General features: G+C 60.2%; 106 protein-coding genes and 2 pseudogenes (2 of these 108 cut by a window edge). 50 read left to right on the forward strand and 58 right to left on the reverse strand.

Annotation, left to right across the window (positions count from 1 at the left end; all coding sequences use genetic code 11):
* From ubiG to MHH62_RS07960, 3 genes are all read left to right on the forward strand, one after another.
* Positions 1–575 carry the 3' portion of a bifunctional 2-polyprenyl-6-hydroxyphenol methylase/3-demethylubiquinol 3-O-methyltransferase UbiG gene (gene ubiG / locus MHH62_RS07950; protein WP_003189760.1) on the forward strand. 124 nt of this gene lie to the left of the window's left edge, so only the last 575 of its 699 coding nucleotides appear in the window; the start codon falls outside the window, past its left edge; its stop codon occupies positions 573–575.
* Positions 576–579: 4 nt separating this feature from the next.
* On the forward strand, positions 580–1,251 hold the full coding sequence (gene mupP, locus MHH62_RS07955) for an N-acetylmuramic acid 6-phosphate phosphatase MupP (RefSeq protein ID WP_003189759.1): 672 nt from the start codon (positions 580–582) through the stop codon (positions 1,249–1,251).
* A gap of 158 nt (positions 1,252–1,409) precedes the next feature.
* Positions 1,410–2,150: a YciK family oxidoreductase gene (locus MHH62_RS07960; RefSeq protein WP_014717613.1), complete on the forward strand. Its 741-nt coding sequence runs from the start codon at positions 1,410–1,412 to the stop codon at positions 2,148–2,150.
* A 134-nt stretch (positions 2,151–2,284) separates the two neighbouring features.
* Here the strand turns inward: MHH62_RS07960 and MHH62_RS07965 are convergent, their stop codons facing one another.
* Genes MHH62_RS07965 through MHH62_RS07990 form a run of 6 tightly spaced genes read right to left on the reverse strand, consistent with a single transcriptional unit; the run spans position 2,285 to position 8,445 of the window.
* The gene (locus tag MHH62_RS07965) at positions 2,285–3,799 is read right to left on the reverse strand and encodes an ABC transporter substrate-binding protein (RefSeq protein ID WP_339232799.1); all 1,515 of its coding nucleotides are present in this window, start codon (positions 3,797–3,799) and stop codon (positions 2,285–2,287) included.
* A 32-nt stretch (positions 3,800–3,831) separates the two neighbouring features.
* Positions 3,832–4,803: an ABC transporter ATP-binding protein gene (locus tag MHH62_RS07970; protein ID WP_339232800.1), complete on the reverse strand. Its 972-nt coding sequence runs from the start codon at positions 4,801–4,803 to the stop codon at positions 3,832–3,834.
* Entirely contained in the window at positions 4,800–5,756 is a 957-nt protein-coding gene (locus MHH62_RS07975) for an ABC transporter ATP-binding protein (RefSeq protein ID WP_019820646.1), read from the reverse strand. Before MHH62_RS07975 ends, MHH62_RS07970 begins: the two co-directional genes overlap by 4 nt.
* Complete coding sequence (locus MHH62_RS07980; protein WP_073454144.1) at positions 5,753–6,610, reverse strand: ABC transporter permease; 858 nt, start codon at positions 6,608–6,610, stop codon at positions 5,753–5,755. The genes MHH62_RS07975 and MHH62_RS07980 overlap by 4 nt, the downstream gene beginning before the upstream one ends.
* Positions 6,607–7,554, reverse strand: a complete 948-nt coding sequence (locus MHH62_RS07985; RefSeq protein ID WP_003189752.1) for an ABC transporter permease — start codon at positions 7,552–7,554, stop codon at positions 6,607–6,609. The genes MHH62_RS07980 and MHH62_RS07985 overlap by 4 nt, the downstream gene beginning before the upstream one ends.
* Positions 7,555–7,557: 3 nt before the next feature.
* Positions 7,558–8,445: a proline iminopeptidase-family hydrolase gene (locus tag MHH62_RS07990; RefSeq protein WP_003189751.1), complete on the reverse strand. Its 888-nt coding sequence runs from the start codon at positions 8,443–8,445 to the stop codon at positions 7,558–7,560.
* Between the two features lie 183 nt (positions 8,446–8,628).
* On the opposite strand from MHH62_RS07990, the gene MHH62_RS07995 reads away from it, so the two are divergent.
* Positions 8,629–9,393: a LuxR family transcriptional regulator gene (locus MHH62_RS07995; RefSeq protein WP_019820650.1), complete on the forward strand. Its 765-nt coding sequence runs from the start codon at positions 8,629–8,631 to the stop codon at positions 9,391–9,393.
* Positions 9,394–9,487: 94 nt separating this feature from the next.
* A complete protein-coding gene (locus MHH62_RS08000; RefSeq protein ID WP_019820652.1) occupies positions 9,488–10,420 on the forward strand; it encodes a proline iminopeptidase-family hydrolase in 933 nt (310 codons plus the stop codon).
* Between the two features lie 95 nt (positions 10,421–10,515).
* On the opposite strand, the gene MHH62_RS08005 is transcribed toward MHH62_RS08000, so the two are convergent.
* A complete protein-coding gene (locus tag MHH62_RS08005; protein WP_014717605.1) occupies positions 10,516–12,018 on the reverse strand; it encodes a nucleobase:cation symporter-2 family protein in 1,503 nt (500 codons plus the stop codon).
* A gap of 157 nt (positions 12,019–12,175) precedes the next feature.
* Here MHH62_RS08005 and MHH62_RS08010 point away from each other — a divergent pair, with 157 nt between their 5' ends.
* Positions 12,176–13,009: a hypothetical protein gene (locus MHH62_RS08010; protein WP_038449494.1), complete on the forward strand. Its 834-nt coding sequence runs from the start codon at positions 12,176–12,178 to the stop codon at positions 13,007–13,009.
* A gap of 127 nt (positions 13,010–13,136) precedes the next feature.
* Here the strand turns inward: MHH62_RS08010 and punC are convergent, their stop codons facing one another.
* Positions 13,137–14,321 (reverse strand): purine nucleoside transporter PunC, encoded by a 1,185-nt coding sequence (gene punC, locus MHH62_RS08015; protein ID WP_014717603.1) that lies wholly within the window; start codon positions 14,319–14,321, stop codon positions 13,137–13,139.
* 122 nt (positions 14,322–14,443) lie between these two features.
* Here punC and punR point away from each other — a divergent pair, with 122 nt between their 5' ends.
* Positions 14,444–15,358, forward strand: coding sequence for a DNA-binding transcriptional activator PunR (gene punR / locus MHH62_RS08020; protein WP_020301687.1), 915 nt, complete (start codon positions 14,444–14,446; stop codon positions 15,356–15,358).
* 131 nt (positions 15,359–15,489) lie between these two features.
* Here the strand turns inward: punR and MHH62_RS08025 are convergent, their stop codons facing one another.
* Positions 15,490–16,659: an aspartate aminotransferase family protein gene (locus MHH62_RS08025; protein ID WP_339232802.1), complete on the reverse strand. Its 1,170-nt coding sequence runs from the start codon at positions 16,657–16,659 to the stop codon at positions 15,490–15,492.
* 102 nt (positions 16,660–16,761) lie between these two features.
* Between MHH62_RS08025 and MHH62_RS08030 the strand changes: the two genes are divergently transcribed.
* Entirely contained in the window at positions 16,762–17,667 is a 906-nt protein-coding gene (locus tag MHH62_RS08030) for a LysR family transcriptional regulator (protein ID WP_014717600.1), read from the forward strand.
* On the opposite strand, the gene MHH62_RS08035 is transcribed toward MHH62_RS08030, so the two are convergent.
* Together MHH62_RS08035 and fabV are read right to left on the reverse strand one after the other, a co-directional pair.
* The gene (locus MHH62_RS08035; RefSeq protein WP_339232803.1) at positions 17,664–18,287 is read right to left on the reverse strand and encodes an HAD family phosphatase; all 624 of its coding nucleotides are present in this window, start codon (positions 18,285–18,287) and stop codon (positions 17,664–17,666) included. The genes MHH62_RS08030 and MHH62_RS08035 overlap by 4 nt on opposite strands.
* A gap of 292 nt (positions 18,288–18,579) precedes the next feature.
* Positions 18,580–19,773 (reverse strand): enoyl-ACP reductase FabV, encoded by a 1,194-nt coding sequence (gene fabV, locus MHH62_RS08040; RefSeq protein ID WP_003189732.1) that lies wholly within the window; start codon positions 19,771–19,773, stop codon positions 18,580–18,582.
* A 276-nt stretch (positions 19,774–20,049) separates the two neighbouring features.
* Between fabV and MHH62_RS08045 the strand changes: the two genes are divergently transcribed.
* The 4 genes from MHH62_RS08045 (at position 20,050) to MHH62_RS08060 (ending at position 23,218) form a co-directional block, all read left to right on the forward strand.
* Positions 20,050–20,874 (forward strand): aspartyl/asparaginyl beta-hydroxylase domain-containing protein, encoded by an 825-nt coding sequence (locus MHH62_RS08045; protein WP_019820661.1) that lies wholly within the window; start codon positions 20,050–20,052, stop codon positions 20,872–20,874.
* A 148-nt stretch (positions 20,875–21,022) separates the two neighbouring features.
* Positions 21,023–22,396 carry a nucleotide 5'-monophosphate nucleosidase PpnN gene (ppnN, locus tag MHH62_RS08050; RefSeq protein WP_014717596.1) on the forward strand — a complete coding sequence of 458 codons (1,374 nt, stop codon included), beginning with the start codon at positions 21,023–21,025 and terminating at the stop codon, positions 22,394–22,396.
* A gap of 172 nt (positions 22,397–22,568) precedes the next feature.
* Entirely contained in the window at positions 22,569–22,826 is a 258-nt protein-coding gene (locus MHH62_RS08055) for an AbrB/MazE/SpoVT family DNA-binding domain-containing protein (RefSeq protein ID WP_014717595.1), read from the forward strand.
* The gene (locus MHH62_RS08060) at positions 22,823–23,218 is read left to right on the forward strand and encodes a type II toxin-antitoxin system VapC family toxin (RefSeq protein WP_014717594.1); all 396 of its coding nucleotides are present in this window, start codon (positions 22,823–22,825) and stop codon (positions 23,216–23,218) included. The genes MHH62_RS08055 and MHH62_RS08060 overlap by 4 nt, the downstream gene beginning before the upstream one ends.
* Positions 23,219–23,275: 57 nt before the next feature.
* Here MHH62_RS08060 and MHH62_RS08065 read toward each other — a convergent pair whose 3' ends face one another.
* Positions 23,276–23,605, reverse strand: a complete 330-nt coding sequence (locus MHH62_RS08065) for a YXWGXW repeat-containing protein (RefSeq protein WP_108538540.1) — start codon at positions 23,603–23,605, stop codon at positions 23,276–23,278.
* 170 nt (positions 23,606–23,775) lie between these two features.
* On the reverse strand, positions 23,776–24,672 hold the full coding sequence (locus tag MHH62_RS08070) for a LysR family transcriptional regulator (RefSeq protein ID WP_032902655.1): 897 nt from the start codon (positions 24,670–24,672) through the stop codon (positions 23,776–23,778).
* A 99-nt stretch (positions 24,673–24,771) separates the two neighbouring features.
* Between MHH62_RS08070 and MHH62_RS08075 the strand changes: the two genes are divergently transcribed.
* Positions 24,772–25,443: an NADPH-dependent F420 reductase gene (locus tag MHH62_RS08075; RefSeq protein ID WP_019820669.1), complete on the forward strand. Its 672-nt coding sequence runs from the start codon at positions 24,772–24,774 to the stop codon at positions 25,441–25,443.
* 64 nt (positions 25,444–25,507) lie between these two features.
* Here the strand turns inward: MHH62_RS08075 and mqo are convergent, their stop codons facing one another.
* On the reverse strand, positions 25,508–27,154 hold the full coding sequence (mqo, locus tag MHH62_RS08080) for a malate dehydrogenase (quinone) (protein WP_014717590.1): 1,647 nt from the start codon (positions 27,152–27,154) through the stop codon (positions 25,508–25,510).
* Positions 27,155–27,635: 481 nt separating this feature from the next.
* On the opposite strand from mqo, the gene MHH62_RS08085 reads away from it, so the two are divergent.
* Complete coding sequence (locus MHH62_RS08085) at positions 27,636–28,823, forward strand: MFS transporter (RefSeq protein WP_014717589.1); 1,188 nt, start codon at positions 27,636–27,638, stop codon at positions 28,821–28,823.
* 669 nt (positions 28,824–29,492) lie between these two features.
* Here the strand turns inward: MHH62_RS08085 and MHH62_RS08090 are convergent.
* Both MHH62_RS08090 and MHH62_RS08095 read right to left on the reverse strand, forming a co-directional pair.
* On the reverse strand, positions 29,493–29,711 hold the full coding sequence (locus MHH62_RS08090) for a hypothetical protein (protein WP_339232808.1): 219 nt from the start codon (positions 29,709–29,711) through the stop codon (positions 29,493–29,495).
* A 145-nt stretch (positions 29,712–29,856) separates the two neighbouring features.
* Positions 29,857–30,222 (reverse strand): DUF6124 family protein, encoded by a 366-nt coding sequence (locus MHH62_RS08095; protein ID WP_236456614.1) that lies wholly within the window; start codon positions 30,220–30,222, stop codon positions 29,857–29,859.
* Between the two features lie 612 nt (positions 30,223–30,834).
* On the opposite strand from MHH62_RS08095, the gene MHH62_RS08100 reads away from it, so the two are divergent.
* Positions 30,835–31,152: a hypothetical protein gene (locus MHH62_RS08100; RefSeq protein WP_236456616.1), complete on the forward strand. Its 318-nt coding sequence runs from the start codon at positions 30,835–30,837 to the stop codon at positions 31,150–31,152.
* 97 nt (positions 31,153–31,249) lie between these two features.
* On the opposite strand, the pseudogene MHH62_RS08105 reads toward MHH62_RS08100, so the two are convergent.
* Both MHH62_RS08105 and MHH62_RS08110 read right to left on the reverse strand, forming a co-directional pair.
* A pseudogene (locus MHH62_RS08105) lies at positions 31,250–31,361 on the reverse strand (hypothetical protein); the annotation flags it as partial.
* A gap of 28 nt (positions 31,362–31,389) precedes the next feature.
* Positions 31,390–31,617 (reverse strand): hypothetical protein, encoded by a 228-nt coding sequence (locus MHH62_RS08110; protein ID WP_339232810.1) that lies wholly within the window; start codon positions 31,615–31,617, stop codon positions 31,390–31,392.
* A gap of 150 nt (positions 31,618–31,767) precedes the next feature.
* Here MHH62_RS08110 and MHH62_RS08115 point away from each other — a divergent pair, with 150 nt between their 5' ends.
* The 7 genes and pseudogenes from MHH62_RS08115 (at position 31,768) to tal (ending at position 38,626) form a co-directional block, all read left to right on the forward strand.
* Entirely contained in the window at positions 31,768–32,010 is a 243-nt protein-coding gene (locus MHH62_RS08115) for a CopG family transcriptional regulator (protein WP_236456620.1), read from the forward strand.
* On the forward strand, positions 32,000–32,284 hold the full coding sequence (locus MHH62_RS08120) for a type II toxin-antitoxin system RelE/ParE family toxin (RefSeq protein WP_034126662.1): 285 nt from the start codon (positions 32,000–32,002) through the stop codon (positions 32,282–32,284). The genes MHH62_RS08115 and MHH62_RS08120 overlap by 11 nt, the downstream gene beginning before the upstream one ends.
* A 642-nt stretch (positions 32,285–32,926) precedes the next feature.
* Positions 32,927–35,389: an AAA family ATPase gene (locus tag MHH62_RS08125; RefSeq protein ID WP_339232811.1), complete on the forward strand. Its 2,463-nt coding sequence runs from the start codon at positions 32,927–32,929 to the stop codon at positions 35,387–35,389.
* Between the two features lie 251 nt (positions 35,390–35,640).
* Complete coding sequence (locus tag MHH62_RS08130) at positions 35,641–35,883, forward strand: hypothetical protein (protein WP_032902648.1); 243 nt, start codon at positions 35,641–35,643, stop codon at positions 35,881–35,883.
* Positions 35,873–36,156 (forward strand): annotated as a pseudogene (locus MHH62_RS08135) (type II toxin-antitoxin system RelE/ParE family toxin). The gene MHH62_RS08130 and the pseudogene MHH62_RS08135 overlap by 11 nt, the downstream one beginning before the upstream one ends.
* An 84-nt stretch (positions 36,157–36,240) precedes the next feature.
* The gene (gene dusA / locus MHH62_RS08140; protein ID WP_339232812.1) at positions 36,241–37,227 is read left to right on the forward strand and encodes a tRNA dihydrouridine(20/20a) synthase DusA; all 987 of its coding nucleotides are present in this window, start codon (positions 36,241–36,243) and stop codon (positions 37,225–37,227) included.
* Between the two features lie 472 nt (positions 37,228–37,699).
* Positions 37,700–38,626 carry a transaldolase gene (gene tal / locus MHH62_RS08145; RefSeq protein ID WP_019818234.1) on the forward strand — a complete coding sequence of 309 codons (927 nt, stop codon included), beginning with the start codon at positions 37,700–37,702 and terminating at the stop codon, positions 38,624–38,626.
* 196 nt (positions 38,627–38,822) lie between these two features.
* Here the strand turns inward: tal and rssC are convergent, their stop codons facing one another.
* Both rssC and rssB read right to left on the reverse strand, forming a co-directional pair.
* Positions 38,823–39,305 (reverse strand): anti-sigma factor antagonist RssC, encoded by a 483-nt coding sequence (gene rssC, locus MHH62_RS08150; RefSeq protein WP_010212025.1) that lies wholly within the window; start codon positions 39,303–39,305, stop codon positions 38,823–38,825.
* On the reverse strand, positions 39,305–40,486 hold the full coding sequence (rssB, locus tag MHH62_RS08155) for a two-component system response regulator RssB (RefSeq protein ID WP_014717527.1): 1,182 nt from the start codon (positions 40,484–40,486) through the stop codon (positions 39,305–39,307). The genes rssC and rssB overlap by 1 nt, the downstream gene beginning before the upstream one ends.
* 276 nt (positions 40,487–40,762) lie before the next feature.
* Between rssB and MHH62_RS08160 the strand changes: the two genes are divergently transcribed.
* A complete protein-coding gene (locus MHH62_RS08160; RefSeq protein WP_003189689.1) occupies positions 40,763–41,059 on the forward strand; it encodes a PilZ domain-containing protein in 297 nt (98 codons plus the stop codon).
* Between the two features lie 137 nt (positions 41,060–41,196).
* Here the strand turns inward: MHH62_RS08160 and MHH62_RS08165 are convergent, their stop codons facing one another.
* Positions 41,197–41,886: a VacJ family lipoprotein gene (locus MHH62_RS08165; RefSeq protein WP_003189688.1), complete on the reverse strand. Its 690-nt coding sequence runs from the start codon at positions 41,884–41,886 to the stop codon at positions 41,197–41,199.
* Between the two features lie 195 nt (positions 41,887–42,081).
* Here MHH62_RS08165 and MHH62_RS08170 point away from each other — a divergent pair, with 195 nt between their 5' ends.
* Together MHH62_RS08170 and MHH62_RS08175 are read left to right on the forward strand one after the other, a co-directional pair.
* Positions 42,082–42,690, forward strand: a complete 609-nt coding sequence (locus MHH62_RS08170) for a hypothetical protein (RefSeq protein WP_003189687.1) — start codon at positions 42,082–42,084, stop codon at positions 42,688–42,690.
* 111 nt (positions 42,691–42,801) lie between these two features.
* Positions 42,802–43,068 carry a DUF4404 family protein gene (locus MHH62_RS08175; protein WP_014717525.1) on the forward strand — a complete coding sequence of 89 codons (267 nt, stop codon included), beginning with the start codon at positions 42,802–42,804 and terminating at the stop codon, positions 43,066–43,068.
* A 135-nt stretch (positions 43,069–43,203) separates the two neighbouring features.
* On the opposite strand, the gene queF is transcribed toward MHH62_RS08175, so the two are convergent.
* Together queF and MHH62_RS08185 are read right to left on the reverse strand one after the other, a co-directional pair.
* Positions 43,204–44,034 (reverse strand): NADPH-dependent 7-cyano-7-deazaguanine reductase QueF, encoded by an 831-nt coding sequence (gene queF / locus MHH62_RS08180; RefSeq protein ID WP_019818237.1) that lies wholly within the window; start codon positions 44,032–44,034, stop codon positions 43,204–43,206.
* A gap of 66 nt (positions 44,035–44,100) precedes the next feature.
* The gene (locus MHH62_RS08185; protein WP_003189683.1) at positions 44,101–44,622 is read right to left on the reverse strand and encodes a cupredoxin family protein; all 522 of its coding nucleotides are present in this window, start codon (positions 44,620–44,622) and stop codon (positions 44,101–44,103) included.
* A 156-nt stretch (positions 44,623–44,778) separates the two neighbouring features.
* Between MHH62_RS08185 and MHH62_RS08190 the strand changes: the two genes are divergently transcribed.
* Entirely contained in the window at positions 44,779–45,459 is a 681-nt protein-coding gene (locus MHH62_RS08190) for a heavy metal response regulator transcription factor (RefSeq protein ID WP_019818238.1), read from the forward strand.
* Positions 45,456–46,802: a heavy metal sensor histidine kinase gene (locus MHH62_RS08195; protein ID WP_336827318.1), complete on the forward strand. Its 1,347-nt coding sequence runs from the start codon at positions 45,456–45,458 to the stop codon at positions 46,800–46,802. Before MHH62_RS08190 ends, MHH62_RS08195 begins: the two co-directional genes overlap by 4 nt.
* Positions 46,803–46,908: 106 nt before the next feature.
* Here the strand turns inward: MHH62_RS08195 and MHH62_RS08200 are convergent, their stop codons facing one another.
* Genes MHH62_RS08200 through MHH62_RS08210 form a run of 3 tightly spaced genes read right to left on the reverse strand, consistent with a single transcriptional unit; the run spans position 46,909 to position 50,155 of the window.
* Positions 46,909–48,153, reverse strand: coding sequence for a lipoprotein-releasing ABC transporter permease subunit (locus MHH62_RS08200; protein WP_014717521.1), 1,245 nt, complete (start codon positions 48,151–48,153; stop codon positions 46,909–46,911).
* A gap of 60 nt (positions 48,154–48,213) precedes the next feature.
* Positions 48,214–48,897 carry a lipoprotein-releasing ABC transporter ATP-binding protein LolD gene (gene lolD / locus MHH62_RS08205; protein WP_019818240.1) on the reverse strand — a complete coding sequence of 228 codons (684 nt, stop codon included), beginning with the start codon at positions 48,895–48,897 and terminating at the stop codon, positions 48,214–48,216.
* Positions 48,898–48,904: 7 nt separating this feature from the next.
* Entirely contained in the window at positions 48,905–50,155 is a 1,251-nt protein-coding gene (locus MHH62_RS08210; protein ID WP_014717520.1) for a lipoprotein-releasing ABC transporter permease subunit, read from the reverse strand.
* 94 nt (positions 50,156–50,249) lie between these two features.
* Here MHH62_RS08210 and MHH62_RS08215 point away from each other — a divergent pair, with 94 nt between their 5' ends.
* Positions 50,250–50,828: a PilZ domain-containing protein gene (locus MHH62_RS08215; protein WP_014717519.1), complete on the forward strand. Its 579-nt coding sequence runs from the start codon at positions 50,250–50,252 to the stop codon at positions 50,826–50,828.
* Between the two features lie 44 nt (positions 50,829–50,872).
* On the forward strand, positions 50,873–51,595 hold the full coding sequence (locus tag MHH62_RS08220) for a glycerophosphodiester phosphodiesterase family protein (RefSeq protein WP_339232813.1): 723 nt from the start codon (positions 50,873–50,875) through the stop codon (positions 51,593–51,595).
* 42 nt (positions 51,596–51,637) lie between these two features.
* Here the strand turns inward: MHH62_RS08220 and sthA are convergent, their stop codons facing one another.
* Positions 51,638–53,032: a Si-specific NAD(P)(+) transhydrogenase gene (gene sthA / locus MHH62_RS08225; protein WP_003189670.1), complete on the reverse strand. Its 1,395-nt coding sequence runs from the start codon at positions 53,030–53,032 to the stop codon at positions 51,638–51,640.
* 214 nt (positions 53,033–53,246) lie between these two features.
* On the opposite strand from sthA, the gene MHH62_RS08230 reads away from it, so the two are divergent.
* A complete protein-coding gene (locus MHH62_RS08230; RefSeq protein ID WP_103452046.1) occupies positions 53,247–53,780 on the forward strand; it encodes a chalcone isomerase family protein in 534 nt (177 codons plus the stop codon).
* Between the two features lie 171 nt (positions 53,781–53,951).
* Here MHH62_RS08230 and MHH62_RS08235 read toward each other — a convergent pair whose 3' ends face one another.
* Entirely contained in the window at positions 53,952–55,415 is a 1,464-nt protein-coding gene (locus MHH62_RS08235; protein ID WP_032873405.1) for a glyceraldehyde-3-phosphate dehydrogenase, read from the reverse strand.
* 340 nt (positions 55,416–55,755) lie between these two features.
* On the opposite strand from MHH62_RS08235, the gene mfd reads away from it, so the two are divergent.
* From mfd to MHH62_RS08250, 3 genes are read left to right on the forward strand one after another with little or no spacing between them, the layout of a single operon-like run.
* Positions 55,756–59,205, forward strand: a complete 3,450-nt coding sequence (gene mfd / locus MHH62_RS08240) for a transcription-repair coupling factor (RefSeq protein ID WP_003189666.1) — start codon at positions 55,756–55,758, stop codon at positions 59,203–59,205.
* 10 nt (positions 59,206–59,215) lie between these two features.
* On the forward strand, positions 59,216–59,782 hold the full coding sequence (locus MHH62_RS08245) for a CsiV family protein (RefSeq protein WP_339232814.1): 567 nt from the start codon (positions 59,216–59,218) through the stop codon (positions 59,780–59,782).
* 9 nt (positions 59,783–59,791) lie between these two features.
* On the forward strand, positions 59,792–62,482 hold the full coding sequence (locus MHH62_RS08250) for a DEAD/DEAH box helicase (RefSeq protein WP_339232815.1): 2,691 nt from the start codon (positions 59,792–59,794) through the stop codon (positions 62,480–62,482).
* Between the two features lie 101 nt (positions 62,483–62,583).
* Here the strand turns inward: MHH62_RS08250 and nagZ are convergent, their stop codons facing one another.
* Together nagZ and MHH62_RS08260 are read right to left on the reverse strand one after the other, a co-directional pair.
* Positions 62,584–63,594, reverse strand: coding sequence for a beta-N-acetylhexosaminidase (gene nagZ, locus MHH62_RS08255; protein ID WP_019818244.1), 1,011 nt, complete (start codon positions 63,592–63,594; stop codon positions 62,584–62,586).
* Positions 63,595–63,729: 135 nt separating this feature from the next.
* A complete protein-coding gene (locus tag MHH62_RS08260) occupies positions 63,730–64,437 on the reverse strand; it encodes a TetR/AcrR family transcriptional regulator (protein WP_014717512.1) in 708 nt (235 codons plus the stop codon).
* Positions 64,438–64,700: 263 nt separating this feature from the next.
* Between MHH62_RS08260 and lexA the strand changes: the two genes are divergently transcribed.
* Both lexA and sulA read left to right on the forward strand, forming a co-directional pair.
* Positions 64,701–65,309 (forward strand): transcriptional repressor LexA, encoded by a 609-nt coding sequence (gene lexA, locus MHH62_RS08265; protein WP_003172575.1) that lies wholly within the window; start codon positions 64,701–64,703, stop codon positions 65,307–65,309.
* A gap of 10 nt (positions 65,310–65,319) precedes the next feature.
* Positions 65,320–65,793, forward strand: a complete 474-nt coding sequence (gene sulA / locus MHH62_RS08270; protein ID WP_005786162.1) for an SOS-induced cell division inhibitor SulA — start codon at positions 65,320–65,322, stop codon at positions 65,791–65,793.
* A gap of 36 nt (positions 65,794–65,829) precedes the next feature.
* Here the strand turns inward: sulA and MHH62_RS08275 are convergent, their stop codons facing one another.
* From MHH62_RS08275 to MHH62_RS08305, 7 genes are all read right to left on the reverse strand, one after another.
* Positions 65,830–66,063 (reverse strand): hypothetical protein, encoded by a 234-nt coding sequence (locus tag MHH62_RS08275; protein WP_014717511.1) that lies wholly within the window; start codon positions 66,061–66,063, stop codon positions 65,830–65,832.
* Between the two features lie 530 nt (positions 66,064–66,593).
* The gene (locus MHH62_RS08280) at positions 66,594–67,115 is read right to left on the reverse strand and encodes a DUF6586 family protein (protein ID WP_003189653.1); all 522 of its coding nucleotides are present in this window, start codon (positions 67,113–67,115) and stop codon (positions 66,594–66,596) included.
* A 219-nt stretch (positions 67,116–67,334) separates the two neighbouring features.
* On the reverse strand, positions 67,335–69,956 hold the full coding sequence (gene topA, locus MHH62_RS08285; RefSeq protein ID WP_019818246.1) for a type I DNA topoisomerase: 2,622 nt from the start codon (positions 69,954–69,956) through the stop codon (positions 67,335–67,337).
* 114 nt (positions 69,957–70,070) lie between these two features.
* Positions 70,071–70,307 (reverse strand): DUF1653 domain-containing protein, encoded by a 237-nt coding sequence (locus tag MHH62_RS08290; protein WP_032803813.1) that lies wholly within the window; start codon positions 70,305–70,307, stop codon positions 70,071–70,073.
* A gap of 98 nt (positions 70,308–70,405) precedes the next feature.
* Positions 70,406–71,581: an acetyl-CoA C-acyltransferase FadA gene (gene fadA / locus MHH62_RS08295; RefSeq protein ID WP_003189650.1), complete on the reverse strand. Its 1,176-nt coding sequence runs from the start codon at positions 71,579–71,581 to the stop codon at positions 70,406–70,408.
* A 29-nt stretch (positions 71,582–71,610) separates the two neighbouring features.
* A complete protein-coding gene (gene fadB / locus MHH62_RS08300) occupies positions 71,611–73,758 on the reverse strand; it encodes a fatty acid oxidation complex subunit alpha FadB (RefSeq protein WP_339232816.1) in 2,148 nt (715 codons plus the stop codon).
* Between the two features lie 486 nt (positions 73,759–74,244).
* A complete protein-coding gene (locus tag MHH62_RS08305) occupies positions 74,245–74,682 on the reverse strand; it encodes a hypothetical protein (protein ID WP_339232817.1) in 438 nt (145 codons plus the stop codon).
* 105 nt (positions 74,683–74,787) lie between these two features.
* Here MHH62_RS08305 and MHH62_RS08310 point away from each other — a divergent pair, with 105 nt between their 5' ends.
* Entirely contained in the window at positions 74,788–75,228 is a 441-nt protein-coding gene (locus tag MHH62_RS08310; protein WP_014717508.1) for a universal stress protein, read from the forward strand.
* 182 nt (positions 75,229–75,410) lie between these two features.
* On the opposite strand, the gene MHH62_RS08315 is transcribed toward MHH62_RS08310, so the two are convergent.
* The gene (locus MHH62_RS08315) at positions 75,411–77,333 is read right to left on the reverse strand and encodes an ATP-binding cassette domain-containing protein (protein WP_060767241.1); all 1,923 of its coding nucleotides are present in this window, start codon (positions 77,331–77,333) and stop codon (positions 75,411–75,413) included.
* Positions 77,334–77,546: 213 nt separating this feature from the next.
* On the opposite strand from MHH62_RS08315, the gene MHH62_RS08320 reads away from it, so the two are divergent.
* Positions 77,547–79,475: a transglycosylase SLT domain-containing protein gene (locus MHH62_RS08320; RefSeq protein ID WP_014717506.1), complete on the forward strand. Its 1,929-nt coding sequence runs from the start codon at positions 77,547–77,549 to the stop codon at positions 79,473–79,475.
* Between the two features lie 65 nt (positions 79,476–79,540).
* On the opposite strand, the gene MHH62_RS08325 is transcribed toward MHH62_RS08320, so the two are convergent.
* Positions 79,541–81,346, reverse strand: coding sequence for an ABC transporter ATP-binding protein/permease (locus tag MHH62_RS08325; protein WP_339233032.1), 1,806 nt, complete (start codon positions 81,344–81,346; stop codon positions 79,541–79,543).
* Positions 81,347–81,589: 243 nt separating this feature from the next.
* On the opposite strand from MHH62_RS08325, the gene MHH62_RS08330 reads away from it, so the two are divergent.
* Positions 81,590–81,763, forward strand: a complete 174-nt coding sequence (locus tag MHH62_RS08330; protein WP_014717504.1) for a PA1571 family protein — start codon at positions 81,590–81,592, stop codon at positions 81,761–81,763.
* A 102-nt stretch (positions 81,764–81,865) separates the two neighbouring features.
* On the opposite strand, the gene pdxB is transcribed toward MHH62_RS08330, so the two are convergent.
* Positions 81,866–83,008 carry a 4-phosphoerythronate dehydrogenase PdxB gene (gene pdxB / locus MHH62_RS08335; RefSeq protein WP_339232819.1) on the reverse strand — a complete coding sequence of 381 codons (1,143 nt, stop codon included), beginning with the start codon at positions 83,006–83,008 and terminating at the stop codon, positions 81,866–81,868.
* A gap of 251 nt (positions 83,009–83,259) precedes the next feature.
* On the opposite strand from pdxB, the gene MHH62_RS08340 reads away from it, so the two are divergent.
* Positions 83,260–84,654: an MATE family efflux transporter gene (locus tag MHH62_RS08340; RefSeq protein WP_014717502.1), complete on the forward strand. Its 1,395-nt coding sequence runs from the start codon at positions 83,260–83,262 to the stop codon at positions 84,652–84,654.
* Here MHH62_RS08340 and tusA read toward each other — a convergent pair.
* Together tusA and rlmM are read right to left on the reverse strand one after the other, a co-directional pair.
* Entirely contained in the window at positions 84,651–84,896 is a 246-nt protein-coding gene (gene tusA / locus MHH62_RS08345; RefSeq protein ID WP_014717501.1) for a sulfurtransferase TusA, read from the reverse strand. The genes MHH62_RS08340 and tusA overlap by 4 nt on opposite strands.
* Positions 84,897–85,025: 129 nt before the next feature.
* Positions 85,026–86,102, reverse strand: coding sequence for a 23S rRNA (cytidine(2498)-2'-O)-methyltransferase RlmM (gene rlmM, locus MHH62_RS08350; RefSeq protein ID WP_014717500.1), 1,077 nt, complete (start codon positions 86,100–86,102; stop codon positions 85,026–85,028).
* 196 nt (positions 86,103–86,298) lie between these two features.
* On the opposite strand from rlmM, the gene acnA reads away from it, so the two are divergent.
* The gene (gene acnA / locus MHH62_RS08355) at positions 86,299–89,040 is read left to right on the forward strand and encodes an aconitate hydratase AcnA (RefSeq protein ID WP_014717499.1); all 2,742 of its coding nucleotides are present in this window, start codon (positions 86,299–86,301) and stop codon (positions 89,038–89,040) included.
* A gap of 177 nt (positions 89,041–89,217) precedes the next feature.
* Here the strand turns inward: acnA and MHH62_RS08360 are convergent, their stop codons facing one another.
* Together MHH62_RS08360 and cysK are read right to left on the reverse strand one after the other, a co-directional pair.
* Positions 89,218–90,156 (reverse strand): aspartyl/asparaginyl beta-hydroxylase domain-containing protein, encoded by a 939-nt coding sequence (locus tag MHH62_RS08360; RefSeq protein WP_005786126.1) that lies wholly within the window; start codon positions 90,154–90,156, stop codon positions 89,218–89,220.
* Positions 90,157–90,396: 240 nt separating this feature from the next.
* Positions 90,397–91,371 (reverse strand): cysteine synthase A, encoded by a 975-nt coding sequence (cysK, locus tag MHH62_RS08365; RefSeq protein WP_339232820.1) that lies wholly within the window; start codon positions 91,369–91,371, stop codon positions 90,397–90,399.
* A gap of 125 nt (positions 91,372–91,496) precedes the next feature.
* Here cysK and MHH62_RS08370 point away from each other — a divergent pair, with 125 nt between their 5' ends.
* The 3 genes from MHH62_RS08370 (at position 91,497) to MHH62_RS08380 (ending at position 94,789) form a co-directional block, all read left to right on the forward strand.
* The gene (locus MHH62_RS08370) at positions 91,497–92,573 is read left to right on the forward strand and encodes a DUF748 domain-containing protein (protein ID WP_014717497.1); all 1,077 of its coding nucleotides are present in this window, start codon (positions 91,497–91,499) and stop codon (positions 92,571–92,573) included.
* Positions 92,574–92,765: 192 nt separating this feature from the next.
* Complete coding sequence (locus tag MHH62_RS08375; protein WP_003189627.1) at positions 92,766–93,611, forward strand: MoxR family ATPase; 846 nt, start codon at positions 92,766–92,768, stop codon at positions 93,609–93,611.
* Positions 93,611–94,789 carry a VWA domain-containing protein gene (locus MHH62_RS08380; RefSeq protein ID WP_003189625.1) on the forward strand — a complete coding sequence of 393 codons (1,179 nt, stop codon included), beginning with the start codon at positions 93,611–93,613 and terminating at the stop codon, positions 94,787–94,789. Before MHH62_RS08375 ends, MHH62_RS08380 begins: the two co-directional genes overlap by 1 nt.
* A 108-nt stretch (positions 94,790–94,897) precedes the next feature.
* Here MHH62_RS08380 and MHH62_RS08385 read toward each other — a convergent pair whose 3' ends face one another.
* The 3 genes from MHH62_RS08385 to MHH62_RS08395 are packed head-to-tail and all read right to left on the reverse strand — an operon-like array spanning position 94,898 to position 97,250.
* Positions 94,898–95,812, reverse strand: coding sequence for a biotin-dependent carboxyltransferase family protein (locus tag MHH62_RS08385; RefSeq protein ID WP_103451603.1), 915 nt, complete (start codon positions 95,810–95,812; stop codon positions 94,898–94,900).
* On the reverse strand, positions 95,809–96,513 hold the full coding sequence (gene pxpB / locus MHH62_RS08390; protein ID WP_014717494.1) for a 5-oxoprolinase subunit PxpB: 705 nt from the start codon (positions 96,511–96,513) through the stop codon (positions 95,809–95,811). The genes MHH62_RS08385 and pxpB overlap by 4 nt, the downstream gene beginning before the upstream one ends.
* Positions 96,510–97,250 (reverse strand): 5-oxoprolinase subunit PxpA, encoded by a 741-nt coding sequence (locus tag MHH62_RS08395; RefSeq protein ID WP_014717493.1) that lies wholly within the window; start codon positions 97,248–97,250, stop codon positions 96,510–96,512. Before MHH62_RS08395 ends, pxpB begins: the two co-directional genes overlap by 4 nt.
* A gap of 175 nt (positions 97,251–97,425) precedes the next feature.
* On the opposite strand from MHH62_RS08395, the gene MHH62_RS08400 reads away from it, so the two are divergent.
* Positions 97,426–98,346 (forward strand): LysR family transcriptional regulator, encoded by a 921-nt coding sequence (locus MHH62_RS08400; protein ID WP_003189619.1) that lies wholly within the window; start codon positions 97,426–97,428, stop codon positions 98,344–98,346.
* Positions 98,347–98,460: 114 nt separating this feature from the next.
* Here the strand turns inward: MHH62_RS08400 and MHH62_RS08405 are convergent, their stop codons facing one another.
* Genes MHH62_RS08405 through MHH62_RS08415 form a run of 3 tightly spaced genes read right to left on the reverse strand, consistent with a single transcriptional unit; the run spans position 98,461 to position 100,348 of the window.
* Entirely contained in the window at positions 98,461–99,003 is a 543-nt protein-coding gene (locus MHH62_RS08405) for a DUF2937 family protein (RefSeq protein WP_034126628.1), read from the reverse strand.
* Positions 99,004–99,013: 10 nt separating this feature from the next.
* Entirely contained in the window at positions 99,014–99,790 is a 777-nt protein-coding gene (locus tag MHH62_RS08410; protein ID WP_282399060.1) for a class II glutamine amidotransferase, read from the reverse strand.
* A gap of 30 nt (positions 99,791–99,820) precedes the next feature.
* Positions 99,821–100,348 (reverse strand): hypothetical protein, encoded by a 528-nt coding sequence (locus MHH62_RS08415; RefSeq protein ID WP_019818257.1) that lies wholly within the window; start codon positions 100,346–100,348, stop codon positions 99,821–99,823.
* 24 nt (positions 100,349–100,372) lie between these two features.
* Here MHH62_RS08415 and MHH62_RS08420 point away from each other — a divergent pair, with 24 nt between their 5' ends.
* Positions 100,373–102,415: a S9 family peptidase gene (locus MHH62_RS08420; protein ID WP_166405823.1), complete on the forward strand. Its 2,043-nt coding sequence runs from the start codon at positions 100,373–100,375 to the stop codon at positions 102,413–102,415.
* Here MHH62_RS08420 and MHH62_RS08425 read toward each other — a convergent pair.
* Positions 102,412–102,693 (reverse strand): hypothetical protein, encoded by a 282-nt coding sequence (locus tag MHH62_RS08425; RefSeq protein WP_014717488.1) that lies wholly within the window; start codon positions 102,691–102,693, stop codon positions 102,412–102,414. The genes MHH62_RS08420 and MHH62_RS08425 overlap by 4 nt on opposite strands.
* Positions 102,694–102,771: 78 nt before the next feature.
* On the opposite strand from MHH62_RS08425, the gene MHH62_RS08430 reads away from it, so the two are divergent.
* From MHH62_RS08430 to MHH62_RS08445, 4 genes are all read left to right on the forward strand, one after another.
* Positions 102,772–103,458: a hypothetical protein gene (locus MHH62_RS08430; RefSeq protein ID WP_003189610.1), complete on the forward strand. Its 687-nt coding sequence runs from the start codon at positions 102,772–102,774 to the stop codon at positions 103,456–103,458.
* 89 nt (positions 103,459–103,547) lie between these two features.
* Positions 103,548–103,922: a YajD family HNH nuclease gene (locus tag MHH62_RS08435; protein ID WP_014717487.1), complete on the forward strand. Its 375-nt coding sequence runs from the start codon at positions 103,548–103,550 to the stop codon at positions 103,920–103,922.
* Between the two features lie 160 nt (positions 103,923–104,082).
* Positions 104,083–104,550, forward strand: a complete 468-nt coding sequence (locus MHH62_RS08440) for an RNA methyltransferase (protein WP_014717486.1) — start codon at positions 104,083–104,085, stop codon at positions 104,548–104,550.
* Positions 104,551–104,617: 67 nt separating this feature from the next.
* The gene (locus MHH62_RS08445) at positions 104,618–104,968 is read left to right on the forward strand and encodes a DUF2892 domain-containing protein (RefSeq protein WP_014717485.1); all 351 of its coding nucleotides are present in this window, start codon (positions 104,618–104,620) and stop codon (positions 104,966–104,968) included.
* Positions 104,969–105,033: 65 nt separating this feature from the next.
* On the opposite strand, the gene MHH62_RS08450 is transcribed toward MHH62_RS08445, so the two are convergent.
* Together MHH62_RS08450 and MHH62_RS08455 are read right to left on the reverse strand one after the other, a co-directional pair.
* Entirely contained in the window at positions 105,034–106,254 is a 1,221-nt protein-coding gene (locus MHH62_RS08450) for a hypothetical protein (protein WP_014717484.1), read from the reverse strand.
* A gap of 13 nt (positions 106,255–106,267) precedes the next feature.
* Entirely contained in the window at positions 106,268–106,717 is a 450-nt protein-coding gene (locus MHH62_RS08455; protein WP_003172524.1) for a YcgN family cysteine cluster protein, read from the reverse strand.
* 153 nt (positions 106,718–106,870) lie between these two features.
* On the opposite strand from MHH62_RS08455, the gene MHH62_RS08460 reads away from it, so the two are divergent.
* On the forward strand, positions 106,871–107,464 hold the full coding sequence (locus MHH62_RS08460; protein WP_003189601.1) for a nitroreductase family protein: 594 nt from the start codon (positions 106,871–106,873) through the stop codon (positions 107,462–107,464).
* Positions 107,465–107,587: 123 nt separating this feature from the next.
* Here MHH62_RS08460 and MHH62_RS08465 read toward each other — a convergent pair whose 3' ends face one another.
* The 5 genes from MHH62_RS08465 to MHH62_RS08485 all read right to left on the reverse strand — a co-directional run.
* Complete coding sequence (locus MHH62_RS08465) at positions 107,588–108,520, reverse strand: D-2-hydroxyacid dehydrogenase (RefSeq protein WP_019818262.1); 933 nt, start codon at positions 108,518–108,520, stop codon at positions 107,588–107,590.
* Positions 108,521–108,627: 107 nt separating this feature from the next.
* Positions 108,628–108,921: a YcgL domain-containing protein gene (locus MHH62_RS08470; protein WP_014717482.1), complete on the reverse strand. Its 294-nt coding sequence runs from the start codon at positions 108,919–108,921 to the stop codon at positions 108,628–108,630.
* A complete protein-coding gene (rnd, locus tag MHH62_RS08475) occupies positions 108,918–110,051 on the reverse strand; it encodes a ribonuclease D (RefSeq protein ID WP_014717481.1) in 1,134 nt (377 codons plus the stop codon). Before rnd ends, MHH62_RS08470 begins: the two co-directional genes overlap by 4 nt.
* Positions 110,052–110,173: 122 nt before the next feature.
* Complete coding sequence (locus tag MHH62_RS08480) at positions 110,174–110,773, reverse strand: class I SAM-dependent methyltransferase (protein ID WP_014717480.1); 600 nt, start codon at positions 110,771–110,773, stop codon at positions 110,174–110,176.
* Positions 110,774–110,871: 98 nt separating this feature from the next.
* Positions 110,872–111,506 carry the 3' portion of a glutamine synthetase family protein gene (locus MHH62_RS08485; protein ID WP_014717479.1) on the reverse strand. The gene runs 736 nt beyond the window's last position, so only the last 635 of its 1,371 coding nucleotides appear in the window; the start codon falls outside the window, past its right edge — the gene reads right to left on this strand; the stop codon is at positions 110,872–110,874.

Raw genomic sequence — 111,506 nt, forward strand, 5'->3', positions numbered from 1 at the left:
AGCGCGTCAACCTGGCCGGCAAGAAAGTGCTGGACGTCGGTTGCGGCGGCGGCATCCTCAGCGAAGCCATGGCCCAGCGCGGCGCCACCGTCATGGGCATCGACATGGGCGAAGCGCCGCTGGCCGTAGCCCAGTTGCACCAGCTCGAATCCGGCGTGAGCGTGGAATACCGCCAGATCACTGCCGAAGCCCTGGCCGAGGAAATGCCCGAGCAGTTCGACGTGGTCACCTGCCTGGAAATGCTCGAACACGTGCCGGACCCGTCCTCGGTGATCCGTGCGTGCTTCCGTATGGTCAAGCCCGGCGGCCAGGTGTTCTTCTCCACCATCAACCGCAACCCCAAGGCCTACCTGTTCGCGATCATCGGCGCTGAATACATCATGAAGCTGCTGCCGCGCGGCACCCATGATTTCAAGAAATTCATCCGCCCTTCCGAGCTGGGTGCGTGGAGCCGCCAAGCCGGGCTGACCGTCAAGGACATCATCGGCCTGACCTACAACCCGCTGACCAAGCACTACAAGCTGGCCAACGATGTTGACGTCAACTACATGATCCAGACCCTGCGCGAGGAGTAAGCCTGTGAAGTTGCGAGCGGTTCTCTTCGACATGGACGGTACCCTGCTGGACACCGCGCCGGACTTTATCGCCATCTGCCAGGCCATGCGCGCCGACCGTGGCCTGGCGCCGATCAACCCGCAGCACATCCGCGATGAAATTTCCGGTGGTGCGCGGGCGATGGTCGCGGTGACCTTCTCGATGGACCCGGAGTCGCCGGGTTTTGAGGAACTGCGCCAGGAATTCCTGGAGCGTTACCTCAAGGATTGCGCAGTCCACAGCAAGCTGTTCGACGGCATGGCCGAGCTGCTGGAAGACATCGAGAAAGCCAAGTTGATCTGGGGTGTGGTCACCAACAAGCCGGTGCGCTTTGCCGAACCGATCATGCAACGGCTGGGCCTGGCCGAGCGTTCGGCCGTGCTGATCTGCCCGGACCACGTGAAAAACAGCAAGCCGGACCCGGAGCCGATGATTCTGGCGTGCAAGATGCTCGACCTGGACCCGGCCAGCGTGCTGTTCGTGGGCGATGACCTGCGCGACATCGAATCCGGCCGCGATGCTGGTACGCGCACGGCGGCGGTCACTTATGGCTATATCCACCCGGACGACAACCCCCGCCACTGGGGCGCGGATGTGGTGGTGGATCACCCGCTGGAATTGCGCAAGGTGCTGGATAACGCCCTGTGCAGTTGCTGATGGTTCGAAGCAATGTGGGAGCTGGCTTGCCTGCGATAGCGGTTTGCCAGCCAGCACATTTGGCGACAGGTCGTCCGCCATCGCAGGCAAGCCAGCTCTCACAGGATATGGACTCCACTTCGAGAGCTGTATCACCTTGAAATTTGTCGAGGCTATTTATGTTTGATTACTCTGCCCCTCCAGAACTGCTCAAAGGCCGGATCATCCTGGTAACCGGCGCCGGTCGCGGGATTGGCGCGGCAGCGGCGAAGACCTATGCCGCCCATGGCGCCACCGTGCTGTTGCTGGGCAAGACCGAAGCCAACCTGGCCCAGGTGTATGACGAGATCGAAGCCGCCGGCCACCCACAGCCGGTGGTGATCCCGTTCAACCTGGAGACCGCCCTGCCCCATCAATACGATGAGCTGGCAGCGATGATCGAAAAGGCATTCGGCCACCTCGACGGTTTGTTGCACAACGCCTCGATCATCGGCCCGCGCACGCCCATCGAGCAGTTGTCCGGCGAGAACTTCATGCGGGTGATGCACGTCAACGTCAACGCGATGTTCATGCTGACCAGCACTTTACTGCCGTTGCTCAAGCTGTCCCAGGATGCGTCGGTGGTATTCACCTCCAGCAGCGTCGGGCGCAAGGGCCGTGCTTATTGGGGTGCCTATGGCGTGTCCAAGTTCGCCACCGAGGGGCTGATGCAAACCCTGGCCGATGAACTGGAAGATGTGGCCGCAGTGCGCGCCAACAGCATCAACCCGGGCGGCACCCGCACCAGCATGCGCGCCCAGGCGTACCCAGGGGAAAACCCGATGGAAAGGCCGGCACCGGAAGAGATCATGCCGGTGTACCTGTACCTGATGGGGCCGGACAGTGCGGGCATCAATGGCCAGGCCTTCGATGCGCAGTAAGCCCTGACACACCGCAAAACAAAGGTGGGAGCTGGCTTGCCTGCGATAGCATCACCGCGGTGTCACTGAAGCACCGAGGTGTCTGTATCGCAGGCAAGCCAGCTCCCACATTGCTTTGTGGTGTACTCAAATACTCAGTTTTTGACCACTTCCTCAAGGGTGAAGCGCCCCAACGGGTTCTGCAGGAAGTTGCTTACGTTCTTGCGTGAGATATTGATGTAGGGGCTGTAGTACAGGTCAATCCAGTTCACATCCTGTTTGGCCAGTTTCTGCAACTCCACATACATTTGCTCACGCTTGGCCGGGTCTGCCTCGATCCGCGCAGCCGCCACCAAGGCCTTGACCTGGTCGTTCTTGTAGCGGGTCATATAGTTCTGGTTGGTGTCGTGGCCCAGCACGAAGGTGGTTTTCTGGTCGGGGTCGAGGATGTCGTTGGTCCAGTACATCACCGAAATATCGTACTCACCGTCCACCAGCATCTGCCAGCTTTGGGTGGGGTCGACTTTTTGCAGGTTGGCGGTCACACCGACCTTGGCCAGCTGGTCTTTGATGATCACCGCGATCTGCTCGTCGGCCTCATTGCCGGCATTGACCACGTAGTTGAGCTTCAAATCCTGGGCACCTGCAGCGGCCAGCAGCTTCTTGGCTTCGGCCGGGTCGTACGGGCGTTGCAGGTTGTTGGCGTAGTGGTACAGCGCGCCCTTTGGAATGTAGGAATAAGCCACGGTGCCTTGACCGTAAGTGACGGCTTTGACCAGCGATTGCTTGTCGATGGCCATGTCCAGGGCCTGGCGCACTTGCGGCTTGGCCAACAAGCCGTGCTCGTGGTTGATCAACAGGTGATCTTCACGGGTGGACGGGTCGGCGTGGATCACCACGTTCTGGTCTTTTTTCAGTTCTTCGACCCGGGAGAACGGCACGAAGATCGCCGTGTCGAGTTCGTTGTTCTGCACCATGCGCATGCGCGTGTTGTCATCGGTCACCGACACCCATTCCACGCCGTCCAGGCTCACGCTGCCGGCCTGCCAGAAATTCGGGTTTTTCTTCAGGATCACGCGGTCGCCCTTGCGCCACTCGTCCACGGTAAACGCGCCGGAGGTCACCGGGTTTTCCGAGTAGGCGTCTTCGCCCATCTTGGTCATGGCTTTTTCCGACAGGATCGACACCGTTGGCGACGCCAGTTGCGAGAGGAAGGCCACCGCCGGGGTTTTCAAGGTGACCACCAGGGTCTTGGCATCGCTGGCCGTGGCGGTGTTGATCAGGCTGAACGGGTCGCTCCACAAGGAGGCCTTGTTGTCGCGGATGCGCAGCAGGCTGAATGCGGCGTCGGCGGCAGTGATCGGCGAGCCGTCAGAGAACTTCGCCTCGCGCAGCTTGAAGGTGTAGGTCAGGCCATCCTTGGAAATGTCCCAGCTTTCGGCCAGGCCCGGTTCCATTTTGGTGCCCAGGTTATCCACGCGCACCAGGGTGTCGTAGACGTTGGCAAATACCCAGGTGTCGCGGTTTTGCGCGCTTTTGATCGGGTCGAAGGTGGTGCTGTCTTCACGGCAGCCGATGGTGAGCACACCGGCGGCCTGTGCCAGGCCGGCGGTCAGCGACCAGGCCGTGAGGGTAGCGGCGGCGAGCAATTTCAAGTGGCGCGAGTGCATATCACAACTCCTTGTTAATGAATGGCAGAAGGTCAAAGCAAAGGGTCTTCAAGCACGCAACTGTACCGATGCTCGTGCAGGAAATGGGTGGGGGGCAATACCGAGGAACACTTGGCTTGCGCATACCGGCAACGCGGGTGAAAGGCACAACCAGTCGGCAGATTCAGCGGGCTCGGCGGTTCGCCGGGCAATGGCTGCGCAGGCAATGGCCGGTGCGGATCAATCTCCGGGATGGCCTGGATCAGCGCCGCCGTATACGGGTGACGCGGCGCGGTGAACACCGCTTCCACCGGGCCTTCCTCGACGATCTTGCCCAGGTACATCACCGCCACGCGGTCGCACAGGCGTCGCACGATGGCCAGGTCATGGGCGATAAACAGGATCGCCAGGTTCATGCGTTGTTGCAGTTCCAGCAGCAGGTTGATGATCTGGCCCTGGATCGACACATCCAGCGCGGCCACACATTCATCGGCAATGATCAGGCGCGGCTCCACCGCCAGCGCCCGGGCGATACCCACGCGCTGGCACTGGCCGCCACTGAGAGAGCCGGGCTTGCGTGAAGCCAGCTCAGGACGCAAGCCGACCAGTTCGAGCAACTCATTCACACGCTCACGAATCTGCTGCGCCGCCACCTTACCCTGCACACGCAGTACCTCGGCGAGGGTTTCGCCAATGCTGTGCCGTGGATTGAGTGCGGCGTAGGGGTCCTGGAAAATCATCGCGGTTTCATGCCGCAGCCGGGCAATGTCGATGGCGCTGCCATGGGCCATGTCGATACCGTCGAACAACACCTGCCCGGCGCTGATCGGGTTGAGGTGCAGAATTGCCCGGCCCAGGGTGCTCTTGCCACTGCCGGACTCGCCCACCAAACCCAGGGTTTCACCGGCGGCGAGGTTCAGCGACACCCCGTTCACCGCCCTCACCCACTGGCGGTTGAGGCCCAGCAGGCCGCTGCCGGACGCGGCAAAGCGCACTTCCAGATCCTTGACCTGTAACAAGCTCATGGGCGCGCTCCCAACGGGTAGTGACAGGCCACGCGTGCGCCCTGGGGCAGCAACTCGGTGCACAAGGCGCCTGCCTGCGGGCAGCGCGGGTGGAAGCGGCAGCCGTCGGGCAATGCATCGAGCAACGGCGGCTGGCCAGCAATGGTGCGCAACAACGCATGCCCGCTGCTGTGGGCCGGCTGGCAGTCGATCAGGCCTGCGGTATACGGATGTTGCGGTTGGGCCAGCAGTTCGTATTTGCTGCCGTGCTCGCACAGGCGCCCGGCGTACATCACGGCGATGGCATCGCAGGTTTGCGCCACCACGCCCAGGTCATGGGTGATCATGATGATCGACAGGCCACGCTGGTCGCGCAGGTCGAGCAACAGCCGCAGGATTTGCGCCTGCACCGTCACATCCAGGGCCGTGGTCGGTTCGTCGGCGATCAACACCTTCGGGTTGCAGCCCAGGGCCACGGCAATCATTGCGCGCTGGCGCATGCCACCGGAAAACTCATGGGGGTAGTTGTCGACCCGGGCCTGCGGATCGGGAATCCCGACCTGACGCAATACCTCGATCGCCTGCAAGCGCGCGTCTTTTTTCGACGCACCTTGATGCAGGCGGATGCCCTCGGCGATCTGCTCACCGATACGCATCAGCGGGTCCAGGTGGCTGCTGGGGTTCTGGAAGACCATGCCCAACTGCCCGCCGCGCACGGCGCGCATACCGGCATCATCCAGTGCCAATAAGTCCTGGCCGGCCAACTGCACCGCGCCGCCCTGCACCCGCAGGTTGGGCGATGGCAACAGACGCATCAGGCCGCGACAGGCCATGGTCTTGCCCGAACCGCTCTCGCCCACCAGGCCGAGGATTTCACCCTCGGCCAGGTCGAAAGACACCCGGTCCACCAAGGTGACCTCACGCCCGGCGTTGTTGGCGATCACACTGAGGTCGCGCACCTTCAGCAGGCTCATGAGCGCTCCCCCAATACCTGTGCAACACCATCGGCCAACAGGCTGAAGCCCATGGCCAAGGTCACGATGGCCAGGCCCGGAAAGGTGCAGATCCACCAGGCGGTGGTGATAAAGGCTTGCCCCTCGGCCACCATCGTCCCCCATTCGGCGGTCGGTGGTTGCACCCCCAGGCCCAGGTAGCTGACGGCGGCGCCGTTGAGCAGCACCAGCACCGCGTCGGACATGGAAAACACGATGGAGCCAAACAGCGCATTGGGCAACAAATGCCGGAACAGAATGCGTCCATGGCCAAAGCCCAGGCTCTTGGCGGCCAGGGCGAACTCGCTTTCCTTGAGCACCAGGATCTGCGAGCGAATCAGGCGCGCATACGACACCCAGCCCACCAGCGCCATGGCGATGTAAAAACTCTGTAAGCCCGGCCCGAGGATGGCCATGATCGCCAGCATCAGCACCAGGAACGGGAACGCCAGCACCACGTCGATCACACGCATGCAGACACTGTCGAAACGCCCGCCGATATAACCCGAGACCGCACCGATAAAGGTGCCAATGATGAAAGGGAAGATCACCCCGACAACCGCCAACTGCAGGTCGATGCGCGCCCCCCAGATCACCCTCGACAGGATGTCCCTGCCGTAATTGTCCGTACCCAACGGATGGGCAAGGCTGGGGGCCAGCAAACTCATGCCGGTGTCCTGCGCGATGGGGTCATAGGGCGCGATCCACGGCGCAAACAGCGCCAGGGCCAACCACGCGAACAGGATCAACAACCCCCATGCGGCGGTCAGTCGGCCATTGCGAAAACCAAAGCGCAGGCGCAAGCGCCATGGGGCCATCAGGGGGCGACTGCTCATTGCATCTTCACCCGTGGGTCGAGGGCCACTGTCACCAGGTCAGCCATGAAGTTGACCACCACCGTGGCACAGGCCAGCACCATCGCCACGCCCTGCACCACCATGTAGTCACGGGTGAAAATGCCGCGCACTAGCAACTGGCCGATGCCTGGAATCGCGAACAGGCTTTCGATGACCACCGTGCCGCTGATCAGCCAACCGATGTTGACCGCCAGCAGGTTGACCGCCGGCACCAGAGCGTTGGGCAGCACATGCCGGCGAAACACCGCGCCTTCCGACAGCCCGCGTGCGCGTGCGGCGGTGACGTGATCCGCCTGCAATTCCATCAACATGCTCGCCCGCAGGTTACGCACCAGCACCGCCGACAGCGCCAGGGCGATGGTCAGGCACGGCAAGAGCATGTGGTGCGCCTTGTCCAGCCAGGTGCGCCCGTAACCGGACACCGGGAACAAGCCCCATTTCACGCTGAGCAGCAGGATCAGCATCAACCCCAGCCAGAACGCCGGCATGCCCAGGCCGACCGTGGTGAACACGCGGATCAGCTTGTCTGCCCAACGGCCTTGCTGGCGCGCCGCAATCGTTGCCAGTGGCACCGCTATCAACAACGCGAGCACCACGCTGCCCAGCACCAGCACCAGGGTCGGCTCGATCCGGGTGACGATCAGTTTCAGGGCGTCGACCTTGTACAGCAGCGATTGGCCGAGGTCGCCCTTGAGCAGGTTTTTCAGGAAGTAAAAGTATTGCAACCACAAAGGCTGGTCGAGGCCGAACTGGGCGCGGATCTTCAGCAGCGCATCCGGCGTGCTGCGCGAACCCAGCAAGGCGCGCGCCGGGTCGCCAGGAATCGAGCGCACCAACACGAAGGTGATCAGGCTGATGCCCAGCAGCACCGGCAGCAATTGCAGGGGCCGGGACAACACAAAACGGTAGCGCGCCAGGTTCATGCGTCAGCCTCGGTGGCGAGCGAGGAAGTCCAGCAGCACCGGGAAGTACGCCTGCGGCTCCTCGTAAAACGGCATATGACTGCTGTTGGGGAACACATGCAACTCGGCGTGGGGTGCTGCTAGTTTCATGCGCATTGCGCAAGCGGGGGTAAGTTCGTCATGTTGGCCGGTGGTGATCAGGATCGGCATCGTGAACTCGGCCATTTCCTTGAGGCGGTTCCAGTCCTTGAGGTTGCCGATATAGAGGAACTCGTTGGGGCCTTGCATGGTTTCGTAAGGCCCCATGTTCCAGTCGCCCAGGGAGCGCTTGACCGGCTCCGGCCATTCGTCGAGCCGACACACGTGGCGGTAGTTGAGCAAGGTGATGGCGGCCTGGTACTGCGGGTGGTCGAGGGTGCCCATGGCTTCGTGGCGTTGCATCATGGCCACGGTTTCGCTGCCCAGGGCGCCGCGCAGGCGCTCCAGCTCCTGGGACAGGTGGGGAATGTCGCCGACGGTGTTTTCCAGGATCAGGCTTTTGAGCGCACCGGGATAATGCACGGCATATTCGATCCCCAGCCAACCGCCCCAGGAGTGCCCGAGCAAATGCACGCGGCCCAGGCCCAGCGCCTGGCGCACGGTCTCGACTTCTTCGACATAACGGCGGATTTCCCACAGTGCGGCATCGGTCGGTCTGGCTGATGCGCCTGTGCCAAGCTGGTCGAATGCAACCACTCGCAGGTTATGCGCTTTGAGCCAGCCATGGGCGTCACGCAGATAGTCACACGGCAGGCCCGGCCCGCCGTTGAGACACAGCAGCACCTCATCGCCTTCGCCAAAGCTGTAGACCACGAGGTTATGGCCGTCGACTTGCACGTTGTATTGCTGGTCGGGGGCAATTTCACGCCACATGCATACATTCCTTGTGTTGTATCGGCCTGGCGGGTAGCGGCCGTTTATCAGGTCAACACTACCGAGGATGCCGTGCGTCCATAACCTAGTATTTCTTATAGGTTTGGCCTGGCAGTCCTTCGCCGGGGCGTGGCATTCTACTTGCAGCAAGTCGAGATTCAAATGAATTCGGGAGCAGAACGGATGCTGGCCAAGCTGACCGCCTTCAATAATCGCCTCATACCGGGCAGGAGCCTGGATGAACAGATGGACAATACGTTTATCCTGGCCCAACAACTGGGCTTCGATGCGCTGGTGTATGACTACAGCCCGGTGCCCATCGATCTCAACGGCGCACTGATCACGCCTTCGCTGTTGCAACTGCGCAACACACCGGCCGACTGGCACGCCTTATGGTGCAGCGAAGGGTTTTACCAGATCGACCCGGTGCAACACCTGGCATTGAGTTCGGTATCACCGTTTGTCTGGTCCTATGAGGCCAAGACTGAGACCGCCCTGCAAAAGATCATCGACCCGTGCCACGCTCCCGTTTCCTCCTACCTGCATGAACGCCAGCTGACCTGCGGCGTCAGTGTGCCGATTCATCTGCCCAAGGGCGGTTTTGCCTCGCTCACCGGCTTACGCACCGGCAAGGCGCGCACGGTATTGAAGGACGCCCAACATACGCTGGCCGATTTCAGTCTGATTACCCATGCCCTCCAGGAAGCGGCGTACCCGCTGTTCAGCAAGGAGGTGCGGGCTTATCCGCACATCCGCCTGACCAAGCGCGAGCGCGAATGCCTGAAATGGGCGGCAGAAGGCCTGACCGCCGCTGAAATCGCCACGCAATTGAGCCGCTCCCTGGCAGTGGTCACCCTGCACCTGGCCTCGGCCATGCACAAACTGGGGGCCAAAAACCGTGTTCAAGCGGTGGTTCGAGCCACCCATTACCGCTTGCTGGAAGATTGAGCTTTCGGCAAAAACCTATCTGTTTTGCTAGTTACCTAAACTTTTTGTTCAGACTATCGTAACCCTGATCCTTTTTTTCAGAGCAGGGTACGAAATGGAATTCATCGAAAAAGTTCGCGAAGGCTACGCGCCCTTTGGCGCCTATCAGACCTGGTATCGCGTCACGGGCGACCTGAGCACAGGCCGCACGCCCTTGGTGATCATCCATGGCGGCCCGGGCTGCACCCACGATTACGTCGACGCCTTCAAGGACGTCGCCGCCAGCGGCCACGCAGTCATCCATTACGACCAGTTGGGCAACGGCCGCTCCACGCATTTGCCGGAAAAAGATCCGTCGTTCTGGACCATCGGCCTGTTCCTCGACGAGTTGAACAACCTGCTGGACCACCTGCAAATCAGTGAGAACTACGCGATCCTGGGGCAATCTTGGGGCGGCATGCTCGGCAGCGAACACGCGATCTTGCAACCCAAAGGCCTGCGCGCGTTTATCCCTGCCAACTCGCCCACCTGCATGCGCACCTGGGTCAGCGAAGCCAATCGCCTGCGTAAGCTGTTGCCTGAAGGCGTGCACGAAACCCTGCTCAAGCACGAGCAGGCCGGCACCTACCAAGACCCGCAATACCTCGCGGCCTCTCGGATTTTCTATGACCAGCATGTGTGCCGGGTCAACCCGTGGCCCGAAGAAGTGGCACGCACCTTCGCCCAGGTGGATGCCGACCCGACGGTGTACCACGCCATGAGCGGCCCGACCGAATTCCACGTGATCGGCAGCTTGAAGGACTGGAATGTGATCGGCCGCCTGTCAGCCATCAAGGTGCCAACCCTGGTGATTTCCGGTCGACATGACGAAGCCACACCGTTGGTGGTCAAGCCTTTCCTGGATGAGATTGCGGACGTGCGCTGGGCACTGTTTGAAGACTCCAGCCACATGCCCCATGTGGAAGAACGCCAGGCATGCATGGGGACGGTGGTGAAGTTTCTGGATGAGGCGTGTTCGTTGCCGCACAAAGCCCTCAAGGCCGGCTGAATCCCTGTGGGAGCTGGCTTGCCTGCGATAGCACCGGTGAATTCACCATCGCTATCGCAGGCAAGCCAGCTCCCACAGGGTACACGGGTCGCTCGTTAAACCTCGCTGGTCTCAGCCTTGGATGCTTTCCTCAAGGTATCCGCTACCAGGGGAATTTCCTTGCCCTCGGCATCAAACAACTTCCCACCCCGGTAGTAATCGCCATCGCGCAACGCGGCCACGTCGCGAAAGCACAAGCTGCGCTCAGTCCCCGCCACAAACACTGACTGCTGGTCCGAGTTGCCGGCGGTGAAGTGGTTGAATGCCAGGTTCAGCAATATCGCCATGATTGCCGACGAGCTGATGCCCGAATGGAAGATGGTCGCGAACCAGCTTGGAAACTGATCGTAGAAGCTGGGCGCGGCGATGGGGATCATGCCGAAGCCGATGGATGTGGCGACGATGATCAGGTTCATGTTGTTGCGGTAATCCACCTTGGACAGCGTGCGAATCCCGCTGGCCGCCACCGTGCCGAACAATACAATCCCGGCGCCGCCCAACACGGAGGTGGGCACGGCCGCGATCACCCGGCCCATGAATGGCAGCAGGCCGAGCACCACTAGGAATACCCCGCCAGTGGCCACCACAAACCGACTCTTGACCCCGGTCACCGCCACCAGGCCGACGTTCTGGGCGAACGCGCTCTGGGTAAACGAACCGAAGATCGGCGCGAACATGCTCGACAGCATGTCGGCGCGCAGGCCGTTGCCCAGGCGCTTGGAGTCCACTTTGGTGTCGATGATCTCGCCCACCGCCAGGATATCCGCTGACGTTTCCACCAGCGTCACCATCACCACGATGCACATGGAAATAATCGCCGCCACATGGAAGGTGGGCATGCCGAAGTGAAATGGCGTGGGGAAACCGAACATCGGCCCCTGCATGACACCAGAGAAGTCCGCCATGCCAAGCAGCACCGCGATCACCGTGCCGATCACCATGGCCAGCAGGATCGACAAGCGAGAGATGGTTGCGCTGCCGATCTTGCTCAGTAGCAGCACCAGCACCAGAGTCAGCGCGGCCAGGCCGATGTTAGACATGCTGCCAAAATCCGCCGCCCGGCTGTTGCCACCCATGGCCCAGCGCGCCGCTACGGGCATCAGGGTCAGGCCGATGGTGGTAATCACAATGCCCGTCACCAGCGGTGGAAAAAACTTGGTGATCCTTGAGAACACCGGGGTGATCAACAAACCGATAAAGGATGCGGCCATCACCGCCCCGAGTATCGCTGGCACACCACCGGCACCGTCGCTGCCGACAATCGCCACCATGGTCGCCACACCCGCGAACGACACGCCCTGCACCAGCGGCAACTGACAGCCGAAAAACGGCAGGCCCAGGGTTTGCAGCAGCGTGGCCAGGCCACCGGCAAACAGCGATGCAGCGATCAGCAAGCCGATATCCGCCGGCGACAACCCGGCTGCCTGGCCGACGATCAACGGCACGGCGACGATACCGCCATACATGGTGAGCACATGCTGCAGGCCGTAAGCCATGTTGGCGGCGACGCCCAGATTTTCATCTTCGGGCCGCTGCGGTGACGCCTTCGGGATAGTCATGGTGAGGGGTTCTCTGTTTTTGTTGTGCGCTCACTGTATGCAATGTTAAGACTCTATGTCCATAGAGTTGTATACAATCAATCGAACAAGATACCCTCCAACGGCGTTACAAAAACAATCCGGCCGTCACGAGCCAGAACGCTAAAGGACAAAAAGAATGAAAAAGGCACTACAGGGCGCCACCGTCGCATTGACCCTTCTCGGCGGCGGGGAGGCCGTTGCGGTGGAATGGATGAACAACAGCGTCGGGTTTCGCTACGGGCAGCACTTCACCAACCCGAACAACCCCGACGACTTCAGCAAGCGCATCTACAGTTTTACCCACGCCAGCGGCTACCGTTACGGCAGCAACTTCCTCAACCTCGACGTATTCCTGTCCGACAGCAGCGACCCGCGCAAAGGCACCGACCACGGGGGCAGCGAGGTGTACGCCGTGTACCGGCATCAGCTGTATGCCTCACGCGTGTTCGACTTGCCGCCGGGCACGGGGCTGATCAGGGATTACGCGCTGACCCTGGGCTTCGACGCCAACCGCAACAACAACTTCGCTTCCGCCAAGAAGCGCGCCCTGGTGATTGGCCCTACGTTGAAGTTCAACACTGTCGGCGTGCTGGACCTGAGCCTGATGTACTACAAGGAAAAGAACCACACCGGCATTCCCGGCGCGCAAGAGTCGAACCACACCTTCGACGCTACCTACATGCTCAACCTGACCTGGATGCGACCGTTCGAGGTGGGCAACCATGCGGCGAAATTCCAGGGGTTCATTAACTACGTCGGGGAAAAAGGCGAGGACTACCATGGCCGCGATACCGCACCGGAAGCGCTGATGCGTACGGCGCTGATGGTGGCGGTGCGACCGGGTAAAAGCGTCAAGCCGAACTTGTACCTGGGGGTGGGGTATGAGTACTGGCATAACAAATTCGGCGTGGACGGTGGGCGTGGCAGCCGCACCTCAACGCCGACGCTGAACATGGAAGTGACGTTCTAACTGAAGAAACGCAAAACAATGTGGGACCTGGCTTGCCTGCGATAGCGGTCTGTCAGTTAGCCCATCTGGCACTGATACACCGCTATCGCAGGCAAGCCAGCTCCCACACTTTGATCGTATTGTCAGCTCAGGCGTTGGCCAGTTCGGAAGAATTGCCCTTCGGCCGTGCCAACCAATACCCCAACACCGCCAGCGGCGCGGTCGCCAGCATCACAATCACCGTGATCAACAGCGGTTGCTCGATCATCGACGACACCAACAGGCTGGCCAGGAAGCACAGGCCCAACTGCAGGGTGTTTTGCAGGGCCGCCGCCTTGCCGGAATTTTCCGCAAAGGGCATCAGCGCATTTGCCACCACAATCGGGTAGCTGGCGCCGTTGCACAGCGCCATCAGGCAGAACGGGATCAATAAGGTAGTCAGGGTCGGCACACTCAAGGTGGCCACCAGGTACAACGCCACCATGCTCAAGCAATAGGCGACCAGCAACCACGGCAGCAGGGTTTTACCCGGCAGGCGCTGCAAGGCGCTGCGGCAACTGTAGCCGCCAACGAGAAACGCCAGGGTCGGCAGTACGTAGCTGAGGCCGATGTCATTCGGGCTGTAGCCCATGCCACCGAGGATGAACGGCGAGGCGGTCAGCCAAGCGAAGAAGCTGGCCGAACAGGCGGCGAAGATCATTACATTGCCGGTAAACACCCGCGAGGTGAGCAATTGCCCATAGCCCAGGCGCACCGGGCTGCCCTTGTGCTCCGAACGCTTGGGCACATTGCGCAGGAACAAGGTCGGCAACAACAGCAACAACGACACCACCAGCAACACGCCGAAGATCGCCTGCCAACCAAAGTGATTCAGCACCATGGCACCCAGCAGCGGAGCCAGGGCCGGAGACAGCGACATCAACGGCATGATGCTGGCGAAGACGCGATGAGCCTTGTCGGCCGGGTAGCGATCAATCACCAAGGCCTGCCAACTGACGGCGGCGGCACACACGCCAATCGCCTGCATAAAGCGCAGGGCCAGCAGTTGCGGCGCGCTCTGAACCCAGAACATGCCCAGGCAACCGAGCACAAACAGGCTCAGGCCCGCGATCAGAATCGGTTTGCGCCCCAGGCGGTCCGAGAGCGGCCCCCACAGCAACTGCCCCAGCGCAAAGCCGGCAAGGAAAATACTCAAGCTGGCGCCCACCGCGCCAGCACCAATGTTCAACTGCTCGCCCATGGCGCCAAACGCCGGCAAGTACATGTCCATGGCCAGATAACCGAGCATGCTCAGCCCCGCCAGATACCAGGTAAAACCAAAAGAATTTTTCATCGAAGCCTTGTAGATACTGCCATCAAACTATTTGCTGACTGGCGCCCATTATGAAGCTGACAATATCTGTGTGAAGCGATAATAATTGGACACTCTCATCAATAATTTTGAAGGCAGCGCTCATGTGGTCGGAATATTCCCTGGATGTGGTCGACGCCGTTGCCCGTCACGGCAGCTTCAGCGCCGCCGCCCAGGAACTGCACCGCGTACCGTCGGCCATCAGCTACACCGTGCGCCAGCTTGAAGAATGGCTGGCCGTGCCGCTGTTTGTGCGGCGGCATCGCGACGTAGAACTGACCCCCGCCGGCCGTTTGTTTATCGACGAAGCCCGCGGCGTGATGAAAAAAATGCTCGGCACCCGGCGCCTGTGCCAACAGGTGGCCAATGGTTGGAGCGGCCAGTTGAAGGTGGCCGTGGACTCCATCGTCAAACCCCAGCGCTGCCGGCAGTTGGTGCTCGACTTCTATCGGCAGTTTCCCGAAGTGGAATTGCTGCTCGAATACGAGGTGTACAACGGCGTGTGGGATGCGCTGGCGGATGAACGCACCGACATCGTGATCGGCGCCACCAGCGCGGTGCCGGTGGCCAGCCACTTCAGCTTCCGCGACATGGGCCTGTTGAACTGGCTGTGCGTGGTCAGCGCCCGGCACCCCTTAGCTGCGGTGGAAGGTTTACTCAGTGATGACCAACTGCGCCCCTTTGCCTCGCTGTGCATGACCGACACCTCACGCAACCTGCCCAAGCGCGACACCTGGACCCTGGATAACCAGCGCCGCCTGGTGGTGCCCAACTGGGCGTCGGCTCTGGATTGCCTGCGCGATGGCCTGTGTGTAGGGATGGCACCGGCCCATCAGGTATTGCCATGGATCGAGCGCGGGGACTTGGTCGCGCTGCAGTTGAGCCGGCCATTTCCGGCCAGCCCGTCGTGTGTGGCGTGGGCGCAGAACAAGCTGTCGCCAGCCATGGCGTGGTTGCTGGAATACTTGGGCGATACGGAGACCATGAACCAGGAATGGCTGAATGGCCCCTCCCTCTGATCGTTCCCACGCTCCGCGTGGTAACGCTGCCCTGGACGCTCCGCGTCCGCTCTTAAGGCGTGACGCAGAGCGTCACAGGAGGCGTTACCACGCAGAGCGTGGGAACGAGCATCGCCCCCTTCCGCACTTTTTCAGTCCAATAGGCGGGTGATGGCTCGCACGATCATTTCTACTTCCTTGCCTTGCAACGTCAGCGGCGGCAACAGCCGAATGATCTTGCCCCGCGTGACGTTGATCAACAGCCCGTGCTCCTGCGCCGCCCGTTGGGCCAGGTCGCGGTAAGGGCTGGCCAGTTCAATGCCGATCATCAAGCCCTTGCCACGAATCGCCCGCACCTGCGGATGGTCCTCCAACTCCATGCGTAAACGCGCCAGCAAGTGTTCGCCCTGGCGTGCGGCGTTTTCCAGCAAGCCTTGCTCCTGGATAATCTCCAGTACCGTACACCCCACACGGCACGCCAGCGGGTTACCGCCAAAGGTACTGCCATGGCTGCCTGGGGTGAACAGTTCAGCGACAGCGGCGCGGGCAAGACAAGCGCCGATGGGCACGCCATTACCGAGGCCTTTGGCCAGGGTCATCACGTCCGGCACGATGCCTTCGTGCTGGAAGGCAAACCAGGTGCCGGTGCGCCCGATGCCGGTCTGGATTTCGTCGAGCATCATCAGCCAGCCGTGGCGCGTACAGTGCTCGCGCAGGGCTTTGAGGTAGCCCGCCGGCGCCACCAACACGCCACTTTCACCCTGGATCGGTTCAAGCAGTACCGCCGCGATGCGTGTACCGAACTGCGCGGTGACCGCCTCCAGGGCCGCCATGTCGCCAAACCCAATCTTGATGAAATCGCCGGGCAGACGCTGGAACCCCAGGCGCACCGACGGCCCGTCGCTGGCGGCCATGGTGCCTAGCGTGCGGCCGTGGAAGGCGTTCTCCATCACGACCACCAACGGCTGTTCGATGCCTTTTTTCCAGCCATGCAAACGCGCCAGCTTCAGCGCCGTCTCGTTGGCCTCGGCGCCGGAATTGTTGAAGAACGCGCGGTCCAGCCCGGACAGTTGGGCCAGGCGCCGGGCCAATTGTTGTTGCCAGTCGATGCTGTAGAGGTTGGAGGTGTGCAGCAGCAAGCCGGCCTGTTCGCTGATGGCCGCCACTAACCTGGGGTGGGAATGACCAACATTGGTCACCGCCACGCCGGCCACGGCGTCCAGGTATTCGCGGCCCTGTTGGTCCCACAGGCGCGTGCCAAGGCCGCGGGTGAAGCTCAGGGCCAGGGGTTGATAAGTGCTCATCAGGCAGGCGGCGGTCATGGTGGCGGCTCCAGTGCATCGTTGGGGTGGATCAAGTATGGTTAACCACCCTCGCTGGATAAACGCAGAATTACTGCAATAACTTTAAACCAGGGCTTGATAATGGATCTGTTCCAGGCAATGTCGGTGTACGTGAAAGTCGTCGAGACCGGCAGCATGACCGCCGCCGCGCAGGAATGCGGGATTTCGACCACCATGGTGGGCAACCATCTGCGAGCGCTGGAACAACGGCTTGGCGTCAGCTTGCTCAAACGCACCACGCGCAAACAGAACCTCACCGAATTTGGCGGGCAGTATTATCAGCGCTGCCTGGAAGTGCTGGGGCTGGTGGCCGACTCGGAGCTACTGGCCGAGCAGGTCCACAGCGAAGCCCCCAAAGGCAGCCTGCGCATCACCGCCCCCCCGGTGTTCGGCACCGAACGCCTGGTGCCGGCCTTGAGTGAGTTTTCCCAGCGCTACCCCCTTATCGACCTGTACGTGGTGCTGAGCAATGAGCGCATGGATCTCGTCGACAGCGGTTTTGACGTGGCGATCCGTCTCGGCGAACTGGAAAGCTCCAGCCTGATCGCCCGGCCTCTGCAGGCCTATACCCTCACCCTTTGCGCCTCCCCTGCCTACCTGGCGCGACGCGGCACACCGCACACCCCGGATGACCTGCAGCAGCATGACTGCCTGGCATTCGCCTACCCCGCGAACGACAACTGGCGCGACACCGATAAACTCTGGCGCATGACCGGCGATGAAGGTGAGGTGCAGGTGCCGGTGTCTGGTTCATTGACCATCAACAGCTCCCAAGGCTTGCGTCAGGCCGCCATCAACGGCATGGGCATCATTATGCTGGCCGATGCCCTGGTGCAACCGGACCTGGAGAGCGGCAAGCTGGTGGCCTTGCTGACCACCTATAAACTGCCCAGCCGCCCCATGCACCTGATGTATCGCCAAGACCGCTACCGCCTGCCCAAGCTGCGGGCGTTCGTCGACTTTGTAATGGAGAAATGGGCGCGCTAGAACGCCACGCCCAACTCGCGCAAACGCGCGGCGGTGCGCTCGGCCGATACATGGTGAATGCCCTGCCAGCCCAATGCGATGGCGGCCTCGATATTGCCGGCGACGTCGTCGATAAACACCACTTCACTGGCCTGGATGTCTGGCAGGTGTTCACGCACCTGACTGAGGCTGGCGTGGTAGATCGCCGGGTCAGGCTTGATCAGCTTCACCTCGCCAGACACCAAGATGTCGCGAAAACGCTTCAGGAACGGGTAGTTGGCCCGGGCGTAAGGGAAGGTTTCAGCCGACCAGTTGGTAAGCCCGAACAGCGGCATCTCAACCTGGTGCAACGCTTCGAGAATCGCCACGCCCTCGGGTAATTCAGCACGCAGCATTTCGGGCCAGCGCTCGTAATAAGCCTGGATCAGGGTCTTGTGTTCGGGGTATTGGGCAACCAGGGTGCGGGTGGCTTCAGCCAGGGAGCGACCGGCATCTTGCTCGGTGTTCCAGTCCTGGGTGCAGATGGTGTCGAGGAACCACTGGCGCTCGACGTCGTTGGCAATCAGCTTGCGGTACAAATGCTGCGGGCTCCAGTCGAACAGGACACCGCCGAAATCAAAAACTACTGCACGAATCGTCATCAGATCCTCCGTTAGCGTGGCTTGATAGCTGCTGGAGTCTGACAGATCTAAAAGAGGGAGGCGTAAGAAGGGGCTGAAAAGAAAGAGGGAGTAGGCACAGCCAAGTTGAGCGAACGCAATGCTCAAAGCAACGAAGATCACATGTGGGAGCTGGCTTGCCTGCGAAAGCGGTCGTGCAGTCACAGATGCCGCGACTGACGCACCGCCTTCGCGGGCAAGCCCGCTCCCACAGGGGATTTGCGTTAACTGACTGACATCAGAGCAAGCCAGCTCCCACCTTATTGACCGGGTTTTAAGCTTGAATCAGCCCGTTGATTTTGACGGTCGGGTTCACATCCGCGTCGTAATCCACGCCGTCGACCTCAAAGCCGAACAAGCGCAGGAACTCAGCCTTGTAACCGGCAAAATCGCTGATCTCGTTGACGTTGTCGTCGGTCACCTGGTTCCACAGCGCGGCCACGGCGTCCTGGACCTTCGGTTCCAGCTCGGCCAGGTCGGCACGCAGGCGGCCATCGGCGTCGAGTTTCGGCTGGCTGCCGTACAAGCTGTCCTTGAACAGGCCGTAGACCTGCTCGATGCAGCCTTCGTGGGTGCCCTGCTCTTTCATCACCTTGAACAGCAGCGACAGGTACAGCGGCATGATCGGGATTGCCGAGCTGGCCTGGGTAACCACGGCCTTGAGCACCGACACACGGGCGTCGCCCTTGAGCGCAGCGAGGTTTTCGCGCAGGGTCAGGACTTTCTTGTCCAGGTCTTTCTTGGCTTCGCCGATGGAGCCGTTCCAGTAGATGTCCTGGGTCAGCTTCTCACCCAGGTAGGTGAACGCGGTGGTCTTGGCGCCTTCGGCCAATACATCGGCGTCACGCAGGGCGTCGATCCACAGCTGCCAGTCTTCGCCGCCCATGACCTTCACGGTACCGTCGATTTCTTCCTGGGTCGCAGGCTCAAGCGTGGTGTCGACCACCACGCCCTTGTCGGTGTTGATACCGCGCAGGGTCACGGCCTTGCCGATTGGCTTGAGGGTGGAGTTGTGCACCACGCCTTGCGGGTCGGTACGGCGTGGGGCGGCCAGGCTGTAGACCACCAGGTCGATCTTGCCCAGGTCTTTCTTGATGGTTTCGATGGTCAGGCGCTTGATTTCGTCGGAGAACGCGTCGCCGTTGATGCTCTTGGCGTACAGGCCTTTTTCCACAGCAAACTTCTCGAACGCCGCGCTGTTGTACCAGCCGGCGGAGCTCAGCTTGCCTTCTTCGCCTTCTTTCTCAAAAAACACGCCCAGGGTGTCGGCGCCGCAGCCAAACGCAGCACTGATGCGCGCGGCCAGGCCGTAGCCGGTGGAGGCACCGAGGACCAGTACCTTTTTAGGGCCGCCCTCGATGACGCCGTTTTTGGTTACGTAGTCGATCTGCTCTTTGACGTTCGCTTCACAGCCAACAGGGTGAGCGGTCACACAGATAAAGCCACGAACCCGCGGTTTGATGATCATAAAAATTTCTGCCTCTTCCAAGGTGCCGAAGGCCAATAGTGGCCATTCAACTTCAATCGTACCGGTCTATGACGCCTGAAAAACCGAAGCGTCACGATAGTCGCAAATCTTCTGTTCTCAAAATTCAATCCACAAAACGTCGGAGCCTGCACGGTAACGGTTACAAATTGTGCAGTGGCTTCACAATTTCGCCCTATTTAAAAACGCCTGCCGGTGTCAGAAAGCCCTATGATGACGATATTGTTTCAATATATTTCGGCTTTGGAGCCTCGTTTCATGAGCAAAAATGCTGTCGGCAAAAAGCTGGTGTCCCTGGCGTGGGCGCTCGGCGTTCTGCTGTTGATCTATTGTTTCCCGCGCAGTTGCCTGGTGTTTCTGCTGTTGGTGGTGTGCTGCGGCGTTTATGACTTCCTGCGTAACGGCCTGTACGACCGCGACACCATCAAGAAGTATTTTATCGGCAACGGTCGTAATACCTGGGTGCTGGCACCGTTCAACACCCTGCTCGACCTGCTGAGCAGCCGCAACCGGCATGTCTATACCCTGCAAGACCTGCCGCCGGCCTGGCGCGAAGACCTGCAACAGGTGATCGACGACGCCATGGCCCGCAAGGATGAAATCATCAGCTACCTGGACGAACGCATGGCCGAGAAGAAACGCGGCATGTTGTTCTTCCAGTGGTACGGCCGCCCGATCGAAACCACCCTGGATATCCCGCAGCTGCGCAAAAAACTGCCGTTCGTGAAAACCATCGGCGTCTCGGTGTTCAACGAGAACCGCTCGACGTCTTTCCACTTCGGCCCTCTGCGCATGATGTTCCGTGTGCTCTACAACATGGCGCCGGCACCGCACCATGAGGGCGTGTATATCCAGGTGGGTAAGCACAAGCACTACTGGCACGACGACCCGCTGTTTATCTTCGATGACACGCTGATGCACGCCTCCTTCAACAAAAACGACGCCAAACGCTACTGCCTGTTTATTGATATTGTGCGCCCGACCCTGCTGCCCTCGGTGCTCAACGCCGTGATCGCAGGGTTTGCCGGCCTGGTCTTTACCCTGCGTCGGGTTTTCTACAAAAACTGGAAGCTGATTCAGTAAGTTCTGCGGCATGATGGTGTTGGACGGCATTTGCGCTAGGCCTTGCGCCTGAGGTAAATAACCGTCTCGTGCGACCTTAATTGGCGCTCACCCTTCTCAAGCCATCGCCCCCAAACGGGCGCGGTGGCTGTGCTTTCAAGGAATCAGAATGCCCCAACGTCAAGTCATCAATGCCTCCGTCAGCCCCAAGGGCAGCCTCGAAACCCTGTCCCAACGTGAAGTGCAGCAACTGAGCGAAGCCGGTACCGGCAGCATCTACACCCTGTTCCGCCAATGCGCCCTCGCGATTCTCAACACCGGCGCGCATATCGACAACGCCAAGACCATCCTCGACGCCTACAAAGACTTTGAAGTGCGTATTCACCAGCAAGACCGCGGCGTACGCCTGGAACTGCTCAACGCCCCGGCCGATGCCTTTGTCGATGGCGAGATGATCGCCAGCACCCGCGAGATGCTGTTCAGCGCCCTGCGTGACATCGTCTACACCGAGAACGAGCTGGACAGCCAGCGTATCGACCTGAGCAACTCCCAAGGCATCACCGACTACGTGTTCCACCTGCTGCGCAACGCCCGTACGCTGCGCCCGGGTGTGGAGCCCAAGATCGTGGTGTGCTGGGGCGGCCATTCGATCAACACCGAAGAATACAAATACACCAAGAAAGTCGGGCACGAACTGGGTCTGCGCAGCCTCGACGTGTGCACCGGTTGCGGCCCAGGCGTGATGAAAGGCCCAATGAAGGGCGCGACCATTTCCCACGCCAAGCAACGCATCACCAATGGCCGTTACCTGGGCTTGACCGAGCCAGGCATCATCGCCGCCGAAGCGCCGAACCCCATCGTCAACGAGCTGGTGATTTTGCCGGACATCGAAAAACGCCTGGAAGCCTTCGTGCGTGTCGGCCACGGCATCATCATCTTCCCCGGCGGCGCCGGTACGGCCGAGGAGTTCCTGTACCTGCTGGGCATCCTCATGCACCCGGACAACCGCGACCTGCCGTTCCCGGTGGTGCTTACCGGGCCCAAACATGCCGCGCCTTACCTGGAACAATTGCACGCGTTCGTCGGTGCCACCCTGGGCGAAGCGGCGCAGAAGCATTACCAGATCATCATCGACGACCCGGCCGAAGTGGCCCGCCAGATGACCACCGGCCTCAAGGCGGTGAAGCAATTCCGCCGCGAGCGTAACGACGCGTTCCATTTCAACTGGCTGCTGAAGATCGACGAAGGCTTCCAGCGCCCGTTCGACCCCACCCACGAAAACATGGCCAGCCTGCAACTGAGCCACGCACTGCCGCCCCATGAATTGGCGGCCAACCTGCGCCGGGCGTTCTCGGGGATCGTGGCGGGTAACGTCAAGGACAAGGGTATTCGCCTGATCGAGGAGAACGGCCCGTATGAGATCCACGGCGACCCGGCGATCATGAAACCGTTGGATGAATTATTGAAGGCGTTCGTGGCCCAGCACCGCATGAAACTGCCGGGCGGCGCGGCGTATGTGCCGTGCTATCGCGTGGTGCAGTAAGCCAGCGGCGGTCGGTCATAGTTTGTATTCGTTTGGGACATAGCAACGCGTGTGAGGAACAAGAGTTCGGACTAGGGTTTTACTATTCCAACTCATTCACCTCAGCGAGCGACCTATGGACCAACGGATATTGTCCTCCGTCATTCCTTACCCTAAGGTAAGGAATATCACGATGGAGATCTTCACTATGGCCACCGCCACACTCACTTCAAAAGGGCAAATCACCATCCCTGTTCAGGTCAGGACAGCCCTGGGCCTGGAAACAGGCGACCGGGTGGAATTCGTGGAAATGGAAGACGGCAAGTTTTCCATGATTGCCGCCAGCAAAACCGTCAAGGACCTCAAGGGTTTGATCCGCAAGCCCGCCCATGCCGTGTCTATCGAAGACATGAACCGCGCCATCGCGGCCCAGGGAGCAAGCGCTGGATGATCGGCCTGGATACCAATGTGCTGGTGCGTTATGTGACCCAGGATGACCCGGTTCAATCCGCCAAGGCGTCCCAACTGATCGAATCGCTCACCGCCGCCTCACCAGGTTTTGTCAGCCTGGTGACGCTTACGGAACTGGTGTGGGTGTTGCAGTCCTGCTACCAGTCGGCCAAAAGCGATGTGGTAACGGTACTGGAGACCTTGTTGCACACACGGGAACTGACCGTCGAGCACGCCGATATCATCTGGCAGGCCCTGCGCAAGTTCACCGCAAGCAAAGCGGACTTTGCCGACTGCCTGATCGAACGCTGTGGCCATGCGGCCGGTTGCGAGTACACCGCCACGTTTGATCTGCACGCAGCCAAGGCAGCAGGGATGAAACGGCTCGGTTAGAGCGGCTTTTTTGTAGGAGCGAGCAAGCTCGCGCCTACAGAGGGAGAGGAAGTTGGGCTAGCGAACCCAACCGCCGATCTGCCAGTGGTAGCCATCATTACGCTGCACCCAATGCGGGTGTACATAACGATACCCCTGGCGCACCGGTTCCCAATGGCCGTGCACTGCCACATAGCGCCCACCTTCCCAGCGCCAGTAACCGCGTGACCAGATATAACCTTCGCGCACCGCCGGCTCGACTTCAATCACCTGCACCGGCGGCGGTTGCGGCGCCACCACATCCACGTACTCGTGTTGCATCGGCCTGCGCTCATGCACAACACGCTCTTGCACACACCCGGAAGCCGCGACCACCATGGCGGCCAATGCTGCATAACGTAGCAACATACAAAACCCTCGGGCGCGCACGCCCAACACCTGCATCAGAAAGAAGTCCTTCCTTTGTTGCAGCCGGGCCCTGCTTGGGCCTGGGTTATTTTTAACAGGAGATGTCTGTCAGATGGCTGAACCTGTAGATCTTTAGCGTGCCTCCCGGCGACCGCCACGGTGGTGCTCCTTCATACCGGACCAAAACGTCCCAGCACAGTCTCGACAAAGCAGCGCAACTTGGCGGTACGCTGGCGGTTTGCGGTGTAGACCAAATGCATCGACCGGCTCGGAGCCTCAAACTCCGGCAACACCCGCACCAACTCGCCACTCGCCAACGCCGTTCGCAGAAAGTCTTGCGGGCCGAGCACAATGCCAAAACCATCCAATGCCGCCGACATCAATGCCCGGCTTTCATTGATGAGCAAACGACTGGCCACTCGTACCTTGTAGGAAACCGTGCCCTGGAAGAACACCCACTCTCGATCCGCCGGACGCGCTGAAAAGGCGTACCCCAGGCACTCATGACGCTCAAGATCTGCCGGCTTCTGCGGTGTGCCTCGCGCCATCAGATAAGCCGGTGCAGCGCAGGCCACCAACCGATACGGTGCCAAAGGTCTCGCTGTGAGGCCGCTCGTGCCCAACGGACCAATGCGAAACGCGGCGTCGTAGCCCTCCTCCACCAAGTCGACGAAACGATCCGTCAGGTGCAAATCGACTTCTACCTGTGGGTTTTCACGTAAAAACCCAGTGATCAACGGCATCAGGCTGTAGGAGCCAAAGGTCACCGGGGCGGTGACTTTCAGCTTGCCACGCGGCGTGTCGTTCATGACCTGTGCCAGGGCGTCGGCGGCCTCGGCTTCCGTCAGGATATGTTTGCAGCGCTCGTAATACTCCCCTCCCAGTTCAGTCAGGCTTTGTCGACGGGTTGTGCGGTTGAGCAATCGCGCGCCCAGGCGTTGTTCCAACGCGGTGACATGCTTGGCCACCATCTGCGGCGACATGCCCAAGCGTTCGGCGGCCCTCGCATAGGAGCCTAATTCAGCGGCTATCACGAAGGCGTTCATGCTTGACAGGCGATCCATCATTCCCCACTCCCAGTAATAACACCCACATCAAAATGACGATTTATCACGTTATGGTTGCTAATCATCATAGCCACTTCCTACTTCCACTGGAGCAAGCACATGAAGATTGGCGTGATTGGAGCAGGTTTTATCGGGCGTGCCGTGGCGCAACTGGCGCTTGCCGCCGGACATAACGTGATGCTGAGCAATTCCCGCGGCCCACACACCATGAGCAGCGTGGTGAGCGGCATACTCGGTGTGCAAGTGGGCAGCGCAGATGACGCCGCCAGGTTTGGTGACCTGGTACTGGTGGCGATCCCCCTGGAGCACTACCGCAGCGTCCCCGCCCAATGGCTGGAGGGCAAGACAGTGATGGACGCCAACAATTACTACCCCGATCGTGATGGGCATATCCCGACACTGGACCGTTTTGAAACCACCACCAGCCGATTGCTGGCTGACCATTTGCCGCAATCACATGTGGTAAAAGTATTTAATGCGATCTTCGCCCCAGACCTGACGCAGGATGCCCGCCCGCACGGCGCGCCTGAACGCCGCGCATTGCCAGTGGCAGCAGATGACGCGACGGCAAAGGCGCAAGTGATGACGTTACTCGACCAAATGGGTTTCGATGCCGTGGATGCTGGAGGGCTGGATGAAAGCTGGCGATTCGAGCGGGCTAAACCGGCGTATTGCGTACCCCTTAACCAAGCGGGCTTGAAGGCGGCGCTGGCAGCGGCCGAGCGTACGGTTGAGCTGCCTCCGGTGGAGCGACACCCGCCGCGCGCCTGATCGTTAGCGCACAAAAAAGCCCGCTGACCGTCACCGGTTCAGCGGGCTTTTTCGTGGGTGTTGCTTACAGCGCCAGATCAGACGCCGGCTTGCTTGGCTCAGCCGCAGGCTTGGCAGCCTCGGTAGCCTGTGGAGCAGCCAGTTGCGGGATCGCTGGCGGTGGTGTCAGTTGCAGCACACCGGCAGTGTAGGCCCATTCCTTGGCAACAGCTTCAGGGCTGTCGTTCAGCTTGGTGCCGTAGCTTGGCACGATCTGGTGCAGTTTTTCCTGCCAGGCCGGGCTGGCTACTTTGTCCTTGAACACCTTTTGCAGCACGGTCAGCATGATCGGAGCCGCGGTGGACGCGCCTGGCGATGCACCCAGCAGGCCTGCGATGGTGTTGTCGGCAGAGCTGACCACTTCGGTACCCAGCTTCAGCACGCCGCCTTGCTCTTCATCACGCTTGATGATCTGCACGCGCTGGCCGGCTTGCCACAGGCGCCAGTCGGACTGCTTGGCGTTCGGGAAGTACTCTTGCAGCGCCTTGAAGCGGTCATCATCAGACAGCATCAGTTGGCCGGCGAGGTACTCGACCAGTGGGTATTCACGAATACCGACTTTGGTCATCGGCCAGATGTTGTGGGTGGTGGTGCTGGTCAGCAGGTCCAGGTACGAGCCTTCCTTCAGGAACTTGGTCGAGAAGGTCGCGAATGGGCCAAACAGAATCACGCGCTTGCCATCCAGCACACGGGTGTCCAGGTGCGGAACCGACATCGGTGGCGAACCTACCGAAGCCTTGCCGTAGGCCTTGGCCAGGTGCTGCTCGGCGATGGTCGGGTTCTCGGTCACCAGGAACGAACCACCCACCGGGAAGCCTGCGTATTCCTTGGCTTCAGGAATGCCCGACTTCTGCAGCAAGTGCAGGGCACCGCCGCCGGCGCCGATGAACACGAACTTGGCGTCGGTTTCAGTCTTGGTGCCGTCTTTGAGGTTTTTGTAGCTCACACGCCACGAACCGTCGTCGTTGCGGGTGATGTCCTGCACTTCGCTCGACAGCTTCAAGTCAAACTTCGGCGTGGTTTGCAGGTGAGCGACGAACTGGCGGGTGATCTCGCCGAAGTTTACGTCGGTACCGATCGGGCTCCAGGTGGCCGCGATTTTCTGGTTGGGATCACGCCCTTCCATCATCAACGGAACCCACTTGGCGATTTGCGCCGGGTCTTCGGAGTACTGCATGCCAGCGAACAGCGGGCTGGCCTTCAGGGCTTCGTAGCGCTTTTTCAGGAACTTGATGTTGTCATCGCCCCACACAAAACTCATGTGCGGAGTGGAGTTGATGAACGAACGCGGGTTCTTCAACACGCCCTGCTGAACCTGCCAGGACCAGAACTGACGGGAGATCTGGAACGCTTCGTTGATCTCGACCGCTTTCGGGATCTCAACGTTGCCGTTCTTGTCTTCCGGGGTGTAGTTCAGCTCAGCCAGGGCCGAGTGACCGGTACCGGCGTTGTTCCAGCCGTTGGAGCTTTCTTCGGCCACGCCATCGAGGCGCTCGACCATCTCCATCGACCAATCCGGTTCCAGCTCATTGAGCCAGACACCCAGGGTTGCACTCATGATGCCGCCGCCGATCAGCAGCACATCGACTTTCTTTGCCTCTTCCGCGTGAACGGACGTGATCCCCATCGACAAAGCCAGCCCCAGCAGGGCAGTGTTTACTTTTTTAAACATCAGTAGCACCTATGATAAAACGCCATCCGCCCTACCGCCCCCGATCATGAGTAACCCTCGTTCACGCTACGTCAGGCAACGTACCGCGGGGTCTGCACAGTCACATAAAGGCTGCAGGGTGGGCACACAAGGCCGATGGATCGACCTCACTGTTATGTCCCTTCTGCGCTGACTTCTTATCATTATTGGCTTCAGCTACCTGGGCGACAGCCAACCGCTGGGACGTATACGGGTGTACGCACCAGGGAAAGACTAGCCCAAGACGGCGCGCAGAATATCACGCTAAACAGCGTTTATGCGCCGTTTGGCCAATTGACAGGCCTAAATCGCGGGTTTTAATGCGCCCCTGTCAAGACTGGCAGCCGCGACCTGCGGTCACAGGCGTGGAACTCTGCCGAAAATGGCGGTTCTAGACACCTTCGTCGCGGCTTGCGTAGCATCGGCGACGTCCTTCGTGCACACCCTCCACACAGAGTTACCCATGACAATCCAGCAAACACCCGGGCACGTACTGCCCGCGCGCAGCGCCGCCAAAATGGAAGCGGCCATGGCCGTGGGCGCCTTCGCGATCGGCACCGGCGAATTCGCCATCATGGGCCTGATGCCCGACATCGCCCAGAACCTGGGCCTGAGCGAACCCCAGGTGGGCCACGCCATCAGCGCCTACGCCCTGGGCGTCATGGTCGGCGCCCCGCTGCTGGCCATCCTCGGCGCCAAGCTGCTGCGCAAACACATGCTGCTGTTGCTGATGGGCCTGTACGCCCTGGGCAACTTCGCCACCGCCTTCACCCCCACCTTCGGCTCGCTGGTGGCCTTCCGCTTTATCAGCGGCCTGCCCCACGGCGCCTACTTCGGCATCGCCGCCGTGGTCGCCTCCAGCATGGTACCCACCGACAAACGCGCCGGCGCCGTAGCCCGCGTGATGATGGGCCTGACCCTGGCCATGCTGCTGGGCAACCCCATCGCCACCTTCCTCGGCCAACACCTGGGCTGGCGCTCGGCGTTCGCCCTGGTCAGCGTGATCGCCCTGCTCACCATCGCCCTGGTCTGGCAATTCGTGCCCCACCGCCACGACGAACAACGCAGCGACCCACGCAAAGAACTGCGCGCCTTCACCAAACCCCAGGTATGGATGGCCCTGTCCATCGGCGCGATTGGCTTTGCCGGGATGTTCTGCGTATTCAGCTACCTGGCGCCGACCATGCTGGAAGTGACCAAGGTCTCGCCGCAATGGATCCCCTTCGGCCTCGCCGCCTTTGGCGTGGGCGGCATCATCGGCAACATTGCCGGTGGCAAGCTGTTTGATCGCATGCAGTTTCGGGCGGTGGGTTTGATATTGGTATGGTCGATGGCCGTGCTGCTGTTCTTCCCCTTCGCCGCGTCTTCGCTGTGGGGCGTGCTGCTGAGCATGGGGTTGGTGGGCACCATGGTCGCGTTGGCGGCACCGTTGCAGATTCGCTTGATGGACATCGCGCATGAAGCGCCGAGCCTGGCGGCAGCATCGAACCATGCGGCGTTCAACCTGGCGAATGCGCTGGGGCCGTGGTTTGGGGGGATGGCGATTACAGCTGGCCTCGGCTGGACCAGCACCGGCTACATCGGCGCAGCGACAGCGCTGGTGGGCCTGGGCCTCTACCTGATCGCCCGGCGTATGAAAGGCGGCCATTAACGGCGCGCCTAATACCGATCAGCTACGCGAACACAATTTCCACACAACGAAGATCCAATGTGTGGAGCTTGCCTACGAAAGCATTGGTTCAGTTATAGATCCAGTGACTGACACGCCGCCTTCGCGAGCAAGCCTGCTCCCACAGGGATCTGGGCCGGGCGCCGATTTTGTGGGCAATACATGGCCAATGTGGGAGCTGGCTTGCCTGCGATAGCGGTATATCAGTGACAGATGAATTAACTGACCCACCGCCATCGCGAGCAAGCCCTCTCCCACAGGGATCCGAGCCGGGCGCTGATTCTGCGAGCGATACATGGCCAATGTGGGAGCTGGCTTGCCTGCGATAGCGGTATATCAGTAACAGGTGAGTTAACTGACCCACCGCCATCGCAGCGTCAATATCTACACAACTTCGGCACGCCGCTGCAACTGTGGCGAGGGAGCCTGCTCCCGTGAAGACCTGACAGCCGACGCTTATCTCCCTGACTCCCACACTCCAACTGTGGGAGCGGGCTTGCTCGCGAAGACGGCCCGACAGCCGACGAAAATGCGGGATCAGACCGCGCACCTATCCGTTACTCAGGCAACGGCTACTTAGCGTTCTCCCCCAACGGCTGCTCACTTTGCAAAGCAGCAAAGCTAGCGAAACACTCTCGCCCCACCACCCCATCAATCATCATGCAACAACCCCGAACCATACTCCCCATAACTACTCCCCAGCCCACTGCCACCGAAATTCATCTTCGCGGCCTTGTTGGGGCTATGGTCACCAAACGCCTGGCATCCACCTGAAAAGCACGGGTCACTGCTCACGGCGGGTGAAGATGAACAAGCGCTTAACAACAACGTGCCGGTGATCATCACAAGTTTGAGGAAGTTCGAGATCATGGCTTCAGTTCCCTATGGGCTGGAGGCGCTGGGGTCCTCTCTCGCAGGGAATCGTAGACCTCAACAGCGCAAAGAATTATGAAACTTTGCTGGAAGACAGCATGAGTTCAGGTTGCCGCCTTGGGCTAGGCGGCAGGGTTGGTTGTCAGGCTTTGACTGAGGCGGTCACAGGCGCAACTTGCTCCTGGGCTCGGCCAACGAGCAGCGAGCTCAACTCGATTAACTGCTGAATGCCCAAGGCGATGGCGCGCTGAGAGTCGTCGAGGTCGAACGCCAAGGTGGCGGCCATTTCGTTGGCGGATGCGAGGTTTTCGGCGGCGTTGGCCAGGAGGGTTTCGGGGTCGATGGTTGGGTTTACTAGGAATAGGTTGTCGCTTGGGCGTTCGGTGGGCGCAGCGTCGTCGGATGGGGGCAAGTGATGATGGATTGCTCGCTGGGCTGCGGCTTGAAGCTTGGGATCAGAGGATGCAGCGTTTGAAGCATAAGGCAGATTAGGTGTGACCTTGTACATGGCGAAGCTCCTTTAGCGTTTAAGGAACTGCCTATCTCACTTCCACATGAGGGGTGGCAGCTGTACGCAGGTGTGGAAGACCAGGGCTAAAGGACCCGGCGCACCGAAGTGCCCCACGCACAGCCGCCATAAGCAATCATACAGACGTAAAAAAACGCCGGTAGGTGTTTATGGGCGATTGAGCCCCTTCAGCTTGGTCGGACTTCCACATCCGGCCGCTGGATTGCCAGCGGCTTGAGGAGGTTAGCTAGGGGAGGTCCGAGGGGCAAGCTGAGAAAAGCGTGGGATATTTCCTAGAAGTTTGGACCTGTTCCAGGAGATTGCTTTATCCGTTACACCGATGATGGATTGGAACTACTAAACCAAAGAGCCTTTAAAACAAAGGCCTACAGCTAACCCAGCTTTAGCTCGTACCACTTATGTACCACTGGACTCCTTTCGATCCATACCTCCGCCCTGACTATCCGCCTTCGGCATCAGGCAGATAACGGCCGAAAACAGCTCGTGGACACTCTAATGGCGAAACAGTAGCTTATGTTGCTAGCGGGCGAGAAACACTCAACAGCGGATCATCCCGCCCATGCCGCGTTTCACTTTGGACGATGTCGAGAAATGGGACCGAAAACTGAAGAGTTGATCTGCATTCTTGATCAGCTTGCAATCGTGCTCGAAAGCGATGGAGACACCCACTGGAGCTTTTGGATGCGTAAGGCAAGGGCACTATTGCTGGATTCTGATTACTCTGGGATTGAGTATCTACTATCAGCCTATGGCGGAATGGGCTCATTAAATGATCTCATTCTTGGTCAAAGCTATGTCGATGGCGTCCTTTCTTGGAATCCAGGTCATGTCGAGCTAAACGAAAAATTCATTGAATTGCGCAACAACGCCGAACAGCTCGCCAAAGCAATAAAACGGTCTCAAACTTGATCAGGCACCTAAACAAAAAAGGGACAGATTTATTGATGCTATCGCTGAAAAAAGCTAATCACGAGACAGCAATAAGCCAAATCCGTGGCTTATTGCCTTAGGCCTTCAGTTCATCTGGCGTGTGCGTCTTGAGCCAATCGGCCAAGCGGCATTCATTCGCGTTTTGCCAGCCTAGCCCGAAAGCCCAGAATCGCTCCAGCACGTCAGCATCAAAACGAACTTTGAAGTGCTCTTTGGTTACTGCCGATTGCCCCGCTTGGGCTTGAGCATTTCCTTCGCCTGAGCTTTACCAAACAATCCCACAAGCACCTCGCTCGCTGGTTTGGCCTTAGAAAAGTCCTCAGCCGGCCATTCCGGGTTCACTGCATCAACCCTTTCAGAACGGGAGTTTCTGGTCATTATTTTTGCCCCCCCCCCCAGTTTGTTGGCTTCACGAAAGCCGATGACGTGAACCGCGTCACTCATGGGCAGATATCGAAGCCAGACTACGGTACCTAATTTTGAGTAGGCAGCGAAAAGCAATTCACTTCCAGATACACCTCACGACGGACTGCTGAGTCAACCAAGCACATCAAGGTGTAAGATGCCCCACAACCGTCCACCATCGAGGCCGCCATGACTGGGATATCCCTAAACCTGCCGGAAGATCTGTCCAACTCTCTCGCCGCCCTGGCCAAAACCAACGGGCAGACAGCGAGCTACCTGGCGATGGACGTTCTTCGCGACTACATCGAGCACGAAAAAACGCTGACCGCCCAAATCGAGCTGGCAGTAAAGGAAGCCGACGAAGGCAAATTCGCCACTGATGACCAAGTGGCAGCCATGCGCGCTAGGCGCTGGAGCAGGAATGCGGGTTGAGTGGCTTGAAAAAGCACTTAAAAATCTGGAAGACGAAGCGAACTATATCGCTCTCGAAAATCCAAAAGCCGCTGACGACTTCTCGGATGCCATTTTCACCAGTGTCGACAGGCTGGCTCAGTTTCCTTCCATGGGACGCGAAGGTCGGGTGAAACATACTCGCGAATGGGCAGTTCCCAACTGGTCCTATCTGATCCCGTATAGAGTGCGGGGTGATCGACTGCAGATCCTTGGCGTATTCCACACACGGCAACGCCCTCGTTCGAAGTGGTAATGCGCGCAAGACTTGCCTCACCGGCACCCAAGATCCGTTCCTGATAAACTGCACCCCATTCGTCTCGCCAACTCAGATCCCCCATGCCCCTAGAAACCGCCCCACTCTCCCGCCGCTTCTCCGTCGCCCCCATGATGGATTGGAAGCACTGACCCTGAAAGCCTTTAAAATTGAAGCTTGCAGACGAGCCAGCTTCAGCTCGTACCATTTATGTACCACTTTTATCAATTCGGCTAGCCATTTGCCCCCCGTCACTGCCTTACGCATCGGCAGATAACGACAGACAGCTATCCCCAGGCGACGAAGGACAATCTTGTCCCAGATGCCTCACTTCTCCACAGGGATGGCCTTTTACCATCCGGGCAGCTAACCTCATGTTGGTGACACACCTATGGGATCAATACGAAGCCTCCCTATTGCCTTAGTTATAAGCGCAGTGGGTGCGAACAAACGATTGGGCAAGCGCTAAGCCAAGGATTCCAGGTAGTCGAAAATGGACCATAAACAGATGCCAGCTCAAATCATAAATCGCACATGGTTTTCGTTTACGTCGTTAAAATTTAACCTTGAGACCTGCCACATAGCTTTTATTCTTCCAGGACACAAAAAAGAACTCTAACAATATAAAGAGCGAGCAGAATAATGGACTACGAAAACTGTTATCAAGCAGCACTGGACTTGCTCAATCTTTCTGAAAAAGAACCCCATGATCGCAATGAGGCACAAACTCGGTTCGACTTAGTCGACCACTTTTTAAAGTACTGCATGGGGTGGGATCATCTAGAGATAAAAGTTGAAAACCCGAATGGTCCTGACTATACAGACTACGAGTTAGGCACGCCCCGCAAGATGATTTATGAAGCAAAAAGACAGTCAAAACACTTTGAAATTCCTGCCGGCAACCACAAACATATACACAGCCTAAAGCAGATAAGAAATCTCTCAAAAAATAACGAAGAAGCACTGAAGCAGGTCCAGGCGTATTGTGCTAATCGAGGAGTAACATACGCAGCAATTACAAATGGCGAGCAAATAATAGCATTTGTTGGTAGCCGTCAAGACGGTATAGAGCCTTTAGACGGAAAGTGCTTTGTGATATCCAGCCTAAATCAATTGATTAAAGACTTCCCACTCGTGCACAGCTTGTTAAGCAAAGTAGCCATTGAAGAAAATAGGCTAATGATTTATCTCAACTCAGGTGGAAGCGTAAGTACTCCCACAAAGCTAAGCTCTTCGCTTCCTACATATCCAGACTTGAAGGAGAGAAGCGACTTCCAGGCTAGCTTGAAAATTATATCTGACATAATACTCGAGGATATACTTGGGGATAAATCTGTAGAAAAGACTTTTTACGAGCAGTGTTATTGCGAGGCTGGCGCTTTATCACAGTACTCGCTATTAAGCAAAAAGATACTCAGCTATCGATACGCAGCACTTTTCTCTCCGGGAGATTCTAACCCTACATTACAACCGGTAAAAGGCGATAGAAAAAAAGTTTCAAAGCTATCAGACGAAGTGGTCGCTTTAACCACAAGCAAAAGACCCATAGTTCTCATCGGCGACGTAGGCGTAGGCAAGACTTCGTTCATTAAGAACCTTATAAATGTTTCAGCAAAAGAAGAATTTGAGAACGCGCTATTTATCTACATTGACTTAGGTCGACAGGCCAACTTCTATGACAATATCCGAGACTTCGTTATAGATGAAACGGAAAACCAACTGAACGACAAGCATGAAGTAGATCTTTATGAGTCCAACTTTGTATTCGGAGTCTACCATTCTGAGGTCGCTCGATTTAGAAGAAGTTTAGACGGCGATTTGGAAGAAACTGACCCGCCGGCTTATAAGAAAGCACTCAAAGAACATTTAAGAGAGAAGACAAAAAACAAACCTGAACACCTAAGGCGTTCAATTGATCATATATCTAAAGCTAGACATAAACAGGTTGTTATAGCGATAGATAATGCTGACCAACGCAGCCTGTCTATACAGCAGGAAGCTTTCGTAATCTCTGAGGAAATAGCATCTGGATGGGGAGCGGTCGTATTTATAACGGTTAGACCACATACCTTTTATCAATCTAAACGGTCAGGAGCATTGGCCGCCTACCCAACAAAAGCCTTCACAATATCTCCCCCTAGAATCGACTTAGTTTTAGAAAAGAGACTTGGATTTGCTTTGAGCATGGCTAGTGGCAAAACTCCAATTGAACAACTACGCAGTTCCAGCCTGGGTATGAATTCCCTGGCACACTTCCTTGAGGCCATACTTTTTACCTTAAAGCAAACCGACGAACTCATAACATTAATAGACAATATTTCAAACGGAAATGTCAGGACCGCCGTTGAACTTATAGTAAATTATATCGGCAGTGCCAACGCAGACTCTGAAAGAATTATCAAAGAGATGATTCTGGGTGAAAAATACAAAATCCCGGTTCATGACTTCGCCAAAACAATCATTTACGGCGAATATGTCACTTATTACCCTGAACGGTCGATGGCGTTTAATTTATTTGATGTGAGCGCGGCAGACGCCCGCGAGCATTTCCTTGCATCAATTATAATTTCATTATTAAATAACGCTGACACGCTGAAAAGCGCTGAGGGCTTTGTTCGAGCGGATGCCTTGTTCGATAAAGTACAAGGCCTAGGTTTTTCTAGATCGCAGATTGAAAATAAACTTAGAAAACTTACCAACAAAAAACTTATTGAAGCGTCTGAAAGAATCACGTTTGAGGAGGACATAACGGGGCTGATTGGACAAATGCCTGACTCTTTTCGTGTGACAGCAACTGGCATTTATCACATACAGTATTGGTCGGCTGATTTCGCATACTTAGATGCAATGTTATTTGACACACCTATATTTGACAGAGAGGTAAGACAAGAGATTGCCGGTTCGATCCGGAGTACAGACCTCGCGGTCCGATTTAACCGGGCTGGTAAGTTTCGTGATTATTTAACTGCAACTTGGCGGAATTCAAATATTAAATCAGAATACTACAGCTGGGAAGAGAGCGTGAGTATATGCAGCGGATCATTTGAGAAGGTTCAGTACTTCTTTGACAAGAAAGAAACTGCTCGGAAAGGATTTGGAAAATGACCTCATGCATGTTTTGACGCGATTCCTTTATGTAACGTAAGACCGCCCTAATCCGCAGCCGACTGGTATCCACCAAAAAAAGGGGACCAAAAAAAGGGGACAGATTTATTTATCCGCCACGATATCGGGTTTTGAGTTGGCAAAGGAAAAGCAAACGACTCACTCCCAGACACACCTCGCGACGGCCTGCTGCTTCAACCCGACGCTTCACGGTGTAAGATGCCCCACAACCGTCCACCACCGAGGCCGCCATGACTGGGATATCCCTAAACCTGCCGGAAGACCTATCCAACTCTCTCGCCGACCTGGCCAAAACCAACGGCCAGACAGCAAGCTACCTGGCGATGGACGTTCTTCGCGACTACATCGAGCACGAGAAAACGCTGACCGCCCAAATCGAGCTGGCAGTAAAGGAAGCCGACGAAGGCAAATTCGCCACCGATGACCAAGTGGCAGCCATGCGCGCTAGGCGCTGGAGCAGGAATGCGGGTTGAGTGGCTTGAAAAAGCACTCAAAAATCTGGAAGACGAAGCGAACTATACGCCCTTGAAAATCCAAAAACCGCTGACGACTTCTCGGATGCCATTTTCGCCAGCGTCGACAGGCTGGCTCAGTTTCCTTCTGTAGGACGCGAAGGTCGGGTGAAACATACCCGCGAATGGGCAGTTCCCAACTGGTCTTATCTGATCCCGTATAGAGTGCGGGGTGATCGACTGCAGATCCTTGGCGTATTCCACACACGGCAACGTCCTCGTTCGAAGTGGTAATGCGCGCAAAACTTGCCTCACCGGCACCCAAGATCCGTTCCTGATAAACTGCGCGCCATTCGCCTGGCCAACTCAGATTCCCCCATGCCCCTACAAACCGCCCCACTCTCCCGCCGCTTCTCCGTCGCCCCCATGATGGACTGGACCGACCGCCACTGCCGGTTCTTCCTGCGCCTGCTCTCCAAACACGCCCTGCTCTACACCGAGATGGTCACTACCGGCGCGATCCTCCACGGCGACCACGACCGCTTCCTGTGCCACAACGAAGCCGAGCACCCGCTGGCGCTCCAGTTGGGCGGCAGTGTCCCGGCTGATCTGGCCGCCTGCGCCCGTATGGCCGAGGCCGCCGGTTACGACGAGGTGAACCTGAACGTCGGTTGCCCCAGCGACCGGGTGCAGAACAACATGATCGGCGCGATCCTCATGGCGCACCCTGCCCTGGTGGCGGATTGTGTGAAGGCCATGCGCGATGCGGTGTCGATCCCGGTGACGGTGAAGCACCGTATCGGTATCAATGGCCGGGACAGTTATGCCGAGCTGTGTGATTTCGTCGGGACTGTGAAGGATGCCGGTTGCACCAGTTTTACCGTGCATGCACGGATTGCGATTCTGGAGGGGTTGTCGCCCAAGGAGAACCGGGACATTCCGCCGTTGCGTTATGACGTGGCGGCGCAGTTGAAGCGGGATTTTCCGGAGTTGGAGATTAATCTCAATGGTGGGATCAAGACGTTGGAGGAGTGCCAGGAACATTTGCAGACGTTTGATGGGGTGATGTTGGGGCGGGAGGCTTATCACAATCCGTATTTGCTGGCCGAGGTGGATCAACAGCTGTTTGGCAGCACCGCGCCTGTCATCACCCGCGCTGAGGCGTTGGCGCAGTTGCGTCCGTATATAGCCGAGCACTTGGCGACAGGTGGCTCGATGCATCACATTACGCGCCATGTTCTGGGGCTGGGGACCGGTTTCCCGGGGGCGCGTAAGTTTCGGCAGTTGTTGTCGGTGGATATTCATAAGGCGAGTGATCCGTTGGCGTTGCTGGATCAGGCGGGGGAATTGTTGGAGGGGCGGTGACGGGTTGGGTGTCAGTGGTGGTATTTGGGGCTGACAGGCTGCTTTCGCGAGCAAGCCCACTCCCACAGTTTTGAGCGATGTGTGTCAGGTGAATATCATTGGCTGGGCTGGCGTCATCGCAGGCAAGCCAGCTCCCACAGTTTGACTGATGGGGGTCAGGTGAATATCAGTGGCTGGGCTGGCGTCATCGCAGGCAAGTCAGCTCCCACAGTTTGACCGATGGGGGTCAGGTGAATCTCAGTGGCTGGGCTGGCGTCATGCAGGCAAGTTGGCTCCCACAGTTTGATCGGAGGGCATCGAGCAGTTGGGGGGAACCTGTCGGCGATTCTGGCCTCCTAGTTAGCACCACGGCCGGTAATTCAAACGGCTGTTTCCAGGTTATTGCCCTCGCAAACGACCTAACGCATTTGCGCCCTTGAGCGCCTGCCAGCGCTCGGGTAATGTCATCAGACCCACAGGACAGAGCACGCCCATGACTTCCAAGCTGGAACAACTCAAGCAATTCACCACCGTCGTAGCCGATACCGGCGATTTCTCCACGCTCGCCAAGCTCAAGCCGCAAGACGCGACCACCAACCCTTCCCTGCTGCTCAAGGCTGCGTCGATTCCTGGCTATGCCAAGCTGCTGGATGAGTGTGTGCAGGACTGCAACGGCGATGTGGGCCTGGCCAGTGACCGCTTTGCGGTGGCGGTGGGTCAAGAGATTCTCAAAGTCGTGCCGGGCCGTATTTCCACTGAGGTGGATGCGCGTCTGTCGTTCGACGAGGCCGCGATTCTCAAGCGTGCGCACCGTCTGATCGACCTGTACGACAAGGCTGGGGTTGGCCGTGACCGCGTGCTGATCAAGATCGCCTCCACCTGGGAAGGCATCCGTGCCGCCGAGAAGCTGGAAAAAGAAGGCATCCAGACCAACCTGACGCTGCTGTTCTCGTTTGCCCAGGCCGTGGCTTGTGCTGAAGCGGGTGTGTTTTTGATTTCGCCGTTCGTGGGCCGTATCTACGACTGGTACAAGAAGGCCAACGGCAACGACTACACCGGTTCCGATGACCCGGGCGTGCAGTCGGTGACGCGCATCTACAACTACTACAAGGCTAACGGCTACAAGACCGTGGTGATGGGTGCGAGCTTCCGTAACCTCAGCCAGATCGAAGAGCTGGCCGGGTGTGATCGCCTGACCATCAGCCCGGACCTGCTGGAGAAGCTGGCGGCGGATGAAGGCAAGCTGGAGCGCAAGTTGGCGCCAGGGCATGCCGGTGAGGCCCGTGTGCATATGACTGAAGCGCAGTTCCGTTGGGAGTCCAACGAGGACGCGATGGCGACTGAGAAGCTGGCGGAGGGCATTCGCCAGTTTGCGCGGGACCAGGAGAAGCTGGAGGCGTTGTTGTCGGCCAAGCTGTAAAGGCAGATAGCAGCAAAAAGGGCGGTACCTGTGAGGGTGCCGCCCTTTTTTGTGCGTCGGTGTCACCGCCGCCCTATGTGGGAGCTGGCTTGCCTGCGATAGCGGTGGGCCAGTCAACACTTCATCGACTGACCCTGCGCAATCGCAGGCAAGCCAGCTCCCACATTGGACTGTGTGTGTTTGAGCAGGGAAGCTGTTAGTGCCGCTCGAGTGCGTTGACGAGGTCGTGGAAGGCTTCGCGGTTGGACTCGTTGAGGCCCATCAGGATCTTGTGCGCTTCCAGCACCTTGACCCGTACGATCTCTTCGGACTGGTCCTGGGACGGCAGGTCGGTGAGGCATTCCGGGCACGGGATGGGGCGATCAACGATGTTGAACACCTGGTCAAAGCCCATGGACTGCAACAGACGAGTGATGTCTTCATGGGTGGTGACCACGGTCGGCAACAGGCCGACCTTCTGCCGCGACAGAATGGACAACTTGGCCAACAGGCCCAGGGTGGTGCTATCGATGCTGCGCGTTTCGGTCAGGTCGATCACGATCGCCGAGAAGTTCAGCGCGGTGAAGATCCGCTCGATCGTCGCATCCAGGGCCGAACACAAGGTCAGGCGCACTTCACCGACAAATTTCAGGACGAAGGTCCCGTCTTGCTCGGCGAATTGGATTCTTCCGGTACTCATCAAAGATTCCTGCTCAACACCAATAGGGCGATATCATCCGGCATCTCCCCTAGCGTGGCCAATCCAAAAACCTGCCGCAGGCCATCCAGGCTGCCGCCCGCCGACTTGACCTTTTGGGGCAAGGCGGCTTCTTTCTCTTTGAGTGTAGGCTCTGGCAAAAGGTCCAGGATGCCGTCGGACATCAGCGTCAGGCTGAAAGTCGGCGGCAGTTCCAGGATGTGGTCTTCGTAGGTGGCTTCGTTAAACAAGCCTACGGGCAGGCCACGCCCTTCCAGGTAGCGCACACTGTCAGGAGTGTACAAAACAGGCATCGGCAGGTGACCGCCAATGCTGTAGGTCAAAAGACCAGTTTCTTCGTCGATCACGCCGCCGACCATCGTCACGTGCTTGCCCAGCTTGCAGCTGATCAGGCCCCGGTTGATGTGGCCCAGCACCTCGGAGGGGGTGAACTCCGGCAAGGTGCCATTGCGCTTGGACTCGAACAACAGCCGTGTGGTCATGAACTTCAACAACACGGTCACAAAGGCAGAAGACGCGCCGTGGCCAGAAACGTCGGCCAGGTAGAACGCCACGCGGCGCTCATCGACGCGGAAATAGTCGACAAAATCACCCGACAGGTACAACGACGGGATGATCTGGTGGGCAAACTTGAATTCGTCAATCGTCCAGGGGCTCACCGGCAGCATGTTCATCTGCACCTGGCGACCGGCGTTCTGGTCTTCCTGCAGCAGGTTCAGGCTGGCTTCGAGCTCGCGGTTGGCGGTCTCGAGCTTTTCGCGGTAGCGCTGGTTTTCCAAAAGCAGGCGTGCACGGTCCAGGGCGCGGCGCACCGAATGCTCCAGCACGGCCAGGTCTTCCAGGGGCTTGATCAGGTAATCGGCAGCGCCCAGGCGCAGGGCTTCGACGGCGTCGTTCATGACACCGGCACCGGACACGACAATCACCGGCGTTTGCGGGGCAAGGTCGGTCACCTGGCGAATCAGCTCCAGGCCGCCCATCTGGGGCATGCGCAGGTCGCAGATCACAAGGTCGGGCTTGTCGCGCTCGAATACCTGGAGACCCTGTTGGCCATTACTGGCCTGCAGGACGCTGAAGCCACTGTCTTCCAAGTAGGCCGCGAGGCTCGCGCGCACTACTTCGTCGTCATCGATTATCAGCAGCGTGGCACTGGTTTTTTGCATGTGGGCAAACGGCGCCAGAATTAGGTTGGCGTAGGCGGCTCGGCAATGGCCGGGCTCACGTACTGGATTCGCTTTCTAGCCTCTCTGTCCTACAAAGCATTGGGATTTGGCCCATGCACAACGGTAAAGCAGAGGTGCCCTTCTAAGGCGCAGACGGTACTCCCATCCGTGAGGGGTTTCAAGCTCATGCCGATGGTCGCCGGGCGTCTTTACACCGCAAATCACCGGGAGTTATAAGAACCCTCACAACCACAACGCAAAGTAAGGATGGATGCTGTGAGCGAACACGAGCGCGACTACGCCGAAAAACGCGATTTCATCCGCATGCGAATAGATGCCGATGTGTCTTTGATCCATGCCGGGCAGGAGATTGCCGGTACCTGCGTGGACCTCTCCAGTTCCGGCATGCAAGTGCAGGCACCTCGCCAGTTCACGGTGGGTGACCTGCTGACCGTGCGCATTGATTCAGAACACGCTGCGCTCAGGGGTCTTGAAGCGGATACCGAGGTGGTGTGGACCAAGGCAGTAGGCGATGACCAGCATCTGGGCCTCAAGATTCTGAAAATGCGCTAACGCAGCATCCAGCCCCTGCGCAAGGGTGACGCGGAGCGTCACGGGATGCGTTCCCACGCGTAGCGTGGGGAACGATCAGCGCGCACAAAAAAGGCGACCCTATAAAGGTCGCCTTTTTCATTTCAAAACGTCACAGCTTAAAAGTCGTCAACGACCTTGCCGTCCTTGACCTTGAACTCGCGGTTCTGCAGGTAAGCGTTACGAATGAAGGTGTACTTGTCGCCGCTGATCAGCTTCTCGCTGTCGAGCAGGCTGGCGCGCACGTCGACCACGTTGAGGCCGAAGGTGCTGTTACGCCAGCCGATGTCGTTCATGTAGCGGTACGGTTGGGTGTAGCTGTCGACGTATTTGGACGGCGCATCACGCAAGGTGCTTGGGCCCAGCAACGGGATCATCACGTACGGGCCGCTGCCCACGCCCCAGTAGCCGAGGGTTTGGCCGAAGTCTTCATCGCTGCGCTGCAGCCCCATTTTGGTGCCGACGTCAATAAAGCCCAGAACGCCAAATGTGGTGTTGACCAACAAGCGGGCGGTGTCGACGCCTGCATTGTGCGGCTTGAGTTGCAGCACGTTGTTGGCCAGGTTGCCGACATCACCGATGTTGCGGAAGAAGTTGTGAACGCCGTCCTGCACAAATTGTGGGGTGACGAACTGATAGCCCTGGGCGATTGGCTTGAGGGCATAGGTGTCAACGGTGTCGTTGAAGGTGAAGATGGGGCGGTTGACGCTTTCCCACGGGTCATCTTCCGAGGCCGCTTGGGCAGCGAAAGGCGCCAACAGGATGGTGGCACACACCGATAGCTGAGCGAAGTACTGGCTCCAGCGCATAGCTTTTGCTCCTTGAATGGTCTGTCATGGGCGCTATGCCCTGAATAAGGCTGTCAGTATATGACGGAAGTGCCGATTTAGGCAGCTACCTAGAATCGTCTTAGGGAAAATGCACAAAATTCCTACAAATATCGACAGTGTCATCCCCTTGTCATGCCGCCCCGATAGCGTGGCAGCTATTTCAGGGACGTTCAGATGCCACACGCCGAGATTGCCGTCGCCGCCGCCCCCTCATTGACCGCCGTGTTATTTGGCCTGAGTGGCTGCCTGGTGGATTTTGGTTCCCTGGCGCGCACCGACTCACCTTGCGCCGACGCCGAGGCCACGCCAGGCGCGTTGAAAATCCTGCGCAGTCTCAAAGAACAAGGCGTGCCCTGCGCCTGGCTGGACGAACTGCCTCCCGCCGTGACCACGCCACTCTGCGCCGGCCTGCCGGGCTGGCTCAAGGCGGCCTCGCCCTCCTCCATTCGCTGGCCCGCGCCCCACGCTTGCTGGCAAGCCCTGATGGAGTTGAACATCGAACGCCTGGAAGGCTGCGTACTGGTCAGCGGCGAGCCGCGCCTGCTGCAATCGGGCCTGAATGCCGGTTTGTGGACCATAGGCCTGGCCTCCTGCGGTTCGCTCTGCGGCCTGTCGCCCCAGCAATGGCAGGCGCTGACCGAGCAGCAACGCGAACACAAGCGCGGCAAGGCCACGGTGGCGCTCTATGGCCTGGGTGTGCATTCGGTGATCGACCACCTCGGCGAACTCGGCACCTGCCTGGCCGACATCCGCCTGCGCCAGCTCAAGGGCGAGAAGCCCTGATCGAGATCATGCACAGTTGGCCGCAGTGGATTAATCTACAGGTCAGCCCGTAGACCTTTCACGGCGTGCCGCGGTCTATGCCAGTGCCTATCGATAAAAGGAAAGAACGTCATGCCTGATCGCGAGAAGTTACAACAGCAGGCCGATATTGTGCGTGAGCAACTGGAGAACCATCCCGAGTTGCCCGCCGAGAAACGTCAAGCATTGGAAGAGTTGATCGCCAAATTCGAAGTCCAGTTGGAAATGGAACCGGCCACCCAGACGCCCAGCATCGCTGACGATGTGAACCGGGCAGTGGAAGGTTTTGAACTGGACCATCCAGGCATTGCCGGGACGTTGCGCAATATCGTGCTGACCCTTGGCAATATCGGCATCTAACCCGAGCCCAAGCCAAACACAAAACCAAATGTGGGAGCTGGCTTGCCTGCGATAGCGGTGTATCAGTCACTTGATGAATGACTGAAAGATCGCAATCGCAGGCAAGCCAGCTCCCACAGTTTTTTGTATGAAGGCTTACTGACGCGCCAGGCGCACGTTCAGGAACTGGGTGTTCTCAGTGCTGCGATACGGGTTGATATCCAACCCACCCCGGCGCACATAGCGTGCATACACGGTCAACTTCTCCGGCTTGAGCAAGCGCTGCAAGTCCAGGAAGATCCGCTCCACACACTGCTCATGAAAGTCCGAGTGCTGGCGAAAGCTGACGATATATTCCAGCAGGCTGGCGTGATCCAGCGCCGCACCACGGTATTCCACCACCACACTGCCCCAGTCAGGCTGGCTGGTCACCGGGCAGTTGGATTTGAGCAGGTGGCTGTGCACGCTCTCCTCCACCACGCGCGAATCATCGCAACGCAGCAGTTCCGGGCGCGGGTGTTCGTAGCTGCTGACGTTGATATCCAGGCCGTCAATGCACACGCCCGGCAACGCCATCACGCCTTCTGCCTCGATGTCGGCCAGGCTGCGAATGCGCACGTTCACGGGCTTGCCGGCCGCAGCGCTGAGGTCGGTGCGCAAGGTGGCTTCAAGGCTTTGCGTATCGGCAAACGCGGTCTGGTTCAGCGAGTTGAGGTACAGCTTGAACGACTTGGACTCGATGATGTTTGGCGAGTCGGCCGGAATGCTGAATTCACCGATGGCTACCACCGGCTTGCCCGAGGGCAACAGCCAGGACAGTTCGAAGCAGTTCCAGAAATCCACGCCCTTGTACGGCAGGGTCTCGGCGCTCAGGCCCAGCTCGGCCCACTTGGCGGCGCGTGGAATCGGGAACAACAACGAAGGCGTGTAAGTGCTGATGTATTCACTGGACTTGCCCAGCGGCGAATGTTCGGCTGCGGGATGCATGGCGGAAACCTGGCTAAATAAACCGCGCCAGTCTACCAGCCTTTGCTCCCGCCCTTAACAAACGCCTCACTCAACGGTCAGTTTGCCGACCATGCCCGCCTGGTAATGCCCAGGCAGGTTGCAGGCGAACTCAAGGCCTGTGGCCTGCTTGAACGTCCAGGTCAGTTCGGCCGTCTTGCCCGGCTCCACCAACACACTGTTGGGATCGTCGTGCTTCATGCCGCCCATGTCGCCGTGGCCCATGGCGCTGTGATCCATCTTGCCCATGCCGGTGGCGGTGAGCATGCCACTGGCTTGCATCTGCAACATCTCTTTCTGGTGGGCGGCATGCATGGCCGCGTCACCCAGGTTGAACTCATGCAGCAACTGGCCTTTGTTGACCAGCACGAAGCGCACGGTTTCACCGGCCTTGACGTCCAGGGATTTGGGCTCAAAGGCAATGTCCCGCAGCGTGACTTCAACGGTGCGCGTGGCTTTATCCGCCGGGGCCGGCTGGCCGAACGCGTAGGTGTGAGTCGCATCCGCCAGTGCATTGAAACTCAACGCCAACAGGCAGCCCGCCAATAACTGGGGTGTACGCAACGCCATCTTTCACTCTCCAAAATAGGTATCCAGCTTGGGCAACACTTTAAGATGGCCTCGCTGCCAGCCAGCTGACTGCTAGATTACAACTTTGTCAGCTTGCGCCCATACCCCGGAGCCCAGGGTATAAAGGCCGGCGTCCACCTTGACCAAGAGCCCTACATGAAACTGCTGATCGTCGAAGACCAACCCAAAACCGGTCATTACCTGCGTCAGGGCCTGGCCGAAGCGGGCTTTACCACCGAACTGGTGGCCGACGGCACCAGTGGTCAGCACTTGGCGCTGACGGGCGACTATGACTTGTTGATCCTCGATGTGATGCTGCCCGGCCGCGATGGCTGGCAAATCCTGCAGGCGGTGCGCAGTGCCGGCCTGGACATCCCGGTGCTGTTCCTCACCGCTCGCGATGCGGTGGAAGACCGCGTACATGGCCTGGAGCTGGGCGCCGACGATTACCTGGTCAAACCCTTCGCGTTTTCCGAACTGCTGGCGCGGGTGCGCACCTTGTTGCGCCGTGGCAGCAGCATGCCGCAGGAGACCACGCTGCAACTGGCCGACCTGAGCCTGGACTTGATCCGCCGCCGTGTCGAGCGCAGCGGCCAGCGCATCGACCTCACCGCCAAGGAGTTCGCCTTGCTGGAGCTGCTGCTACGCCGCCAGGGCGAAGTGCTGCCCAAGACGCTGATCGCCTCCCAGGTGTGGGACATGAATTTCGACAGCGACACCAACATCATCGAAGTTGCCATTCGCCGCCTGCGCCTGAAAGTCGATGACAATTTCCCCAATAAGCTGATCCACACCGTGCGCGGCATGGGTTACGTGCTGGAGGAACGGTTCACGTGATCAAGCGCCTGTCCCTGACCAGCCGCCTGGCGCTGCTGTTTGCCGCCTGCACGGCGGTGGTCTCGTTGATCGCCGGGGTGTTGTTCAACCGGGCCAGCGAGGCGCACTTCATGGAGCTGGACCAGCAACAGCTCGAAAGTAAACTGGTGGCCCTGCGCAGCACCTTGCAGGGTGTCGCCTCACCGGAAGACCTCGCCCGGCGAACCCCTCAACTGCGCGCCGAACTCGATCACCAGCCCGACCTCGCCTTGCGCATCACCGGAGCTGGGCAACGTTGGCTGGACGGCGCGCCACACCTTCCCTTGCCCCAAGCACCCGGCCTGCACAGCCTGCAATACGCAGGCACCGACTACCGCGTATTCATCGCGCCCTTGACGCCCAGCCAACTGGATTCGCCACAACTGACCCTGATCCTCGACATCACCCACCACCAGCACTTTCTGCAACGCATGCAACGCTTGATCTGGCTGACCGTCGGCCTCTCGGCCCTGGCCACTGCCCTGCTCGGCGCCTGGGCTGCGCGCAGTGGCTTGCGACCGCTGCGGCGCATGGGCGAAGTGGCCGCCAGTGTCTCCGCCCACTCCCTCACGCAACGCTTACCCCAAGAACAAATGCCGGTGGAGCTCGCGGAACTGGCCCAAGCCGTCAACGCCATGCTGGCGCGCCTGGATGACGCGTTCCAACGCCTGTCTGCCTTCAGCGCAGATATCGCCCACGAACTGCGCACACCGCTGTCCAACCTGCTGACACAGACCCAAGTCATCCTCACCCAACCGCGCCCGCTGGAGGATTACCGCGAGGCGCTGCACAGCAATCTGGAAGAGCTGCAATGGATGGCGCAACTGGTCAACGACATGCTGTACCTGGCCAAAGCTGACCACGGCTTGCTGATGCCCAGCCGAGAAGCTCTGGATTTGGGCGATGAGGTCGACGCACTGTTGGAGTTCTTTACCCTGCTAGCGGAGGACGCACAGGTGACGCTGGTGCGCGAAGGCACCGCCCAGACGATGGGCGATCGCGGTATGTTGCGCCGGGCCTTGTCGAATCTGCTGGATAACGCGCTGCGGTTTACCCCACCGGGCGGTGAAGTGCGGGTGCGGATCGAGAGTGGCGTGACACTGACGGTTGAGAACAACGGGGAAGGTATTCCTGCGCCGTTATTGCCGCGGCTGTTTGACCGGTTCTACCGAGCCGATCCGTCGAGGCGTGCAGGTAGCAGTGAACATGCAGGCCTGGGGTTGGCGATTACCCAGTCGATTGTGCGGGCGCATGGCGGGAGGATTTATTGTGAGTCGCAGGCGGGCTGGACAAGGTTTGTGATTGAGTTGCCCAAGGGGAATTGATGCAAGCTGGGCGGGCCCTATCGCAGGCAAGCCAGCTCCCACAATTTGAGCTGTGAATACAGTCACAATGTGGGAGCTGGCTTGCCTGCGATAGCGGTCCTAAAGGTTACGAATACCTGAGCGCATGCGCCGGCTCAATCTTCGCCGCCCGATACGCCGGGTAGATCGTCGCCAAGAAGCTCAACACAAACCCCGCCGAGCAGATCAGCAACACATCCCCACCTTGCAGCTCCGAAGGCAGGTTACTGACAAAGTACACATCCGAGCTGAAGATATGCTGCCCGCTCACCCGCTCCAGCCAGCCCACCAGCTCACTCACGTTCAGCGCCGCAATCACCCCCAGCACGCCGCCGATCAAGGTGCCGACCACGCCAATCACGGTGCCCTGCACCATGAAGATCGCCATGATCTGCCGAGGTGTGGCGCCGATGGTACGCAGGATCGCGATATCCGCGCCCTTGTCGTTCACCACCATGATCAAGGTGGCGATGATGTTGAACGCGGCCACGGCGACGATCATCAGCAACAGCAGGCCGATCATGGTCTTTTCCATTTTCATCGCGCTGAACAGGCTGCCCTGGGTGTGGGTCCAGTCATCCGGCTTGTAAGCCGCGCCCAGGCTGGCGGCGATATCTGCCGAGACTTTGGGCGCTGCGTACAAGTCCTTTACCGCCAGGCGCACGCTTTGCACCTGGTTGGGCTGCCAATGCTGGATTTCAGCGGCGTCGGCCATGTGGATCAGGGCCATGGAGCCATCCAGCTCGGCGCCGACCTTGAAGATGCCCACCACATTCAGGCGCTGCATGCGCGGGGTGATACCGCCCGGGGCGCTGCTGAGCTCCGGCACGATCAGGGTCAGCTTGTCGCCCACGTTCAGGCGAAAACGCCGCGCAGTGATATCACCGACCACCACACCGAACTCGCCGGGTTTGAGGTCGTCGAGTTTGCCGCGCACGATGTGCTGGGCCACGATCGACACCTTGCCTTCCTGGGCCGGGTCGACGCCGCTGATCTCGATGGGCTGCATCGCGCCCTTATAGGAAAACATGCCATCCATCTGGGTGAAGGGCACAGCGGCGGTGACTTGCGGATTCTTCATCGCGGCCGCGGCCACCGGCTGCCAATCATCAATCGGCTTTACGCCGACGATGGTGGCGTGGGGCACCATGCCGAGGATGCGCGAGCTCATTTCACGCTGAAAGCCGTTCATCACCGAAAGCACCACGATCATCGCCAATACGCCCAGGGCGAGGCCGATCATCGAGGTCATCGAGATAAACGAGACAAAACGGTTGCGGCGCTTGGCGCGGGTATAGCGCGTGCCGATAAAAATCGATAACGGTCTGAACATTCGCGGGCACCGTTGGAAAAATGAAAAAGCCCGACCTCAAAAAACCGGGCTTGCAACAGGTCAGATAGCGACCAGATGACCTTCCTGCAAATGCAGTACGCGGTCCATCTGCCGGGCCATGCTCATGTCATGGGTCACCACCAGGAACGCGGTGCGCATCTGGGTGCTCAGTTCCAGCATCAAGTCCTTGATGCCCTGGGCGGTGTGGGAGTCGAGGTTGCCGGTCGGCTCGTCGAGCATCACCAGGCCGGGGTTGTTCACCAGGGCACGGGCAATCGCCACGCGCTGGCGCTCACCACCGGACAACTCCGCTGGCTTGTGCTCCAGGCGGTGGCCCAGGCCGACGCGTTCGAGCAAGGCCGTGGCACGCTGACGCGCTTCAGGAATCGCGGTCTTGCCTATCAACAGCGGCATGCACACGTTTTCCAGGGCGGTGAATTCCGGCAGCAAGTGGTGGAACTGGTACACAAAGCCCAACGAGCGATTGCGCAGTTGGCCGCGGGCCTTTTCATTCAACGCCGATAGTTCTTCACCGGCCAGCCATACGCTGCCCTGGGACGGCGTATCGAGGCCGCCCAGCAGGTTGAGCAAGGTACTCTTGCCGGAACCGGAACTGCCGACGATCGCCACACGCTCGCCAGGGTGCAGTTCAAGCTGCAGGTTGGACAGCACCACCACCGACTCCGGGCCTTCCTCGTAGGATTTGCCCAGGTTGCGGCAGCTCAGGATTGCTTTTTCACTCATGCCCGATTCACTCATAACGTAATGCCTGTGCTGGCTGGGTACGTGCCGCGCGCCAGGCTGGATACAGGGTGGCAAGGAAGCTCAGGACCAACGCAGCGCCGCCCACCATCAGCACGTCCTGGGTTTGCACCTGGGACGGCAAGTAATCGATGAAGTAGACGTCGGCGTTGAGAAACTTGTGGCCGATCACTTTTTCAAGCAGGGCAATGGCGGCGCTGACGTTCAGCGCGGCCAGGATGCCCACCGCCGTGCCGATCAAGGTGCCGACCACGCCGATCACGGTGCCCTGCACCATGAAGATCGCCATGATCTGCCCCGGCGTAGCGCCCAGGGTGCGCAGGATGGCGATGTCGCCCTTCTTGTCGTTCACCACCATCACCAGCGTGGAGATAATGTTGAAGGCCGCCACGGCGACGATCAGCAACAACAACAGGCCGATCATGGCTTTTTCCATGCGGATAGCCTGGTACAGGTTGCCGTGGGTGCGGGTCCAGTCGCGGGCGTAGTACTCGGTCTCACCCAGGTGCTGGGCAATTTCCCAGGCACCACGCGGCGCATCGAACAGGTCGTTGAACTTCAGGCGCAGGCCCTGCACCTGGTCGGGCTGCCAGCGATGCAGGCGGGCCAGGTCGGTGAGGTTGGTCAGGCCGATGTAACCGTCGATCTCGCCAGCACCGACGTGGAAGGTGCCCACCACGGTAAAGCGCTTCATGCGCGGGAACATGCCGGCCGGGGTCACGGTGACTTCCGGGGCGACGAAGGTCAGCTTGTCGCCAACCCCCACGCCCAGCTTGGCCGCGGCCTTGTCACCGATGACGATGCCAAAGCTGCCGGGCGCCAGCGCGTCGAGCTTACCTTGCAGCATGAACTTGTCGATGATCGAGACATTGCGTTCCTGGGCCGGGTCGATGCCATTGAGCAGGATCTTCTGCACCTTGCCGTCGTTGGTCAGCAACCCCTGCATCTGGGTAAACGGCGCGACCGCCACCACCTTGGGGTTCTGCTGGACCTTGGCGGCCAGGCTTTGCCAGTCGTTGATGGGCGCATCGCCCTCGATGGTCGCGTGGGGCACCATGCCCAGCACGCGGGTGCGCATCTCATGATCGAAGCCGTTCATCACCGACAGCACCACGATCATCACGACCACGCCCAGGGCGAGACCGATCATCGAGGTCAAGGAAATGAACGACACAAAATGATTGCGACGCTTTGCACGGGTATAACGCGTGCCGATAAATACGAAGAGAGGTCTGAACATGTCGGGGCTTGTTCGGAGGAAAAGAAGACGTCCCGGTGGCGGGGTCTGGTCAGCAGCTTTACACTCAGACCATTACCGTTACCTGGGGTTCGCCATGTCGACATTAGATGAAGAAGAGCGCCGCGAATACTACCGTATCGATGACATGATCGCACTTCAAATCAAACCCCTGTCTGGCCCCGACGCGGCGAGCAAGGAAGTGTTGCTGGATGATTCGCCGCTGTTCAATCTGCTCAGCGAACTGCATCTGAGCGAATTCGAAGCCCAGCACCTGCTGCGCCAGATCAGCGAGAAAGACCGCAGCCTGGCGGCCTTCCTCAAAGTGCAGAACAAACGCCTGGATCTGCTCAGCCAGGTCATGGCTCGCGGTTTGCTGAAGGAGGTGGGCGCGCCGCAACCGGTGATCCTCTCCGAAGGCGGCATCGACTTCCAGCACCCGACACCGCTGCCCGCCGACACTCACCTGGCGGTCAAGCTGGTGCTGATGCCCCAGGCGCTCGGCCTGTTGCTGCGCGCGCGGGTGACCCATTGCGACCCCAAGGGCGACGGCTTTGATGTGGGCACGGAGTTCGAGTCCATGACCGATGCCCAACGCCAACTGCTGGCGCGCTATATCCTGCAGAAACAGGCCCAGGAACGCCGCCTGGCGCGAGAACAAAGCGAAGACCTCTGAATGCGTATTCACGACGCCAGCCATCCTGGCGCAAAGGAGCAACTGTGACCCTGATTTACGGCCACCGCGGTGCCAAAGGCGAAGCACCGGAAAACACCCTGACCAGCTTTCAGGAATGCCTCAAGCACGGCGTACGCCGCTGCGAACTGGACTTGCACCTGTCCATGGACGGCGAGTTGATGGTCATCCACGACCCGACCCTCAAGCGCACCACCGACCGGCGCGGCAAGGTCGTCGAGTACTCGGCGGCTGACCTGGTGAAGATGGACGCACGCAAAGGCGGCCCAGGCTGGGTAAGCCCCTGCCCGATTCCACGTCTGGAGGAGCTGTTCGAACAGTGCGACTTCGATCACTGGCAACTGGAAGTCAAAAGCGCCTCGCGTACCCGTGCCGCCACCACTGTGCTGGCGATTCGCGAAATGGCTGTGCGCTTTGGCTTGATGGACAAGGTCACGGTGACGTCAAGTTCGCGGGAAGTGCTCAAGGCCGCCGTGGAACTCACCCCGGACCTGCCACGCGGCCTGGTCGCTGAATACGCCTGGCTCGACCCGCTGAAGGTCGCGCAGAACTACGGCTGTGAGTATTTGGCATTGAACTGGACGCTGTGCACCCCCGAGCGGCTGGAAAAAGCCCAGCGCCAGGGCTTGCATGTGTCCGTGTGGACAGTCAACGAACCTGCGCTGATGCGCAGGCTCGCCGACTTCGGCGTAGATAGCCTGATTACAGACTTTCCCGGTTTGGCCACTGCCACCCTCGAGAATTACTGAAATCGGTCTCCCCGGCCGGCTCAGGCCACCGGCCGGAGCCGCTCAAAAAAGCCGGTTGAGGCCGTCGTAGGCCGCTACCCGATAGGCTTCGGCCATGGTCGGGTAGTTGAAGGTGGTGTTGACGAAATACTTGAGGGTATTTTGCTCACCTGGCTGGTTCATGATCGCCTGGCCGATGTGCACGATCTCCGAGGCCTGGTAGCCGAAGCAATGCACGCCGAGTACTTCCAGGGTTTCGCGGTGGAACAGGATTTTCAGCATGCCTTGCGGCTCACCGGCAATCTGCGCACGCGCCATGCTCTTGAAGAACGCCTTGCCCACTTCGTAAGGCACCTTGGCCTTGGTCAGTTCGTGCTCGTTCTTGCCGATCGAGCTGATCTCGGGAATCGTGTAGATCCCGGTCGGCACGTCGTTCACGTAGCGCCAGCTGCCGTTGTCGACAATGCTGCCAGCGGCCGAGCGGCCCTGGTCATGGGCGGCACTGGCCAGGCTTGGCCAGCCGATCACGTCACCGGCGCCGTAGATGTTCGGCACGCAGGTGCGGTAGTTCTCATCCACTTCGATCTGGCCACGGCTGTTGACCTTGACCCCAATATTTTCCATACCCAGCTTGTCGGTGTTGCCGGTACGGCCGTTGCACCACAGCAAGGCGTCGGCCTTGATCTTCTTGCCGGACTTGAGGTGCAGGATCACACCGTTGTCCAGGCCTTCGACCCGCTCGTACTCTTCGTTATGGCGCACGGTGATGTTGTTGTTGCTGAAGTGGTAGCTCAACGCCTGGGAGATTTCCGAGTCGAGGAAGCTGAGCAACTGGTCGCGGTTGTCCACCAGCTCGACCAGTACCCCCAGGCCACTGAAGATCGAGGCGTATTCACAGCCGATCACGCCGGCGCCGTAGATGATCAGTTTGCGCGGGGTATGGCCCAGGCTCAGGATGGTGTCGCTATCGTAGATACGCGGGTGGTGGAAATCGATGTCCGCCGGGCGATACGGGCGCGAACCGGTGGCGATGATGATGTGCTTGGCCACCAGCTTCTCGACCACACCATTGGCGCAGACCACTTCGACGGTTTGCTCATCGGCAAAACTGCCGGTGCCGAAGAACAGGTCGACGCGGTTACGGGCGTAGTAGCCGGTACGCGAGGCGACTTGCTTGGAGATGACTTTTTCAGCGCTTTTCAGTACGTCCGGGAAGGAGAACCAGCGCGGCTCACCAATGGCCCGAAACATCGGATTGGTATTGAACTGCATGATCTGCCGTACCGAGTGACGCAATGCCTTGGACGGGATGGTACCCAGGTGGGTGCAGTTACCGCCGACCTGGCGACGGCTATCGACCATCGCCACCTTGCGCCCTGCTTTGGCAGCGTTCATCGCCGCACCTTCTCCAGCTGGGCCGGAACCCAGTACCACCACGTCGTAGTTGTAGACAGCCATGCGTACTCCTCAGAACAGGCCAGGCGTACGGTTGGACGCCGGGCTAAATCATGCCGCGGCCAGCGTGCATGAAGGACAATTTGGCTCAAGTGTGTGAACCGGGGCACAGTCTATAGAAGGCCGAGCGCCGCGAACATTAACCCTTGGTCGCGTCGTAGGCCAGTGTTGCCATACTACAGGACGCAAACCAGCGCCGAATTCAGGATGAGCCATTATGCGACAACTATTTTTCTGTTTGATGCTGATGGTGTCGCTCACGGCGTACGCCAACGATGCACAGCGGCTCAAGCAGGCAAGCTTCCCCGCAAAGGTTGCGGGGCTGGCCCTGAAAAACCAGGCGGTGTTCAACTATCTCTGGGCGGATGTGTATGCCGCGGCGCTGTATGCACCCGCTGACCTGCCGGCAAAGCAGGCTTGGGACCAGCAGAAGGCTGTGCGCCTGGCGCTGTATTACTTTCGCGACATTGATCGCGATGATGTGATCAAGGCGGCCACCGTCACCTTGGAGCGCCAGCAAGCCAATGCCGGGTTGAACCCAGAGATAGCCAGGCTGCACGCGCGCTTTCGGGATATTCGCAGCGGTGATCGCTATGCCCTGGATTTTCGTCCGGGGCGCGGGTTGAATCTGGAGATTAATGGCCAGGTGGTGTTCAACAGCCCGGACGCTGAATTAGCGAAGGCCTACCTGGGTATCTGGCTCGGGCCCAAAGGGCTGTCGGGCAGTTTGCGCAACACGCTACTCAAGTGATGGCGGCGTTGACGGTTCCATCGTCATCGCAGGCAAGCCAGCTCCCACAGGTAAATGCAGTTCAACTATGGGAACTGGCTTGCCTGCGATAAGGCCTTCCCAGGCACCACAAAAACCACAGGCATAAAAAAGCCCCGAACCAGTCGGGGCTTTCTCATTCAGCGCACAGGCTTAGCGCGGAAACGCAGGCGGGTTGACCCCAGCCATGTCTTCCATCACGCGAACCACCTGGCAGCTGTAGCCGAACTCGTTGTCGTACCACACGTACAGCACAACACGGTTGTCCTGGGTGATGGTCGCTTCGGCGTCCACCACACCGGCGTGGCGCGAGCCAACGAAGTCGGTGGAGACCACTTCCTGAGAATTGACGAAGTCGATCTGCTTATGCAGGTCGGAGTGCAGCGCCATGTAGCGCAGGTACTCGTTCATCTCTTCGCGGGTGGCGGCTTTCTCAAGGTTGAGGTTGAGAATGGCCATCGACACGTTCGGCGTCGGTACGCGGATCGCGTTACCGGTCAGCTTGCCGGCCAGTTCAGGCAGCGCCTTGGCAGCAGCGGTGGCAGCACCGGTCTCGGTGATTACCATGTTCAACGCGGCGCTACGGCCACGGCGATCGCCCTTGTGGAAGTTGTCGATCAGGTTCTGGTCGTTGGTGTACGAGTGAACGGTTTCAACGTGGCCGTTAACGATGCCGAACTTGTCATTCACCGCCTTGAGCACCGGCACGATGGCGTTGGTGGTGCAGGACGCGGCGGACACGATCTTGTCGTCAGCGGTGATTTCAGCGTGGTTGATGCCGTGCACGATGTTCTTGAGCTTGCCTTTGCCAGGCGCGGTCAGCACAACGCGGTCAACACCCGGGCAAGCCAGGTGCTGGCCCAGGCCCTCGGCATCACGCCATACGCCGGTGTTGTCCACCAGCAGGGCGTTCTGGATGCCGTACTGGGTGTAATCCACCTCGGTCGGGTTCTTCGCGTAGATCACCTGGATCAGGTTACCGTTGGCGGTGATGGTGTTGTTTTCTTCGTCAATGGTGATGGTGCCGTTGAACGAGCCGTGTACCGAGTCGCGACGCAGCAGGCTGGCGCGCTTGGTCAGGTCGTTCTCGGCGCCTTTGCGCACCACGATGGCACGCAGGCGCAGGCCGTCGCCGCCACCGGTCTTTTCGATCAGGATGCGCGCCAGCAGGCGGCCGATACGGCCAAAGCCGTACAGCACCACGTCGGTGCCTTTACGGGCGGCAGCGTTTTGCTGGCCAACCACATCGGCCATTTCTTCACGCACGAACTGCTCGGCGGTGCGGCCAGCGCCTTCTTTGCGGAATTTGTAGGCCAACTTGCCCAGGTCTACCGAAGCCGCGCCGAGCTTGAGCTCGCTCATGGCTTTGAGCAGCGGGAATGTTTCGTGGACGGAGAGTTCGCTGTCGTCGGCGGAGCGATGGCGCGCAAAGCGGTGAGCTTTGAGAATCGCGATGACAGACTGGTTGATCAGGCTGCGGCCATAGATCGAGCTCACCACATTGTTATTGCGGTACAGCTGACCGATAAGCGGAATCATCGCTTCAGCGAGTGCTTCACGGTCGATCCATTCACCAAGACACTGGTCGGGCTTCTGAGTCACGGGAACCTTCCACATGTAGGGGCAGAAAAAAGGGGCTACATTATGTCGCCCGACTGAGCGTTGAGCAATGCGCGAAGGGCAACAAAAAGCCCTTGCAAAAAAATACCACCGCGCTACAGCCCAGGAAATACGCGGGTTCCAGAAGGCCACTAGTTTGGTGAGCAGGCCGACTTGTCCGTAACTCTCCTAAACATTCGCGCATTTTGGCACTACATATTGAGTCAAAACCCGCCATTGTTTGTCTTAGCCACTACATTTCCTGCAAACCGTAATAGGCACAGTCAGCAACTGACAGGCGGCACCTGGGGCCGTTACAATTACCGACTTTGTCGCAACGCTTGGAGCTCAACCTTCCGTGCCCGTTCTGCGTCTACCGTTACTCCCTGCCGCGGCAGGTAAACAGCACTGGGGCAACCTGCCCGGTGCCGCCCTGAGCCTGGCCATTGCCGAGGCTGCCAGCGCAGCCAAGCGCTTTACCCTGCTGCTCACCGCCGACAGCCAAAGTGCCGAACGGTTGGAGCAGGAGCTGAGCTTCTTCGCCCCGGATTTGCCGGTGCTGCATTTTCCCGACTGGGAAACCCTGCCTTACGATCTGTTCTCGCCGCACCAGGACATCATCTCCCAGCGCATCGCCAGCCTGTACCGCTTGCCGGAACTGGCCCACGGCGTGCTGGTGGTGCCGATCACCACCGCCCTGCACCGCCTGGCGCCGACCAAGTTCCTGCTCGGCAGCAGCCTGGTGCTGGACGTAGGCCAGAAGCTCGACGTCGAGCAGATGCGCACGCGCCTGGAAGCCAGCGGCTACCGCTGCGTCGACACGGTGTACGAGCACGGTGAGTTTGCGGTGCGCGGCGCCTTGATCGACCTGTTCCCGATGGGCAGCAAGTTGCCGTACCGCATCGACCTGTTCGATGACGAAATCGAGACGCTGCGCACCTTCGACCCGGAGAACCAGCGTTCTATCGACAAGGTCGACTCGATCAAGCTGCTGCCGGCGCGGGAGTTTCCGCTGCAAAAAGACGCGGTAACACGCTTCAAGGCGCGCTTTCGTGAGCGCTTCGATGTGGATTTCCGTCGCTGCCCGATCTTCCAGGACTTGAGCAGCGGGATTACACCTGCCGGTATCGAGTACTACCTGCCGTTGTTCTTCGACGAGACCTCCACCCTCTTCGACTACCTGCCCCAGGACACCCAGGTGTTCTCGCTGCCGGGTATCGAACAGGCGGCGGAAAACTTCTGGAACGATGTGCGCAACCGCTACGAAGAACGTCGCGTCGATCCATCCCGGCCTTTATTGCCGCCCGCTGAACTGTTCCTGCCAGTTGAAGACTGCTTCGCGCGCCTGAAAAACTGGCCGCGTGTAGTAGCCAGCCAGCAGGACGTGGACGCCGGCAGTGGCCGCGAGCGTTTCCCGGCGAGCGCGTTGCCCGATTTGGCGATCCAGGCCAAAGCCACGCAACCGCTGGAGGCGCTGTCGAACTTCCTCGGCGACTTCCCGGGCCGCGTGCTGTTTACCGCCGAATCCGCCGGGCGTCGCGAAGTGCTGCTGGAGCTGTTGGAACGCCTGAAGCTGCGACCAAAAACCGTCGACAGCTGGCCTGACTTTGTCGCCAGCAAAGAGCGCCTGGCGATCACCATCGCGCCGCTGGACGAAGGGCTGCGGTTGGATGACCCGGCGCTGGCCTTGATCGCCGAAAGCCCGCTGTTCGGCCAGCGCGTGATGCAACGCCGTCGCCGGGAAAAACGCGCCGATGCCAACAACGACGCGGTGATCAAGAACCTCACCGAGCTGCGCGAAGGCGCGCCGGTGGTGCATATCGACCATGGCGTGGGCCGCTACCTGGGCTTGCAGACCCTGGAGATCGACAACCAGGCCGCCGAATTCCTCACCCTGGAATACGCCGAGGGCGCCAAGCTCTACGTGCCGGTGGCCAACCTGCACCTGATCGCCCGCTACACCGGCAGCGACGACGCCTTGGCGCCGTTGCATCGATTGGGCTCCGAGACCTGGCAGAAAGCCAAGCGCAAGGCCGCCGAACAGGTGCGCGACGTGGCCGCCGAACTGCTCGACATCTATGCCCGCCGTGCTGCCCGCGAAGGTTATGCCTTCGCTGACCCCAAAGCCGATTACGCCACCTTCAGCGCTGGCTTCGCGTTCGAAGAAACCCCGGACCAGCAAACCACCATCGAAGCGGTGCGCGCCGACATGCTCGCGCCCAAGCCGATGGACCGCCTGGTGTGCGGCGACGTGGGCTTCGGCAAGACCGAAGTGGCCATGCGTGCAGCCTTTATTGCGGTACACGGCGGTCGCCAGGTGGCGATCCTGGTGCCGACCACCCTGCTCGCCCAGCAGCACTACAACAGTTTCCGCGACCGCTTTGCCGACTGGCCCGTGACCGTGGAGGTGATGAGCCGCTTCAAGTCCGCCAAGGAAGTGAACGCCGCCGTTGCCGACCTGGCCGAGGGCAAGATCGACATCGTCATCGGTACTCACAAGCTGCTGTCGGACGATGTGAAGATCAAGAACCTGGGCCTGGTGATCATCGACGAAGAACACCGCTTTGGCGTGCGCCAGAAAGAACAGCTCAAGGCCCTGCGCAGTGAAGTCGACATCCTCACCCTCACCGCCACGCCAATTCCGCGCACGCTGAACATGGCGGTGTCGGGCATGCGCGACCTGTCGATCATCGCCACGCCACCGGCGCGTCGTTTGTCGGTGCGCACCTTTGTGATGGAGCAGAACAAGAGCACGGTCAAGGAAGCCCTGCTGCGCGAACTGCTGCGCGGCGGCCAGGTGTATTACCTGCACAACGACGTAAAGACCATCGAGAAATGCGCCGCCGACCTCGCCGAACTGGTACCTGAGGCCCGTATCGCTATCGGCCACGGGCAGATGCGCGAGCGTGAACTCGAACAAGTGATGAGCGACTTCTACCACAAGCGCTTCAACGTGCTGATCGCCTCGACCATCATCGAGACCGGCATCGACGTGCCGAGCGCCAACACCATCATCATCGAGCGTGCCGACAAGTTCGGCCTGGCGCAGCTGCACCAATTGCGCGGTCGCGTCGGGCGCAGTCACCACCAGGCCTATGCCTACCTGCTCACACCGCCGCGCCAGCAGATCACTTCCGATGCGGAAAAACGCCTGGAAGCGATCGCCAATACCCAGGACCTCGGGGCCGGCTTTGTATTGGCCACCAATGACCTGGAAATCCGGGGTGCCGGTGAATTGCTCGGCGACGGCCAGAGCGGGCAGATCCAGGCGGTGGGTTTCACGCTGTATATGGAGATGCTCGAACGCGCGGTAAAAGCCATCCGCAAAGGCGAACAACCGAACCTCGACCAACCCTTGGGCGGCGGCCCGGAGATCAACCTGCGCTTGCCGGCGTTGATTCCCGAAGACTACCTGCCGGATGTGCATGCACGGTTGATCCTGTACAAGCGCATTGCCTCGGCGGCCGACGAAGAAGGCCTCAAGGACTTGCAGGTAGAGATGATCGACCGTTTCGGCCTGCTGCCGGAACCGACCAAGAACCTGGTGCGCCTGACCCTGCTCAAGTTGCAGGCCGAGCAGTTGGGCATCAAGAAAGTCGACGCCGGGCCGCAAGGCGGGCGTATCGAATTCGAAGCGCAGACGCCGGTCGACCCGTTGGTGCTGATCAAGCTGATCCAGGGCCAGCCCAACCGCTACAAGTTCGAAGGGGCTACGCTGTTCAAGTTCATGGTGCCGATGGAACGCGCCGAAGAACGCTTCAACACTTTGGAGGCGCTGTTTGAACGCCTCATTCCGAAATCCGTTTAAGGACGCCCCCATGCGCGTGTTCCGCATTTTGAGCCTGTTGTTGGTGGTACTCGCACCTTCGGCCTTTGCCGACAGCCTGTATCAGGTGGAAATGATCCTGGTGCGCCAGAATGCAGAACCAGTGATCAACAGCCGCGCCGCCCCGGAAAACTGGGATGCGGGCGCGCCGCGCCTGGGTGAGCGGATGAGCCCGCCGCGCCTGGGCAATATCGTCGACAAGCTGCGCGCCGACGCCAACTACACGGTGCTCGCCCACAAGGCCTGGGAGCAGAACCTGGGCGAGCAAGCGGTGAAGGTGGCGATCACCGACGGCCAGGAGCAATTCGGCCAGTTCCCTATCGAAGGGGTGCTGAGCCTGCAACTGGGGCGCTTTACCGATATCGACGCGGACTTCTGGATCAACCAGTTCGACGGCAACGGCAGCGTGATCGCCAGCGAGCACTTGAGTCAGAAAGACGTGCGCACCAAGAACAACCAGCTCAACTACCTGGACGGCGGCCACCTGGCGCTGCTGATCAAGATCACCTCGCTGACCGTCAAGCCACCCAGCGCACCACCGCCCGACCTTCAGGACTGATTGCGCGCCATGCCCCTGACGTCGTCGTTGACCAAACCCCTGGCCCTTTCGTGGGCCAATCGCTTCAAAGAGCAAAGCCTCGAGCGCGGGCGACGCTACGCCCTGGAGAACCGCGTGCGCATCGTCGAGTGCGGCGACAGCACCATCACCGCCAGTTGCGAAGGCTCGGGCGGTAATGTTTACCGCCAGACCATCTCACTGCGCGAATCGGCCAAGGGCCTGCTGATCCTGGTGGACAGCCGCTGCACGTGCCCGGTGCACACCAACTGCAAACACATCGCGGCGGTGCTGCTCAAGGTCCAGGAAACCCTGGCCTACCCGGCAGCGGCTCAGGATGCGCAACTGCTGGAGAAGCTCCAGGCGGTGCTCGATAACCGCGTGGTCCTGCCGCAAGTGGTGATGGACGACGTGCAGCCGGTGCCACGCCTGTGGCTGGCCAGCGTGGAGTTCAGCGCGTTCGAACCGCGCAACGGCAAGATGCAGCGCTATATCCAGCACCGTGCGGCGTTGTCGTTCAACTACCTGGGCAACTATGTCAGCGGGCAAAAAAATGCTGACATCATTGTGCGCCAAGAGACGCAGAGCCTGCGGATCAAGCGCCATCCCGAGCAAGAACAGGCCTATCGCGAATACTTGCGCCTGCTTGGCTTCAAGATCGCCACGCGCCAGAGCAAGGCCCTGCCGGAAAGCGCCGGCGAGCTCTTCGAAATGGTCAATGACAGTGCCTGGCTGAACTTCACCCTCAATGTGTCGCCCACTTTGCGTGCCGAGGGCTGGGAGCTGCAGATCGATGAAGACTTCGGCTTTGACCTCAGCCCCGTCGATGACTGGTATGCCACGGTCGATGAAGGGCCGGAACGCGATTGGTTTGACCTGGAGCTGGGCATCATCGTCAACGGCGAACGTTTGAGCCTGCTGCCGATCCTGCTGAACCTGATGCGCTCCCACACCGAGATCCTCAACCCGGAGAAACTGGCGCGGCGCCGCGATGAAGAGCTGATCCTGGTGAACATCCCCGGCCTGCCCAACGGCCACGGCCCGCTGCAAGTGGCGCTGCCCTACGGCCGCTTGAAGCCGGTACTGGCGACCCTCGGCGAGTTTTACCTGCAGGAAGCCGGCACCACCGCGCTGCGCCTGGCCAAGGCCGACGCCATACGCCTCAACCCGCTGGAAGACCTGCCACTGCAATGGGAAGGCGGCGAGAAGATCCGCAACTTCGCCCAGCGCCTGCGCGATATCAAGGATTTCACCTGCGTGGCGCCCGAAGGCCTGAATGCGACCTTGCGCCCCTACCAGCTGGAAGGTCTGAGCTGGATGCAGTCGCTGCGCCAACTCGAGGTGGGCGGGATACTCGCGGATGACATGGGCCTGGGCAAAACCTTGCAGACCCTGGCGCACATCCTCACCGAAAAAAACGCAGGGCGCCTTGATCGGCCGTGCATGGTCGTGATGCCTACCAGCCTGATCCCGAACTGGCTCGATGAAGCCGCGCACTTCACCCCGCAGTTGAGAGTGCAGGCACTTTATGGCGCGGGGCGTAAGAAACATTTCGCCAACCTGAATGACTACGACCTGCTGCTGACCACCTACGCCCTGCTGCCCAAGGACATTGAACAGCTCGCCGCCCTGCCCTTGCACGTCTTGATCCTGGATGAAGCGCAGTACATCAAGAACCCGTCCAGCAAGGCGGCCCAGGCCGCACGCGAGCTGAATGCACGCCAGCGCCTGTGCCTGAGCGGCACGCCATTGGAAAACCACCTGGGTGAACTGTGGTCGCTGTTCCACTTCCTGTTGCCGGGTTGGCTGGGCGACGTGAAGAGCTTCAACCGTGATTACCGCGTGCCGATTGAAAAGCGTGCCAGCGAGGTGCGATTGCAGCACCTCAACGGTCGGATCAAACCCTTTCTGCTACGCCGCACCAAGGAACAAGTGGCAACCGAACTGCCACCCAAAACCGAAATCATCCACTGGGTCGACCTCAACGAGGCCCAGCGCGACGTGTACGAAACCATGCGCCTGGCCATGGATAAAAAGGTCCGCGACGAGATCACCCGCAAGGGCGTGGCTCGCAGCCAGATCATCATCCTCGAAGCCCTGCTCAAACTGCGCCAGGTGTGCTGCGACTTGCGCCTTGTCAACGACGCCACCCTGCCCGCCCGTGGCAGCAGCTCGGGCAAGCTCGACAGCCTGATGGACATGCTCGACGAGCTGTTTGCTGAAGGCCGCCGGATCCTGCTGTTCTCACAGTTCACCTCGATGCTGAGCCTGATCGAGGCCGAACTGAAAAAGCGCGGCATTGCCTACGCCCTGCTGACCGGCCAGACCCGGGATCGACGTACACCGGTGAAGGATTTCCAGAGCGGTAAGTTGCAGATCTTTTTAATCAGTCTCAAGGCTGGCGGCGTGGGCTTGAACCTGACCGAAGCCGACACGGTTATCCACTACGACCCCTGGTGGAACCCAGCCACGGAAAACCAGGCCACCGACCGTGCATACCGCATCGGGCAGGAAAAGCCGGTGTTCGTGTACAAGATGATTGCCCGGGGCACGGTAGAGGAGAAAATCCAGCACTTGCAGAAGGAGAAGTCCGATCTGGCTGCGGGCGTGCTGGATGGGCGAACCACGGGGGATTGGCAGTTGGGCAATGAGGAGATTGAAGCGTTGTTTGCGCCGTTGCCCAATAAGCAAGAAAAGCGCTGACTGTTCGGCCGCCTTCGCGAGCAAGCCCGCTCCCACACCTGACTGTATTCACAAATCAAAATGTGGGAGCTGGCTTGCCTGCGATGGCCGCGCTTCGGTTTTCAGTCGATCAACTGCGCATCGCGCAACGCAGTAAGCGCTGTCAGCCAACGCGGGTCCTGCTTATAGTCCGTCGAGGCAACCGCCTGCCCACGCATACGCGCAATCCGCGCCGATGGCGTGACCTTCATCCGCTGTGCTGCACTGAGCGCCAGCTCGGCCGCCGCACGGTCATTGCACACCAAGCCCATGTCACAACCGGCGGTCAGCGCCGCTTCGATACGGCTGGCCGCATCGCCGACCACATGGGCGCCGGCCATGGACAGGTCATCGCTGAAGATTACCCCGTCAAACTGCAACTCACCGCGCAGGATGTCCTGCAACCAGCGGCGCGAAAAACCAGCAGGCTGGGCATCGACCTGCGGGTAGATGACGTGCGCCGGCATCACGGCGGCCAATTGCTTGCTCAGGCGTGCGAAAGGCACCAGGTCATTGGCGCGAATCTGCTCCAGGCTGCGTTCATCATTGGGAATGGCGACGTGGGAATCGGCCTCGGCCCACCCATGGCCAGGGAAGTGCTTGCCGGTGGCGGCCATACCGGCGCTGTTCATGCCACGGATAAAGGCACCCGCGAGCACGGCAGCGCGCTCGGGGTCGCCTTCGAAAGCACGGGTACCGACCACGGCGCTGCGTTGGTAGTCGAGGTCCAGCACGGGGGCAAAACTCAGGTCCAGGCCCACCGCCAGCACCTCGGTGGCCATGATCCAGCCGCACTGTTCGGCCAGGTATTCAGCGTTGGGGTTATCCGCCAGCGCACGCATGGCCGGCAGGCGCACGAAGCCTTGGCGCAGACGCTGCACGCGACCGCCCTCCTGGTCCACGGCCAACAGCAAGTCCGGGCGCACTGCACGAATCGCGGCGCTCAACTCGCGAACCTGGCGCGGGTGCTCGATATTGCGCGCAAAAATAATCAGGCCGCCCACTTCCGGTTGGCGCAACAGATGACGATCCTCGGCCGTGAGCCAGGTACCGGCGACGTCGACCATCAAAGAACCTTGCAGGGCAGCAGTCATAAACCTTCCTTAAATAACGCACACAACCCGTCGTCCTTGCCAGGCACGGCAAGGACGACGGGTTGCGAATAAATAGCTGAAATCGGCATGGCGGCTAGCTTAGCGGATGCAAGCGGCCGCGCCCACCCGCAGCGATCAAACCTTGGCGGCGACCGGTACGGTTTTGCTGCGTGGGCGCAACTGGGCGGCGGCCATGGCCGGGTCGCTGACGCCGGTTTCGGCGCGCATGCCAGCGGCAAGGAACGGCACCATCAGGCGCATGACTTGCTCGATGGACGTGTTCACACCGAAATCGGTCTCGGCAATTGCCCGCAGCGCCTTGATACCCGACATGCTGAAAGCTGCGGCACCGAGCATGAAATGCACACGCCAGAACAGCTCGATAGGTGGAATACGCGGGGCCGCTTCGTTGACCAACAGCATATAGCGGCGGAACACCTTGCCGTACATGTCTTCCAGGTAGCGGCGCAAGTGGCCCTGGCTCTGGCTGAACGCCAGGCCCAGCAGGCGCATGAAGATCGACAGGTCGTTGCCGCTGCGAGGCTGCACGACCAACGCTTGCTCCACGAGGATTTCCAGCAGCTCTTCCAGGCTCGGCTTGTGATCGGCCTTGGCCTGGCGGCGTTCCAGCTCACGGTCGAGGCTTGTGCAGAACGGGCCCAGAAAGCGTGAGAACACCGCCTGGATCAGGGCCTTTTTCGAGCCGAAGTGGTAATTCACAGCGGCCAGGTTGACCCCAGCCTTGCTGGTGATCAGGCGCAATGAAGTTTCAGCAAATCCTTTTTCCGCGAACAATTGCTCGGCAGCATCGAGAATGCGTTCAACGGTTTCCGACTGGGCCATGGCTACTCCGCCTGACAAACACTTGTTTGAAACATACGTTTCAGAGTGTGTCTTGTCAAGCCTGCGGGTCCGCTTTGCGGCTGGTCAGTCATCTGATTCATCGCTATTTAATCACATCCTTGCAGCTGTGTAGGCTGCGCCGCTTCTGCTCTGTAGGACGGTTGACGGATGACCGTCCAGCGGGGCCACTAAAAAGGATGATTGCCAAGCGCAGTTCACTGTATATAATCCCAGTCACTGTATAAAAAGACAGAGCGATCAACATGCTAAAACTGACGCCACGCCAAGCTGAGATTCTGGCTTTTATCAAGCGCTGCCTTGATGACAATGGTTACCCGCCTACCCGTGCGGAGATTGCCCTGGAACTGGGGTTCAAGTCCCCGAACGCCGCCGAGGAACACCTCAAGGCCCTCGCTCGCAAAGGTGCGATCGAGATGACCCCGGGTGCTTCGCGAGGTATTCGCATCCCTGGCTTCGAAGCCAAGGCCGACGAGTCGACATTGCCGATCATCGGTCGCGTCGCCGCAGGTGCGCCGATCCTGGCGCAGCAGCACGTCGAGGAATCCTGCAACATCAACCCGACCTTCTTCCACCCTCGCGCCGACTACCTGTTGCGTGTGCACGGCATGAGCATGAAGGACGTGGGTATCTTCGACGGCGACCTGCTGGCCGTGCATACCACCCGCGAAGCCCGCAATGGCCAGATCGTCGTGGCCCGTATCGGCGACGAGGTCACGGTCAAACGCTTCAAGCGCGAAGGCAGCAAGGTCTGGCTCCTGGCCGAAAACCCTGAGTTTGCCCCGATCGAAGTCAACCTGAAAGACCAGGACCTGGTGATCGAAGGCTTGAGTGTCGGCGTCATTCGCCGCTAAAGGAGGCATCATGCAGCTCGTGCACACCCCACAACATACACAACTGTCGCTGTTCGAGGCCTTCATGGCCCAGCCCCTTGCGCCAATCCTCAAGGAAACGGTCGAAGCCCCCTGGGGCGGCGAACCTGAGGCGTTCAGTGAACTGTCGTTGCGCGGTGCGGCTGAGAGCTGCCTGAACCTGCTGGCACCTATCCTGCGCGAATTGAGCGAAGATCAGGACGCCCGCTGGCTGACACTGATCGCCCCGCCCGCCAGCCTCACCCAGGCCTGGCTGCGGGACGCTGGGCTCAACCGTGAGCGTATCCTGTTGCTGCAACCACGCGGCGCGCAAAGTGCCCAGCAGCTAACCTGCGAAGCCTTGCGCCTGGGCCGCAGCCATACGGTGGTGAGCTGGTTGAACCCGCTGAATGCCAGCGCCAAGCAGCAACTGATCAGTGCTGCGCGCACGGGTGATGCACAGAGTTTGAATATTCGATTGGGGTAATGATGGCGCGCCACAGAAGCAGCCGTCACAAAGGACTCAGTGAAGAACGCGCGGCCCTTCATCTTTCTCCGGCTCGCCTTCGGCAAGGCGACCTGCCATCTGCACGCCCACGCTCAACATGGCTTTAGCCACTTCGACGTGCTGGCCTTGCAGGAAGACCTTGGCGTCTTCGGAGAAATCCAGAATAACCAGAGAACCCTCGTCCTCAGCCCGGCGCAGTTCGATTCGGCCGTCAGGCAGTTCAACAATTTCCAGAAAGGACGTTGGCATAAAAGTCTGTTCTCCACGAAAGGCCTGGGATTATATCAGTCATCCACCCAGCCTCGCAGGGGATATGGACAGGTTTGTTTACGGTGTGATGAATGGCGCCCTAGGGAACACGCGTCTCTATGTGGGAGCTGGCTTGCCTGCGATGGCGGAGTATCAGCGCATAATCAGCAAACTAACCCACCGCTATCGCAGCATAAGTACCTATACAACTTTGCAGGCTAAAGCAGCCAACGGTAAGCACGATGCGAAGCGAGTAGCTTTTGATCTGCTTTTGATCTTGATCTCAGGCGCCCCGTTAAACCACGCTGGCATTCCGGCTTTTCCACAGTGACCCGCCGTCAGGCGGAGCCCTAAGTGGCCGTTGCCGCAGGAATGAATATGTACTCGGTATAACAGGGTCGCCTGTCAGGCCGCCATCGCAGGCAAGCCAGCTCCCACAGGTTGAACGCGGGGCATCAGATCGATAGGTGTCGGCTGGCAGGCCGTCATCGCAGGCAAGCCAGCTTCCACATTTGCTTAGTGCAACCCCTTCAGCACTCGTTGAGCCCTTCACGAAAACGCAGCGCCATCTTTTTCAGCTCCTGGCGCCAGCCTTCCAACTCCTCACGGCTCAAAGGCTTAGGCTCATCCTGCTCCAAGGCCACGGCGACGATCAGCGGCTGGGTGACATCACCTTTGGGCACATGGGGAATACGCGGCGGTTGAAACATATCCGCATGGGCTTTGAGCAGCCGTGCCACCCAACTGTCGGGGCTTTGGGCCATTTCCACCAGCTCGGCCAACTCGGGGATTGCCATGGAATCCAGCACTTCACGATTCATGATCATTTCTGCACGCGGCGCACCGGCCTGGGGTAGGCGGTAGAACCCGGCGATCTCATGGCACAGCCCCAGCAAGGCACCGTACAGGTGGAACAACGCCGCTTCGCGCCCCGCCTGTACCAGCGCGATGGCGTTCATCTCTTTCCCTTCCTCGGCACGGCCAAGGGCCTCCAGGGATAAACCCGCGAAGTAAATTTTCTGATTGGTACGGGTATAGAGTTCGTTGGCCATGACGGCAATCTCCACAACGAATAGGCGTGATGCTGGCTGTGTAGGAGCGAGCTTGCTGTGGCGAGGGAGCTTGCTCCCGCTCGACTGCGTAGCAGTCGCCAGCTATTGGGGGCGCTTCGCACCCCAGCGCAAGCAAGCTTGCTCGCCACAACAAGCTCAATCCTACAGTAAGCAAAAGCCGTCTATACAGACGGCTTTTGGCGTTAACAGACTAGCGGATCAAGCGCCCTGGCGCTTGTCCTCGACCTTCCACTTGCCGCCGTCGTAGAACGCTTTCCAGCCAGTAGGCTTGCCGTCCACTTCGGTCTGCACGTACTGCTCCTTGGTCTTGCGGCTGTAACGGATCACGGCTGGGCGACCATCCGGGTCCTTTTTCGGCGCTTCACACAGGAAGTGGTACTTCGGATCGATCTCGTCCTTGTGCGGCACGATCTCCATCACCAGTGGTGCACGGGTCTCGCGGTTTTTCGGGAACTGGCTCGCAGCCAGGAACAGCCCCGAAGCGCCGTCACGCAGGATGTAGGTGTCGTTGACCTTCTCGCACTTGAGCTCGGGCATCTTCACCGGGTCCATTTTCGGCGGCGCCGCATCACCGCTTTTCAGCAGTTTGCGGGTGTTCTTGCACGTTGGGTTGGTGCACCCGAAGAACTTGCCGAAACGGCCAGTCTTGAGCTGCATCTCGCTGCCGCACTTGTCGCATTCCAGGCTCGGGCCTTCATAGCCCTTGATGCGATAGGTGCCCTCTTCGATCTCGTAGCCGTTGCAATCCGGGTTGTTACCACAGATGTGCAGCTTGTGCTTCTCGTCCAGCAGGTAGGCGTCCATCGCCGTGCTGCAGATCGGGCAGCGGTGCTTGCCACGCAGCACCAGCGACTCGGACTCACCCTCGTCGTCAGCCGCGATTTCATCGCCCGGTACCAGGTTGACGGTCGCCTTGCAGCGCTCTTTGGGCGGCAGGCTGTAGCCCGAGCAACCGAGGAACACGCCGGTGGAGGCGGTACGAATCTGCATCGGTCGACCGCAGGTAGTGCACGGAATATCCGTCATCACCGGCTGGTTGGCGCGCATCCCGTTCTCGGGGTTCTCAGCCACTTCAAGCTTTTTCTTGAAGTCGCCGTAGAACTCATCCAGCACGTTTTTCCAGTCGCGTTCGCCCTGGGCCACGTCATCGAGGTTCTCTTCCATGCCGGCAGTGAAGCCGTAGTCCATCAAGTTGGAGAAGCTCTCCGACAGACGCTCGGTGACGATGTCACCCATCTTTTCCGAATAGAAACGACGGTTGTGCAACGCAACGTAGCCACGGTCCTGGATGGTGGAGATGATTGCCGCGTAGGTCGACGGACGACCGATACCGCGCTTCTCCATCTCTTTCACCAGACTGGCTTCGGAATAACGCGCCGGCGGCTTGGTGAAGTGCTGGGACGGGTCGAGCTTGATCAGCTTCAGTGTGTCGCCCTGGGCCATGTCCGGCAGCACATCATCATCGCCAGGCTTGGCGATCTGCGGCATCACACGGGTGTAGCCGTCGAACTTGAGGATACGGCCCTTGGCACGCAACTCGAAATCGCCCGCGCCCACGCTGACGGTAGTAGACAGGTATTGCGCCGGCAGCATCTGGCAAGCCAGGAACTGGCGCCAGATCAGCTCGTAGAGGCGCTCAGCGTCGCGCTCCATGCCGCTCAGCTTGGCAGGCGTGGTGTTGGCGTCAGACGGACGAATCGCTTCGTGAGCCTCTTGTGCGCCTTCCTTGCTGCTGTAGACGTTCGGCTTCTCCGGCAGGTAGGTCTTGCCGAATTCGTTTTCAATATAAGTACGCGCCATCGCCACCGCGTCCTGCGACAGGTTGGTGGAGTCCGTACGCATATAGGTGATGTAGCCAGCCTCGTACAGACGCTGGGCCATCATCATGGTCTTCTTCACCCCGAAGCCCAGGCGGTTGCTCGCGGCCTGTTGCAGGGTGGAGGTGATGAACGGCGCCGACGGCTTGCTGCTGGTCGGTTTGTCTTCACGCTTGACGATGCTGTAGCTGGAAGCCTTGAGCTTCTCCAGCGCGGCCATGGCCTGGGCTTCGTTCAGCGGTTTGAAGGCCTCGCCTTTCTCACGGGCCACTTCAAAGCGCACGTTGGCGCCCTTGGCAGTGCCGAGGTCGGCGTGGACTTCCCAGTATTCTTCAGGGATGAACGCACGGATCTCGCGCTCACGCTCCACCACCAGCTTGACCGCTACCGATTGCACACGGCCGGCGGACAGGCCACGGGCGATCTTCGCCCACAGCAGTGGCGAGACCATGTAGCCGACGACGCGGTCGAGGAAGCGACGGGCCTGCTGGGCGTTGACACGGTCGATGTCCAGCTCGCCCGGCTTGGAGAAGGCTTCCTGGATGGCTTTCTTGGTGATTTCGTTGAACACCACGCGCTTGTAGCGGCTGTCATCACCGCCGATGGCTTCGCGCAGGTGCCAGGCAATGGCTTCCCCTTCGCGGTCCAAGTCCGTCGCGAGATAGATGGTGTCAGCATCTTTGGCGAGCCGGCGCAGCTCTTCGATGACCTTTTCCTTGCCCGGAAGGATTTCGTATTTGGCCTTCCAGCCATGGTCCGGGTCCACACCCATGCGCGAAACCAGTTGCTTGCGCGCTTTTTCTTTAGGCGTGAGTACCGGACCTTCGCCCGCGGCGGCCTTGCCGCGCTTGGCGGCAGGCTCCTTGCTGGCGCTAGCCGAACCGCTGGTGGGCAGGTCTCGGATATGGCCGATACTCGACTTCACCACGTACTCGTTGCCCAAGTACTTGTTGATGGTCTTGGCCTTAGCCGGGGATTCCACAATGACCAGCGATTTGCCCATGGATCGGAAAATTCCTGAATTCGAGAAGTGAAAGGCAGTTGGCGCCTGACGCGGCAACGCTATATATAGTGGCAACCGGATGAGGTCAAGCGCAGCATTCTGCGCGACCTGCCGTTATTGCCCTTTAAAAAGACTGGGTTCGGCCTGCACCAAAGCAAAGCGCGGGACCTGCTCGCCGTCAACTTCGACGGTCTCCAGGAACATGCTCAAGGGGCGCACCCAAAAGCCGTATTCGCCATACAGTGCTTGGTAAAACACCACTTCTTCTTCGGTTTCGGAGTGCCGTGCCACGCTGAAAACGCGGTACTGCGGCCCCTTATAATGTTGGTAGAGCCCTGGTTCGACTTTCATGCTCTGGCCCTCATGCAAAATTCATTGAAAAAAAATATTAAAAAATCCCAAAAAACAAAAACCGGGGCACTGGGCCCCGGCTTCCGTCAACCGAACGCTTAGACGCGTTCGAAGACGGTGGAGATGCCTTGGCCGAGACCAATGCACATGGTTGCAACCCCAAGGTTGCCGCCATTTTGCTTCATCACGTTAAGCAAAGTGCCAGAGATACGCGCACCGGAGCAACCGAATGGGTGGCCCAGGGCAATCGCACCGCCGTGCAGGTTAACCTTCTCGTTCATCTTGTCGAGTACTTTCAGATCTTTCAGCACTGGCAAGGCCTGTGCGGCGAAAGCTTCGTTGAGCTCGAAGAAGTCGATATCAGAGATGGAAAGGCCTGCGCGCTTCAAGGCTTTTTGTGTGGCCGGTACTGGACCATAGCCCATGATCGCCGGATCCACACCCGCCACTGCCATCGAACGAATCACGGCCAGCGGCTGGATACCCAGGTCCTGGGCACGCTGCGCCGACATCACGATCATGCACGAAGCACCGTCGGTGATCTGCGAGGAAGTACCGGCTGTCACGGTGCCGCCCTTTGGATTGAAGGCGGGCTTGAGGGCCGCCAGGCTTTCCAGGGTAGTGTCCGGACGAATGGTTTCGTCGTAGTCGAACAGTTTCAGGAAACCATTCTCGTCGTAGCCGTTCATCGGGATGATTTCATCCTTGAACTTGCCTTCCACCGTCGCCTTGTGGGCGAGCTGGTGGGAGCGCAGGCCGAAGGCGTCCTGGGCTTCACGGGTGATGCCGTGCATTTTGCCGAGCATTTCCGCGGTCAGGCCCATCATGCCCGAGGCTTTCGCCGCGTAGAGGGACATGTGCGGGTTAGGATCGACGCCGTGCATCATGCTGACGTGGCCCATGTGCTCCACGCCGCCGACCACGAACACATCGCCGTTGCCGGTCATGATCGCTTGCGCAGCGGTGTGCAGCGCGCTCATCGACGAGCCGCACAGGCGGCTGACGGTCTGGCCGGCCGCGGTGTGCGGGATCTGGGTCATCAACGACGCCATGCGCGCGATGTTCCAGCCCTGCTCCAGGGTCTGGTTGACGCAGCCCCAGATCACGTCCTCGACTTCGTTCGGGTCGACCTTGGTGTTGCGCTCCAGCACTTTGCTGATCAGGTGCGCCGACATGTCTTCGGCGCGGGTGTTGCGGTGCATGCCGCCCTTGGAGCGGCCCATCGGCGTACGACCGAAGTCGACAATCACGACGTCTCTTGGATTCAAGCTCATAAATATTCTCGCTCTAGTCGATTGGGCGCTTAACCGAAGAAGCTCTGGCCATTCTTGGCCATTTCACGCAGCTTCGCGGTCGGGTAGTACAGCGGGCCCAAATCAGCGTATTTGTCAGCCAGGGCAACGAACTCGGCCACACCGATCGAATCGATGTAACGCAACGCGCCACCACGGAATGGAGGGAAACCAATACCGTACACCAGGCCCATATCGGCTTCGGCGGCGGTTTCAACGATGCCGTCTTCCAGGCAACGCACGGTTTCCAGGCACAGGGCGATCATCATCCAGTTGATGATGTCTTCGTCCGACACCTCACGCTGTTCGTAGATGACCGGAGCGAGCACTTCGTGCACCGACGGGTCGGCCACTTTCTTCTGCTTGCCCTTCTTGTCGGCCTCGTAGGCGTAGAAGCCCTTGCCATTCTTCTGGCCCAGGCGCTTGGCCTCGTACAGCGCGTCGATCGCCGAGCGGCGGTCGTCTTTCATGCGGTCCGGGAAGCCTTCAGCCATGACGTCGCGACCGTGGTGGCCGGTGTCGATGCCGACCACGTCCATCAGATACGCCGGGCCCATGGGCCAGCCGAATTTTTCCATGACCTTGTCGATGCGTACAAAATCCACACCGGCGCTGACCAACTTGGCGAAACCGCCAAAGTACGGGAACAGCACGCGGTTGACCAAGAAGCCCGGGCAATCGTTGACGACGATCGGGTTCTTGCCCATTTTCTTGGCGTAGGCAACGGTGGTGGCCACGGCCAGCTCGCTGGACTTCTCGCCACGGATCACTTCCACCAGCGGCATCATGTGCACCGGGTTGAAGAAGTGCATGCCGACGAAGTTTTCCGGACGCTTGAGGGCCTTGGCCAGCAGCGAGATGGAAATGGTCGAGGTGTTGGAGGCCAGGATGGTGTCATCTTTGACCTGGGCTTCCACTTCAGCCAGTACCGCCTGCTTGACCTTCGGGTTTTCGACAACCGCTTCGACCACCAGGTCGACGTGGCCGAAATCACCGTAGGACAGCGTAGGACGAATGCCGTTGAGCACTTCAGCCATTTTTGCAGCGGTCATACGACCTTTATCAACGCGGCCCACCAGCAGCTTGGCGGCTTCGGCCAGGCCCTGTTCGATACCGTGCTCGTTGATGTCTTTCATCAGGATCGGCGTGCCTTTGGACGCCGACTGATAGGCGATACCGCCACCCATGATACCGGCGCCGAGTACGGCGGCCTGTTTCACGTCCTTGGCGATTTCGTCGTAGGCCTTGGCCTTTTTCTTCAGTTCCTGATCGTTCAGGAACAGGCCGATCAGGCTCTGGGCCGCCGAGGTTTTCGCCAGTTTGACGAAGCCTGCCGCTTCCACTTCCAGGGCTTTGTCGCGACCAAAGTTCGCGGCCTTCTGGATGGTCTTGATCGCTTCAACCGGCGCCGGGTAGTTCGGGCCGGCCTGGCCTGCCACAAAACCTTTGGCGGTTTCGAACGACATCATCTGTTCGATGGCGTTGAGCTTGAGTTTTTCCAGCTTCGGCTGACGCTTGGCCTTGTAGTCAAATTCGCCGCTGATGGCGCCTTTGATCAGGTTCAGCGCGGCTTCGGCCAGTTTGTCCGGGGCCACCACAGCGTCGACGGCACCGACTTTCAGTGCGTCTTCAGCCTTGTTTTCCTTACCGGCGGCGATCCATTCGATCGCGTTGTCGGCACCGATCAGGCGCGGCAGGCGCACGGTACCGCCAAAGCCTGGGTAGATACCCAGCTTGACTTCCGGCAGGCCGATCTTGGCCGTCGCGGACATGACACGGAAGTCTGCCGCCAGGCACATTTCCAGGCCGCCGCCCAACGCGATGCCGTTGATGGCAGCAACAGTCGGCACGTTGAGGTCTTCGAAATCGCTGAAGATCTTGTTGGCTTCGAGGTTGCCAGCCACCAGCTCGGCATCGGGCAGCTTGAAGTTGTCGACGAATTCGGTGATGTCAGCGCCGACGATAAACACGTCCTTGCCGCTGGAGACGATCACGCCCTTGACCGAAGCATCTGCTTTGATGGTGTCTACGGCCTGACGCAGTTCGTTCAGGGTTAGACGGTTGAACTTGTTGACGGACTCACCCTTGAGGTCGAATTTGAGTTCGACGATGCCACTTTCAAGAGCCTTAACCGTGATGGCTTTACCTTCGTAAATCATCAACTGATCTCCACGATATGGAAGCTGAACAGTACACACTGGACGCTGGTCTCTGGTTTGACATTGACAGTTGAATCAATGCTCACGCCAATCCGCCAGGCACACCCGCCAGTGCGATAGTCGGGTTTTGTATGAGTCGTCTGACAGGCAAACGCTCAATTCATACGCCCGTTTGATTTGGGTACGCCACCTTCATCCAATTCCGAGCAATTGTCAATCGCTCCAAAGGCTAGGAAAAACGCGACTTTCCAGTCATTTCAGAACCCGGCCCACAGGCTCGCCACCCGTCAATATTCAAATATTCACAGGATCAATAATGGAAAGGATGTGGGAAAAGGCTGTACAGAAAGCAATACACGACTAGGCTAGCGGCAATGTGCAGATTTACCGGCCTGCCTGGCCACCTCCAGCCCGATGATGATGTCGGGCTTTTTATTGCCTGGCTTTCCTGTAGGAGCGAGCTGGCTCGCTCCTACAGAGCTTGGGTCAGGCCAGGGCCTTGAGCAGCGTATCAATATCTTTCAGGACGCTTGCGTCGCCCTTTTCGCCCCAATACAGAGCAATCATCTGTTTGTCGGCCTCGACCTTGTAGACGTTTGCCGGCAGCGTTGCAAAATGCGGCAACAACTTCTCATCCGCACAGGGTTCACGCCACTGATTGACCCATAGCCCCGGCTCCAGCTGCCAGTAGCTCCACGTTGCGGGCGCGCTGCCGCGTCGTGGCCGGCAATACTGCGCACAGGGGCTCGGCGGCTCCTGCTTGAGCCAGTGCGGCCATTCCTGAGGCGCCAACTGCATGGCCAGGCCGATGCGGCGTGCCTCCATGCGCAGGGCCATACGCCCACTCTGCTGGCGCGAAGGTCGCAGCCATACCAGGGGGCTCAAAACCACCGCAAGGATTGACACCACTATCCAGACCGTCATATGTGTACTCCCGAATTTCTAGATGAGCGGATTTGATCTGCGGCAACCCCATCCGCTTGAAAGCAGCCATACTGAACTTATTGCAGTCCTCTGGAGGAACGCCTCATGCCCTACGAACATATTCTGGTCGCTGTCGACCTGACCGAAGAGTGCGATCCAGTGATCAAGCGCGCACAGGAATCCGCGATTGCCAATGGCGCCAAACTGTCGTTGGTACACATCGTCGAGCCCATGGCCATGGCCTTTGGTGGTGACGTGCCGATGGACCTTTCCCAGCTGCAGCAACAACAATTTGACCAGGCCAAGGAGCGCCTTGACCGTTTGATTCTCAAATACCCGCACCTGAAAAAGGAAGACTGCCACCTGACATACGGCCAACCGCGCCAGGAAATTCACCACCTGGCCAAGGAAAAGGCTTGCGACTTGATCGTGGTGGGTAGCCATGGTCGTCACGGTTTGGCGTTGTTGCTGGGCTCGACCGCCAATGATGTATTGCACGGCGCGCCGTGCGATGTATTGGCCGTCAAACTGATAAAGAGTCCGTAAGACCGATAAAGGTCTAATGTGGGAGCTGGCTTGCCTGCGATAGCGGTGTATCAGCCACCCGATGCATCAACTGGCAGACTGCTATCGCAGGCAAGCCAGCTCCCACAGTTGAATCGCATTTCATATTAAAAAGCCCGGCGCTCATAGAAGAGCGCCGGGCTTTTTTATTGCGGCTCGATCACTCAGGCATCCAGCTCGGCCCAACGCTCAACCAACGCTTCCAGCTCCTGGTTCAACGTCTCCAGGGAGGCGATAACCTTGGCGGTTTCTGCCGCAGGGCGCAGGTAGAAGCCGGCGTCAGCCATTTCCGCTTCCACCGCAGCAATCTGCTGTTCCTTGGCGTCGATATCACCTGGCAAAGCTTCCAGCTCGCGCTGCAACTTGTAGCTGAGCTTCTTCTTGGCAGGCGCAGCGTCAGCAGCCGCTGCAGGCGCCTGCGCAGCGACCGGAGCCACCACCGCCGTGTTCAGGTCGGCCTTGCCCGACTTGCTCTCGGTCACGCCCAGCAGGCGCGGCGAGCCGCCCTGACGCAGCCAGTCCTGATAACCGCCCACGTATTCGCGCACCTTGCCTTCGCCTTCGAAAACCAGGGTGCTGGTGACCACGTTGTCGAGGAATTCCCGGTCGTGACTGACCATCAGCACGGTGCCGTTGAAGGTCAGCAAGACCTCTTCCAACAGTTCCAGGGTTTCCACGTCGAGGTCGTTGGTCGGTTCGTCGAGCACCAGCAGGTTGGCCGGCTTGCTGAACAGCTTGGCCAGCAGCAGGCGCGCGCGCTCACCACCAGACAGCGCCTTGACCGGCGTGCGCGCACGTTGCGGGCTGAACAGGAAGTCGCCCAGGTAGCTGAGTACGTGGCGGCTCTGGCCGTCGATGTCGATAAAGTCGCGACCTTCGGCGACGTTGTCGATCACGGTCTTTTCCAGGTCCAACTGGTGGCGCAACTGGTCAAAGTAGGCCACGTCGATGCGAGTGCCCTCTTCCACCTTGCCGCTGGTCGGTTGCAGGCCGCTGAGCATCAGCTTGAGCAAGGTGGTCTTGCCGGTACCGTTGGCGCCCAACAGGCCGATACGGTCGCCGCGCTGCAGGACCATGGAGAAGTCCTTGATCAGGAACGGGCCGTCCGGGTGATGGAAGCTGACGTTCTCCAGCACCATCACTTGCTTGCCCGACTTGTCGGCAGTATCGAGCTGGATATTGGCCTTGCCGGTACGCTCGCGGCGCTCACTGCGCTCCACGCGCAAGGCTTTCAAGGCACGCACACGGCCTTCGTTACGGGTGCGACGGGCCTTGATGCCCTGGCGGATCCAGACTTCTTCCTGGGCCAGCTTCTTGTCGAACAGCGCGTTGGCGGTTTCTTCGGCCGCCAGGGCGGCTTCCTTATGCACCAGGAAGCTGGCGTAGTCGCCGTTCCAGTCGATCAGGCCGCCACGGTCCAGCTCGAGGATGCGCGTAGCCAGGCTCTGCAGGAAAGCACGGTCGTGCGTGATAAACAGCACGGCGCCCTGGAAGTCCTTGATGGCTTCTTCAAGCCAGGCGATGGCGCCGATGTCCAGGTGGTTGGTCGGTTCGTCGAGCAGCAGCAGGTCCGGCTCGGACACCAGGGCCTGGGCCAGCAGCACACGGCGACGCCAGCCGCCGGACAATTCGGCGAGGGTCTTGTCTGCCGGCAGTTGCAGGCGGCTCAGGGTGCTGTCCACCAGTTGCTGCAAGCGCCAGCCGTCACGGGCTTCGAGGTCTTGCTGGACGTGCATCAGTTTGTCCAGGTCTTCTTCGGTGACGCAGTTCTGTGCCAGGTGATGGTATTGCGCGAGCAACTCGCCAACGCCGTCCAGGCCTTCGGCTACCACGTCGAACACTGTCCGTCCGTCGGCCACCGGCAATTCTTGCGGCAATTCGCCGATCTTGAGGCCCGGGGCACGCCAGACAGAGCCGTCATCGGGCTTCTGGTCGCCTTTTACCAGCTTCATCATGCTGGACTTGCCGGTGCCGTTGCGGCCGATGATGCACACCCGCTCACCACGGGCGATCTGCCAGGACACCTTGTCCAACAACGGCATGGCGCCGAAAGCAAGGGACACATCGCTGAATTTGAGCAGGGTCATACGCTTCTCCAAAAACTGGGCGCGCATTCTACCTGATGTGAGGGTGGGATGCGGTCGGCATTTTCTCTATTGACACGTTCTGTAGGACATTTCCGGCGAACTTGAACGAACCAGCCGGCAAAGCTTTCGCGGGCCGCTGGCAAAAGGCTAAGCTAGGGGCAATCAGTGTCGGCAGTGCCGGTGCTAGTCGTGATTTCTCTGCACGGACGTCTCATGCGCAGTCGCCTTTTCAACTTTTTATCTTGTCTGCTTCTTTCCGCCACTGCCGTTCAATCCGCCCAGGCGGTGGACCTCACCACTCAACGCCAGTATTACGATCAAGCCAAACGTGCCTTGGCCAAGGGCGACAGCGGCCCCTATATGCAATACAGCCAGGCCCTGGCCGATTACCCGCTCACGCCCTACCTGGCCTACGACGAACTGACCGCGCGCCTGAAAACCGCAAGTAACGAGGAAATCGAACAATTCCTCGCCAAACACGGCGACTTGCCCCAGGCCAACTGGATGAAACTGCGTTGGCTGCGCTGGCTGGCCGAACGCGGCGATTGGCAGACTTTTGAAAAGTACTACGACACCAAGCTCAATTTCGTCGAGCTGGATTGCCTGCATGGCCAGTACCAGCTCAGCCACAATCTCAAGGCTGAAGGCTACAAGACCGCCGAAAAATTGTGGATGACCGGCAAATCCCAGCCCGCCGCGTGTGACGCCACGTTTGGCCAGTGGGCCGCTGCCGGCCAGCTCACCGAGCAGAAGATCTGGGAGCGCACCAAGCTCGCCGCCGAAGCGCGTAACTACGCGCTGGCCAATAGCCTGGTGAAAACCCTACCCACCCTCGGCGCCCAAGGTCGCTTGATGGTGGATGTGGCGCAAAAGCCCGACATGCTCAGCGACCCGTCACGCTTCCAGCCGGCCACCGAGGCCATGTCTGACGCCGTGGGCCTGGGCCTGCGTCGCCTGGCGCGCCAGGATCCGGACAAAGCCATGTCGCTGCTCGACGGTTACGCCAGCAGCATGCACTTCTCCCGTGACGAAAAAGTCTCGATTGCCCGCGAGATCGGCTTGACCCTGGCCAAGCGCTTCGACCCGCGCGCGCTGGAGGTCATGACCAAGTACGACCCCGAGTTACGCGACAATACGGTTTCCGAGTGGCGCCTGCGCCTGCTGTTGCGCCTGGCGCGCTGGGAAGACGCCTACCAGTTGACCCGCAAACTCCCACAAGACCTGGCCACCACCAACCGTTGGCGCTACTGGCAGGCGCGCAGCCTGGAGCTGGCCGAGCCGAAAAACCCGCAGGCTTTGGTGCTGTACAAAAACGTGGCCAAGGAGCGGGACTTCTACGGTTTCCTCGCTGCTGACCGCTCCAAAGCCCCTTACCAGTTGAACAACAAGCCGCTGGTGATGAGCCAGGCGCTGGTCAACAAGGTGCGCAATACCCCTGGGGTGCGGCGTGCCCTGGAGTTCTACGCCCGTGGCCAGATCGTCGACGGTCGCCGCGAGTGGTACCACGTCAGCCGTCATTTCAACCGTGACGAGATGGTCGCCCAGGCCAAACTGGCCTACGACATGAAGTGGTACTTTCCGGCCATCCGCACCATCAGCCAGGCGCAGTACTGGGACGACCTGGACATCCGCTTCCCGATGGCCCACCGCGACACCCTGGTGCGCGAAGCCAAGGTACGTGGCCTGCACTCCAGCTGGATCTTTGCCATCACCCGTCAGGAAAGCGCGTTCATGGACGATGCCCGCTCCGGCGTCGGCGCCAGCGGCCTGATGCAACTGATGCCCGGCACCGCCAAGGAAACTGCACGCAAGTTCAGCATCCCCCTGGCCTCCCCGGCCCAGGTGCTGGACCCGGATAAAAACATCCAGCTCGGCGCTGCTTACCTGAGCCAGGTTCACAGCCAGTTCAACGGCAACCGCGTGCTCGCCTCCGCTGCCTACAACGCCGGCCCCGGCCGCGTGCGCCAATGGCTGCGCGGCGCAGACCACCTGAGTTTCGACGTGTGGGTGGAAAGCATCCCCTTCGACGAAACCCGCCAGTATGTGCAGAACGTGCTGTCTTATTCGGTGATCTACGGGCAGAAGCTCAACTCACCGCAGCCGTTGGTGGATTGGCATGAGCGGTACTTCGACGACCAATAAGGCTCTGAACCTGCTTCTAATGTGGGAGGGGGCTTGCCCCCGATTGCAGGCTGTCAGTCACACGTCTATTGCTGATCCGCCGCTATCGGGGGCAAGCCCCCTCCCACAGGGTCCGCACTGAACTGCAACGCCGCCAACCGCGCATACAGCGGATTGCTCGCAATCAACTGCTGATGCGTGCCCACCGCCACCAGCTTGCCCTGGTCCATCACCGCAATGCGGTCGGCATTCTTCACCGTGGCCAAACGGTGGGCGATCACCAGCGTGGTGCGCCCCTGCATCAGCTGCGGCAGCGCTTGCTGGATAAGGTGTTCACTCTGGGCGTCGAGGGCGCTGGTGGCTTCGTCCAGCAGCAGGATCGGCGCGTCGACCAGCAAGGCGCGAGCGATGGCCAGGCGTTGGCGCTGGCCGCCGGAGAGGCCCTGGCCACTTTCGCCGAGGTGGGTTTGGTAGCCGTCGGGCATTTGCAGGATGAAGTCGTGGGCGTGGGCAATACGCGCGGCGGCTTCCACCTGGGCGGTGGTGGCGGACGGGTTGCCGTAGCGGATGTTGTCCTCGACGCTGCCGAAGAACAACGCCGGGCTCTGGGACACCAGGGCGAAATGGCGCCGCAGGTCCAGGGGGTCTAGCTCGGTCAGCGGCTGGCCTTCGAGCAGGATTCGGCCTTGCTGGGGGTCGTAGAAGCGCAGCAGCAGATCGAAAATCGTCGACTTGCCCGCACCGGACGGCCCTACCAAGGCCAGGGTTTCGCCCGGGTTGATGGTCAGGTTCAAGCCGTCGATGGCATAGCTGTCCGGTCGCGAAGGATAGGAAAAGCGTAGGTCCTGCAGTTCCATGCGGCCACTGACCCGTTCCGGCAAACGTACGCCGCCAGTGGCCGGCGCCTGGATCTCGTTGCCTGACTGCAACAGCTCACCGATACGCTCGGCTGCCCCGGCGGCACGCTGCAACTCGCCAAGCACTTCGCTCAGGGTGCCGACGGCGCTGCCGACAATCAGGCTGTAGAACACGAACGCCGCCAGCTCACCGCCGGAAATGCGCCCGCTGATCACGTCCATGCCGCCCACCCAAAGCATCACGCCTACCGCGCCGAGCACCAGCATGATCACCAGGGTGATCAGCCAGGAGCGCTGCAAGATGCGTTTACGTGCCGTGACAAAGGCGTCCTCGACGGTGACGGCAAAGCGTTGTTCGTCCTGCACCTGATGGTTATAGGCCTGCACGGTCTTGATCTGGCCCAACGTCTCGGCGACATAGCTGCCGACGTCCGCGATACGGTCCTGGCTCAAACGCGACAGGCTGCGCACCCTGCGCCCAAAGATCAGAATCGGCGCCAGCACCAGAGGCAACGCCACCACCACGATGCTGGTGAGCTTGGGGTTAGTAATAAACAGCAACACGATGCCGCCGATCACCATCAGGGCGTTGCGCAGAAACAGCGACAGTGATGAGCCGATCACCGATTGCAGTAAGGTGGTGTCGGTGGTCAGCCGCGACTGGATTTCCGAGCTGCGGTTGTTCTCGTAGAAGCCGGGGTGCAGGTAGATCAGGTGGTTGAACACCTGCCGGCGAATATCGGCTACCACCCGCTCGCCAATCCACGACACCAGGTAAAACCGCGTGAAGGTGCCCACGGCCAGGCCGAGCACCAGCAGCATGAACAGGCCGATTGACTGGTTGAGCAGGTGTGGCGACTGGGTCATGAAGCCCTGGTCCACCAACAGGCGTATGCCCTGCCCCATGGACAAGGCGATGCCAGCGGTGACGATCAGCGCCAGCAGTGCGCCAAGCGCCTGCCAACGGTAGGGCGCAATAAAGCGGCTGGCCAGGCGAATCGCACGGCGTTGACGGATGGAGAACATGGAAGGCATCACCCAATGAGGAGTCTGTACCTCAACATTGGGGGAACTTGCGCAAATAACAATGAGTCAGGTTAATTATGCCCGCCGATGCAGGCCGCTAGAGGCTATCGGTCTAAGCCTGATCTGGAAATATGTACCGGTTTCTGGTGGACTGGGTGTTCAAACCGATGAGCGTGTAAGGAGTTGTAACAGCGCGTTCATGCGGGGGAATTAAAATTAAAGTAGGTACACAACCTGATGAGGAGACAGGCCATGACCTTGCAAAATAGCAGCGACGCCAAGATTGAAGTGATCCGCCAGCCGCAGCAGCTGCCTTGCTCGTACATCGATGCCAAGGGCCGGGAAGTGCAGATTACCGAAGAAATGATCCAGCAAGCCTGCAGCGAGCTGGAACAGCGACTGGTCAAGCCTGCCCAGCAAGGCTGAAGCGCCCACGCTCTTTCAAACCCGGCCCAAGTGGCCGGGTTTTTTATGCCCGCTGTAGAAGCGAGCTTGCTCGCGAAGGCCTCAAGAGCACCGCGATAACCGTTACAGCTGTTCGGCACCCAGAGCAGTCACGATCTGTGACAGCACCGCCGACTCCCCGTTGATGCGCACCTTCAAGCCATCGATCTCGCGACGCTCCGGATAGTGCTTGCGCAGCAGGTCGAAAGCTTGGCGCTGTTCCTGCACAGTGCCCACCAGGCTGCGACGGAAATCCGCGTCGTCACGGCGTGGGTCGTACACACTGCGGCACAAGGTCGCCAGCGCCCAGGCCGGGTCAGTCTCAGGATGCAGGTGCATCTCGGCCAGCCAGGGGGCCGGCAGCAAATCACTCAAGTGAATACTCGGTTCCTGGCCCAGGTGCGCGCACAGCGCCTGGTAAATCTGCGCGGTGCCGCGCTGCTTGCCATCGAGGCTGTAGCCGGCAATATGCGGCGTGGCCAGCACGCACAGGTCAGCCAGGTCGACGTCCACCTCGGGCTCGCCTTCCCACACGTCCAGCACCGCTTGCAGGTCTTCGCGCGCCAGCAACACCTCGCGCAGCGCGGCGTTATCCACCACCGCACCCCGGCTGGCGTTGATCAGCCAGGTGCCCGGCTTGAGCTGTGCCAGGCGCTGGCGATCAAACTGGTGCCAGGTCGAACCGTTGCCGGACTTGATCAGCGGCGTATGCAAGCTGATCACGTCACATTGCTCGATGACCTGCTGCAGACTGACGTAATCACCGTCTTCGGTAATCTGGCGCGGCGGATCGCACACCAACACATTCCAGCCCAGGCCCTTGAGCACCTTGACCAAGCGCCCGCCGACTTCGCCGGCACCGACGATGCCATAGGTACGCTGTTTGAGGTCAGCGCCTTCGATTTCAGCCAGGGTCTGCAAGCTGCCAAGCACGTAGTCCACCACCCCACGCGCATTGCAGCCGGGCGCGCTGGACCACTGGATACCCGCTTGCTTGAAGTAGTCGAGGTCCAGGTGGTCGGTGCCGATGGTGCAGGTGCCAACAAAGCGCACGTTACTGCCCTCAAGCAGGGCACGGTTGACGTTGGTCACCGAGCGCACCAGTAGCACGTCGGCCTGCCCGACCGTAGCGCGGTCGATGGAACGGCCAGGCACGCGGCGAATCTCGCCAAACCCTTCGAAGAATGCATCGAGCAGCGGGATATTTTCGTCGGCAACAATCAGCATGGCAGGCTCCTTTGGCGGATTGGCAGTGTACAGAAGATCCTGTGTAGGAGCTGGCTTGCCTGCGATGGCATCGACCCGGTTTGCCTGATGTACCGAGGTGCCTGCATCGCAGGCAAGCCAGCTCCCACAGGGTTCAGCGCTGGCCTGGGCGCATTGCTTACAAATCCCTAACACAGGTTTTTTCCTGACCGCTGCGTCAACGCGTAGAATCCGCCGTCCTTGCGACTGCCTTTTTTATTGGACACCTGTACGTGAACACTGCCACCGCTACCCTCTCCCGCCCCGCCCGCATCAGCCGGGAAGTGCGCGGCCTGCTGACGCTGGCCTTGCCGATCATGATTGGCCAACTGGCAACCACCGCAATGAGCTTCGTCGATGCGGTGATGGCCGGGCGCGTGAGCCCGCAGGACCTGGCGGCGGTGGGCCTGGGTAATTCGATCTGGATCCCGGTGTACCTGTTGATGACCGGTACTCTGCTGGCCACCACGCCGAAAGTCGCCCAGCGCTACGGTGCGGGCCAGTTCAGCGAGATCGGGCCCTTGGTGCGTCAGTCATTGTGGCTGGCCGTCGTGGTTGGCATCGCAGGGGCGCTGTTGTTGCTATGCGCCGAGCCGATCCTGCATGCGATGAAGGTCGAACCCGACTTGATCGAGCCGTCCATGGGCTACCTGCACGGCATCGCCGCCGGTATGCCGGCGGTGGCGTTGTACTACGTGTTTCGCTGTTTCAGTGACGGCCTGGGCCGCACACGGCCGAGCATGGTCATGGGCTTGTGCGGGTTGGCGCTGAATATTCCGCTGAACTACATCTTCATCTACGGCCACCTGGGCGTACCGGCCATGGGCGGCGTGGGTTGTGGCTGGGCTACCGCGATTGCAATGTGGGTGATGATGATCGGCCTGGCCATCTGGACGCGCTGGGGCGCGGCCTATCAAAGCAGCGAATTGTTCAAGCGCTTCGACTGGCCGCAGTGGGCGGTGATCAAGCGCGTGTTGGGCATTGGCCTGCCGATAGGCGTGGCGATCTTTGCCGAATCGAGTATTTTTGCGGTGATCGCCTTGTTGATCGGCAGCCTGGGCGCCACGGTGGTCTCCGGCCACCAGATCGCGCTGAACGTCAGCTCCCTGGTGTTCATGATCCCTTACTCCCTGAGCATGGCCGTCACCGTGCGCGTCGGCCAGGCGCTGGGGCGCGGCGAACCTCGGGAAGCACGCTTCGCCGCCGGCGTCGGCATGGGCACCGCACTGGCGTATGCCTGCTTTTCCTGCAGCTTGATGCTGTTGTTTCGCGAGCAGATTGCAGCGATCTATACGCCCGACCCGGTGGTGATCCACCTGGCGTCGATGCTGATCGTGTTCTCGGCGCTGTTCCAGTTCTCTGACTCGATCCAGGTCACCGCCGCCGGCGCATTGCGCGGCTACCAGGACACCCGGGTGACCATGGTGCTGACCTTGTTCGCCTATTGGGGCGTTGGCCTGCCGGTAGGTTACGCCCTGGGCCTGACCAACTGGCTCGGCGAGCCCAGCGGCCCGAGCGGTTTATGGCAAGGGCTGATCGTGGGCTTGAGCTGTGCGGCGGGGATGTTGGTGGTGCGCCTGGCGCGCAGTGCACGCCGACGCATTCGGGCCGAAAAGGCGCAGGCTTAATCGGCTTTCTTGCGGATCCAGTACAGGTAGGTGCCAGCATCTTCCTGCTGATCCACCAGTTCATGGTCGAGAAACACGCAGAACTTGGGGATATCGCGACGGGTCGACGGGTCGGTCGCGATCACCTTGAGCAGGCCGCCCGCCGGCAGGTCGCGGATGTGCTGGTGCAGCATCATCACGGGTTCCGGGCAGTTGAGGCCGGTGGCGTCGAGGGTGCCATCAACCGGCAGTTCAAGACTCATACTTCACTCCTAAAACTGGCACCGCTCAACAATGTGGGAGCGGGCTTGCCCGCGATGACGGGGGCACATTCAACATAAATTTCGACTGTTATACCGCTTTCGCAGGCAAGCCAGTTCCCACATTTAATATCAGCGGCCTTTGGATTTCTTTACGTCTACCAGGCGGCGCAGGTGACATGTCACTTCTTCGCGATCGTGGTAGAGCTGCTTGCAGCCGATCTCCACACGAATGCCACGCGCCTTGAAGCCCTCTTCGATGCGCTCCAGCAAACGCTTCACTTCGGCGTAACGCTGTTTCATCGGCAACTTCAGGTTCACCACCGCCTCGCGGCAATGCCCTTCGCCAATCCACGTTTCCAAGAGTGCCGCGTTGCGAGCGGGCTTCTCAACGATGTCGCAGACCATCCAGTCTACCGGCTGCTTGGGCACGAAGGTGAAGCCGTCGGCCATCAGATGCTGCACCAGGCCGGTGTCCATCAGGCTTTCGGCCATGGGGCCGTTGTCGATGGCAGTCACCAGCATGCCACGGTTGACCAGTTGCCAGGTCCAGCCGCCCGGTGCGGCGCCGAGGTCGACGCCGGTCATGTCGCCGTGCAGGCGCTCGTCCCACTGGTCACGGGGGATAAAGTGGTGCCAGGCTTCCTCCAGCTTGAGGGTCGAACGGCTGGGCGCGTCACGCGGGAACTTGAGGCGCGGGATGCCCATGGGCCACATCGCCGAGTTATTCGACTCGGCCAGGCCCATGAACACTTCACGGCCACTCTTGAAGGTCAGCAGCAGGCGAGGCTTGCTCGGGTCGTCCACCAGCTTGCCGGCGTTAAGCAGAGCTTTGCGCAGGTGCACTTCGAACTTCTTGCAGAAGTTTGAGAGTTCCTTGCCGTCGTTGGTGTCGACCATCTCCAGCCACAGGCTGCCGCACACGGGGAATTCGCGCAGGTGGGCGAGGATCACGCTGATGCGGTCGGTTTCCGGCAGGTCGATAAACACCCCGCGCGCCCACTGCCGGGGGAAGATCAGCTCGGCAAAGCGTTGGCCGTGCATCAGGCGCTGGGCGCCGTCTTCTTCGGTGCAGACAAATTCGGCGCAGGCGCTGCCGGTCTTGGCCTTGGCGTAGCCGGACACGTTCAGGCGCGCGGCGTGCTCCGCGATCTCGGAACAGACTTCGCCTTCAAAACCCGGGCGGCAGTGCATAAAAAGGGTGTTCATTGAATCTCCTGGTGAATCAACTGGCCTTGCGCTATCGCAATACCTGTCATGAAAACGCGCGCATGATAGCCGAGTTCGGAACCTTGGACTCAGCGATAGAGTCCAGTTATTAGCCTGCTAATGAAAACAGCGCTAACGTGATAGCTCTGTTCGTCCCGTCAGGTCCGTAGCCGTGCGGACCATAAGGAGTCATGTAATGTCATCCCTTGATAGCCTGAGAACCCTTAAGACACTGCAAATAGACAGTAAAACCTACCACTACTTCAGCCTGCCCGAAGCCGCCAAGAGCCTGGGTGACCTGGACAAGCTGCCGATGTCCCTCAAGGTGCTGCTGGAAAACCTGCTGCGCTGGGAAGACGCCAAGACCGTCACCGGCACCGACCTCAAGGCCATCGCCGCCTGGCTCAAAGAGCGCCAGTCTGACCGCGAGATCCAGTACCGCCCCGCTCGCGTGCTGATGCAGGACTTTACCGGGGTACCCGCGGTGGTCGACCTGGCCGCCATGCGCGCCGCCGTGGCCAAGGCCGGGGGCGACCCGCAGCGCATCAACCCGCTGTCACCGGTGGACCTGGTGATTGACCACTCGGTGATGGTCGACAAGTTCGGCAGCACCAGCGCCTTTGAGCAGAACGTTGACATCGAAATGCAGCGCAACGGCGAACGCTACGCCTTCCTGCGCTGGGGCCAGAGCGCCTTTGACAACTTCAGCGTCGTGCCACCTGGCACCGGCATCTGTCACCAGGTAAACCTGGAATACCTGGGCCGCACCGTGTGGACCAAGGACGAAGACGGCCGCACTTACGCCTTCCCCGATACCCTGGTAGGCACCGACTCCCACACCACCATGATCAACGGCCTCGGCGTACTCGGCTGGGGCGTGGGCGGCATCGAAGCCGAAGCGGCGATGCTTGGCCAGCCGGTGTCGATGCTGATCCCGGAAGTCATCGGCTTCAAGCTCACCGGCAAGCTCAAGGAAGGCATCACCGCCACCGACCTGGTGCTGACCGTGACGCAAATGCTGCGCAAAAAAGGCGTGGTGGGCAAGTTCGTCGAGTTCTACGGCGACGGGCTGGCCGATTTGCCCCTGGCCGACCGCGCGACCATCGCCAACATGGCACCGGAATATGGCGCGACCTGTGGCTTTTTCCCGGTGGATGAGGTGACCCTGGACTACCTGCGCCTGTCCGGCCGCCCGGCTGAGACGGTCAAGCTGGTGGAAGCCTATACCAAGGCCCAGGGCCTGTGGCGCAACGCAGGCCAGGAGCCGGTCTTCACCGACACCCTGGCCCTGGACATGGGCACTGTCGAGGCCAGCCTTGCCGGGCCTAAACGCCCCCAGGACCGAGTCGCCCTGCCGAATGTAGGCCAAGCGTTCAGTGATTTTCTCGACCTGCAATTCAAGCCCACCAGCAAAGAAGAAGGCCGCCTCGAAAGCGAGGGCGGAGGCGGCGTTGCCGTGGGCAATGCCGATCTGGTCGGCGAGGCGGATTATGAATACGAAGGCAACACCTATCGCCTGAAAAACGGCGCGGTGGTGATCGCCGCGATTACCTCCTGCACCAACACCTCCAACCCCAGCGTGATGATGGCGGCCGGGCTGGTGGCGAAAAAAGCCGTGGAAAAAGGCCTGACCCGCAAGCCCTGGGTGAAAAGCTCCCTGGCGCCAGGCTCCAAAGTGGTCACCGACTACTACAAGGCTGCGGGCCTCACCCAGTACCTGGACAAGCTTGGCTTCGACCTGGTGGGCTACGGCTGCACCACCTGTATCGGCAACTCCGGGCCCCTGCCCGAGCCGATCGAAAAAGCCATTCAGAAGGCCGACCTCACCGTGGCCTCAGTGCTGTCCGGCAACCGTAACTTCGAAGGCCGTGTGCACCCACTGGTGAAAACCAACTGGCTGGCTTCGCCGCCCCTGGTCGTCGCCTACGCGTTGGCCGGCACCGTGCGCATCGACATCAGCAGCGAACCGCTGGGCAATGACCAGCAGGGTAATCCGGTGTACCTCAAGGACATCTGGCCCAGCAGCCAGGAAATCGCCGAAGCGGTGGCCCAAGTCAGCACCAGCATGTTCCACAAGGAATATGCCGAAGTGTTTGCCGGCGACGAGCAATGGCAAGCCATTGAAGTGCCGCAGGCAGCCACCTACGTGTGGCAGCAAGATTCCACTTACATCCAGCACCCGCCGTTCTTCGACGACATTGCCGGCCCGCTGCCGGTGATCGAGGACGTCAAGGGCGCCAACGTGCTGGCCCTGCTGGGGGATTCGGTGACCACCGATCACATCTCCCCAGCCGGCAATATCAAGGCCGACAGCCCGGCCGGGCGCTACCTGCGCGAACAGGGCGTGGAGCCGCGTGACTTCAACTCCTACGGCTCACGCCGGGGCAACCATGAAGTGATGATGCGCGGCACCTTCGCCAATATCCGTATCCGCAATGAAATGCTCGGCGGCGAAGAAGGCGGTAACACGCTGTATATCCCCACGGGCGAGAAAATGGCGATCTACGATGCCGCCATGAAGTACCAGGCCTCGGGCACACCGCTGGTGGTGATCGCCGGCCAGGAATACGGTACCGGCTCCAGCCGCGACTGGGCGGCCAAGGGCACTAACCTGCTAGGGGTCAAGGCGGTGATCGCCGAGAGTTTCGAGCGTATCCACCGCTCCAACCTGGTAGGCATGGGCGTGTTGCCGTTGCAGTTCAAGCTGGATCAGAACCGCAAGACACTCAAGCTCACCGGCAAGGAGAAGATCGATATCCTCGGACTGACCGACGCCGAGATCGAGCCGCGGATGAACCTGACGTTGGTGATCACGCGGGAGGATGGCAGCAGCGAGAAGGTTGAGGTGCTGTGCCGGATTGATACCTTGAATGAAGTGGAGTATTTCAAGGCGGGCGGGATTCTGCACTACGTGCTGCGCCAGTTGATCGCCTCTTAAGAGCAACGCAGATCAAAGGTGGGAGCTGGCTTGCCTGCGAAAGCGGTGGGTCAGCCAACCTTTTTATAGCTGATACTCCGCCATCGCAGGCAAGCCAGCTCCCACAGTTTTGATCACATTCCAGGCATGAAAAAGGCGCTGTATCTTTCGATACAGCGCCTTTTTATGGTGTGCGGTTTAGCCGAACAGCCACTTCCAGAGCAGTACCAGCACCACCACCGCCAGCACCGGCCGCGCAATGCGGTAGGCCTTGGGATGCTTGCGCTTCCACTGTTTGACCTGGCCACTGAACTTGTCGCTGAAGGTCTTGCTCCAGGCGTACGCCTGGTTGATGCCGCCCACGCGCTCGTCATCGAGGTTCTGCGGCGCGGTTGCGCGGCCCAGTTGCTTGCTGACCCAGCGGTTGATACGGGTCATCACGCGGTTGCTCAATGGCCGCTCAATGTCGCAGAACAGGATCACCCGGGTCTGTTCGGTTTCGTTTTTCACCCAGTGCACGTAGGTTTCATCGAACATCACGTCTTCACCGTCGCGCCAGGCGTAGACCTGGCCGTCGACGAAGATACGGCAGTCGTCGGAGTTCGGCGTAGACAGCCCCAGGTGATAACGCAGGGAACCGGCGAACGGGTCGCGGTGCGGGTTGAGGTGGCTGCCACCCGGCAACAGCGCGAACATCGCGCCCTTGACGTTAGGGATGCTGCTCACCAGGGCCACAGTCTTGGGGCACAGTGCCTCGGCCGAAGGCAGCGGTTTGTCGTACCACTTGAGGTAGAAACGCTTCCAGCCCTTCTTGAAGAACGAACCGAAGCCGGCGTCGTTGTTCTTTTCGGCAGCGCGGATGTAGCCCTCGTCGAACAGGTGCATGGCCTCTTCGCGGATCACTTCCCAGTTGTCCTTGAGCACATCCAGTTCCGGGAACTTGCTGCGGTCCAGGTAGGGCTTGGACGGCACCGCGGAAAACAGGTACATCAGGGCGTTATACGGGGCGAACAGCGCCGAATGGTTGACGAACTGACGCAACATCGGCAAACGGGCCTTGCCACGCAGGTGCACATACAGCGTGCTGCCGATGAACAGCAGCAACACCGACAGTTTGGCGGCCAAAGAAAAGGTCATGCAGCAACTCCTGGAAATAAGCGCCTGGCCAGCAAATTTCTGTCAATGGGAAACCAGACGTAACAGCCGGCCATGATAAACACTTGAGCCATTATGCAGAAGGCCCAGACCGACCGGGTGACATACATCAACCTTGTGGCGAGGGAGCTTGCTCCCGGAGTGCGAAGCGCTCCCAGAATAATGGGACCGCTTCGCAGCCCAGCGGGAGCAAGCTCCCTCGCCACAGGGTTGCTCTTAAGATCAGGCCTGGTTTTCCTGCTCGGTAAACAAATCGCTGAACAACATGCTCGACAGGTAGCGCTCACCGGAGTCCGGCAAGATCACCACGATAGTCTTGCCCTGCATTTCCGGCTTCTCGGCCAGGCGCACGGCCACCGCCATGGCGGCGCCACAGGAGATCCCGCACAGAATGCCCTCTTCCAGCATCAAGCGCCGGGCCATGGCCTTGGACTCCTCGTCGGTCGCCAGCTCCACGCGGTCGACCATCGACAGGTCGAGGTTTTTCGGCACAAAACCGGCGCCGATCCCCTGGATCTTGTGCGGGCTGGGCTTGATCTCTTCACCCGCCAAGGCCTGGGTGATCACCGGCGAAACCAGGGGTTCCACAGCCACCGACAGGATCGGCTTGCCCGCGGTGTTCTTGATATAGCGCGATACCCCGGTGATGGTGCCGCCGGTTCCCACGCCCGCCACCAGCACGTCCACGGCGCCATCGGTGTCGTTCCAGATTTCCGGGCCGGTGGTTTTCTCGTGGATCGCAGGGTTTGCCGGGTTATCGAACTGGGCCGGCATAAAGTAGGTGGCCGGGTCGCTGGCGACGATCTCGGCGGCCTTATCGATGGCGCCCTTCATGCCCTTGGCCGGCTCGGTCAGCACCAGTTCGGCGCCCAGAGCCTTGAGCACTTTACGGCGTTCAAGGCTCATGGACGACGGCATGGTCAGCAGCAACTTGTAGCCACGGGCAGCGGCGACAAATGCCAGGCCGATACCGGTGTTGCCCGAAGTCGGCTCGACTATGGTCATGCCCGGCTTGAGTTTGCCGCTGCTTTCCGCATCCCAGACCATGCTGGCGCCAATGCGGCACTTCACCGAATAGCCGGGGTTACGCCCTTCGATCTTGGCCAGGATCGTCACGCCCCGCGGTGCGATGCGGTTGATCTGAACCAGAGGCGTGTTGCCGATGGAGTGCGCGTTGTCTGCGAAGATGCGGCTCATGGCGATTCCTGTTGTCGAGACTTTGGAAGGCCCCAAGGGTATGCCTCGTGCTCCCAAGCGTCCAGAAGGAGGAACGTTGCGACGATCAGAACAGTCAATCTCCTACAAGCTAGGAGAACTGCCCAATGAAACGTCGCTACAGTTGGCCGTTAGGGACAATCGCCGCTCTGGTGCTGGTCCTGATTGCCGTGCACATCGCGCTGCCCTACCTGGTGCGCAACTACCTGAACGACAAACTCGCCAACATGGGCGACTACCGTGGCGAGATTGCCGATGTGGACCTGGCGCTATGGCGCGGCGCCTATCGGATCAACGGCCTGCAAATCGTCAAGGTGGACGGCAAGGTCCCGGTACCTTTCGTCAAGGCGCCGCTGATCGAGTTCGCCGTGAGCTGGCATTCGCTGTGGTACGACCATGCCGTCGTGGCCGAGGGGCATTTTGTGCGTCCGCAGATCAACTTCGTCGATGGCGGTGCCAACAAACAGGCGTCCCAGACCGGTAAAGGCACCGACTGGCAGGAACAACTGCGCAAGCTGCTGCCGATTACCCTCAATGAAGTACGCATCGAAGACGGCGAGATCGCCTTCCATAACTTCAGCTCCAAGCCTCAGGTGAATATCAACGCCACCGGGGTCAACGCCAGCTTCTATAACCTGACCAATGTGGTGGATGTCAAAGGCAAGCGTGATGCACGCTTTGAAGGCAAGGCACTGCTGCAAGGCCAGGCGCCCCTGGAAGCCAACGCCACCTTTGACCCGCTGAGCGATTTCGAAGAGTTCGAGTTCCGCTTCCGCGCCCGCGACCTGCAACTCAAACGCATGAACGACTTTGCATCGGCCTATGGCAAGTTCGACTTCAAGGCAGGCACGGGTGATGTGGTGATCGAAGCCCAGGCTGAAAATGGCCGGCTCACCGGCTACATCAAGCCACTGCTGCGTGATGTGGAGGTGTTCGACTGGCAACAAGACGTTGAAAACCAGGACAAGAATATCTTCCGCTCAATCTGGGAAGCCGTGGTGGGCGCCAGCGAAACCGTGCTGAAAAACCAGCGTAAAAACCAGTTCGCCACCCGTGTGGAGCTGAGCGGTAGCGTGCATCAGCAAAATGTCAGTGCGTTTTCTGCGGTGATCGCGATTCTGCGCAATGGGTTCATCCAGGCGTTCAATGCTCGTTACGAACAGCCCAAGCCCAGCGCTGATTAACCCTGTGGGAGCTGATCAGCCAACTCATCTGTCACTGATACACCGCCATCGCAGGCAAGCCAGCCCCCACACTTCCTGCATGGGCCAGGGCTGATGTGACCCGCCATTCAGAGACTGAATGCCCCGTCTGCGTTCACAGTCGCCGGGGCTGAGGGGTATAGTCGGGCCATTGATGAATCCGAGGAATGACCGATGAAGTTCGAAGGCACCCAGGCCTATGTGGCTACCGATGACCTGAAACTGGCCGTCAACGCCGCCATCACCCTGGAGCGGCCGCTGCTGGTCAAGGGCGAACCGGGCACCGGCAAGACCATGCTTGCCGAGCAACTGGCCGAATCCTTCGGTGCCAGGTTGATCACCTGGCACATCAAGTCCACCACCAAGGCGCACCAGGGCCTGTACGAGTACGACGCGGTCAGCCGCCTTCGCGACTCGCAACTGGGCGTGGACAAGGTGCACGACGTGCGCAACTACCTGAAGAAGGGCAAGCTGTGGGAAGCCTTCGAGTCCGAAGAGCGGGTGATCCTGCTGATCGATGAAATCGACAAGGCCGACATCGAGTTCCCCAACGACCTGCTGCAAGAACTCGACAAGATGGAGTTCTACGTCTACGAAATCGACGAGACCATCAAGGCCAAGAAGCGCCCGATCATCATCATTACCTCCAACAACGAAAAAGAGCTGCCGGACGCGTTCCTGCGCCGCTGCTTCTTCCACTACATCGCCTTCCCCGACCGCACCACCCTGCAAAAAATCGTGGATGTGCACTACCCGGACATCAAGAAAGACCTGGTCAGCGAAGCGCTGGACGTGTTCTTCGATGTGCGCAAGGTGCCGGGCCTGAAGAAAAAACCTTCCACCTCCGAGCTGGTCGACTGGCTCAAGCTGCTGATGGCCGACAATATTGGCGAAGCGGTGCTGCGCGAGCGCGACCCGACCAAGGCCATCCCTCCCCTGGCCGGCGCCTTGGTGAAGAACGAGCAAGACGTGCAGTTGCTGGAGCGTCTGGCGTTCATGAGCCGTCGCGGTAATCGCTGATGCTGCTCAACCTGTTCAATGAGATGCGTGCCGCCAAGGTGCCGGTGTCGGTGCGCGAGCTGCTCGACCTGATCAACGCGCTGAAACAGCGCGTGACCTTCGCCGACATGGACGAGTTTTATTATTTGGCCCGGGCGATCCTGGTCAAGGACGAGCGGCATTTCGACAAGTTCGACCGGGCCTTCGGCGCTTATTTCAACGGCCTGGAAAAGCTCGACGACCACCTGCAGGCGCTGATCCCCGAAGAATGGCTACGCAAGGAATTCGAACGTTCCTTGAGCGATGAGGAACGTGCGCAGATCCAGTCCCTCGGTGGCCTGGACAAACTGATCGAAGAGTTCAAGAAGCGCCTGGAAGAACAGAAAGAACGCCATGCCGGCGGCAACAAATGGATCGGCACCGGCGGCACCAGCCCCTTTGGTTCTGGCGGCTACAACCCAGAAGGCATTCGCGTCGGTGACGCCGGCAAGCGCCAGGGCAAGGCGGTGAAAGTCTGGGACCAGCGCGAGTACAAGAACCTCGACGACCAGGTGGAACTGGGCACGCGCAACATCAAGATCGCCCTGCGCCGCCTGCGCAAGTTTGCGCGCCAGGGTGCGGCCGAAGAGCTGGATATCGATGGCACCATCGACCACACCGCTCGCGATGCCGGCTTGCTGAATATTCAGATGCGCCCCGAACGGCGTAACACCATCAAGCTGTTGCTGCTGTTCGACATCGGCGGTTCGATGGATGCCCACGTGAAGATCTGCGAAGAGCTGTTCTCCGCGTGCAAGACCGAGTTCAAGCACCTGGAGTACTTCTATTTCCATAACTTTGTGTACGAGTCGGTGTGGAAGAACAACCAGCGTCGCACTTCGGAGCGCACGTCCACCCAGGATCTGCTGCACAAATACGGCGCCGACTACAAAGTGATCTTTATCGGCGATGCGGCCATGGCGCCCTATGAAATCACTCAGGCCGGCGGCAGCGTCGAGCATTGGAACGAGGAGCCGGGGTATGTGTGGATGCAGCGCTTCATGGCCAAGTACAAGAAGCTGATCTGGATTAACCCCTACCCGAAAGACACTTGGGGCTATACAGCGTCGACGGGGATTGTTCGCGAGTTGGTGGAGGATCAGATGTACCCGCTGACGCTGCGCGGGTTGGAAGAAGGTATGCGCTTTCTCTCGAAATAGGCGGTGTTTTGACCGGCCTCATCGCAGGCAAGCCAGCTCCCACATGTTGACTGCATTTCAACGTTGGAATGCATTCCTCTGTGGGAGCTGGCTTGCCTGCGATGCTTTTTAGCGATCGGCAAACTGCTGCAAAAACTTGATGTGCTGCCGATGCGCAGCCTCCTGCACCACCGGTGCCAACCGCACCTTCTCCTCCGGCAGACACTGCGCCAGCCGCGCCAAGGATAAAGGTGTCAACGCGCCCAACCGCGGGTAACCGCCGATCGTCTGCCGGTCATTGAGCAACACAATCGGTTGCCCATCCGGGGGCACCTGAATCGCGCCCAATGGAATCCCTTCGGAAATCAACGACGGCCCCTGATACTGCAACGGCGTGCCGAGCAAGCGCATGCCCATGCGGTCTGCACGGCTGTCCAGAGCCCATTCGGTGTTGAAAGCATCGAACAGGCTCTGCCCGCTGAACTGGCCTATCTGCGCGCCGATGATCACGTCCAGTGATGCAGCGGATTGCACATCCGGGTTGGCCAGCACCTTCATTGCACCGCCCGTACCGGAATACGCCAAACGCCCGCCTTCGGCCAGTGCCTTGCCGCAACCGTCCACCCCGCCCAACGCTTCGCGCACGACCGTGGCACAACTGCCCAGTACAGCCTGCGCATCAAAGCCACCGGGCGCGGCCAGATAAGCGCGTGCCCCAGTGAACGGCTGGGTGAAGCGCAGTCGCTGGCCCTTTTGCAGGATAAAACTGCGACCGGGGCTTATCGCACGCTCATCGACATAGGCGCCCAGGTCCGCACCGGCCAAGGCCAGCAGGCAATAATCCTCGGCCTGCACGGTAAAGCCCCCCAGGGTGATCTCCACCACCGGCGCATCCAGGGCATTGTCCAACAGCCAGTTGGCCCAGGACATCGACACCCAATCCAGCGCGCCACCCTGGGTCACGCCCAGGTGGCGTACGCCAAAACGACCGGCGTCCTGCAACAGGCACAGCGGCGTGCTGGCCTCGATGATCAAGCGGCTCATGCCTGCGCCTCCAGCGGCGTGTCGTCGCCACCCAAGTGGATGAATTCGGCGTGGCTGACCGAGGCGAAGCGCACCGTGTCGCCGGGTTGCATCAGGCTGTAGCCGTCGCGCTCCCGGTCGAACAGTTTGGCCGGGGTGCGGCCGATCAGGTTCCAGCCGCCCGGGGACACCACCGGGTACGCAGCGGTTTGCCGTTCGGCGATGCCGACGCTGCCGGCAGCCACGCGTTTGCGCGGCGTGTTCAGGCGCGGCGTGGCAAGTAGCTCGTCCACCAGCCCCATAAAGGCAAACCCTGGGGCAAAACCGAGGGCGAACACTTGGTACTCGTGGGCGCTGTGGCGGCGGATCACCTCCTCCACGGCCAGCCCGCTGCGCTGGGACAGCAAGTTCAGTTCCGGGCCGACACTCAGGTCGTACCACACGGGCAGCACATGGCACTGGCCACTGCCCTGCGCCTGGGGTTGCAGATCGGTGAGGGCCTGGTCGATCAGCGCCCGGGCCTGGGCCGGGGTCAGCGCCGTGAGATCGTAATGCACCATCAAGGTGGTGTAGGACGGTACCAGGTCCACCAAGGCCGGGCCAAAACCGTGGCGCAGGCGCTCGGTAGCCGCGAGCATCCACGGCATGTTGGCTTCGGCGATCACGTCAAACAGACGCACCATCAGGCAGTCGATCGCCACCACTTCGATGCGTGGGTTCATGCTGTTTTCAACGCTTCGCGGATACGCTGCACGGCAGCCACCGAGCTGGCGTTGTCGCCATGCACACACAGGGTATTGGCTTGTAGCACCAATGGGCTGCCGTCGCTGGCAATCAGCGATTCGCCACGGAAAAGGGTCAGGGCCTGCTGCACGATGGTGTCGGCGTCGTGATGCACCGCGCCGGGCAGTTGGCGAGACACCAGATGGCCGTTACTGTCATAGGCACGGTCAGCGAAGGCTTCGAACCACAGGGTCACCCCGTATTCGTCGCCCAAGGCTTGGGCCGCGCGGTTGTCGCGGGTGGCCAGCAGCATCAGCGGCAGGTCGCCGTAAGCGGCCACGGCCTGGATCACCGCCCGCAACTGCGCGGGGTTGGCCATCATGTCGTTGTACATCGCGCCGTGGGGTTTCACATAGCTGACGCGCCCGCCCTGGGCGCGGCAGATGCCGTCCAGCGCACCGATCTGGTAGTGCAACAGGTCCTGGATTTCCTGCGGCGTGTAGTTCATGGAGCGCCGGCCGAAGCCTTGCAGGTCCTGGTAGGCCGGATGAGCGCCCACTTGCACGCCGTGCTTGAACGCCAGGCTGACGGTCTTGCGCATGATGCTCGGGTCGCCGGCATGGAAACCGCAAGCCACGTTGGCGCAATCAATGAACGGCATGACTTCGGCGTCCAGACCCATGGTCCAGTTGCCAAAGCTTTCGCCGATGTCGCAGTTCAGTAGCAGGCGGCTCACGGGGGTCGCTCCTGTAGGCTTTGTTTTCTTGTAGTGTGGGATTTTTTACGCAGAACGCGCAACTTGTCCTGACACCCCAACGACGCTTATCGTGGAATAGCTCGATTTTTGGCGCTTGCCCGGTGCGACGTCCAACTAATAAAAACCGATCCATGCATAAGAAAAAGTTGATCCCATGAATTTGAAGTTCCTCGAAACCTTCGTCTGGGTGGCCAAGCTCAAGAGCTTCCGGCTCACGGCCGAGAAGCTGTTCACCACCCAGGCCTCGATCTCCAGCCGCATCGCGGTGCTGGAAAGCGAGCTGGGGGTGAAACTTTTCCTGCGTGATTCGCGTGGCGTGAGCCTGACCCCGGAAGGTTTGAAAGTGCTCGACTATGCCGAGCAGATGATGGTGACCATGCAGGGCTTGAAGCAGTCCCTGGAGACCACCAGCAGCAAGGTTGGGCGCATTCGGATCGGCGCAATGGACACGGTGATCCACACCTGGCTAAGCCCGCTGGTTGCTGAGCTGATGAAGCTGTACCCACTGGTGGAAATCGAGCTGGTCGCCGACACTGCGCTGAACCTCAGCGATCAACTGCAAAAAGGTTTCCTCGACCTGATCCTGCAAACCGACCTGCTGCGCCTGGAAACCGTGCGCAGCCTGGAACTGGCCAGCCACCCCATGGCCTGGATCGTGGCCAGCCAGTCGATTTACAACCGTGACTACGCCTCCCTCGCCGAGCTGGCCCAGGAGCGCATCATCACTTACTCGAAAAACTCCCACCCGCATCAGGACGTATTGAGTTTGATGCAGGCCAATGGCGTGGCCGCACCGCGCATGAACTGCGTGAACTCGGTGTCGGCGATTACCCGGTTGCTGCGCGATGGCTTCGGCATCGGCGCACTGCCGCCGGTGCTGGTGAGCGAAGAACTGGAGCGAGGGGAATTGGTCATGCTGCCCATGGCCCAGCGTCTGCCGAACTTGCAGGTGGTGGTGTCGTGGCGTGTGGGGGTGGAGTTGGTGGAGGAGATTGTGGGGTTGTGCCAGAAAGTCGTTGCCCGCTATGCCGAGCAAGTCGGTGCAGAACGCATGCAACTGAATAAACCCGACTGATCGTTCCCACGCTCTGCGTGGGAATGCAGCACAGGGCGCTCTGCGCCCTCACGCGCGACGCGGAGCGTCAGAAAAAGCATTCCCACGCGGAGCGTGGGAACGATCAGTGGGTCGTTAGAGGCCCTTGAGGTCCCGCTCTTCGATGGGCCGGCTCTGGCGCAGGCGCCGGCCACCCAGCACCACCCAGTCGATCAAGCGGTACAGGCACTCGATGCCGAACGACAACAGCATCGCCCCGCCCAGGCCCCAGCCCATGGCTTCAGGCGTCAGCAGAATCTGGTAGCTGTAGCCATTCCAGGTCTCCGAACGGATATCCGGGTCGGCAGCCACCGCCACTTGCAGGGCACGGATGTACCACGGGCCCTGCATGGCCTGGTATTGCTTGTCCAACTCGAGTTGGCGATCGAGCATAGCGCCCAGGCTGCTGGCGTCGCTCTGGAACACCGGGTCATCGCTGGCGCGGTAATGCGCCACCAAGGCTTGCATATCACCGTTGAAGAACTGCTGCGCCGTGGACTCGAAACCGCGCAAGCCGGTCTGGGCCTCGATCAGGTGGGCTTCGACGCGCTTGGCGTAGTCATTGATAAACCCCGGCACCTGCACGCCGACCAACAAGCCAACGGCAAACAGCACCAACCGCAGATAGCTAAGCAACATGCTCGATTCCTTACTCGGTAACGCCCTGGCTGACACATTCACCGCGTCGCCACAGGCTCCATTGGCCCGGTTCGTAGCGGGTCCAGTTTTCGTTGTCGGTCAACGGTTCGGTGGCGATCACCGTTACCACATCATTGGGGGTGGTTTCGGCCTGAAAATCGACGATCACGTCGACATCTTTCAAGCGCGCCGGGCCAAAAGGCGCCCGCCGGGTGATCTGTGCCAGCTTGGTCGAGCAATAGCAGAACAGCCAGTCGCCGTCGCTGAGCAGGCAGTTGAACACGCCCTTGCTGCGGTATTCGGCGCAGGCGGCGATCAGGTCGGGCAGCACCTGCTCGATGTCCACCGGCTCGGGGAAGGCTTCGCGCACACGGTTGAGCAAGTCGCAGAACGCCGCTTCGCTGTCGGTATCGCCCACCGGGCGGTAGAAGGTGGCGCGGGGATCGAAGTCTGCCAGTTGGCCGTTGTGGGCAAAACACCAGTTACGCCCCCACAGCTCGCGCACGAACGGATGGGTATTGGCCAGGCTGACCTTGCCCACATTCGCTTGGCGAATATGGCCGATCACCACTTCGCTCTTGATGGGGTAACGCTGCACCAGCAACGCGACTTCCGACTCGCTACTGGCAGCCGGGTCCTGGAACAGGCGCAGGCCGCGGCCTTCATAGAAAGCAATGCCCCAACCGTCGCGATGCGGGCCAGTGCGCCCACCGCGCTGCATCAGCCCGGTAAAGCTGAACACGATATCGGTGGGGACGTTGGCACTCATGCCCAATAATTCACACATGCCAGGGCTCTCGCTGCAGGGCAAACAACGTTAAAGGCGCGGTTCGACCCGCATACCACCGGCAGGCGCCGGGCGACGGAACGGTTCGTCGTCTTCCGGCTCGGCGGCCAAGGCGGCATCCGCAGCCGCCTTGCGCTCACGGCGAGCGTTGGCGGCGCGTTCGATGGGCCAGCGGATCAGCACAAACACGATGTACAGGGCAAACACGATCATCGTGTACATGAACAGGTCGGAAATGGCGCGCCAGGCGTTGTTGCCGACCTTGAGCACCAGGTCCAGGGCAGTAATGGCCACGGCCGGCGCAAACTGGGTCTTGACCGGGTCGACAATGGTCGGGCTGAGCAGCAACACCGCCATCAGCAATTGCAGGGGCTCGCGCAGCCAGCGCCAGATCCAGCGGGTCATGCGCCACCACACCAACAGGCAGCCCAAAGCGGCGAAGGCGTAAAGGCCCCAAGCGGTCAGATAGTCGTTCTCGGTCATGGTGTCCATGGCAAGGTTGGCAAACAGGCGGCTATGATAACGGCTTTTGCGTGTCGCGGCTGCAATGCCTGCCACCGTCTGCCAGATAGGGAATTATCCATGCCTATTTCCACCGCACCGATTGCCCGCAAGGCCCCAGGCCCAGACCCGTACGCCTGGCTGCAAGAACGCGACAACCCTGAGGTACTCGACTACCTCAAGGCCGAAAACGCCTGGCAGGAAGCCCAACTCGCCGACCAGCAGGCGTTGCGCGAGACCCTGTTCGACGAGATCAAGGGCCGCATTCTGGAAACCGACCTGTCCCTGCCCTCCCCTTGGGGCCCGTATTTGTATTACACCCGCACCACCGCCGGTGACGAGTACGCCCGCCACTACCGCTGCCGCCGCCCGGCCGATGACAGCAACCAGGTGGACGCCAGCAGCGAAGAACTGTTGCTGGACCCGAACGTCTTGGCCAATGGCGGCTTTTTTTCCCTGGGCGCGTTCAGCATCAGCCCCGATCACCAACGCCTGGCCTATAGCCTCGATACCAGCGGCGAAGAGATTTACACCCTGTTCGTGAAGGAATTGGCGACCGACAAGGTCAGCGAACTGGCGTTCGAAAACTGCGATGGCAGCATGACCTGGGCCAATGACAGCCTGACCCTGTTTTTCGGTGAGCTGGACGACACCCATCGCCCGCACAAACTGTATCGCTATCGCCTGGACGGCACCGCAGCGCAGGAAGTGTTCCACGAGCCAGACGGCCGTTTCTTCCTGCATTGCTACCGCTCAAGCTCCGAACGCCAACTGTTGCTGGCCCTGGGCAGCAAGACCACCAGCGAAGTCTGGGCGCTGGACGCCGAGCAACCGCACCTGGCCTTCACCTGCCTGGCGCCACGGGTCGAAGACCACGAATACGACGTCGACCACGGCAAGCGCAATGGCCAGTGGACCTGGTTTATCCGCAGCAACCGCGACGGCATCAACCATGCGCTGTACGTGGCCGCCGACACCGGCACGCCGCCCACCGAAGCCGACTGGCAGAACCTGATCCCCCACAGCGACGAGGTCATGCTCGACGGCGTGAGCCTGAACGCCAACGCCATGACCTTGAGCCTGCGCATTGGTGGCCTGCCGGTTATCGAAGTACACCCCGAGAACGTGCCGGCCTATCGGGTGCAATTGCCTGACGCCGCCTACAGCCTCTACGTACAGAACAGCCTCGAGTTTCCCAGCGACAAGATCCGCCTGCGCTATGAGGCCTTGAATCGCCCGGCCCAAGTGCGCCAGCTCGAGCTGGCGACAGGCGCGCAGGTCGTGCTCAAGGAAACCCCGGTGCTGGGCGTCTTCAACGCCGACGATTACGTCAGCCAACGCCTGTGGGCCACTTCTGCCGATGGCACCCAGGTACCCATCAGCCTGGTGGTCAAGCGTGACCAGCTCGGCAAGCCGACGCCGCTGTACCTGTATGGCTACGGTGCCTACGGCTCAAGCCTGGACCCGTGGTTCTCCCATGCGCGCCTGAGCTTGCTCGACCGCGGGGTGGCGTTTGCCATCGCCCATGTGCGCGGCGGCGGTGAGCTGGGTGAGGCCTGGTATCGCAGCGGCAAGCAGGAACACAAGCAGAACACCTTCAGCGACTTTATCGCCTGCGCCGAACATTTGATCGCCGAGGGCCTGACCACCTCCCCACAACTGGCGATCAGCGGCGGCAGTGCCGGCGGCCTGCTGATCGGCGCGGTGCTCAACCAGCGTCCGGAATTGTTCCAGGCGGCGATTGCGGAAGTGCCGTTCGTCGATGTGCTCAATACCATGCTCGACCCGGAACTGCCGCTGACCATCACCGAGTACGACGAATGGGGCAACCCCGAGGAACCCGAAGTGTATGCGCGCATCAAGGCCTACGCGCCCTACGAGAACGTCCGTGCCCAGGCTTACCCGGCCACGCTGGTGATCGCCGGCTATAACGACAGCCGCGTGCAGTACTGGGAAGCCGCCAAGTGGGTGGCCAAGCTGCGGGATACCAAGACAGACGACAACCTGCTGCTGCTCAAGACCGAGCTGGGTGCCGGCCATGGCGGCATGAGCGGGCGCTATCAGGGCTTACGTGACGTGGCCCTCGAATATGCCTTTGTGTTCAAGGCCCTCGGTCTGGTCTAACCGCCCGGCGTTTTCGGCTTGCTGTCGTTTTGCTGCAGGCCAGGGACCGTCTGGTCCTTGGGCGGCGCCGGCAGCACGATGGGCGCCAGCGGTGGCGAGCCATTATGGGTCTTGGGCGCAACGGGCGGCGTGACTTGCGGGTACAACGTGGGCGTTGGCGTGCCCGGCGCGCCTGGGGTTGGCGCGGGCGCGACCGGTACGGTTTGTAACTCCTGAGCCTGCGCGGTACCCAATGCGAGCGCGCTCAACACAATGACCGTTAGAATGCTGCACTTCATCGATGGCTCCATGGCCTGACCGGAATGCCCTAAGGCTACTCCCAACCGCGCAAGAATGCCCTTCCCAATGAGATTTCCATGAAACGTTTCGTTCTGCTGGACACCACCCCAATCCCCGACAACGGCGGCGCCTTGTGCCTGTTCGAATACGGCGAGGACTTTGTCATCAAGATCCAGGGCGGTGACGGTGGCCAGTTGATGAACACGCGCATGCACGGCTCCGAAGATGCCCTGGCGGAGATTCCCTGCCGCAAAGTGGCCGGGCGCCCGGGTTCTCGGGTGCTGATCGGCGGCCTGGGCATGGGCTTTACCCTGGCCGCGGCGCTCAAGCATTTGGGCAAGAGCGCCGAAGTGGTGGTGGCCGAACTGGTGCCCGGCGTCGTGGAGTGGAACCGGGGGCCGCTGGGGGAGAAATCCGGACGCCCGCTGCTGGACCCGCGCACCGTGGTCCGCCAGGAAGACGTGGCCAAGGTACTGCAGGCCGAGCCCCAAGGCTTTGACGCGATCATGCTCGACGTCGACAACGGCCCTGAAGGGCTCACGCAAAAAGCTAACAGTTGGTTGTACTCGGCCAGTGGCCTGGCCGCGTGTGCCAAGGCCCTGCGCCCCAAGGGCGTGCTGGCCGTGTGGTCGGCCAGCGCCGACAAGCTGTTCAGTGACAAACTGCGCAAGGCCGGCTTCAAGGCCGAAGAAGTGCAAGTATTTGCCCATGGCAACAAGGGTACGCGGCATACCATCTGGATTGCAGAGAAGCTCAAGGGCTGATCGCGGTTGATTCAATCGCGCCAATCCCCTGTGGGAGCAGCTAGAATCAACCTTGTCCGTGAACCACCCAATAATAGCCAGGAGCCATGATGAGCTCGAACAACCCGCCCTCCCACACCGCCAAGCTGGACCGCATCCTTGCCGATGCCCAGCGCGACCGCGAAATGGGCTACCGCGATAAAGCCTTGAAGATGTACCCCCACGTGTGTGGCCGCTGCGCCCGTGAATTTGCCGGCAAGCGCTTGAGTGAACTGACCGTTCACCACCGCAACCACAACCATGATGACAACCCCCAGGACGGTTCCAACTGGGAGTTGCTGTGCCTGTACTGCCACGACAACGAACACTCGCGCTACACCGACCAGCAGTACTTCGGCGAAGGCTCCACCAGCAGCCCGAGCATTGCCAAGGCGACGCACAACCCGTTTGCGGCGTTGGCGGGGTTGATGAAGAAGGACGACTGAAGCTTTTCTTTGCCTGTTCCGGCCTCATCGCAGGCAAGCCAGCTCCCACAGTAGGAATGCATTTCCCGGTGGGAGCCGGGCTTGCCCGCGATGACGATCGTCCAAGCACTGCATCCCCCCAGGCCGTATAATCGCCGTTTTTCTCAAGGCACCCTTCCCCGTGGGCAATAAACGCTACAGTTGCATCGGTCTGTACAACCCCAAATCCCCCGAAAACGTCGGCTCGGTGATGCGTGCCGCCGGCTGTTACGGCGTGGCCTCGGTGTTCTACACCGGCGTGCGTTACGAGCGCGCCCGGGATTTCATCACCGACACCAAGAAGGTGCACCACGATATCCCGCTGATCGGCATCGACGACCTGAAAAAGATCCTGCCCTTAGGCTGCATCCCGGTCGCCGTGGAATTGGTCGACGGCGCCCGCCCGTTGCCTGAATACACCCACCCCGACCGCGCGCTGTATATCTTCGGCCCCGAAGACGGCTCCCTGGACAAAGAGATCCGCGACTGGTGCGAGGACGTGGTGTACATCCCCACCACCGGCTGCATGAACCTGGCGGCCACGGTCAACGTGGTGCTCTATGACCGCCTGGCCAAGGGCAACAACACCCGTTCGGGCCCCAAGTACTGATATTGCGGGAACATCCGGCACGTGCGCGCAGTCAGCTAATAACACTTGCCCTTGTTGGAGACTGATCATGAGCGACAGCAAAACCTTGCGACCTATCATCGAAGCCGCCCCCTTGAAGCCTCAACCCACCCAGAACGTGCATGGTTGGGAACGCATCGGCTCAGTGGCCGGCGGGGTGATGATGGTGGGTAAAGGCCTGCGCCGCGGCGGGATTTTCGGCTTGATCCAGGTGGCGATTGGTGGCGTGGCACTGGCCCGTGGCTTTACCGGGCACAGTTCGCTCAAGGACAAACTGGAACAGGGCCGCCAGGAAATGAACAGCGTGCGCACCAAGATAGAACGTGCCGGTGAAGAGTTGAAGAACCTGAAGACCAAGGCTGAAGTGGCGGCTGAAAAGGCGGTGAAACCTAAAGCCTGATCCCTGTCTTCAAGACTGTGAAGATCTAAAATGTGGGAGCTGGCTTGCTCCCACAGTTTTGTTGCTCAGCGCAGTAATTTGGAGTCCAGTACCACCGAAGACTCACCGATCACACTCTCGGCCAACTGCACGAACTCTTTGGTGTTGATGCTGTTCACCCGCATCACTGCCTGCGCCAGATCGTCCAGGGAGCGCTTGTTGTGGGTCTTCACGCGGATCTCACGGTCCAGTTCCTGCAATACCACCACCGAACGCGCCAGCGTCGCGCCGTTGACGTGCTCGCCTTTGAGGGTGCTGACGTCTTTGCCTTCTTTGGTCAGCCGTGCCTGGATCGCCGCATAGCGCTCATCGGTAATACCGCCGGCACGCCGCATCAACTCGATTGCGTAGTACTCGCCCAAGCCCTCGCTGATCCAGTCACTGCTGTCGTGGTCATTAAAGCGCCCGATGGCCTGCACCACTTCGCGCAGCAACGGGCTGCTGCCATTTTCGCCAACCAGCGGCGTGCGGCTGTTGAGGTAGATCGAATCGCGTAACGAATAAGCGCCCCGCCGCATCGGGTCACTGGCACCGACAATCAACAGTTTGCCAGGATGGCGCGGGAACGCGGCCTCCACCTGGGGCCAGACAAACGTCAGTAACGTCAGCACGTCCATGCGGCGCATCCCCTGGCCCTTGGGCGAGGCCACGGTGACGTCGGTATCACCCAGGCGCAGGCGGCGGCTGCCGAGGTTGCCCGCCAGCATCCAGCCGGTGGGGCGGTCGAACAGGCGGGACACGTTGTCGATGCGGAATTTGTTCTGGCCGATGCGCGGCCAGGCGGTTTCGACGCTCTTCCAACCCGTCGGCAGTTCAAACATCAGGCGTGAGACCAGTTCGACGCCGTCTTGCTGGTCGAGACGGGCGGCCGGCACCAGGTCTTCGCCGCGCAGTAACGCCCAGCCGGGCGTGATGCGTGTGTCATACACGCCGGGCTTGCGCGCATGGGCCAGGCGCACGCGGTAGGTCAGGCTGGCCTTGTCGGCACTGGGTTGCCACAGGCCACGGTTGCCCGTGATTTGCCACTGGCCATCGGCCTTGAAGTCGCTGTAGTCACCGTCGCGGCCCAGGTCGAAGTTCAGGCTGCGCACCGCCGCGCCTTGGGACAGGCTGACGCGCACCTCGGCCTGCTGGCTTTGGGGCAACAGCTTGACGTGGTAATCCAGGTCGACTTTCTTCGCGCACCAGCCCGGCCCGCTCAGCGCCAGCACGACCAGGCCCGCTGCCCACTTGGCGGCCACCTTCATACACACTCCTCGTTCAACCCGCGCGGAAAATCAGGTAATCCTCCCAGTCGTCCTCGGGCACGCTGCCTTCGCTGAGCATGCGCCCGGACTGGGAAATGCGTTCGTGGTGCACCGCGTCACGGTCGCCGCAGACCAGGTGATGCCACAGCGGCAAGTCCTTGCGCTCGCTGACCAGGCGGTAACCGCAGGTCGGCGGCAACCATTTGAACTGATCGGCCTGGCCCGGCGTGAGCTGGATGCAATCAGGCACCGAGGCACGGCGGTTGGGGTAATCGGTGCACTGGCAGGTTTTCAGGTCGAGCAGTTTGCAGGCGATACGCGTGTAATAGACGCTGTTGTCGTCCTCATCCTCGAGCTTTTGCAGGCAGCACAGGCCACAGCCGTCGCACAAGGACTCCCACTCCTCTTGGTCGAGGTGCTCAAGGGTTTTGCGTATCCAGAAAGGTTCGACTTTGGCGGCCATGGCTCTGCATCAGTATCGGAAGGTGAAAAGGCCGCCAGTCTAGTGCCCAAGCCCGTTGGGGCCAAGCGCTTACGACTGACGGTGTTGCAAGACTTGTCAGGCCTGGGTGGGCGCAGTAGTTTTGAATCCCGGTTTTTTCATCAGGGTCTGTCCATGAGCAATAACCCCCGCGTTGCCGATTATCCGATCCACACCCAATTTACCGAGCGCTGGTCGCCCCGCGCCTTTACCGGTGAGAGCATCCCGCAGGAGACGCTGCTGAGTTTCTTCGAAGCGGCACGCTGGGCACCTTCGGCCTACAACTCGCAGCCGTGGCGGTTTCTGTACGCGCGCCGTGACACGCCGGATTGGGAGCGTTTCCTGGGCCTGCTGAATGAATTCAACCGCAATTGGGCGCAGCATGCGTCGGCTCTGGTCATTATCGCGTCGAAAACCGACTTCATCGCCCCCGGCGCCACAGAAGAAACCCCGGCGCTGTGGCACACCTTCGACACCGGCTCGGCCTGGGGCCACCTGGCGCTGCAAGCCAGCCTCAGTGGCTGGCACACCCACGGCATGGCCGGCTTCGATCAGGAACTGACCCGCAAGGAGCTGAAGATTCCCCAGGGTTATGCGCTGCATGCGGCCGTGGCGGTGGGCAAGCTGGGCGACAAGTCGAGTTTGCCGGAGTACCTGCAAGGGCGCGAAATGCCGAGCCCGCGCAAGCCGTTGAGCGAGCTGGTGTCCGAGGGTGACTTCAGTCTCTAAGACTTGCATACACTCAATGTGGGAGCGGGCTTGCTCGCGAATGCGGTGTGGCAGCCACCCAATGTGTTGACTGATCCCCTGCATTCGCGAGCAAGCCCGCTCCCACATTTTTTCCGCGTTTTGTCAGTAACCGCGCTCGAAATCCACTTCCCCGCGCAGCGCTTGCTTGGCCTGATACGCCCGCAGGTTCTGCACAAACAACGCCACCATCATCGGCGGCGAGGTCGGGGCCGAGCTGTGCCCGGTCAACAGCAAACCCCACGCCGTCCAGAACGGATGGCGTTGCGGCAAGGGCTCCTGGCGGCACACGTCGATCACCGCGCCGGCCAGGTGCCCTTCTTTGAGCGCCTCGACCAGGTCGGCGTCCACCACCGCCACGCCGCGTCCGACGTTGATAAACAAACCGGTGGGTTTGAATTGCTTGAACAGCGCCGCGTCGTACAGGTCATGGGTATCAGGCGTGTTGGGCAGCAGGTTGATCACGTAATCCACCTCCCCCACCAGCCGGCCCAACTGGTCCAGCCCCGCCACTTCGATAAACGGTGCCTGCTCGCGGGCCTGGCTGGCGATGCCATATAACTGCACGCCGAACGGCAGCAGAAACTCGGCCACGCTCTGGCCAATGTCACCGGTGCCGACGATCAGCGCCTTACGCCCCGCCAGGCTCTGGCCCATGCGGTTATCCCATTTGCGCTCCACCTGGCTGACCAACCGCGCCAGCACTTCGCGCTCGTGGCCCAGCATGTAGGTGAGGACAAACTCGGCCATGACCTGGCCAAAAATGCCTACCGCGCGGGTCAGCCGATAGTCGCGTGGCAAGCCGTCGGCCAGCAGTGGCGTGATGCCCGCCCACGTCGATTGCAGCCATTGCGGATGATGGCCCTGGCGCAGCAGGGTCGCCAACAGATCGGGCTGGCCCAGCCACACCGGACAGTCGGCGGCCAGGCGCGAGAGTTCGGCCGAATCGCCGCTGGTCAGCACTTCGAGGTCTGGGGCGGCGTCCCTGAGCAATTGGGCGTAGAGCGGATGATCCTGTTCAGCAATCAGAACACGCATGGTTCAAACCTTTGAAAAAACAGTGCAGACGGCCGCCCGCATCCTTACGGCCACCGTCCTCTAATACGATTCCATTGAAACTGTGCCCTGAGCCGGGCACGGGTCGATCACATCGGGTCGTTGCGGCGCAGCAGCTCTTCGGGCAAGTGCTCGATGTACTCGTCCTCAGCTGGCGGCATTTGTAGGTGGTAGCCCTGCTTGTCGAGGTTTTCCAGCACCACGGTGATGTCTTCGCGCGACAGCTTGCGCTCAGGCGTCAGCACCATGTCAAAGGCGTGATGCGCCTTGCCGAAGGCTTCCATCAACGGCTCGGGTACGCGCTCCAGGGCATCGCTTTTGAGCACATAGAGGTACATGCCGTCTTTTTTCTTGCTGCGGTAGATGGAGCAAATACGTTTCAAGGCTGTTCTCCGGCATTGGCCAGGCTGTCGAGCAACGCCTGGCCCATCAACTCGCGGCGCCAGCCACGCAGCGAGTCTGGCAATTGGTAAGGCCCATCGGGGTAGCCACTTTTAACCAGGGCTTCGAGGGTTTTCTTGCGCAGCATCAGTTCCGGCGCCATGTCCAGGCGCTCGGCGAAGGTTTGGCCCAAAGCCCGCAGTTGCTTGATCAACGCGGCAGCGTCCACGGGTAACGGCTCAGCCACGGCAGGCGGCCATTGGTCCATGGGCACGCTACCGGTGCGTTTGATCAGGTCCAGCAAAAACTGGCCGTCCTGGCGCACGGTGCGCGGGTGCATGTCTTCGATCTTGCCCAGGGCGGCGAGGTTATCCGGCTGGGATTTGGCCAGGGGCCACAACGAGTGTTCGCGAATAATACGGTTGCGCGGCAAGTCGCGAGCACGGGCCTGCTGCTCGCGCCAGGCGCACAGTTCACGCAACACCGCGAGTTGGGCACGGGACAATTTCCACGCCAGCTTGGCGTCGCGGTACACCTCGTAGGGGTCGATCTCGCGGCGCAGGTTGGCCACCAATTCGGCGCCGTCTTCCAGTACCCAGGCGTATTTGTCATCCGACAGTTGCGGGCGCAGACGGGTGTAAACCTCGGCCAAGTGCACCGCGTCTTCGGCGGCGTAGCTGATCTGCGTCTCCGACAATGGCCGCTGCAGCCAGTCGGAGCGGGTTTCACCCTTGGGCAACTCGATATCCAACACCGCCTGCACCAGGCGCGAGTAGCCCATGGAAAAACCGAGGTTGAGGTAGGCCGCTGCCAATTGGGTGTCGAACAAGGGCACCGGCAAGCTGCCGGTCAGGCGCGACAGCACTTCCAGGTCTTCACTGCAGGCGTGCACCACCTTGATCACCGCTGGGTTCTCCAGCAAGGCGGCCAAGGGTTGCCAATTGTCGATGGTCAGGGGGTCGATCAGGTAAGCGCGCACGCCATCACCGATCTGGATCAGCCCGGCAATAGGGTAAAAGGTGTCGACCCGCATGAATTCGGTGTCGAGGGCGACGAATGGCAACTGCTGCCATTCGGCGCAATGCTGGCCGAGGCTATCGTTGTCGCAGATCCAGTGAATATCGATGGCCACACGGCTCTCCCTTGAAGAATGGCGCGCAGTATATATCGCGAAAGGGGCTTGCGAGCATCCGCAGTGCACACGCCATCATGAAAACTCCGACAGGAGATGAAGAATAGTCCGACAAAGGGGCGTTATCCTCTCTTACGCAAAACGTAGACGCACCATCGCCGCGAGCCCGGCAGGAACTCTTGGTAATTGAGGATTTTGAAGCCGGCTTGCCGAAACTCGCTCTCTACGGGCGTGCCCACGTTCACGGCAACAATCACCGTGTCGCGGCTGACGCGGTGAAACTCGTGCAATAACATGAGTCGCGCATCACTGTCGGGCACATGGCGAAACAAATCCAGGCAAAAAATGCAGTCCACCGCATTCGCTGAAAGGCCAATGGAAAACGCCGAGCCCTGGAATGTTTTGACACGCTTGAGCAACCCGCCCGGGTGATGAGTGCGCGCGTGATCGAGCATCGCCTGGGAGTTGTCCGAGGCCAGTATCACGCGGTTGACGTGTTCGGCCAGCACCGGCCAGAAGCGCCCGGAACCGCACGCCAGGTCGAGGATAAGCCCTGGCTCCCCCGCCACCTTCAGGGCTTGGCGTACCAACCGCGCATCGCGCCACGCCGACAGGCGCTGCAACAGCCTGGGCGGACGCGGGTCGCCACAGCCCCTGGCATGCTCACGGTCATAGCGCTCGGTGAATTCGGTCTCGATGGAGGATGGAGGTTGTGGCGACATCGCGGGCTCATGTGAATGAAACGGTAGTAAACGACCTTGATTCGCAGCTTAACCGCCGCAACGTGAAAAAAAGGTCGAAAGCCCCCCACTAAAACCGGTCACGCTTGATGCAAGTACCAGCGCCAATCCTGCTCCCCTACCTCGCCCATGAACTGGCGGTATTCGGCACGTTTGACCGCCAGGTAAACGCCGAGGAATTGGCGCCCGAACGCATCCGGTGCCCAGCGGGAGGTTTCCAGCGCGCGCAAGGTGGTCAGCCAGTCGGTGGGCAACAGTTCCTTGGCCTGGGCGTAGCCGTTGCCTTGCACCGGGGCGCCAGGGTCGAGCTGTTCGCGGATGCCTCGATGAATGCCGGCCAGGATCGCAGCGGCCGCCAGGTAGGGGTTGGCGTCGGCCCCGCAGATGCGGTGTTCGATATGCCGGGATTGAGCCGGGCCACCGGGCACTCGCAGGCTGACGGTGCGGTTGTCCACGCCCCAGGTGGCAGCGAGCGGCGCATAGCTGTTGGTTTGGAAGCGTCGATAAGAGTTGGCGTTGGGGCAGAACATCAACAGTGAATCGAGCAAGGTGCTGAGCATGCCGCCCACGGCCTGGCGCAGCAGTGGCGTGCCGTCGGCCGCTTCACTGGCAAACAGGTTATTGCCCTGGGCATCGGCCAGGCTGACATGCATATGCATGCCTGTACCGGCCAGGTCGTCAAACGGCTTGGCCATGAAACAGGCGGTCATTCCAT

The sequence above is a fragment of the Pseudomonas sp. FSL L8-0168 genome (genome assembly GCF_037976155.1).
GTDB classification, from domain to species: Bacteria; Pseudomonadota; Gammaproteobacteria; order Pseudomonadales; family Pseudomonadaceae; genus Aquipseudomonas; species Aquipseudomonas paracarnis.

What these genes read in the sequence shown, in the direction of transcription:
- MHH62_RS08130 (WP_032902648.1), top strand. Translation starts at nt 35,641, where the DNA reads ATGACTGGGATATCCCTAAACCTGCCGGAAGACCTATCCAACTCTCTC.
- acnA (WP_014717499.1), top strand. Translation starts at nt 86,299, where the DNA reads ATGTCATCCCTTGATAGCCTGAGAACCCTTAAGACACTGCAAATAGAC.
- MHH62_RS08085 (WP_014717589.1), top strand. Translation starts at nt 27,636, where the DNA reads ATGACAATCCAGCAAACACCCGGGCACGTACTGCCCGCGCGCAGCGCC.
- fabV (WP_003189732.1), bottom strand. Translation starts at nt 19,773, where the DNA reads ATGATCATCAAACCGCGGGTTCGTGGCTTTATCTGTGTGACCGCTCAC.
- dusA (WP_339232812.1), top strand. Translation starts at nt 36,241, where the DNA reads ATGCCCCTACAAACCGCCCCACTCTCCCGCCGCTTCTCCGTCGCCCCC.
- MHH62_RS08310 (WP_014717508.1), top strand. Translation starts at nt 74,788, where the DNA reads ATGCCCTACGAACATATTCTGGTCGCTGTCGACCTGACCGAAGAGTGC.
- ppnN (WP_014717596.1), top strand. Translation starts at nt 21,023, where the DNA reads ATGCCCCAACGTCAAGTCATCAATGCCTCCGTCAGCCCCAAGGGCAGC.
- MHH62_RS08380 (WP_003189625.1), top strand. Translation starts at nt 93,611, where the DNA reads ATGCTGCTCAACCTGTTCAATGAGATGCGTGCCGCCAAGGTGCCGGTG.
- MHH62_RS07980 (WP_073454144.1), bottom strand. Translation starts at nt 6,610, where the DNA reads ATGAGCAGTCGCCCCCTGATGGCCCCATGGCGCTTGCGCCTGCGCTTT.
- MHH62_RS08465 (WP_019818262.1), bottom strand. Translation starts at nt 108,520, where the DNA reads ATGCGTGTTCTGATTGCTGAACAGGATCATCCGCTCTACGCCCAATTG.
- cysK (WP_339232820.1), bottom strand. Translation starts at nt 91,371, where the DNA reads ATGAGCCGCATCTTCGCAGACAACGCGCACTCCATCGGCAACACGCCT.
- MHH62_RS08095 (WP_236456614.1), bottom strand. Translation starts at nt 30,222, where the DNA reads ATGTACAAGGTCACACCTAATCTGCCTTATGCTTCAAACGCTGCATCC.
- MHH62_RS08235 (WP_032873405.1), bottom strand. Translation starts at nt 55,415, where the DNA reads ATGTGGAAGGTTCCCGTGACTCAGAAGCCCGACCAGTGTCTTGGTGAA.
- topA (WP_019818246.1), bottom strand. Translation starts at nt 69,956, where the DNA reads ATGGGCAAATCGCTGGTCATTGTGGAATCCCCGGCTAAGGCCAAGACC.
- MHH62_RS07985 (WP_003189752.1), bottom strand. Translation starts at nt 7,554, where the DNA reads ATGAACCTGGCGCGCTACCGTTTTGTGTTGTCCCGGCCCCTGCAATTG.
- MHH62_RS08375 (WP_003189627.1), top strand. Translation starts at nt 92,766, where the DNA reads ATGAAGTTCGAAGGCACCCAGGCCTATGTGGCTACCGATGACCTGAAA.
- MHH62_RS08435 (WP_014717487.1), top strand. Translation starts at nt 103,548, where the DNA reads ATGAGCTCGAACAACCCGCCCTCCCACACCGCCAAGCTGGACCGCATC.
- tusA (WP_014717501.1), bottom strand. Translation starts at nt 84,896, where the DNA reads ATGAGTCTTGAACTGCCGGTTGATGGCACCCTCGACGCCACCGGCCTC.
- MHH62_RS08035 (WP_339232803.1), bottom strand. Translation starts at nt 18,287, where the DNA reads ATGACGATTCGTGCAGTAGTTTTTGATTTCGGCGGTGTCCTGTTCGAC.
- MHH62_RS07990 (WP_003189751.1), bottom strand. Translation starts at nt 8,445, where the DNA reads ATGTGGCGTGAAATTGCCCCCGACCAGCAATACAACGTGCAAGTCGAC.
- MHH62_RS08400 (WP_003189619.1), top strand. Translation starts at nt 97,426, where the DNA reads ATGAATTTGAAGTTCCTCGAAACCTTCGTCTGGGTGGCCAAGCTCAAG.
- MHH62_RS07995 (WP_019820650.1), top strand. Translation starts at nt 8,629, where the DNA reads ATGCTGGCCAAGCTGACCGCCTTCAATAATCGCCTCATACCGGGCAGG.
- sulA (WP_005786162.1), top strand. Translation starts at nt 65,320, where the DNA reads ATGCAGCTCGTGCACACCCCACAACATACACAACTGTCGCTGTTCGAG.
- MHH62_RS08215 (WP_014717519.1), top strand. Translation starts at nt 50,250, where the DNA reads ATGTCGACATTAGATGAAGAAGAGCGCCGCGAATACTACCGTATCGAT.
- MHH62_RS08025 (WP_339232802.1), bottom strand. Translation starts at nt 16,659, where the DNA reads ATGACCGCCGCCTGCCTGATGAGCACTTATCAACCCCTGGCCCTGAGC.
- MHH62_RS08280 (WP_003189653.1), bottom strand. Translation starts at nt 67,115, where the DNA reads ATGGCCAACGAACTCTATACCCGTACCAATCAGAAAATTTACTTCGCG.
- MHH62_RS08115 (WP_236456620.1), top strand. Translation starts at nt 31,768, where the DNA reads ATGACTGGGATATCCCTAAACCTGCCGGAAGATCTGTCCAACTCTCTC.
- sthA (WP_003189670.1), bottom strand. Translation starts at nt 53,032, where the DNA reads ATGGCTGTCTACAACTACGACGTGGTGGTACTGGGTTCCGGCCCAGCT.
- MHH62_RS08190 (WP_019818238.1), top strand. Translation starts at nt 44,779, where the DNA reads ATGAAACTGCTGATCGTCGAAGACCAACCCAAAACCGGTCATTACCTG.
- MHH62_RS07965 (WP_339232799.1), bottom strand. Translation starts at nt 3,799, where the DNA reads ATGCACTCGCGCCACTTGAAATTGCTCGCCGCCGCTACCCTCACGGCC.
- MHH62_RS08430 (WP_003189610.1), top strand. Translation starts at nt 102,772, where the DNA reads ATGAAACGTTTCGTTCTGCTGGACACCACCCCAATCCCCGACAACGGC.
- MHH62_RS08230 (WP_103452046.1), top strand. Translation starts at nt 53,247, where the DNA reads ATGCGACAACTATTTTTCTGTTTGATGCTGATGGTGTCGCTCACGGCG.
- MHH62_RS08420 (WP_166405823.1), top strand. Translation starts at nt 100,373, where the DNA reads ATGCCTATTTCCACCGCACCGATTGCCCGCAAGGCCCCAGGCCCAGAC.
- fadA (WP_003189650.1), bottom strand. Translation starts at nt 71,581, where the DNA reads ATGAGCTTGAATCCAAGAGACGTCGTGATTGTCGACTTCGGTCGTACG.
- pxpB (WP_014717494.1), bottom strand. Translation starts at nt 96,513, where the DNA reads ATGAACCCACGCATCGAAGTGGTGGCGATCGACTGCCTGATGGTGCGT.
- MHH62_RS08060 (WP_014717594.1), top strand. Translation starts at nt 22,823, where the DNA reads ATGATCGGCCTGGATACCAATGTGCTGGTGCGTTATGTGACCCAGGAT.
- MHH62_RS08175 (WP_014717525.1), top strand. Translation starts at nt 42,802, where the DNA reads ATGCCTGATCGCGAGAAGTTACAACAGCAGGCCGATATTGTGCGTGAG.
- MHH62_RS08210 (WP_014717520.1), bottom strand. Translation starts at nt 50,155, where the DNA reads ATGTTCAGACCTCTCTTCGTATTTATCGGCACGCGTTATACCCGTGCA.
- MHH62_RS08305 (WP_339232817.1), bottom strand. Translation starts at nt 74,682, where the DNA reads ATGACGGTCTGGATAGTGGTGTCAATCCTTGCGGTGGTTTTGAGCCCC.
- lexA (WP_003172575.1), top strand. Translation starts at nt 64,701, where the DNA reads ATGCTAAAACTGACGCCACGCCAAGCTGAGATTCTGGCTTTTATCAAG.
- MHH62_RS08065 (WP_108538540.1), bottom strand. Translation starts at nt 23,605, where the DNA reads ATGTTGCTACGTTATGCAGCATTGGCCGCCATGGTGGTCGCGGCTTCC.
- fadB (WP_339232816.1), bottom strand. Translation starts at nt 73,758, where the DNA reads ATGATTTACGAAGGTAAAGCCATCACGGTTAAGGCTCTTGAAAGTGGC.
- MHH62_RS08170 (WP_003189687.1), top strand. Translation starts at nt 42,082, where the DNA reads ATGCCACACGCCGAGATTGCCGTCGCCGCCGCCCCCTCATTGACCGCC.
- MHH62_RS08030 (WP_014717600.1), top strand. Translation starts at nt 16,762, where the DNA reads ATGGATCTGTTCCAGGCAATGTCGGTGTACGTGAAAGTCGTCGAGACC.
- MHH62_RS08000 (WP_019820652.1), top strand. Translation starts at nt 9,488, where the DNA reads ATGGAATTCATCGAAAAAGTTCGCGAAGGCTACGCGCCCTTTGGCGCC.
- punC (WP_014717603.1), bottom strand. Translation starts at nt 14,321, where the DNA reads ATGAAAAATTCTTTTGGTTTTACCTGGTATCTGGCGGGGCTGAGCATG.
- MHH62_RS08110 (WP_339232810.1), bottom strand. Translation starts at nt 31,617, where the DNA reads ATGAGTGACGCGGTTCACGTCATCGGCTTTCGTGAAGCCAACAAACTG.
- MHH62_RS08100 (WP_236456616.1), top strand. Translation starts at nt 30,835, where the DNA reads ATGGGACCGAAAACTGAAGAGTTGATCTGCATTCTTGATCAGCTTGCA.
- MHH62_RS08120 (WP_034126662.1), top strand. Translation starts at nt 32,000, where the DNA reads ATGCGGGTTGAGTGGCTTGAAAAAGCACTTAAAAATCTGGAAGACGAA.
- MHH62_RS08045 (WP_019820661.1), top strand. Translation starts at nt 20,050, where the DNA reads ATGAGCAAAAATGCTGTCGGCAAAAAGCTGGTGTCCCTGGCGTGGGCG.
- mqo (WP_014717590.1), bottom strand. Translation starts at nt 27,154, where the DNA reads ATGTTTAAAAAAGTAAACACTGCCCTGCTGGGGCTGGCTTTGTCGATG.
- punR (WP_020301687.1), top strand. Translation starts at nt 14,444, where the DNA reads ATGTGGTCGGAATATTCCCTGGATGTGGTCGACGCCGTTGCCCGTCAC.
- MHH62_RS08405 (WP_034126628.1), bottom strand. Translation starts at nt 99,003, where the DNA reads ATGTTGCTTAGCTATCTGCGGTTGGTGCTGTTTGCCGTTGGCTTGTTG.
- MHH62_RS08055 (WP_014717595.1), top strand. Translation starts at nt 22,569, where the DNA reads ATGGAGATCTTCACTATGGCCACCGCCACACTCACTTCAAAAGGGCAA.
- MHH62_RS08410 (WP_282399060.1), bottom strand. Translation starts at nt 99,790, where the DNA reads ATGTGTGAATTATTGGGCATGAGTGCCAACGTCCCCACCGATATCGTG.
- MHH62_RS07960 (WP_014717613.1), top strand. Translation starts at nt 1,410, where the DNA reads ATGTTTGATTACTCTGCCCCTCCAGAACTGCTCAAAGGCCGGATCATC.
- MHH62_RS08315 (WP_060767241.1), bottom strand. Translation starts at nt 77,333, where the DNA reads ATGACCCTGCTCAAATTCAGCGATGTGTCCCTTGCTTTCGGCGCCATG.
- MHH62_RS08005 (WP_014717605.1), bottom strand. Translation starts at nt 12,018, where the DNA reads ATGACTATCCCGAAGGCGTCACCGCAGCGGCCCGAAGATGAAAATCTG.
- tal (WP_019818234.1), top strand. Translation starts at nt 37,700, where the DNA reads ATGACTTCCAAGCTGGAACAACTCAAGCAATTCACCACCGTCGTAGCC.
- rlmM (WP_014717500.1), bottom strand. Translation starts at nt 86,102, where the DNA reads ATGAACACCCTTTTTATGCACTGCCGCCCGGGTTTTGAAGGCGAAGTC.
- MHH62_RS08070 (WP_032902655.1), bottom strand. Translation starts at nt 24,672, where the DNA reads ATGATGGATCGCCTGTCAAGCATGAACGCCTTCGTGATAGCCGCTGAA.
- MHH62_RS08370 (WP_014717497.1), top strand. Translation starts at nt 91,497, where the DNA reads ATGAAACGTCGCTACAGTTGGCCGTTAGGGACAATCGCCGCTCTGGTG.
- MHH62_RS08125 (WP_339232811.1), top strand. Translation starts at nt 32,927, where the DNA reads ATGGACTACGAAAACTGTTATCAAGCAGCACTGGACTTGCTCAATCTT.
- MHH62_RS08480 (WP_014717480.1), bottom strand. Translation starts at nt 110,773, where the DNA reads ATGTCGCCACAACCTCCATCCTCCATCGAGACCGAATTCACCGAGCGC.
- MHH62_RS07975 (WP_019820646.1), bottom strand. Translation starts at nt 5,756, where the DNA reads ATGAGCCTGCTGAAGGTGCGCGACCTCAGTGTGATCGCCAACAACGCC.
- MHH62_RS08360 (WP_005786126.1), bottom strand. Translation starts at nt 90,156, where the DNA reads ATGACCTTTTCTTTGGCCGCCAAACTGTCGGTGTTGCTGCTGTTCATC.
- MHH62_RS08460 (WP_003189601.1), top strand. Translation starts at nt 106,871, where the DNA reads ATGAGCAATAACCCCCGCGTTGCCGATTATCCGATCCACACCCAATTT.
- MHH62_RS08290 (WP_032803813.1), bottom strand. Translation starts at nt 70,307, where the DNA reads ATGAAAGTCGAACCAGGGCTCTACCAACATTATAAGGGGCCGCAGTAC.
- MHH62_RS07970 (WP_339232800.1), bottom strand. Translation starts at nt 4,803, where the DNA reads ATGAGCTTGTTACAGGTCAAGGATCTGGAAGTGCGCTTTGCCGCGTCC.
- pdxB (WP_339232819.1), bottom strand. Translation starts at nt 83,008, where the DNA reads ATGCTGATTGTTGCCGACGAAAATATCCCGCTGCTCGATGCATTCTTC.
- MHH62_RS08245 (WP_339232814.1), top strand. Translation starts at nt 59,216, where the DNA reads ATGCGCGTGTTCCGCATTTTGAGCCTGTTGTTGGTGGTACTCGCACCT.
- MHH62_RS08090 (WP_339232808.1), bottom strand. Translation starts at nt 29,711, where the DNA reads ATGATCTCGAACTTCCTCAAACTTGTGATGATCACCGGCACGTTGTTG.
- lolD (WP_019818240.1), bottom strand. Translation starts at nt 48,897, where the DNA reads ATGAGTGAAAAAGCAATCCTGAGCTGCCGCAACCTGGGCAAATCCTAC.
- MHH62_RS08330 (WP_014717504.1), top strand. Translation starts at nt 81,590, where the DNA reads ATGACCTTGCAAAATAGCAGCGACGCCAAGATTGAAGTGATCCGCCAG.
- MHH62_RS08455 (WP_003172524.1), bottom strand. Translation starts at nt 106,717, where the DNA reads ATGGCCGCCAAAGTCGAACCTTTCTGGATACGCAAAACCCTTGAGCAC.
- MHH62_RS08320 (WP_014717506.1), top strand. Translation starts at nt 77,547, where the DNA reads ATGCGCAGTCGCCTTTTCAACTTTTTATCTTGTCTGCTTCTTTCCGCC.
- MHH62_RS08450 (WP_014717484.1), bottom strand. Translation starts at nt 106,254, where the DNA reads ATGAAGGTGGCCGCCAAGTGGGCAGCGGGCCTGGTCGTGCTGGCGCTG.
- MHH62_RS08425 (WP_014717488.1), bottom strand. Translation starts at nt 102,693, where the DNA reads ATGAAGTGCAGCATTCTAACGGTCATTGTGTTGAGCGCGCTCGCATTG.
- MHH62_RS08250 (WP_339232815.1), top strand. Translation starts at nt 59,792, where the DNA reads ATGCCCCTGACGTCGTCGTTGACCAAACCCCTGGCCCTTTCGTGGGCC.
- MHH62_RS08260 (WP_014717512.1), bottom strand. Translation starts at nt 64,437, where the DNA reads ATGGCCCAGTCGGAAACCGTTGAACGCATTCTCGATGCTGCCGAGCAA.
- MHH62_RS08385 (WP_103451603.1), bottom strand. Translation starts at nt 95,812, where the DNA reads ATGAGCCGCTTGATCATCGAGGCCAGCACGCCGCTGTGCCTGTTGCAG.
- queF (WP_019818237.1), bottom strand. Translation starts at nt 44,034, where the DNA reads ATGCATCCCGCAGCCGAACATTCGCCGCTGGGCAAGTCCAGTGAATAC.
- MHH62_RS08165 (WP_003189688.1), bottom strand. Translation starts at nt 41,886, where the DNA reads ATGCGCTGGAGCCAGTACTTCGCTCAGCTATCGGTGTGTGCCACCATC.
- MHH62_RS08200 (WP_014717521.1), bottom strand. Translation starts at nt 48,153, where the DNA reads ATGTTCAGACCGTTATCGATTTTTATCGGCACGCGCTATACCCGCGCC.
- rssB (WP_014717527.1), bottom strand. Translation starts at nt 40,486, where the DNA reads ATGCAAAAAACCAGTGCCACGCTGCTGATAATCGATGACGACGAAGTA.
- MHH62_RS08185 (WP_003189683.1), bottom strand. Translation starts at nt 44,622, where the DNA reads ATGGCGTTGCGTACACCCCAGTTATTGGCGGGCTGCCTGTTGGCGTTG.
- MHH62_RS08325 (WP_339233032.1), bottom strand. Translation starts at nt 81,346, where the DNA reads ATGCCTTCCATGTTCTCCATCCGTCAACGCCGTGCGATTCGCCTGGCC.
- MHH62_RS08275 (WP_014717511.1), bottom strand. Translation starts at nt 66,063, where the DNA reads ATGCCAACGTCCTTTCTGGAAATTGTTGAACTGCCTGACGGCCGAATC.
- MHH62_RS08075 (WP_019820669.1), top strand. Translation starts at nt 24,772, where the DNA reads ATGAAGATTGGCGTGATTGGAGCAGGTTTTATCGGGCGTGCCGTGGCG.
- nagZ (WP_019818244.1), bottom strand. Translation starts at nt 63,594, where the DNA reads ATGACTGCTGCCCTGCAAGGTTCTTTGATGGTCGACGTCGCCGGTACC.
- rssC (WP_010212025.1), bottom strand. Translation starts at nt 39,305, where the DNA reads ATGAGTACCGGAAGAATCCAATTCGCCGAGCAAGACGGGACCTTCGTC.
- MHH62_RS08010 (WP_038449494.1), top strand. Translation starts at nt 12,176, where the DNA reads ATGAAAAAGGCACTACAGGGCGCCACCGTCGCATTGACCCTTCTCGGC.
- MHH62_RS08445 (WP_014717485.1), top strand. Translation starts at nt 104,618, where the DNA reads ATGAGCGACAGCAAAACCTTGCGACCTATCATCGAAGCCGCCCCCTTG.